Genomic DNA, 115,343 nt, shown 5'->3' on the forward strand with positions numbered 1-115,343 from the left:
CGCTACCGCCTCAAACCGCCGCTTCGTTTTCTTCGCCCGTGCGAATGCGGATCACGCGCTCGACATCGGTGACGAAAATCTTGCCGTCGCCGATCTTGCCGGTGCGGGCCGCGCCGATGATCGCGTCGATCACCTGATCGCACTGGTCGTTGGCGACCACCACCTCGATCTTCACCTTGGGCAGGAAATCCACCACATACTCGGCGCCGCGGTAGAGCTCCGTGTGGCCCTTCTGGCGGCCGAAGCCCTTCACTTCGGTGACGGTCAGGCCCGTGAGGCCCACTTCGGCGAGCGCCTCGCGCACTTCGTCGAGCTTGAACGGTTTGATGACGGCGGTGATGCGTTTCATGACGATCCTCTCTGACTCAGTTGATCTGCGGGTTATGTGTGGCTTGTCGGCCGGACATTCGGCGACGGTCCTGCAATTTTACGCTGTGCGCGCCCATCTCAAGACGCGGCGGCAGGCGGCGGCGCGCTCGCGCGCTCCGCGTCGGGCACGCGCTCGAGATCCGCGAGCCACACCGCCGACTCCGAATCGCTCGGCGCGCGCCAGTCGCCGCGCGGCGAAAGCGAGCCGCCCGAGCCCACCTTCGGGGCGTTCGGAATGCAGGTGCGCTTGAACTGGCTCGTGCGGAAGAAGCGGTCGAGGAAGATACGCAGGTTGCGCTTGATGGCCGCGAGATCGTACTGATTGCGCGCGACCTTCGCGTTCTCGGGCCATGCGCCCGTCTCGCGGTCGCGCCACGCATGGCGCGCGAGGAACGCGACCTTCGAGGGAGCGAAGCCGAAGCGCAGCGTGTAATAGAGGTTGAAGTCCTGCAGCTCGTACGGGCCGATCGTGCTTTCGGTCTTCTGCTCGGGTGCGCCATCGGACTTGCCGGGGATCAGCTCGGGGCTGATGTCGGTGGCGAGAATCGCTTCGAGCACGTCGCGGCCGCTCTCGCCGTTCTGGCCGATCTGCCCCGTCTCCGCAACCCAGCGCACGAGGTGCGTGATCAGCGTCTTCGGCACGCTGGCGTTCACGTTGTAGTGCGACATGTGATCGCCCACGCCATAGGTGCACCAGCCGAGCGCGAGCTCGGAGAGATCGCCCGTGCCGATCACGATCGCGTGATTGAAATTGGCGAGGCGGAACAGATGGTTCGTGCGCTCGCCCGCCTGCACGTTCTCGAAGGTGATGTCGTAGCTTTCCTTGCCCTCCGAATACGGATGGCCGAGGTCTTCGAGCATCTGCATGCAGCTCTGCCGAATGTCGATCTCGCGCGCCGTGCAGCCCACGAGCGTCATCAGCTCGCGCGCCTGGCGCAGCGTGCGCTCGCTGGTGGCAAAGCCGGGCATGGTGTACGCGAGAATATTGGCGCGCGGCAGCCCGAGGCGGTCCATCGCTTTCGCGCAAACGAGCAGCGCGTGCGTGGAGTCGAGCCCGCCCGACACGCCGATCACCACCTTCTTGATGCCGGCCTGCGAGAGCCGCTGCACGAGCGCCTGCACCTGGATGTTGTAGACCTCGTTGCAGCGCTCGTCGCGGCGCTTCGGATCGGCCGGCACGTACGGGAAGCGCTCGACGCGGCGCGCGAGCGCCAGCGTCTCCTGCTCCCAGGCGCCCCTGGCCGCCGCCGCCGCAGTGCCTGCAGAGGCACCTGCAAGCTCGCAGCGGATCACACGGAACTTCGCGACCTCGTCGGCATGACGGCGCACCGAATCGCCGAACGTGGTCTGGCGGATGCGCTCCTGCTGCAGCCGATCGAGATCGACATCGGCATAGATCAGGTGCGAGTCGCCCAGAAAGCGCTCGGACTGCGCGAGCAGCTCGCCGTTTTCGTAGACGAGCGCCTGGCCGTCCCAGGCCATGTCGGTCGTCGATTCGCCCTGGCCCGCCGAGGTGTAGAGATACGCGGCGAGGCAGCGCGCCGATTGCTGCGAGACCAGCTGATGCCGATACCCCGCCTTGCCCACCACCACGTTCGACGCGGAAAGATTGACGAGCACCGAAGCGCCCGCGAGCGCCGCGAACGACGACGGCGGAATCGGCACCCAGACGTCTTCGCAGATCTCCACGTGAAAGCGCAGGCCCGGGATTTCCGCCGCTTCGAACAGCAGCGACGCCCCGAACGGCACGTCCTCACCGGCGAGGCGCACGGTCTCGGTGCTCGCGCAATCGGCGGCGCTGAACTGGCGCGGCTCGTAGAACTCGCCGTAGTTCGGCAGGTAGCTCTTGGGCACGACGCCGGCCACGCGCCCGCCCGCCACGACCGCCGCGCAGTTGAAGAGCGCATGGCCGACGCGCACCGGCAGCCCCACGATCATCGCGAGCGGCAGCCTGGCCGACGCCGCCACGATCTGCGCCATCGCGCGCTCGCAGGCGTCCAGCAGCGCCTGCTGGTGGAAGAGGTCGTCGCAGCTATAGGCGGACAGGCCCAGCTCGGGAAACGCGATCAGCGCCGCGCCGCCAGCCGCGGCCTCGCGCGCGAGCGCGAGCGTCTGTTCGGCATTGAAGGCCGGATCGGCCACGCGGCAGCGCGGCACGCCCACGGCCACGCGCGCAAAGCCATGCGAATAGAGATTGAAGAAGCGCTCTGTCATTTGGATAACCGATAAGCGAATGGGGGCCGCGGCATCTGCTGGCGCCCGGGCCGCCCCGACATTGCGGCCCTCACCCGTTCGGGTCGTTTGCTTTACCATGACCGTTTGCCGCGGCGCCGCGAAACTCGCGCGGGTGCCGGGCGCAAAGCCACCACGGGCACGCAAGTTGAATAAGGAACATTTCGATTATCGCACGGGCATTCTCGGCTCACCGGCCGAGGTCGACGCCGCGCAATGGAACGCGCTGCTCGCGCGCCAGGGCCAGCCGACGCCCTTTTTGCGGCACGAGTTCCTCACGGCGCTCGACGCCGCGCGCTGCGCCACGCCCGACGCGGGCTGGGCGCCGCAGTTCGTCACGCTCACCGACGCGCGCACGGGGCAGCTCGCCGCCGCGGCGCCGGTCTACCTGAAGGGCCACTCGTACGGCGAGTACGTGTTCGACTGGGCCTGGGCCGACGCGTACAAGCGCAACGGCCTCGAGTACTACCCGAAGCTGTTGTGCGCGGTGCCCTTCACGCCCGTGCAAGGCACGCGCCTGCTGGCCGCCGACGATACCGCGCGGCGCCATCTGGCCGCCACGCTGGTCGCGTTCGCCGAGCAGGCCGACGTCTCCTCGCTGCACGTGCTGTTTCCCACCGCCGAAGACGCGGCGATGCTCACCGACCTCGGCATGATGCAGCGCGAAGGCGTGCAGTTTCACTGGCTCAACGACGGCTACCGCGACTTCGACGACTTTCTCTCGACGCTCGAGCAGAAAAAGCGCAAGAACATCCGCGCCGAGCGGCGCAAGGTGCGCGACGCGGGCGTGACGCACCGGCGCATTCGCGGCGAGGACATCCGCGACGAACACTGGCGCTTCTTCAGCCGCTGCTACCGGCAGACCTATCGCGAGCATTTTTCGTCGCCGTATCTGAATCTCGACTTCTTCCGCACGATCGGCGAGACGATGCCCGAGAACCTGATGCTCGTGATCGCCGAGTACGAGGGCAAGCCGATCGCCAGCTCGCTCGTCGTCTATCAGCGCGACGAGAGCGGCGGGACGCTCTACGGCCGCTATTGGGGTGCGCTCGAGCACGTGCCCTGCCTGCACTTCGAGACCGCCTACTATCAGCCGCTCGAGTTTTGCATCGAGGAGAAGCTCGCCGTGTTCGAAGGCGGCGCGCAGGGCGAGCACAAGATGGCGCGCGGCTTCATGCCCACCGCCACGCGCTCGGCGCACTGGCTCGCGCATCCCGCGTTCGCCGACGCCGTCGCCCACTTTCTCAAGAGCGAAAAGAACCAGATTCATGCCTACGTGCACGAACTGAGCGAGCACAATCCGTTTCGCGCGTGATGCAGGCGCGGGAGGCGCCGACGCCAGGCGCGCTACCTGAGCACGGGCGCCTGAGCACTACGCGAGGCGCTGTTTGTGCAGCGCTTAGCAGATCGGCCGATCTGTGGGACACTCACGCTCACTTTTCGCTCACCGCCCTTCGTCGCGCCGTCTCCAACATGCCGTGGTTCCTCTACCTGCTCGAATGCGCCGACGGCAGCGTCTACACGGGCATTGCCGTCGACGTCGCCGCGCGCTTCGCGCAGCATGCGAACGGCACGGGCGCGCGCTATACGCGTTCGCGCAAGCCGGTGCGCGTGCTCGCGCAATTCGAGCTCGCCGACCGCGCGAGCGCCTTGCGCGCCGAATACCGGGTCAAGCAGCTCACCGCGCGCGATAAACGCGCGCTCGCAGCGGGCGCGCGCACCCTGGAATCGGTGCTCCCAGCGCCGCCCGACAGCACGGAGCCGGAAGCCGAAGCGCCCGTCTGAGCGCCCGTCTGAGCGGCCGTTCGGGCGCCCGTTCGTGCGTCGGGGGATACCCGCCCATCGCCGCCCAAGCCTAAAGCCCGCTCCCGCCCCCGCCGTTATCCCTCATAGGGCCGCCGAGCCTTAGGGCCTGTTATTAGCGTGAACAGGCCCTGGCCCTCGACGCTACACGTCACGTCATCCAGTAAAGCGACCGGACCGGTAGAGCCTGATGAGACGACACAAAACGGAGCCCGCGCGCCAAGCGCCGGGTTGGCACGGACTGCGGCGCACCACGGCCGCCCTGCTGCCGCTGTGGCTGCTCGCGGCGGTGATGGCGGTGATCGCGTCGATCAGTCTCGCGATCATGGCGATCCTGCTCGCCTATGTGGCCGGTGAAAGCACCTGGTCGAAGGGCCAGAAGGACGCCGTGCACGCGCTCGAACGCTACGCGCGCGAGGGCGACGAAGCCGACTACCGTACGTTCCTCGATGGCATCGCCGTGCCGCTCGGCGACCGCACGGCCAAGCTCGAGATGAACCGGCCGCAGCCCGATATCGCAGTGATCCGGCGTGGCTTCGAGCAGGGCCGAATTGCGGCCGCCGACGTCGATGGCATGACCTGGGGCTACCGCACGCTCAAGAACACCCCGTGGATGCGCCCGGCGGTCGCGTACTGGGACCTCGGCGACCGCTACATCCTGAAGCTCGCCGAAACGGGCGCGCGGCTGCACGCGCGCGCGCAGGCGGGCAAGCTGCAGAGCGCGGAATCCGCCGCGTTCGTGCGCGAGCTGCACGACATCGACAACCAGCTCGCGCCCGTCGAAAACGGCTTCTCGCGCTCGCTCGACGACGCCGCGCGCGCCACGCGCTCGCTCCTCACGCTCGCGATCGGCGCTTGCGCGTTCTTGCTGCTCGCCGTGTTCACGCTGTTCATCCGCCGCGCACTCACGCGCAGCGACCGCCTCGAAGCCGAGGTGCGCAAAAACGAGGAACGCCTGAGCCTCGGCTTCGAGGGCATCAACGCGGGACTCTGGGACTGGGAGGTCGGCCACCGCCAGTGCTATTTCTCGAACTGGCTCTACGAGCAGCTCGGCTACGACGCGAGCAACGCCGTGGGCACGCCCTTTGACAACGAGGGCGGCCTCACGCAGCTCGTCCATCCCGACGACCTGCCGGGCGTGCGCCATGCGCTGCGCCGCCACCTCGTGCGCTCGACGGCCTTCGATGTGGCGTTCCGCCTGCGCACGCGCGCCGGCGGCTACTGCTGGTGCCGCGCGCGCGGGCAGGCGGTGCGCGACGCGCGCGGCCGCGCCGTGCGCATGGTCGGATGCCTGTTCGACATCTCCGAACTCAAGACGGCGGAAGCCGAGGCGCATACGGAACGCGAGTTGGCGGAAGTCACGCTGGCCTCGATCGGCGATGCCGTGATCCGCACCGACGAAGACGCGCGCGTGACCTACTGCAACGCGGTCGCCGAACGCATCCTCGGCCGCTCCGCCGCCGCGATGCTCACGCAGCCGTTCGACACCATCTGCGATCTGCGCAACGGCGCCGACAACGCGCGCAGCGTCGACATCCTGAGCCAGGCACACGCCGCGAGCGGCGCCGAGGGCCTCGGCGGCGCCGGTGGCAGCAGCGGCGCCAACGCCAGCGGCAGCGCGGCGGCCGATCTCTACATCGCGCGCCCGGACGGCTCGCGGCTCGCGGTCGACTACTCGGTCTCGAAGCTGCGCGACGCGCGGGGCTGCGTCATCGGCAACGTCGTCGTGCTGTACGACGTGAGCGCGCTGCGCGAGCACGCGGTGCGCCTCGCGTATCAGGCCACCCACGACGAGCTGACCGACCTCTACAACCGCCGCGAATTCGAGCGCCGGCTCGGCGCGCTGCTCGAGAGCGGCGCGCATGACCCGGGCGGCACGGGTGGCCCAGGCGGCGCGAGCGGCGCAGGCGAGCGGCGCGAGCACTCGGGCCACTCGGTCATGTTCCTCGACCTCGACCAGTTCAAGGTGGTCAACGACACGTGCGGCCACTCCACCGGCGACGAGCTGATCCGCGAGGTCTGCAGCGTGCTCAGGAACACGCTGCGCCGCACCGACATCATCGCGCGCCTGGGCGGCGACGAATTCGGCGTCGTGCTGCCGCACTGCACGGTCTCGCATGCCTGGCAGCTCGCGGAGAGCCTGCGCGAGGCCATCGCCGGCATCCGCTTCACGGGCGCCGGACGCGTCGTGCAGACGAGCGTGAGCATCGGCCTCGTCGGCGACGTGGCGAGCCTCGCCTGCGTCAAGGAAGTGATGAAGGCCGCCGACGTCGCCTGCTATATGGCGAAGAAGAAGGGGCGCAACCGCGTGCACCGCTTTCGCCTCGACGACGAAGAGCTCTCGGAAGCGCACACGCAGATGGCGTGGGTCGCCGACATCAAGGCGGCGCTCGAGAACGACGAGTTCTGCCTGTTCGGCCAGGAGATCATGCCGCTCGACCCCAGCGCGGGCCCCGGCGACGCGCACGTCGAGGTGCTGTTGCGCATGCGCTCCGCCTCCGGCGCGCTGGTGACGCCGGCGGGGTTCATCGGCGCGGCCGAGCGCTTCGACCTGATGCCCGCGATCGACCGCTGGGTGATCGCGCGCGCGTTCGGCACGATCGCGGCCGGCGCGCATCGCTACAGCACCTGGTCGATCAATCTCTCGGGCGCCTCGCTCGGCGACGAGCGGCTCGCCGACTATATCGAAGAGCAGCAGCGCCTCTGGGGCATTCCGTTCTCGTGCGTCTGCTTCGAGATTACGGAGACCGCCGCGATCACGAACATGCACGACGCGATCACGCTCATCTCACGCCTGCGCGCGCACGGCTGCCGCTTCGCGCTCGACGACTTCGGCGCCGGCATGTCGTCGCTCAATTACCTGAAGCATCTGAAAGTCGACTATCTGAAGATCGACGGCAGCTTCATACGCGGGATCGTCGACAGCCCGCTCGATCAGGCCATCGTCCGCTCGATCAACCAGGTCGCGCACGCCGCCGGCAAGGAGACCATCGCCGAGTTCGTCGAGGACGCGAGGATCGTCGACTGCATGGTCGCGATGGGCGTCGACTTCGTGCAGGGCTACGCAGTGGGCCGGCCCGCGCCGCTCGACGACCTGCGCACGCCGCAGGAGCGGGACATGGCCGAGCTCGATTGAGCGGGATGGACCTCACGCATGGGCTGGCGCTCGCTACGCATGCCGAACAAGTAGCCGATGCACAGGAGCTTGAACATGACCGCCGGATCGAGCGCCGGGCGGCCGTTGTCCGCGCAGTACAGGTGCGCGACCTTCGAGCGGATAAATTCGAAATCCGCCGCCGCGTCGATCTTGCGCAGCAGATGGTCCTTCGGCACGAGCTCCTCGAACGTGACCATCTCGAGTTCGTGCTGCATGGGCGTCGAGTTCTTGAGCATGACGTCCATTAAACGACAAAGCCCAGAGCGGGACCTTTGGCTTTGTCAGCAATCTCAGCCCCGCTGAGCTGGGCCAGAATTATTGGCCGTCACAGCACTTGTTGGGGCAATCGGGCTCAAATGATATTTCTACCCTACGCCCGTTTTGAACATCAAGACGCGAATAAACACGCACGCTTGTCTTGACCTCTCCTCGCATAAAGCCGAGCTTTTCCAGTAGTGCAGTCCCGGCGTTTAGCCGCTTTCTCGCCAAGTTAGACGGCTCGCGCTCGTCCTCCTCAGCGTGCCCGCTGATCAAAGTGGTTTCCGAGGCTGTATGATTCGCGTAAATAATTTTCTGGTCGACAATCCAATTCGCGAGCCGCAAGACTTCACTGCCTGGAATTTTGTCGCTATTCTTTGCGAAATAGATATCAAAATTCTCACTAGCTGTGCAAGCGAACCCCGACGTACCCCAAACAAGAAGCGCAATAGCAAAGATACAGAATTTAATCGGCATAGATGACATATCCGGCGATGCTGTCCGCATTGTTGATGGCTTGATCTGGATTTTCCGCACCAAGTGTCAGACATTTGTCCATAAAATAGCGCCAATCCTTAGTTGCCATTGTGTCAGAAAAGTGGCTTGCTTCATGAATCAATGTTGACACAACAGAATCCTTGTTCCATGAGAAATCCCGCATAGTGCAGAAATCCGGATTTATGGCAATTGTGTGTGTCGCGGTATCTGGAGCGCACACTGAAGCCACTACGCCAGATTTATTCGGATTGGGAACACATCCGATATGTGTGTATCTTTCGCTATCCCATCGAGTGAAGTTGAAGCCAGTTAAACTGTTTAATACACCGACAATAGCAGTGAGTCCGTTGCTCAACTTTACCCGCGTCCCTTCATCATTACGCCCAAACCATTGTTGCACGCGGGCTTTATCGGCAGAAGACCAGCGCATGAGGTCTTTTAAGCGTGTTTCGACTAACCGTACCGCCTGATTGCGCTTTGATAGTACCATCGCACGAAATTCCTTGTTCGTCATGTTCGGACATATTCTCTCAGTATTGACAGTTACCTGAACCATCGAACCCGGAGTCGTGTTTGTTACCGCCGTCGAATGCACCTCGAACCATTCGCCGTCATCATTCGCGTCAAAGCCGTACTTATTACCATTGCCGAAATCACTCATTCCCGATTGCTCCTGTTGCATAGAGTTTCAATGTCGATGCTGCATCCGTCCTGACGCGCTCAGTTTTCCCGCTCGCGTCAGTGGTCCCCGTTATTGCCCGTTCTTCGTCCACGACGATCCTGTAGCGCAAGCCCGCAAGCGGACGGCCAGTGCCGTCCTTGAGCGTGTATTGCTGATCGTAGGTAAGCGCTTTCGACGGCGGCGCGGATGATGCTTCCACCGTGTTCCCGGTCCATAACGCATTGGACGAACTCGCAGCAAGGACCCGATTATTGCGGCATGGACACATCACCCAATCCAGGTCTTTCACCATCGGATATCCGTCATCCAGCCAGTCATCAGCAGTGCCAGAAATCGGCCATGAGCCTTTGCAGTTGCCGCATGTCGCGTGATTTTCCTTTCTCGCGTACATCCTGCCGTCCTCGTTATACATGCCACTCCGCCCGATCACCTCGCCGCCCGTAGTTGTGCGGTCCCCGTCCGCAACAAGTCGATCAAACATGTCCGCTCCTGTTCAATGTGCTATTTCGAGCCGTAGCTGTCGGCTGGCATCCATGGCGATACGTTGCGTCTTTCCGCCCGAATCCGTCGCACCACTTGCCACGATGTTTGAGCCGACAAACACGCGATACCGCACGCCCGCCAGCGGACGGTCTGTATCGTCGGTAAGGGTGTACTGCTCGTCCTACCTGCCGGAATATCTGCCAGCCATCGCCGGAACTGCCTTCGCTGCATCTCCCGCCCCGTAAGACTCGAAGGTGTGCCACCAGTCGGTGTCAGGTGAAGCAAGGCAGACAGACACTTGCAAAGGCACAGATCGCCCTCCAGGGCCTTCTGCTTGCCCATCATCGTGTCCGCGTGGTGCGGTCCCTTCCAGCCGATTACGCCCATCGAATTACACGCGGGACACCATATCTTCGCGCCGATGAATGTTATTGGCGTACCTTGATGCGTACAGTTTTCGATGCCTTCGAGCACCGTACCGCCTGCCGTCGTCTTGTCCCCCTTCTTTAAGATGGCTCGTCTCATGCCAATGCCTCCACCAATTCCATCTCCAACCCTCCATGAAATAGGTAACGCCCCATACTCTGCGTAAAAACAGGCACGCAGTAACCCGATAAATCCTAAATTGATTCGCAGTCCGATGCATTTTGTATGAATGCGTTGAAACATATCGACACTACTTGAGCGTCGTCAATCAACCATGCGCAAGCGTGGATTCGGGATATGCCGTGGCGGCCTGCTTCGCCAGTTCGATAAGGCGGGACGTGCGCTTGAGACGTTTGCGGTTGTTCCTGATTTGATCAACCGCTTCGGCCAGGTCCGACATGCGCTCGAAACGGGCCTGACAGAGATCCGGCAGATTCAGCAGGCGCGCGATTTCACTTCCCAGCTCTTCGTGGGTGTAGCCGCTCGGGAATGTGGGTTTGCGCAGCATGGCATCCGCTCCGGTTCAGGAAACGACCCGCTCGATGCGTGGGAAATGAGGGTGAGCGGGCACAAGACAGGGTTGGCGGACCGGGCTGCGCACCGGCAGACGCTTGCGCGTCTCCCTGCCAAGGCCCGCCCATTGAAATCTGTGGGCGAGCAAAGGCAAGCCGCTCACCCTTGCGGATGAGCGGGCACAGCACCAAGCCGCCAAGCTTGGGCCACCTGCCTTGTGGCAGATGGCTTTGGAATTCTGAACCGGATCACGCACCACCAGGTTGACAGGCGTCAACCGCGCACGGAGCCGGGGTGGAATTGTACACGGGGGCCAACACGTCAGCTCGGCGCGTCCCCATAAAGCTGACCTTGATCTACCTGGTGTCCTTCGTGGACGGGCTGCCGTTGCCACCGCCCGGGTCTGCGTCGCGTTTGAAAGGCTTCTTGCCGTGCGCCGCCCGGTCCGCGTCCACCACCGCAACCAACTCGGCCAGCTACGCCGAGGGCGTCTGCTTAACCTGCACTGGATCGAGCTTGTTCCTGTTCGCGTTGGCCTTCAGGGGCGTGTTGTCCGTGTACAGCACCCGGCCTTCCACCATCCCGCGCGTCATCGCCTGGCGCACGATCTGGTCGAAGATCTCCTGGTACATCGTCGTGTCGGTAAAGCGCCGGCGCCGGTTCTGCGAGAACGTCGACGCGTCGGGCCACCCGGTCGGTGAGCCGGAAGCGGGCAAACAACCGGTACGCCACGTTGACCTGCACCTCGCGCAAGAACTGGCGCTCGCTGCGCACGCCGAACAGGTAGCCGATGAACAGGAGCTTGAACACGACCACCGGATCGAGCGCCGGGCGGCCGTTGTCCGCGCAGTACAGGTGCGCGACCTTCGAGCGGATGAATTCGAAATCCGCCGCCGCGTCGATCTTGCGCAGCAGATGGTCCTTCGGCACGAACTCATCGAGCGTGACCATCTCAAGTTCTTGCTGCATGGGCGTCGGGTTCTTGAGCATGACGTCCATTAAACGACAAAGCCCAGAGCGGGACCCCGGGCTTTGTCAGCAATCTGAGCGCTCCTTGCGGAGCGCCTTGCCGGCAAACTTTCGTTTCCCGGGGGACGTTGCTTACTTCTTGAAGTTCGCGACGCCGTCGGTGATTTCCTTGTGCGCGGCTTCGATGCCAACCCAGCCTTCGACCTTCACCCACTTGCCCTTTTCGAGCGCCTTGTAGTTCTCGAAGAAGTGCTTGATCTGGTCCATCAGGTACGCCGGCACGTCCTCGAGCGACTTGATGTTGGCCGTCATCGGGCAGACCTTGTCGTGCGGGACCGCGATCAGCTTGGCGTCGACGCCCGACTCGTCGGTCATCTGCAGCATGCCGAGCGCGCGCGAGCGCACGACCGAGCCGGCCAGCAGCGGGAACGGCGTGATCACGAGGACGTCGACGGGGTCGCCGTCGCCCGAAAGCGTCTGCGGGATGAAGCCGTAGTTGACCGGGTAGCGCATGCCCGTGCCGACGAAGCGGTCGACGACGAGCAGGCCCAGGTCCTTGTCGGCTTCGTACTTGACCGGATCGCTTTGCGCCGGAATCTCGATGATCACGTTGAAGTCTTGCGGCAGATCCTTGCCGGCGGGGACATTTGCGAAGCTCATGAGCGCTCTCTGTTGAGAAGGGAAAAAAGCGACGGTTGCGTGCGCGGGGCGCGGCGTGCGGCGCGGCTGAGGCCAGATCGAGCCAAACGGGGCCCGACAAAACTCAGTGCGCACGGCGCTCCGGCGCGAAACCGGACGTTGGAGGTTGGCGCCCATTATAGCCAATCGGCCGCGCCGCCCGGCGTTCGGCCCAGGGCTTTCCCGCACGCGGATGAAGTGTCCGCTGAATTCGCGCGCGTGAGCGCCGCGATTGGCGCGATAATGATCCGGCCGGCGCGGCCCTGCTCCACGCGAAGCCTGCCGTCCCCGAGCCCGCCCGGCACCGTCTCCTGTTTTGCATTTCCCTTCCCTCGTTTCATTGCCCCGTTTCACTTCCCTTTTACGAGGCGCATGCATGGAAGAAGCGAAGCACTTCATCGGCGGCGAATGGCGCTCGCCCGCCAGCGGCGAGACCCTCGCCGCGATCGATCCCTCCACCGGCCAGCCGTTCGCGCAGCTCGCACGCGGCAACGCCGCCGACATCGACGCCGCTGTGACTGCCGCGCGCGCGGCCTACGAAGGCGCCTGGGGCGCATTGAGCGCCGCCGAGCGCGGGCGCTTGCTGTTCAAGCTCTCCGGCCTCGTGGCCCAGCATCAGGAAGCCCTCGCGCAGCTCGAAGCCCGCGACACCGGCAAGCCGCTCAAGCAGGCGCGCGCCGACGCCGCGGCGCTCGCGCGCTACTTCGAGTTCTACGCGGGCGCCGCCGACAAGCTGCACGGCGAGACCCTGCCCTACCAGGCGGGCTACACGGTGTTCACGGTGCGCGAGCCGCACGGCGTGACGGGCCACATCGTGCCGTGGAACTACCCGATGCAGATCTTCGGGCGCAGCGTGGGCGCGGCGCTCGCGGCCGGCAACGCCTGCGTCGTGAAGCCCGCCGAGGACGCTTGCGTCTCGCTGCTCGAGGTGGCGGCGCTCGCGTGCGAAGCCGGCTTGCCCGCCGGCGCGCTGAACATCGTCACCGGCCTCGGCCACGAGGCGGGCGCGGCGCTCTCCGCGCACCCGGGCATCGACCACATTTCGTTCACGGGCTCGCCGCTCACGGGCAAGCTCGTCGCGCAAACGGCCGCCGGCAATCACGTGCCGGTCACGCTGGAGCTGGGCGGGAAGTCGCCGCAAATCGTCTTCGCCGATGCCGATTTCGACGCGGCGCTGCCCGTGCTCGTCGCCGCCATCGTGCAGAACGCGGGGCAAACGTGCTCGGCGGGCAGCCGCGTGCTGATCGAGCGGGCAGCCTATGAGCCGCTCGTCGAGCGGCTCGCGGCGGCGTTCGAGGCGTTGCGCGTCGGGCCCGCGAGCGCCGATCTCGACTGCGGGCCGCTCATCAGCGAGAAGCAGCGCGCTCGCGTGCGCGACTTTCTCGACGAAGCGCAACGCGACGGCATTGCCACCGCCGCGCGCGGCAAGCTCGATGCCGATACGCCCGCGGGCGGCTTCTACGAAGCGCCCGCGCTCCTGCGCGACGTGCCGCCGCAAAGCCGGCTCGCGCAGGAGGAGGTGTTCGGCCCCGTGCTCGCCGCCATGCCCTTTAACGACGAAGCCGAGGCGCTCGCGCTCGCCAACGGGACGCCCTACGGGCTCGTGGCGGGCGTGTGGACGCGCGACGGCGCGCGCCAGATGCGCATGGCGCGGCGCGTGCGCGCGGGGCAGGTGTTCGTGAACAACTATGGCGCGGGCGGCGGCGTCGAACTGCCGTTCGGCGGCACACGCCTGTCCGGCTACGGACGCGAAAAAGGCTTCGAGGCGCTCTACGGTTTCACGGTGCTGAAGACGATTGCGCTGCGGCACGGCTAGCGCGGCTTCCCGGCGCGAGCCTCATCGATACGTCAATACACGAACATACGGAGACATCATGCGACTCACAGGCAAGACGGCGGTTGTGACGGGCGCCGGCTCGGGCTTCGGCGAAGGCATCGCGAAGACCTACGCGCGCGAAGGCGCGAACGTCGTCCTCAACGATTTGAACGGCGATGCGGCCGAGCGTGTGGCAAGCGAGATCGCGCTCGCGGGCGGCAAGGCCATCGCGGTGCAAGGCGACATCACACGCGAAGCCGACTGGCACGCGTTGCGCGACGCCGCCATCGAGGACTTCGGCAGCGTGCAGATCGTCGTCAACAATGCTGGCACCACGCATCGCAACAAGCCCGTGCTCGAAGTGACCGAAGCCGAATTCGACCGCGTCTATGCCGTCAACGTGAAGGGCCTTTACTGGAGCGTGCGGGCATTCGTGCCGCACTTTCGCGCGCACGGCGGCGGCGCGTTCGTCAACATCGCCTCGACGGCGGGCATCCGGCCGCGCCCGGGGCTCGTCTGGTACAACGGCAGCAAGGGCGCGATGATCGTGGCGAGCAAGGCGCTCGCCGCCGAGCTCGGCCCCGACCAGATCCGCGTGAACTGCGTGAACCCGGTGATCGGCGACACGGGCCTGACGGCCGAATTCATGGGCGTGCCCGACACGCCCGAGAACCGCCAGCGCTTCATCGCGGGCATCCCGCTCGGGCGCTTTTCCACGCCGCAGGACGTGGCCAATGCGTGCCTCTATCTCGCCTCCGACGAAGCCGCGTTCATCACCGGCACCTGCATCGAAGTGGACGGCGGGCGCTGCGTATAGTCTGGGTATTGCGCATGCCGATGCAACCCGGCCGGCGCCCACAGCACGCGCCCAACGCGCCCTAAGTGCTTGACTGATCAGTGTTTCCCCCGACTTTTACGGGCCACCGCGCCGCGGCGGCCCGTATAGAATGGTCGTGCTTTAGCGTCGAATACCCGCCATAACCGGGCGGCAATACAACAAGCACGACGTTCCATGTCGACGGAGACACCATGGCCAGTCCAGCAAATCACCTGCCGCATGCGGGCGCGGGCGCTCCGCCCTCCGCCTTCGAAGAAGCCACCTACCGCAAGGTCTCGTGGCGCCTGATCCCGCTTCTGATGCTCTGCTATGTGGTCGCGTATCTGGACCGCGTCAACGTGGGCTTTGCCAAGCTGCAGATGAGCACGGCGCTCAATCTCTCCGATGCGGTCTATGGCTTCGGCGCGGGGATTTTCTTCATCGGTTATTTTTTGTTCGAAGTCCCAAGCAATGTGATCCTGCATCGCGTGGGCGCACGCGTGTGGATTGCACGCATCATGGTCACCTGGGGCATCGTCTCGATCCTGACGATGTTCGTCACCACGCCCAGCATGTTCTACGTGATGCGCTTTCTGCTCGGCCTGTGCGAGGCCGGCTTCTTCCCGGGCATCATCCTCTATCTCACGTACTGGTATCCGGCGCACCGGCGCGGGCGCATGACCACCTGGTTCATGACCGCCATCGCGCTTTCGGGCGTGATCGGCGGGCCGATCTCGGGCTGGATCCTCAAGTCCTTCGACGGCGCGAACGGCTGGCAGGGCTGGCAGTGGCTGTTCCTGCTCGAAGGGCTGCCTTCGGTGATCGTCGGCGTGCTGGTGTTCTTCGTGCTCGACGACCGCATCGGCCGCGCGAAGTGGCTTTCCGCCGAGGAGCGCGCGCTGCTCGAGCGCAACATCGCCGCCGAGGACGCCACCAAGGAAGACCTCCCGCTTGCCAAGGTGCTCACGAGCGGCCGTGTGCTCGTGATGAGCTTCACCTACTTCTCATTCGTGATGGGCCTGTATGGCGTGAGCTTCTGGCTGCCCACCATCATCAAGGCGACGGGCGTGAAGGACGCGCTCGTGATCGGCCTGCTCGCGGCGATTCCGTTCGCGGCGGCCGTGGTCGGCATGCTGCTCGCGGCGAAGAGCGCCGACCGCATGCGCGAGCGCCGCTGGCACATCGCCATTCCTGCCGCCATCGGCGCGCTCGGCCTCGTGCTCTCGGTGACGTGGGCGCACGACACCACGCTCGCGATGACGGCGCTCACGATCGCCACCATCGGCATTCTCACCACGCTGCCCCTGTTCTGGAGCCTGCCCACCGCCTGGCTCGCGGGCACGGGCGCCGCGGCGGGCATCGCGCTCATCAACTCGATCGGCAATCTCGCCGGGTTCCTCAGCCCCTATGCGGTGGGCTGGCTCAAGCAGGTCACCGCCGCGAACGACTCGGGCATGTATATGCTCGCGGCCTTCATGATTCTCGGCGGCCTGCTCGCGCTGTGCGCGCCTGCGAGAGTGGTGAACCGCTAGCGCCGGGGCGGCGCCGCTAGAGCCGCCCGCAAAAAACAACGGCCGCTCGAAAGCGGCCGTTTTGCGTTGAAGCGCCCGAAACGTACGAAGCGTACGAAGCGTACGAAGCGTACGAAGCGTACGAAGCGCCCGAAGCGCCCGAAGCGCCCGAAGCGCCCGAAGCGCCCGAAGCGCAACGAGCCTAGACGACGTTCATCGCCAGCGCGCTCTCGCGATAGTGCGTGGCGGCCTTCTCGGCATCGCCGAGCTGCTCGTGCAGACGCGCGAGCGCGCGATGCGAGCGGATCTTGAGCGGCTCGTTATCGCTCGCGTTGGCGGACTTCAGCGCCGCCTCGAGGAACGACTGCGCCTTGCCCCAGAGCTGCTGCTTCAGGCACAGGCGGCCCAGCGCGAACAGCAGATCGCCGTCTTCGGGACGCTCCTTGCGCCACGCTTCGGCCTTCTGGATCAGCGGCAGCGCGTCGTTGCCCGCAGTATCCGGATAACGGCGCAGCAAACGCGCGTCCCAGTTCTGCGCGAGCGCTTCCTCGACGATCTTGCGCGCCTCGCTCGGGCGGTCCAGCGCGATCAGCAGTTCCGCCGCACAGTCGGCCAGACGCGGCGAATGACGCTCGATGGGCGTGAGCGCATGCCAGAGCTCGAGCAAGGCGTCCGCGTTGTGGCGCCGGTCGCGCAGCAGGTTCTCCGCCGCGAGCTGGCGCAGCCGCACCGCCACGGCCGGATGCAGGGCCTCGCGCTTTTCCAGCGTCTTCACGAGCTTGAGCACTTCGCTCCAGTTCTTGAGCTGCTGCTGCGCGCGCAGCGCGATCTGCTGCGCGTGGATGCGGCGGCCGCCCTGCGAGCGCATTTCGGTGAGCGCGGCGAGCGCCCCGTCCGCGTCGCGGCCATCGGCGCGCATGTCGGCGGTGGCCATGAGGCGCGCTTCCTGGAGGTCGGGGTCGTCCACCTGCGTGAGCCAGTCGTCGCGGCGCGCGTACTCGTGCAGACGATGCGCGGCGTTCGCGGCGATCAGGCCCGCGGCGCCCTTGTTCTTCTCGTCCACGAGCGAATCGCGCGCGGCCTTTTCAGCACGCGAGAAACGGCCTGCATAGAGATTGCCCACGGCGTCGCGCAGCGCCGAGTTGGCCTTTTCCGTGCGCATGCGCGCGCGGTAGGCGGCGACGCGGCGCGGCATCGTCACGATATTGCGCGCGAAACGCAGGATCGCGTAGAGCAGCAGGAACGTCACCACGATGCCCACCACGAAGAGGTTGAGCGAGACGTCCACGCGATACGGCGGATAGACGAGCAGTACCTGCCCGGCGTCGAAGCGGCCGACAGTGGCCAGCGCGACGGCAACGGCGAAGAGGATCGCTAGCCAGATAAGTCCACGGATCGCCATGTCTTACCCCCGGCTCCGGTATTGCTGAAGCGCCTTCAGGCTCTCGTCGAGCGTGGGCAGCGTGACCGCGCCCGAGCCCGCGTCCACCTGCTTGAGCAGGTCGCGCACATTCTGCGTTTCCTTCGACGCGCTGTCGAAGTAGCGCCCAAGCGCGGTGTCGGCGGCGGCGAGGTCGGACTTGAGCGTGGTCTCGTTGCGCGAGAGCAGCGAGAGGCGCGCCGAGAGCAGGCGCAGCTTCAGGTTCTCGCGCACGAAGTAGCCCTGGTCGGGCGAGACGAGCATGGCGTCGGCATTGTCGATGCGGCGCACCTGCACGAGGCTCGTGAGCTGCTTGCCGATGCCGGAGACGAAGGTGTCGAGCCACGCCCGCCAGCGCGGCTCGCCAGTCGCGGCGGCCGTTTTCGCGACGTCCACGGGCGCGGCGGCCTCGGGCTTCGTGTGCGCGACGATCGCTTCGCCCGCGAGCGGCAGCGTGTCGACGGCGGCCAGCGCCGTGTCGAGCTTGATCGCGAGGCCCGCGAGGTCGGTGGACGGCGCGGCCTTGAGCTTGTCGACGTCCTGCGCGATGGCCTTGCGCACGGCGAGCGCCTGCGGGCTGTCCGAGGCGGCGAGACGCGTGTCCGCGCTCTGCAGCGCGAACAGCGCGAGCTGCGTATTGCCGGTGAGCTGGAGTTGCTCGCTCGCGCTCGAGAGCATCTGGCCGACTTCGGCGAGCGTCCAGTCATCGCGGTTCTTCGCGAGATCGGCGTATTGCTGCGCGAGCGCCTGCTGCGAGGTTTGCGCGTCGGCGATCTTGCCTTCAAGCAGCGACATCTGCTTGTCGATCTGCTGCGCGCTCGCCATGGCCTCATCGGCGCGCGCGCGCAGCGCGGCGCTCTGCTGGTCGGCGGCCTGCTGGCGCTGCACGAGCGCGGCGTCCACACGGTCGAGCTTGCGGTTGAGCGCGTAGCCGCCCGCCCCCGCGCCCGCCGCGACCAGCACGACGACGAGCCAGAGAATCGCGGTGCCCGCGCCGCCGCGCCGCGCGTTCGCGGGCTGCGTGTAAGGCGAGGGTGAATAAGAGGAAGAAGGGGACGCCGGACGCGCACTCGCGGCGGCCGGCTGGGTGCCCTGGCTGCCGGAGTTGCCTTGCGACGCGGCGCCCGGATTGGGAACGCGGCTGGAATCGTTCGAATCAGTCATGCGTGATTGTGCCGGCGGCGAGGCCGGGTTGTTCTGAACCGGTTGAGCCGCAAGCTGCGCGGCCGAAGGTGCATCGGCTGGTGCTACGGAAGAAACCGCGGATCCCGCAAGGCCCAGCAGCGTCTCGACGATCCGCTCGTCGCCCGCGCCGGACACCGTAATCCTATCAAAACCCAATCCGCGCGCCGTCTCGGCGATCCGCCCGTGGGGCGCGACGAGCGGCGCGTGGCGCAGCTCGACGATCTCGCCCGCCGTGAGGTGCTCGCGCGCAAGCTCGTCGAGATTGCGCACGCCTTCGGAGCTGGTCACGAGCCAGGCGTGCGGCGCGCCTTCGAGCAGCGCGTGCACCGTCTCCCAGGCGCCGATGGGCGGCTCGGGCACGACGCGGCGATAGGCCGCGACGGCCTCGACTTCGGCGCCCGCTTCGCGCAGGCGGTCGGCGAGCCATTCGCGGCCACCGTCGCCGCGCACGATCAGCACGCGCTTGCCCGCGAAGGCGTCGGCGCCGAGCGTCTTTTCGAGCGCCGTGTAGAGCGATTCGGAGTCGAAGCGGGCCGGTTCCTCGTCGGCGGCGCCCGCCGGGCTGATCACGCGATGCGCGGGCGCCGCGACGCCGTGGCGCGCAAGCGCGGCCACGCTAGCGGGGCCTACCACCGCCACCGGCAGCGCGTGCGGCCAGATCGACGAAATCGTGCCGTAGTACGCAAATGCGCGGTCGACGGCGTTCGGCGAGACGAACACCACGAGCGCGTAGCGGTCGAGCGCGCCGAGCGCTTCGCGCAACGGTGCATCGTCGCGCACGGGTTCGATCGTGATCAGGGGGAATTCGAGCGTGCGCAGACCGCGCGCCTCGAGCTGCGCGGCGAGCGCCTGCGATTGACCGGCCGGACGGGTAATGACGACGGTGAACGGCCCGGACGCGCGCGAGCCATGACTAGACGCGGAACCCGAAGCGGCGCTGCCCGATGACGGGCCGCCCGCCCCCATGCCAGAGTCAGCCGGCCCGCCCCATTCGTCGGGCTGCGCGGGAGCGTTCACGCCGCCGCGTCGCGGCTGCCACCGGGCCGTCATCGCGCGCCCGTGCCGTCTGGCTCGGCGCCGCCTGAGCCGTCCGTGCCGCTCTTGCCGGCCGGCGGCGTGTTCGGCGCGCTGGCTTCATCGGCAGCCGCTTCGGAAAGCGCGCGCACGATCTCGAGCGCGCCCTGGGCGATCAGCGCATCGGCGACCTCGCGACCCAGCGCGACGGCGTCCGCGACCGTGGCCGGCGCGGCCTCGCCCTCGGCGGCGAGCACGCGGCTAGCATCGGGCGTGGCGATGGTGCCGCGCAGCGCGAGCCGCCCATCGTGCCACTGCGCGTAAGCGGCGAGCGGCACCGAGCAGCTGCCGCCCAGCGCCCGTGAAACCATGCGCTCCGCCTCCACGGCCTTCGCGGTGGCGTCGTCGTGCAGCGGCGCGAGCCAGGCGGCCATGTCGGCGCGGTCGGCGCGGATCTCGATGCCGAGCGCGCCCTGCCCCGCCGCCGGCAGGCTGTCCGCCGGCTCGAGCAGCGCGCGGATGCGCGCGCCGAGCCCGAGGCGCTTCAACCCCGCCGCCGCGAGAATGATGGCCGCGTAGTCGCCGCGGTCGAGCTTGCCGAGGCGCGTGTCGAGGTTGCCGCGCAGCGGCTTCACGTCGAGGTGCGGATAGCGCGCGCGGATCATCGACTCGCGGCGCAGGCTGGAGGTCCCCACGACGCTGCCCGGCGGCAGCGCCGCGAGCGAGTCGTAGTCGTTCGAGACAAAGGCGTCGCGCGGGTCTTCGCGCTCCATGATGGCCGTGAGCGCGAAGCCTTCGGGCAGCTCCATGGGCACGTCCTTGAGCGAATGCACGGCAAGATCGGCGCGGCCCTCGGCCAGCGCCTGCTCCAGCTCCTTGACGAACAGACCCTTACCGCCGACTTTCGACAGCGTGCGGTCGAGAATTTGATCGCCGCGCGTCGTCATTCCGACGATTTTCACGTCGCAGGATGGATATAATTTGTGCAGCGCAGCTTGAACATGCTCGGCCTGCCACATCGCGAGGCGGCTCTCCCGCGAAGCGATCACTAGAGTGCGGGGCGTGGGCGCGGATAAGGACTCGGAATTCATGGCAAGCACATCGAATGACGGGTTCAAAAAACAATATCGGATAACAGGCAATGTTAGCACGCGCCCCTTTTTCGGCAGGCCGCCTGGCCGCCGGAGGGGCCCACGAAGCCCTTGATGGAGCGCGTGCGGTGGCAAGGAAGAGACCCGGATCGGCGCGCCGCGCCCGAACCCGAGCCGCGCGCGCGGCGTCGAGTCCCCCCAAAGTCCCCAACGTTCCCCGGCAAAACCGGCCCTGTCCGATCCGTCCGCTCGCTGTCTCATAATGTGCGCACGCTGTGCCCACCCGGGCACATGCGGCACACAGGATGGCACGTCTATCCACAGGTCCTGAGTTGCACCCGTTGTACCCCGACCGCGGCCCGCGCCGCGGCCATGCAGTTGGCAGTTCCCGTTTAACTTGTCCATCTCCTGGCTAGTCCTGAGGAAAACATCGTGAAGTCTTCCGGATCGGCGCGCGCAGAGCGCCGCAACAACGCATCGCAGAACGCCTCTTCCACGGCTGCCGAAACGGCAGCCCCGTCGACGCCCAAGAAAGCCAAGGCGACGACAACCGTGAAAGCCTCGACCAAGACCACGAAGGCCACGAAAACGGCAGACGCGACGAAGACCACGAAGGCCCCTAAAGCCACTAACGCGACTAAAGTCACGCAACTCACACAAGCCACCCAAGCCGCCAAGGCCCCGCGAGCCGCCGCGAAGCCCGCGGCTGCGGCGCGCAACACGCGCGCGCGCGACGACAAGGACCAGCCGCTGTTCGAGGACATCCGCTACCTCGGCCGGCTGCTCGGCGACGTGCTGCGCGAGCAGGAAGGCGACGCCGTGTTCGACGTGGTGGAGACGATCCGCCAGACGGCCGTGCGCTTCCGCCGCGAAGAGGACAACACCGCCGCGCTCGCGCTCGACAAGCAGCTTCGCGCGCTCTCGCCCGAGCAGACCGTGAGCGTCGTGCGCGCGTTCAGCTATTTCTCGCATCTGGCGAACATCGCCGAGGACCGCCACCGCAACCGCCGCCGCCGCATCCATGACCTCGCCGGCTCGGCGCCGCAGGCGGGCACCATCGCGCATTCGCTCGAGCGTCTCGCGCAGGCGGGCGCGGCCGCGACGCCCGTGCTCCAGCAGTTCTTCAACGACGCGCTGATCGTGCCCGTGCTCACCGCGCACCCCACGGAAGTGCAGCGCAAGAGCACGCTCGATTCGCAGCACGACATCGCGCGCCTGCTCGCCGAACGCGACCAGCCGCTCACGCATCGCGAGCGCGAGCAGAACGACGCGCTCCTGCGCGCGCGCGTGACCTCGCTCTGGCAAACGCGCATGCTGCGCGACTCGCGCCTCTCCGTGGGCGATGAAATCGAGAACGCGCTGTCGTACTACCACACGACCTTCCTCACCGAGATCCCCGCGCTGTACGGCGAGATCGAAACGTCGCTCAAGGAGCACGGCGTCGATGCGCGCCTGCCCGCGTTCTTCCAGATGGGCAGCTGGATCGGCGGCGACCGCGATGGCAATCCGAACGTCACCGCTTCCACGCTCGAAGAAGCGAGCGAGCGCCAGGCGCAGGTGATCCTGCAGCACTACCTCGACGAAGTGCACAAGCTCGGTGCGGAGCTTTCCGTGTCGAACCTGCTCGCGGGCGCGAGCGCCGAGCTCCAGGCCCTCGCCGAGGCCTCGCCCGACCAGTCGCCGCACCGCGTGGACGAGCCGTACCGCCGCGCGCTGATCGGCGTCTATACGCGCCTCGCGGCCAGTGCTCGCGTGCGTCTGGGCGAAGGCGTGGTCGCCGTGCGCAGTGCTGGCCGCAATGTGCAGCCCGTGCGCGCGCAGCCCTACGCCGATGCGGCCGAGTTCTCGCGCGACCTGCATATCCTGATGGATTCGCTCGCCGAGCATCACGGCGCGTCGCTCGCCACGACGCGTCTCGCGCCGCTGATGCGCGCCGTCGACGTGTTCGGCTTCCACCTCGCGTCGATCGACCTGCGCCAGAGCTCGGACATCCACGAGGCGGTGATCGCCGAGCTGCTCGCGCGCGCGGGCGTCGTGGCCGACTACGCCGCGCTCAGCGAAGAAGAGAAGCAGACCGTGCTGCGCACGCAGCTCGCCGACGCGCGCCCGCTGCGCTCGCCCTACCTCGACTACTCGGATCTCGTGAAGAGCGAGCTCGGCGTGCTGGAGATGGCACGCGTGACGCGCGAGAAGTTTGGCGCGCGCGCGGTGCGCAACTACATCATCTCGCATACCGAAACGGTTTCCGACCTGCTCGAAGTGATGCTGCTGCAAAAGGAAACGGGCCTCATGAGCGGGCGTCTGGGCCACGCCGAAGATCCCGCCAAGGCCGCGCTGATGGTGATCCCGCTCTTCGAGACGATTCCCGACTTGCGCAACGCCACGCACATCATGCGCGACCTGCTCGCGCTGCCGGGCATCGACAGCATCGTCGAGCATCAGGGCAACGAGCAGGAAATCATGCTCGGCTACTCGGACAGCAACAAGGACGGCGGCTTCCTCACCTCGAACTGGGAGCTCTATCGCTCCGAGCTCGCGCTGGTCGCGCTCTATCGCGAGCGCGGCATCACGCTGCGCCTGTTCCATGGCCGCGGGGGCACGGTAGGCCGCGGGGGCGGCCCGACCTACAACGCGATCCTCTCGCAGCCGCCGGGCACGGTCGAAGGCCAGATCCGCCTCACCGAGCAGGGCGAAGTCATCGCGAGCAAGTTCGGCAACCCGGAGATCGGCCGCCGCAACCTGGAAACGGTGATCGCCGCCACGCTCGAAGCCACGCTGCTGCCGATGGGCAAAGCCGCGGGCAACTCGCCCGATCAGCTCCCCGTGTTCGAAGAGACGATGCAGAAGCTCTCGGATGCGGCGATGGCGGCGTACCGCTCGCTCGTCTACGAGACGCCGGGCTTCACCGACTACTTCTTCGCCTCGACGCCGATCACCGAGATCGCCGAGCTCAACATCGGCAGCCGGCCCGCCTCGCGCAAGCTGCAGGACCCGAAGAACCGCAAGATCGACGACCTGCGCGCGATTCCCTGGGGCTTCTCGTGGGGCCAGTGCCGCTTGCTGCTCACGGGCTGGTACGGCTTTGGCAGCGCGGTCGCTTCGTATCTCGACGAAGCGGGCAACGACGCGGAGCGCACGCGCCGTCTCGCGCTCTTCAAGAAGATGTACAAGACCTGGCCGTTCTTCTCGAACCTGCTGTCGAACATGGACATGACGCTCGCGAAGACCGACCTCGCGGTGGCGTCGCGCTATGCGCAGCTCGTCACCGACAAGAAGCTGCGCAAGCACGTGTTCGACCGCATCGTGGCCGAGTGGGAGCGCACGACCAAGGTGCTCGACGAGATCACGGGCACGAGCGGGCGTCTGGCCGACAACCCGCTGCTCGCGCGTTCGATCAAGAACCGCTTCCCGTATCTCGATCCGCTCAATCACTTGCAGGTCGAGCTGATCAAGCGCTATCGCGCCGGCGACCCGAGCCCGCGCGTGCGGCGCGGTATCCATCTGACGATCAACGGGATTGCCGCGGGGTTGCGTAATACGGGCTGATGGAGTGGCTCGCTTGAGCGTTTGCGCTCATGCATGAACGGCGTCGTGCCCGCGAGGGCACGACGCCGTTTTTCTTGCATCGATCGCTTGCAGGACCTCACCCCCGCCGCGTCGCCTCGATCATCAACGCATCGAGCTTGAACGAGCCATCGCTTTGGACATCGAAGTACTCCCGCACTTCATCTGGCGCGCGCTCCCACATCGAGCGGATCGCCGTCACGCGCTCGGGCGGCGTGCGCATGCGCGCGACCCACGTGTCAAAGTCGAGCGCGATCCGCCAGCGCTCGCTCACCTTCGCGTCGAACCCCGCGCGATCGAGCATCGCGAGCCATTCGTCGGCGCGGTAGTCGCGGATATGCGAGGCATCGCGCAACAACTCGACCGCCTGGATGTGCACGTCGTAAAGCGGATCGTCGACACCGGCAATGTCGATGAACTTCAACCGCCCGCCGGGCTTGAGCACGCGATGCACCTCGGCGAGCGCGCGCGGCACGTCGCGCCAGTGGTGCGCGCTCATGCGGCTCACCGCCCAGTTGAAGGTAGCGTCGGCGAACGGCAGCGTCTCGGCGGCGCCCTGCTGCGTGCGGATGGTCGCGAGGCCCCGCTCTTTCGCGGCCGCCTCGACCGTGGCGAGCATCTGCGGAGCAATGTCGTAGGCCACGACTTCGCGCACGTGCGGAGCCACCGCGAAGCTCGCATGCCCGGCGCCGCAGCCCATGTCCAGCACCGTGGCATTGCCGCAGGTGGCCGCGAAGGTCGCGGCGAGATTCTCCAGATCCGCGCCGCTCGCGTGGACCTGGCTCGTGAGGTAGGCGGCGGCGGTCGAGCCGAACGCGTCGGCGACCTGATCGTGATGCTTCATCGCATGCTCCTTGTGCGGGGTGAGCGCTCTGCCGGCGCATCCGATGGCTCCGGTGCGTGGCGCGCGCTCGTCCTGGCTCTTCGTTGTTGGGCGCCAGACCGTCGTCCCGGGGCTGACGGAGGCGCTTGTGGTTTTCCCCGGGCGGGTCAGGCGCGGCGGCCCGGCGCCGCGTCAGCCGTTACAATAGAGCCCGTTCTGTACCAGTACAAGTTAAGCAATTATTCTGGTATCGCCAGCACCTGTCCGACATCTCATGAGCATCGATACACCCGCCTCCGCAGTCGAACCCGGTTCCGCGAAGACGCTCGACGCGACGCCCGCCCGCGCGCTGGGCGAGTTCATCCGCGCCCATCGCGAGCGGCTCTCGCCGCAGGAAGTCGGTCTCGCGCCCGGCCCGCGCCGCCGCACGCCGGGCCTGCGCCGCGAGGAAGTCGCGCAGCTGTGCGGCGTGAGCCCCACCTGGTACACGTGGATCGAGCAGGGCCGGCCCGTCTCGGCCTCGGCCGATGCGCTCGCGCGCATCGCCGTCGCGCTGCGCCTCTCGCGCGCCGAGCGCGCCTATCTGTTCGAGCTGGCCGCCCAGCGCGACCCCGCCGAGCCCGACCCGGCCAGCGCCGCGGACGCGCCCGCCACGCTGCTGCAGACCGTGCAGCTGGTGGACGCCCCCGCCTACGTGCTCGACCGCCAGTGGACCGCGCTCGCCTGGAACGCCCATGCCGCGGACCTTTTCACGGGCTGGCTCGACGGCGGGCACGACCGCAATCTGCTGCGCTTCACCTTCACGGAGCCGCTCGGGCGCGAGCTGATCGTCGACTGGGAGACGCGCGCGCGGCGCCTCGCCGCCGAATTTCGCGCCGACTCGATCCGCCATCTGAACGACGCGCCCACGCGCGCGCTGATCGATTCGCTGCTGGCCGCGAGCGACGAGTTCGCACGCTTCTGGGGCTCGCAGGACGTGTTCGAGCGCGAAGGCGGCCGGCGCGAATTCAATCATCCGCGCCACGGCCGCGTCGCCTACGACCAGATCACGCTCAAGCCCGCGCACCGCGAAGACCTGAAGCTGGTCGTGCTGGTGCGGCTCTGAGCGCGGCGGCGACTGGCACTGCAAACCGGCCGGGCCCGCCGCCTGCGCGGCTCACCCGCTCCGATAGGCCCAGCCCCGTCGCCCTGTAACCGACGCCGGTATGCCCGCGCCATTCGCCGCGCCATGCCGCCCGGTCACCGGCAGCCCACCCCGCCGATGGTAAAATCGGCTTCTTTCCCGCCGTGCGCCGCATTCCCGCGACACCGCCCGGCCCGCGCTTTTTCACGCTCATCGCTCGTTCACGCCCATCACCATGACGTCCCAACTGCACAAAAAAGGCGAAGCCTGGTCGGCTCGCTTCTCCGAGCCCATGTCGGAGCTGGTCAAACGCTATACGTCGTCGGTCTTCTTCGACAAGCGCCTCGCGCTCGTCGATATCGAGGGCTCGCTCGCGCACGCGTCGATGCTGGCTGCGCAGAAGATCATCTCCGCCGACGACCTCGCCGCCATCCAGGGCGGCATGGCGCAAATCAAGGGCGAGATCGAGCGCGGCGAATTCGAGTGGCTGCTCGATCTCGAAGACGTGCACCTGAACATCGAGGCGCGCCTGACCGCCCTGATCGGCGACGCGGGCAAGCGCCTGCACACGGGCCGCTCGCGCAACGACCAGGTCGCGACCGACATCCGCCTGTGGCTGCGCGGTGAGATCGACCGCATCGGCGGCCTGCTCGGCGACCTGCGCGGCGCGCTGCTCGATCTGGCCGAGCAGCACGCGGGCACGATCATGCCCGGCTTCACCCACCTGCAGGTGGCGCAGCCGGTCACCTTCGGCCATCACCTGCTCGCCTACGTGGAGATGTTCTCGCGCGACGCCGAGCGCATGGCCGACTGCCGCAAGCGCGTGAACCGCCTGCCGCTGGGCGCGGCGGCGCTCGCGGGCACGAGCTACCCGATCGACCGCTTCGCCGTGGCGAAGACGCTGGGCTTCGACGGCATCTGCACGAACTCGCTCGACGCCGTCTCCGACCGCGACTTCGCGATCGAATTCACGGCCGCCGCGGCGCTCGTGATGACGCACGTCTCGCGCTTCTCGGAAGAGCTGGTGCTGTGGATGAGCCCGCGCGTGGGCTTTATCGATCTGGCCGACCGCTTCTGCACGGGCTCGTCGATCATGCCGCAGAAGAAGAACCCGGACGTGCCCGAGCTCGCGCGCGGCAAGACCGGACGCGTGAACGGCCATCTGATGGCGCTCCTCACGCTGATGAAGGGCCAGCCGCTCGCCTACAACAAGGACAACCAGGAAGACAAGGAACCGCTGTTCGACACCGTCGATACGGTGGCGGACACGCTGCGCATCTTCGCGGAGATGGTCGCAGGCATCACGGTGAAGGAGCAGGCAATGCGCGCGGCCGCGCTGCAAGGCTTCTCGACGGCCACCGACCTCGCCGACTACCTCGTGAAGAAGGGCCTGCCGTTCCGCGACGCGCACGAAGCGGTTGCACACGCGGTGCGTATCTGCGTGGACCGCAATTGCGATCTCGCGGATCTCACGCTTGACGAGATGCGCCGCGAGCTGCCGGCGGTCTCGCAGTTGCTCGGCGAGGACGTGTTCGAAGTGCTGACGCTCGAGGGCTCGGTTTCGGCGCGCAACCATGCGGGCGGCACCGCGCCGGAGCAGGTACGCGCGGCCATCACGGCGGCGCGCGCGGCGCTCAAGTAAGAGCGGCTCGCTCGCCCGGCCATCATGGGGCCTTCACGTGACCATGATGCGAGTGCGAACTGCCTGAAAAGCGGGCGCGCGACGAACACCGTCGCGCGCCCGCTTTTTCGTTGGCGTGCCCCGACGTGCACGTGCCAGCCGCCTCGCGCTGTACCCGGCGCGAAGTTTCCGAAGTGTGCGCTCGATGTTCGCGCCCCACGTCTTATCATGACGCTTAAGCCTCATGGTCGGCCCCACCCCGGCTTTGCCCGCCCAGCCCCAGCTCACCCGCTCCGATGATCGTCCGCCCTCACCTCCACTGGTTCCGCATGCTGCTCGCGTGGCGCGGCTCCGTGCTGCCCCAGCTACTGCCACGTCTGGTGCTCGTGCTGGTCATATCCATCGTGGCCGTCGCCGCGCACGATCACATCCTCAAGCTCACGGTGAACCTGAGCACCGTGCCGTTCTCGCTGATCGGCATCGCGCTCGCGGTGTTCCTCGGCTTTCGCAACAGCGCGAGCTACGACCGCTACTGGGAAGGCCGCAAGCTGTGGGGGCAGATGCTCAACGAGTCGCGCTCGCTCGTGCGCGAGTCGCTCACGCTCGTGCAGAGCGACGACCCTCGCACGCACGTGCGCCCATTCGCCGAGCTGCTCTGCGCGCTGCCGCACGCGCTGCGCCACCAGTTGCGCCGCACCGACCCGCGCGCCGACCTCGAAGCGCGCCTGCCGCGCGACGTGTTCGAGCGCGTGATGGCCTCGCGCTACCGCCCCATGACGCTCGTGCAATGCGCTTCCGAATGGCTGCGCAACGAGGCGCGCGCGGGGCGCGTCGACGGCTACGCGGTGCTCGCCTTCGAGCACAATTTCAATGGACTCTCGGATGTGATCGGTGGCTGCGAGCGCATCGTCTCCACGCCGCTGCCGTTCGCCTACACGGTGATGATTCATCGCACCGTGTACTTCTTCTGCGCGCTGCTGCCCTTCGGGCTCGTCGACAGCATCGGCGCGCTCACGCCGATCTTCGCGGTGTTCGTGGCCTACGCGTTCATGGCGCACGAGGCGATCGCCTCGCAGCTCGAAGACCCGTTCGGCACCGAAGACAACGACCTCGCGCTCAACGCGATGTCGGAGGGCATCGAGGTCGCGTTGCACGACCTGCTCGGCGAGCCCACCTCGTTGCCCGCGCGTGCGCCGGAACAGTTCATCATCGACTGAAAATGAAACAGGCGCCCGGACGGGTATCCGGGCGCCTGTTTTCTGGTCGCGCTGCTGCGCCAAATCGCGAATGCGCGAATGGCTAGCGGCGGGTCACCGGGTTGTTCAGCGGTTGTTCACCGTCTCCGACAAGCGCTTGAGCGTCGCGAGCCGCGCCCCGAGCAGGTCGAGGCGTGCGTGCTCGTCGATGAGCGGCGTGGTCGCGTCGCGATACGCGCGCCACGCGCTTTGCGCACGCGAAAGCACAGGCCGCGAGTGCGCCGGCATGCGCGCATACAGCTTGCGGTAGTAGCGATTCAGGTCGTAGCTCACGTGCTCGCAACGTGCATCGGCGCTACAGGCGCGTGCGACCGGCGGCGCATCGCCCGCGGCCGCCTGGGCCTGGCCGCGCAGCGAGAGCGCGCGGTCGCGCACCGGCTGCAGGCGCATGTCCGCTTCGTAGAGCTGATAGGTCGAGCCGCTCGTGGTCGCGAAGGCCGCGCCGAGCATGGTGTCCTCGGCATCGCGCCACGCCGACCACTTGTCCTGGCTAACACGCCAGCGCTTCTGCTGCGCAGCCGGCAGCTTCGCGATCAGCTGTGAGAGCGCTGCGTCGGCGGCGCTGCGCCATGCGGTGCGCGCGTCGTCCATGCACTGGATCTGGCCCGCCGTCGAGGAGCGGTCGGCGCGCGCGAGACACGTGCGCATGCCCGCGTCGATCGGATCGGCGGCCGCCACCTCGGCATGCGCCGCGGGCGCCGCCGCTAAGCCCGCCACCAGCGCCATGCCAAGGGTCGCCGCCGTCGCCAGCGCCGTCACGAAAGAACGCAGGATCCGCACCGTCATGCCGCCCAGCCCCGCGCTCAAGCGCGCACGCAGTCCACGAAATACTCGATGCGGCCGTTGATGGTCTCGCCCACGAGTCCGTGGATGTCGGTGTGAAAGCCCGGGAAGCGCTCGTTGAACTCGCGCGCGAACTTCAGGTAGTTCACGATCGTCTTGTTGAAGCGCTCGCCCGGAATCAGCAGCGGAATGCCCGGCGGATACGGCGTGAGCAGGATCGACGTGACACGGCCTTCGAGCTCGTCGATGGGCACCCGGTCGATCTCGCGGTGCGCGAGCTTCGCGAACGCATCGGACGGCTTCAACGCGGGCTCCATGTCCGAGAGGTACATCTCGGTCGTGAGGCGCGCGATGTCGTTGGCGCGGTAGACGCTATGGATCTGCTGGCACAGGTCGCGCAGGCCCACGCGCTCGTACATCGGATGCTGCGCGACGAACTCGGGCAGCACGCGCCAGAGCGGCTGGTTGTTGTCGTAGTCGTCCTTGAACTGCTGGAGCTCCGTGACCATCGAGTTCCAGCGGCCCTTGGTGATGCCGATCGTGAACATGATGAAGAACGAGTAGAGCCCCGTCTTCTCGACAATGATGCCGTGCTCGGCCAGGTACTTCGTGACGATGGCCGCGGGAATGCCGGTTTCGCCGAAGTCGCCTTCCACGTCCAGACCCGGCGTGACGATGGTCGCCTTGATCGGGTCGAGCATGTTGAAGCCCTCGGCGAGCGCGCCGAAGCCGTGCCAGCGGTCGTTCGGGCGCAGCATCCAGTCTTCGCGCGAGCCGATGCCTTCTTCCGCGAGATCGTCCGGGCCCCAGACCTTGAAGAACCAGTCGTCGCCGTATTCGGCGTCCACCTTGCGCATGGCACGGCGGAAGTCGAGCGCCTCGGCGATCGACTCTTCCACCAGCGCCGGGCCGCCCGGCGCTTCCATCATCGCGGCAGCCACGTCACACGAAGCGATGATCGCGTACTGCGGGCTCGTGGACGTGTGCATCAGATACGCTTCGTTGAAGCGGTGACGGTCGAACACGCTGTCCTCCGAGTCCTGCACGACGATCTGCGAGGCCTGCGAGATGCCGGCGAGCAGCTTGTGCGTCGAGTGCGTCGCGAACACCAGTGCCTTGGTGCGCGGACGGCCCGCGCCGATCGCGTGCATGTCCTGGTAGAACTCGTGGAATTCGGCGTGCGGCAGCCAGGCTTCGTCGAAGTGCAGCGTGTCGAGCATGTCGCCGAGCAGGTCCTTGATCATCTCGACGTTGTAGACCACGCCGTCATAGGTGCTCTGCGTGATCGTCAGAATGCGCGGCTTGATGTTCGGGTTCTTCTCGAGCGCTTCGCGCGCGAACGGATTCGCGAGGATCTTCTTGCGGATGTTTTCCGGCTTGAACTCGTCGCGCGGGATCGGGCCGATGATGCCGAAGTTGTTGCGCGTGGGCGTGAGGAACACGGGAATCGCGCCCGTCATCGTGATCGCGTGCAGGATCGACTTGTGGCAGTTGCGGTCCACCAGCACGATGTCGCCCGGCGCCACCGTGGCGTGCCAGACGATCTTGTTGGACGTGGACGTGCCGTTGGTCACGAAGAACACGTGGTCGGCGCTGAAGATGCGCGCGGCGTTGCGCTCCGAGGCCGCGACCGGGCCCGTGTGATCGAGCAGCTGGCCGAGTTCCTCGACGGCATTGCAGACGTCGGCGCGCAGCATGTTCTCGCCGAAGAACTGGTGGAACATCTGGCCGAGCGGGTTCTTCAGGAACGCCACGCCGCCCGAGTGACCCGGGCAGTGCCACGAGTACGAACCTTCGTCGGCGTACTTGACGAGTTCCTTGAAGAACGGCGGCGACAGTGCGTCGAGATACACCCTCGCTTCGCGGATCACGTGGCGCGCGACGAACTCCGGCGTGTCCTCGAACATGTGGATGAAGCCGTGCAGCTCGCGCAGGACGTCGTTGGGCAGATGGCGCGAGGTGCGCGTCTCGCCGTACAGGAAGATCGGGATGTCCGCGTTGCGCTTGCGCACCGCTTCCACGAACGCGCGCAGCGCGATGATCGCGGGCGCGTGCTCCGGCGCTTCGCCGTCGCCGTTGCTTTCCACGTAGGGCAGCAGCTCGTCGTCGTCGATCGAGAGGATGAAGCAGGCGGCGCGGCTCGATTGCTGCGCGAACGACGTCAGGTCGCCGTAGCTCGTCAGCCCGAGGACTTCCGCGCCCTCTTTCTCGATGGCTTCGGCCAGTGCCCGGATGCCGGAACCCGAGATGTTCTCGGAGCGAAAGTCTTCGTCAATGATGACGACGGGAAAACGAAACTTCATGGGCGATTCTCCAAAAGAAACGACCGCTGCATGTAACGCGCAGCGGTCCCCGTATGTCGTATGTCCGGTGGGATATGTGCGCTCGAACGTCAGGTCTTCGGCAAGGTCACGCCGTGCTGGCCTTGATATTTGCCGCCGCGGTCCGCGTAAGACACTTCGCAAACCTCGTCGCTCTCGAAGAAGAGCACTTGCGCAACGCCTTCGTTCGCGTAGATTTTGGCAGGCAAAGGTGTCGTATTCGAGAATTCGAGCGTCACATAGCCCTCCCACTCGGGCTCGAACGGCGTGACGTTCACGATGATCCCGCAGCGCGCATAGGTGGACTTGCCCAGACACACGGTCAGGACGTTGCGCGGAATGCGGAAATACTCGACCGTGCGCGCGAGCGCGAACGAATTCGGCGGGATGATGCAGACGTCGCCCTTGAAGTCCACGAACGACTTTTCGTCGAAGTTCTTCGGGTCGACGATCGTCGAATTGATGTTCGTGAAGATCTTGAATTCGTCGGCGCAGCGGATGTCGTAGCCGTAGCTCGAGGTGCCGTAGCTCACGATCTTGCGGCCATCTTCCGACGTCCGCACCTGGTCGCGCACGAACGGCTCGATCATCTGATGCTCTTCGGCCATGCGCCGGATCCACTTGTCGGATTTGATTGCCATGTTGCGCTACGGTCCAGTAAAAACAGGGAACGAAAAAGAAGTGTGCGGGAAGCCGCCTGCGGGCAGGCCCATCGAGGAGGGAAATGCCTCGCGCGCCCGGCCGTCCCGCCGTGGGTGCCCCGCTCCGCGTGCCCCCACGAAAGGCGCCTATTTTACGCGATGTGGATGACTGTGCCTGGAACTGAACGCGAAGCGCACCTCAAGTGCATTTCGAGCGCGCGCGAATGCGCACATGCCGGTGCCGTGCGCAGGCCGCTCACGCGCCGCGTCACTGCGCCTTGATCACGCCGCAGGCAAGCGCGGGGCCGGTGCCGCGCGCCGGATATGCATAGGGGTCGATGGCGTCGTGATGCACGAGCACCGAGCGCTGCAGCACCGAGCGCACGCCGTCGAGCGAGACGTCCGGCGCCACGATGAAGCCAGTGGCCACGCCATTGGAATCCGCGTGGATGTTGCCGAGGTCGCCCTCCACGCGCGCGCCGGGCTTCAGGCGGTCGGCCGCCGGCGCGAACACGGCGCCGGCGCTCGAGGCGTCCGCGGCGTTGCAGTCGCCGCGATCGTGGACTTGTATCGCATGGTCGCTGTCGGGCGGCAGGCCTGCGAGGTTGTAGCTCACCTGCACGCCGTCCGAGCGCTCGACGAACGACACGGTGCCCCGCACCTGGTTGCCGACGGTAGGCAAGACCTGCGCGAGCGCGCGCTTGTCCTGCTGGCCCATGAAGCTCGTGCAGCCCGCCAGCAGCGTGCACACGGCCACGGCCAGCACGGCGGCGTTGCCCGCCAGCCTGTTCTCGCCCCTGTCGATTCCTTTACCCATGCGATCCTCATGTCCGCACGCGGCCGCCCCTGCGGCCGTCGATCCGGACCTTTGAATGCAACATGATACCGCGCAGAGGGCCTTGCGCGCGCCTCATGTGAGCACTGTCTTACGCGCTGCGAGCCTTGTGCAGCAAGGCACACGGGGGGCGACACCCACACGCTGCACGGCATCGGCCCGAGGCGGGCCGACAGGCCTGCCCGGGCGAGCCGCCGGAGCTCAGGTGTTCTGCACGACGATGGTCGGGAACTTCGAGGTCATGTCGCGCGCGCGCTCCGCGATCTGCACCGCGATGCGACGCGCAATCGCCTTGTAAGTCGCCGCCACGGCGCTCTCTGGATCGGCCACCACGCTCGGGTGGCCCGAGTCGGCCTGCTCGCGAATGCCGATGTCGAGCGGCAGGCTGCCGAGCACCTCGACGCCGTATTCCTTCGCCATGCGCTCGCCGCCGCCCGCGCCGAAGATGTGCTCGGCGTGGCCGCAATTCGAGCAGACGTGCACGGCCATGTTCTCGACGATGCCGAGGATCGGGATGCCCACCTTCTCGAACATCTTGAGGCCCTTCTTCGCGTCGAGCAGCGCGATGTCCTGCGGCGTCGTCACGATCACGGCGCCCGTGACCGGCACGCGCTGCGAGAGCGTGAGCTGGATGTCGCCCGTGCCCGGCGGCATGTCCACCACCAGATAGTCGAGCTCGCGCCAATTGGTCTGACGCAGCAGCTGCTCGAGCGCCGAGGTGGCCATCGGGCCGCGCCAGACCATCGGATTGTCCTGCTCGATCAAAAAGCCGATCGAGTTGGCCTGCACGCCGTGCCCTTCGAGCGGGTTCATCGACTGGCCGTCGGGCGATTCGGGGCGGCCTTCGATGCCGAGCATCATCGGCAGCGACGGGCCGTAGATGTCCGCGTCGAGCACGCCAACCGAAGCGCCCTCGGCCGCCAGCGCGAGCGCAAGGTTCACGGCGGTCGTGCTCTTGCCGACGCCGCCCTTGCCCGAAGCCACGGCGACAATGTTCTTCACGTTCGGCAACAGCTTCACGCCGCGCTGCACCGTGTGCGCGGCCACTTCATGGCGCACCGTCACGCGGCTCGACTTCACGCCGGGGACCGCCGCGAGCGCGCCTTCCACCTGCGCGCGTACCGCGTCGTACTGACTCTTCGCCGGATAGCCGAGCACGATCTCGACGCCCACCGTGTCGCCGTCGATCGCGACGTTGCGCACCCCTTTTGCCGCTGCGTACGGCCGGCCCGTGTTCGGATCCGCGAGGGCCGCCAGCGCGGCGTCGACCAATGCCCGATCAATGCTCATTGAAACTCCGTGTGCAAGAAATGTGCTGGCGCCCGCGTGGCCCGGAAGGCCGCGCAGTGGCATCTCAGCGCCGGAAAACGCAAGAAATTGTTAAGCTGCATTGCGCAAATCACTGCGGCAAGGCACGCTTCGCGGCAGCGGCCCTATTTGCACCGAAGAAGCACTTGTCAAGTCGTCGCCGGGCGACGCTTCGCAAGTAGCAAAATGACTCACGCAAGCTCCCAAGCCGTCATTGTAGTAGTTGCAGGCGCGCGCCGGCCGAAGACCCTTGGCACAGTCGGGGCCTGCGAGCGGCGCAAGGAGCCGTCCCGTTCCACTCAAGAGAGGATTGAAAAATGAACACAAGAATCTTGACCCGTCTGTCCGTCTTCGCCATCGCCGGCGCGCTCGTCGCCGGCTGCGCGACCCAGCAGGGCACCAACACGGCTGTCGGCACCGGCATCGGCGCCGGCACGGGCGCCGCCATCGGCGCGATCTTCGGCGGCGGCAAGGGCGCGGCGATCGGCGCGGGCGCCGGCGCGCTGGTCGGCGGTGTGGCGGGCTACAACTGGACCGCCATTCACAACAAGCTCACGGGCGCTACCAAGGGCACCGGCACGCAGATCACCGAGCAGCCGGACGGCTCGCTCAAGCTCAACATCCCGAGCAACGTGACCTTCGACACCAACAGCTACGCAATCAAGCCGTCGTTCGCACCGGTGCTCGACCAGGTTGCGCAGACGCTGCAGCAGAACCCGGAAGTGGTCGCGCAGGTCGTCGGCCATACGGATAACACGGGCCAACCCGCCTACAACCAGACGCTGTCGGTCAACCGCGCCCAGAGCGTGGTGAACTACCTCGGATCGCGCGGCGTGCAGATGCAGCGCATGGCAGCCGATGGCCGCGGCGACACCCAGCCGATCGCCGACAACAGCACCGAAGCCGGCCGCGCCGCGAACCGCCGCGTGGAAATCTATCTGCGCGCGACGGCGCAGCACCAGGGCGGCTAAGCGCTCCGGGCGGCGCCGCGAGTTGCAGGACACGCAACTGGCGGCGCGTCGCGAAAACGGCGACAGGACGAGCGGGACGGCTGCAAGGCCGTCCCGCTTGCATTTCTGCCCGAGCGAGGCGGCTGCAATGCGGCCGGACATCGGCGCCGGAAACACCCCTCAAGCGCGGTCAGCCGGCGGAGTCAGCGAAGCGAAAAATTTTTCGAACTCTCTTTCAACTCCGCTGTCTTTCTTTACGGTACGTGTGCGGTCACGCCGCCGCGTCACCATTCTCCTCTTGTCGTTGTTGCTCCGGGGCCATCCTGCCCCGGTTTTTTTTGCCCGCGATATTTGCAGTCGTCGAGCCGCACGGCCTGCACGCATGGGCTCGAGGCAAAGCGCGCATCCGCTTTGCGCATGCACGGCGCATCGGAATCGCTCTCGCCCCCGGCCCAACTCGCGCACCGGCCCCGGCGTTTGCGCGGCGCCTGGCGTCCAAACTCGCCGCCCGCCCACCCTGCTAAAATCGTCGTTTCGACCTCCCGCATCTCCGGAACCCTCTCACCTATGTCAGCACCCGCCACCGACCTCGTTGCAGCCGGCGCGCCTGCCACCTCCAGCGGCCGCCGCCAGATTCTCGTCACGTCTGCTCTGCCCTATGCCAACGGGCAGATCCACATCGGCCATCTGGTCGAGTACATCCAGACGGACATCTGGGTTCGCGCGCTGCGAATGCATGGCCACGAGGTCTATTACGTCGGTGCCGACGACACCCACGGCACGCCCGTCATGCTGCGCGCCGAGAAGGAAGGCCTCACGCCGCAGCAGCTGATCGCGCGCGTCTGGCAGGAGCACAAGCGCGACTTCGACAGCTTCGGCGTGTCGTTCGACAACTACTACTCGACGGACTCCGAAGAGAACCGCGTGCTCTCGGAAGCGGTGTACCTGGCGCTCAAGGAAGCGGACCTCATCGAGACGCGCGACATCGAGCAGGCCTACGACCCGGTCAAGAACATGTTCCTGCCGGACCGCTTCATCAAGGGCGAGTGTCCGAAGTGCGGCGCGAAGGACCAGTACGGTGACAGCTGCGAAGTGTGCGGCTCGACCTATGCGCCCACCGACCTGAAGAATCCGTACTCGGTCGTGTCCGGCGCGACGCCCATCCGCAAGACCTCGACGCACTACTTCTTCCGCCTCTCCGACCCGCGCTGCGAGCAGTTCCTGCGCGGCTGGGTGAGCGGCCTCGCGCAGCCCGAAGCCACCAACAAGATGCGCGAGTGGCTCGGCGACGCGGGCGAATCGAAGCTCGCCGACTGGGACATCTCGCGCGACGCGCCGTACTTCGGCTTCGAGATCCCGGGCGCGCCCGGCAAGTACTTCTACGTGTGGCTCGACGCGCCCGTGGGCTACTACGCGAGCTTCAAGAACCTGTGCGAGCAGCGCGGTCTGAACTTCGACGCGTGGGTCAAGGCCGATTCGAAGACCGAGCAGTACCACTTCATCGGCAAGGACATCCTGTACTTCCACACGCTGTTCTGGCCGGCGATGCTCGAGTTCTCGGGCCATCGCACGCCCACCAACGTGTTCGCGCACGGCTTCCTCACGGTGGACGGCGCGAAGATGTCGAAGTCGCGCGGCACCTTCATCACGGCGCAAAGCTATATCGACACGGGCCTGAACCCCGAGTGGCTGCGCTACTACTTCGCGGCCAAGCTCAACAGCTCGATGGAAGACCTCGACCTGAACCTCGAGGACTTCCAGGCGCGCGTGAACAGCGACCTCGTCGGCAAGTACATCAACATCGCGAGCCGCGCGGCGGGCTTCCTGATCAAGCGCTTCGAGGGCCGCGTGCAGGACAGCGCGATGAGCCATCCGCTCATCGAGCAGCTGCGCGCCGCCATTCCCGAGATCGCCGCGAACTACGAGGCACGCGAGTACAGCCGCGCGCTGCGCCACACGATGGAGCTCGCCGATGCGGTGAACGTCTACGTCGATACGGCCAAGCCGTGGGAACTGGCGAAGGATCCGGCCAACGCCGTGGCGCTGCACGAGACCTGCAGCGTGAGCCTCGAAGCGTTCCGCCTGCTCTCGCTCGCGCTGAAGCCGGTGCTGCCCACGCTCGCTGAAGGCGTCGAGCAGTTCTTCGCGATCGCGCCGCTCACGTGGGCCGATGCAGGCAAGGCGCTCTCGTCGCAGCAGCCGATCAACGCCTACAAGCACCTGATGACGCGCGTCGATCCCAAGCAGATCGAAGCCCTGCTCGCCGCGAACCGCGACTCGCTGCAAGCCACCGAGGCACCCGCTGCCGCCGCCGATGCAAGCAAGAAGTCGAAGGCGTCGAAGGAAGCGAAGAAGGCCGAACCCGAAACACCGGAAGTCATCTCCATCGACGACTTCGCGAAGATCGACCTGCGCGTGGCGCTGATCGTCGATTGCAATATCGTCGAAGGCTCGGACAAGCTGCTGCAACTCACGCTCGACGTGGGCGAAGGCAAAACGCGCAACGTGTTCTCGGGCATCCGCTCGGCGTACAAGCCCGAAGACCTCAAGGGCAAGCTCACGGTGATGGTCGCCAACCTCGCGCCGCGCAAGATGAAGTTCGGTCTCTCGGAAGGCATGGTGCTCGCAGCGTCTTCCGCCGATGAGAAGGCCGAACCGGGCCTCTACATTCTCGAGCCGCATAGCGGCGCGAAGCCGGGAATGCGAGTGCGGTAAGTCCCTCGCCGCAAAAATGCGAAACGCCCCTTGCGAGGGGCGTTTTTTTTGTCGATCGCTGGCGCACTACCACTTGATGCGATCGAAGCGCCGCGTATAGAGAACGTCGGCGCCGTAGAACGTGCCGCCATAGGCGGCCACGGACCAGTAGCGCGTCAGGTTGAGCGTGACCTTGATCGCGTTCGAGGCTGACTGCAGCCCCTGTTCGTAGCCGAGCACGAACCATTCGTTAATGGCCTTGGAGAGCAGCACGACCTCGGGATCGGTCAGGCCCACCTCGCTGCGCCCGATCGAAATTTCGTCGAGGCCGATGCTCTGCGCGATGCGCTTGCCTTGTGAGCTGCCGAGCAGCGCGAGCGCCGTCGTCATCGCGTTCTGCTGGCCGACGTTATTGCCCTGGTCGGTGCCGTGGCCGAACAGGAGCCACGAAAGCTTGTCGTTGTCGGGCACGTTCGGCTCGGAAACGAGCTTGGCCACCGGCGCCTGAACCGTGCCCGTGACCTGTACGCCCGCCTCCACCTGCTGGTTGCGCCGCATCGCGAGAATGTTGATGCCCGGATTGCCGACCGGCCCGTTGAACGTGAAGTAGCCGTTCTCGATGGCCAGCTTGGTGCCGAACGCCGTGTAGGTGGACCCTTCGATCACGCGCACGTTGCCGACCGCGCGCAGCGGCACGTCCGGCGCGCTGTTCACGGTGATCGTGCCGGCGAGACCCAGGTCCGCGCCCTGCCCGTGGAAGCGGAAGTCGCGCCCGAGGTCGATGGCGACGTTCGCGCGTGGCGCGAAGCGCGGCGCTGGCTTCTTCGAGGCGGTCTCTTCGATGGGCGGCGGCGTGCCGCCCGTCGTCGTGCCGTCGGGGCGCACGATCACGACGTCGTCGCCGAGTGCGGGCGCGGCCGACTCGGGCATGTCGAAGCGCGCGCGATCGACAGTGAACTTGCCGTCGATCTGCATGCCGCCCAGATGCCCGCCATTGGCGATGCTCGCGCTGCCCGACAGCGACAGCTTGCGGTCGGGCGAAGCAAACAGCTCGAGCTTGTCCGCGATGATGCTCGCGGTGAGGTCGGGCTCGTCGTTGTCGAGGCGCACGCGGCCCGTCGCGCGCAACGTGCCGCTCGTCGCGCCGTGGAATTCGACCTGCTGGAAGTCGACGAGATTTTTCGACAGCGCGATGCGGATCGTGCCGTCCTTGAGCTCGACGCCCTGGTCGACCACGGTCGCGGAAATGCCGTCGCCAATGAGCGAGCCCGTGAGGTTCGGCTTGGCAAGCGTGCCGCCCAGTGCGAGCTGCAGCGCGAGATGGCCGTCGAGCAGGTAGGTCGGGCCCAGCAGGCCGCCGGTGGTCTTCAGCGAAGGCACGTTCGCCTTGATCGTGCCGCCGAGCGGCGCTTCTTCGGCCACCGCGAGCATGCCGTCGCGCGGCACGAGTGTCGTGTTCGTGTCGATGTCGAGCGTGCCCACGCGGCTCGCCTGCGCGTGCGCGGTGAGCGTGAGGCGATTGCCGCCGCTGAAGGCCGCGCGCGCATTGAGATCGCCGATGCCGAGCGAGGCGAGACCGCGCCCGATCTCGGTCGTGATGTCGCCCGAGCGGCGCTTCACCTGCAGATAGCCGCTCGCGCTCTGGCCGATCGAGAAGTCCCAGTCACCGTCAAAGATCAGATCGGTTTTGAGCGTGGACGGCACGCCGGTGAACTGCTGGCGCAATTGCATGATGCGCGCGACCGAGACATTCGTGAGCGCGCCCGCCGAGCGGATGCGGCCGTGGTCGAGGTCGAACGACTTCAGGTCGAGCGAGGCGCCCAGGGCCGCGATGCGCGTCGCGCCGAGCGTGACCATGCCCGGCCCTGCGCTCACGGTCACCGGCGCCTCGAGCTTGACGCCCGGCACGCCGCGGTTCTCGAGCTGCGTCACCGTGCCGTCCCAGCGCGTGCCTTCGGGCGTATCCGAGAGCTTGCCGTTGGCCGCCACCGCGAAGTCGATCGGCTGCCCCTGGACCTTGCCCTTCGCGCTCGCGGTGAGCGTGTGCTTCGCGCGCGTGCCGGACAGGCGCGCGCTCAAGGTCGTGATGTCGACGCCCGCCACGGCGACACCGCTCGCATCGGCGCTGAACGCGAGCGCGCCGTTCGCGCCGTCGCGCGCCTCCGCCCGGCCCTCGGCGTGGCCGACGCGGTTATCGCCGAACACCACGTTCTCGGCCTTGTAGTCGAGCGCCACGTCGGGATGCGCGAAGGTGCCGGTCAGGTCGCCGCTTGCCGCGAGCTGGCCCGCGACGCCGAAGCCGAGCCGGTCGAGCTGCGGTGCGTCCACGCGAAAGCGCAGACGGTCGCCGTTGGCGCCGAAGCTGCCTTGCAGGTCGACGGTATTGCCCGCGACGGAAAGATTCGCGCGGCTCGGCAGAATGCGCGAGCCCGCGAGCTGAATGAGGCCCTGGCCGGTGAGCGGCAGGTCGTCGTAGACACTGGGGCCGAGCTTGAACTCGGCCTTCGTCGTCAAGGTGGGCGCGAGCATGCCGCTCGCGTCGAGCGTGCCGTTCACGCGTGCCGTGATGCGGCGCGTTGGGGCTTTCTGCGTGCCCTTCTGCGCGGCTTTGCCCGCGGATGCGGTCCGCGCTGCCGTTTTCGGTGCCGAGCTTTGCGTCGAGGTTTGCGTGCCGGTTTGCGTACCCGTTTGTGTGGTATTGCGCGCAACGTCCTGCGCTTGCGCCTGCTCGCTCGATTGCGCGGGATTGAGCGCCGGGTTCATCGCGGGATTGAGCGCGAGGTTGCGTTGCGGATTGAGCGCGTTCTGTTCCGCGGCGCGCTGCGCCTCGGTGGGCGCCGCGGGCCTGGCCGCGGGTTGTGCCGCCTTACGGGCCGTGCCCTTTTGCGCCGGCACCTGCGACGCGAGCGAGAGCGGATCGAAGTTGGTCAGCACCGCCTTGAGCGTGTACGAGGAATGGGCGTCATGCTTGAGCGCGCCCGTGAGGTCGAGATGCCCGGCCCCCGAGGTCAGGCGCACGTCGTTGAAGGCGAGGCGCGCGGGATCCTGCGTCACCTTGCCCTGCAGGCGCAGCGCGGCCTTCGGATCGGCGAGATCGAGCGCGACGCTCTGCACGTCGCCGGCCAGATGCACCGTGATCGGGCCAGCCAGCTGTGTCGGGAGCACGCTCGCTTCGAGCGCGTTCAGATCGAGGGCCGCCACCTTGAGGTCGAAGCGGCCGTTGCGCCCGCTCAGGACGCCGCTACCGGTCACTGTCGCGTTCTTCACGAGCCGCACGTTCAGGTTCGAGAGACGTTGCGTATGCGCGTCGAGCACGACGTCCGTGCGTGCATCGATGAGCGGCAGCAAGTGCGCGTCGATCGCCCCCGGCTTCGCATTGACGATCGACACCTTGCCCGCGACCGTGAAGCCGGCTGCATTGGGATTCTCGTGGCCTGGCGCGACCCCGGCCGCGCCCGAAGCGAGGGCGGTGGCGGAAGCCGGTGCGACAGCCGACGCCCCAGCGGCCACGCCGGCCGAAGCGTTGCGCGCGTGAGCCGCCGACGCGCCGCGCGACCGCGTTGCCGCTGCTGTCGCCGCCGATGCCGATGCCGAAGCTGCCGCCGACGCCGCGCCATGAACGCCTGACGCCGCTGCCAACGATGCCGCCTCGGGCACGAACGGCTTGACCGGGTCCTGCGCCGGCTCCAGGTCGGCACGCAGGGCCAGGTCCGCGAACGGCGCGCCCGGCGCGAACGCCTGCGGGTTCACGTGATCGAAGGCGAGCGTCGCGCGCTTGAGCGGCACGGCCGCGAACGGCGCCGCCTCGACATGCGCCTGCCCCGCCAGCTTCATGCCGCTCGCCGCGATGTCGGCGCTGAGCGCCTCGAGCGAGCCGCCAAGGCGCGCGTTCACCTGCACCGCCTCGTTGTTCACCTTGCCCGCATAGCCAAGCTCGCCCGTGAGTGCGAACGGCCGCACCCCGTCGAGCTTCGCGCTCGCGCTCACCGCGCCGTAAGGCGTGTCGAGCTGCTCGACGGCCGCCTCGTGATGCCGCCCGTCGCTACGCCCGTGGAATGCGAAATTCGAGAACTCGGTGGCCGAGGCGCCCTCGTGCAGCGTGAGCTTCGCCACGCGCAGATCGCGGATCTCGAGCGCGAGCGGCAGCCGCAGGTCGCCCGGCAGCGTCATCGGCGACGATGGTTCGTTAGATGGCACGATGCGCGCATCGATGTTGCCCACATGCAGATAATCGAGCACGAAGCGCCAGGGCCGCTTCTCGTGAACCTCCAGCGCCCACTGGCTGCTCACGCGGTCGATCGCGAAGGTCGTGCCGTCCTTGCCGCGCCAGCTCACGTCGCGCAGGCGCAGGCCCGTCGCGATCGTGCCGCCGTCGAGCGTGCCCGCGAGTTGACCGCCCAACACCTTCACCGCTGCGCGCCACACCCAGGCCGTGCCGCGCTCGGTGATCGCCGCGCCATACAGGAGCCCCGCCACCAGCGCGACGATCAGCACCGGCGCCACAACCGCCCACGCGAGCGACTTCCACAGCCGGCGCCGGCGGCGCGGCGGCGGGGCGCCCGGCTCGCGGCCTTCGCCCGATGGCGGGGCGCCCGCACCATTCGCTCCGCCCGCGCCGTTCGCGCCATCACCGACTGATGGCCGCGGCGGCGCGCCGCCGTCGTCCGACGACGCAGCAAGCGTCACCGCAGGCACGAGCCAACTCACGCAACGGAAGCGTTGACGCGCACTCATGCGACGCTCCCTGCGGCAGCAAGCCCTCTGACCGTGCGTCTTTCGGCAACGCGTCCTTCGGCAGTGCGCGCTCCGGCGGCAGCGCCCCCTGCGGCGAGCGGCAGCATCGAAACGGCGCGGAGCGAGGCAAGCGTCATCATCAGAATGCAATTCCGAGCGTCACATAAGGCCGCACTCTGCGGTCACGAAAACCGTACGCAAGGTCGAGATTGACCGGACCGACGGGGCTGCGCCAGCGCGCGCCGAAGCCCGCGCCCGGATAGAAGACCTTTTCTCCCCAGGTGTCGGTGGCGGTGCCGATATCGAAGAAGACCGCACCGCCCCAGTCGCGATTGAACCAGTGCTGATATTCGCCCGACCCGGTCACGAGGTACTTGGTCGGCAGAATCGAGCCGTCGACATTGTTGCCGATGCTCTGGAAGGAGTAACCACGCACCGAGTTCGACCCGCCCGCGCGGAACAGCAGCGAGGCCGGCACGTCCGAGGAACTGCTCGACGTGAATACGCCCCCCAACTCGGCACGAAACAGCACGATGTCGTCGCGGCCGATCGGCAGATACTGCTGGCCGCGCATGTAGCCGCGCGCGAAGGTGGCATCGGAGCCCGCGCCCTTCACGCCGAAGCCCGCCTCCACGCGCACGAGGTTGCCCGAGCGCGGAAACAGCGGATCGTCGACGTTGCGGCGCGTCCACGACCATTGCGGCACCAGCGCACGGGCCATGGTGGGCGGTCCTTCGTTCTGGTAAAGGCGGTCCTGGTAGTAGAGCAGCGAGTACGAGTAGTCGATGTTCTGCGAGGTGCGCGTGCGCTGCACGCCCGCGCGCAGGCTATAGATCGTGGTGTCCGAGACGTCCGTCGTCGTGTACGACGCGAGCACGCTGTTGGTCCATGCACGCGCGCCCGGCGGCATCGATAGCTGGATCTGGCCGTATTTCTGGATCTGGTCGAGCCGCCCCGAGATCTGAAGCGGCCATGCCGAGCCAAAGGTGTTCAGATACGTGTACGAGCCCTGGATATGCGGGCCGGTATCGGTCGAGTAGCCCACGCCGCCGCGGAAGTTGTTGTACGGGTATTCGCTCACCTTGACGTGCAGCGGCGTCAGCTCGGGCTTTTGCGTGTTGTCGTCCACGTCGATGGCCACGCTCGCGTAGTACGGCGTGTTCTGGACCTGGCGCTGCAGCTCGGTCACGCGGTTGACATCGTAGATTTCGCCGGGCGAGATCGGGTTCACGTTGTCCACGATCTTCTGCGGATAACGCCGCGTGCCCGAAACGTCGATCTGCCCCATCGTGAAGGTCGGGCCGCTGTCGAACGTCACGGAAAGCTTCGCGTCATGCTTGAGCGGATCGACGCGCGCCTCGGAATGCACGATCTTCGCGCCCAGGTAGCGCCGCGCCTGCAGCGCCCTGAGCGCCGCGCTCTTGGCGCCGTCCCAGCCCGACTGCGTGAAGGCGTCGCCTTCGTGCAGCGAGAAGGCGAAACGCGTGGCTTTTTCCTGCGCGGGATCCTCGGTCTGCACGGGGCCGGTAAAGGTGAGCGTCACCGCCGAGATCTGCGTGCGCGGGCCCGCGTCGACATAAACGGTCACGGCGCGCTTGCCGTTGGCGCCGGTGCGCACGTCGGTGCGCACGACCGGCGTGAAATAGCCGTCCGTGGAGGCCAGGTCGCGCACCTGCTGCGGCGTGGCGGTCACGAGAAAGTCGAACTGGTCGTCGCTGACGCCGGACCGTGTGGAGAAGCGCGCGAGGTCGAGATGCGCTTCGAGCAGCTTGCGCAACTCGCGCGGCGAGGTCTGGATATCGACGTCGTAGTAGGTGCGCTTGTGCGACCACGGCAGCAGGCTGGCGAGGTCGGCACGCGCGGGCGCCGCGGTCACGAGGCTGGCGAGCAGGCCTGCGGCGAGCCATGCGGCGAATCGCAGGGAGAAGCGAGCGGAAACGCGGGCTGAAAAATATACCGGGAACAAGGCCGAGGAGCGGGCTGAAAAGCGTGCCGAAAAGCGGCTCAAAAAACGGGGTGCGGGGCGCACCCGCTCAGCGGGCCCGTCGTTGGCGTGCTGCGCGGCGGCGTGAGCGTGCCGCGTCACCCGTGACGGATGCCGCTTCGCACGCAACGCTTCGATCACCCATCCCGCCAAACAAGACCTCCAGCCGTCGTTCTTTTGCCCATTGCATACGTTTGCGCAGGCGCCTCTTGCCGCGGTGCGGGCGCAAACGCGTTATTTCACCACAACAACGCTCGAAAACCCCAGGACGCGGCGCAAAAAGGGCCGCAAGGAGCGTCTCATCAAGCTGTGTTGCCGCCTGGTACGACGCTCGAGCACCGGCTTCACCGAGTTGCAGCTTGCCAGACAGCCCCCCCGGCCGCTGCGCGGCGGGCTCGTTCGTGGCGCGCCGGCCGACCGCCGATGCGCCCCCGCCCGCACCCGGCGCGAACGCCGTCCACACGCTGTCCGCCTGGATGTTCCGCGGCCGGCGCTTGCGGTAAAATTGCGGCCGACACGCACCGAGGCGGCCTGCCAGACATCGCCGCCTCTCCGCACCTACGCGCACTTGTGTGCACCCACGCGCAGCACTCGCGACGGACGTTAGCCATGTATCAGTCGGAAATCACGCAGTTCCTGAACCAGCTCAAAGAGCAGAAGCCGTATCTCGAAGAGCAGCAGCGCAAGGGCCGTGCGCTCCTGTGGGACAAGCAGCCGGTCGACCTCGACGAGCGCGAGCGCCAGCAGGCGTCGCGCGTCAGGCAAACGTCGTACGTCTACTACCAGAACTTCTGATGGCCGAGGCCGACGGGGCCGAGATGGCTAACGAGGCCGAAGGACGGGCCGACGCACGTCACGCCCCTCCTGCCGGCGCCGCGGCGGCCCATGCTCCGGCAAGCCCGGCCGGCCAGATGGCCAGCCCGGGTGAAGCGCTCGCCGCACCCTCCACGGATTCGACGCCCGACACCGTCGACGGCGTCGCATTCGCACGCCTGTACGGCGAGCCGCTCTTCAAGCTCCCGCAAGACCTCTACATCCCGCCCGACGCGCTCGAAGTCTTCCTCGAGACCTTCGAAGGCCCGCTCGATCTGCTGCTCTACCTGATCCGCAAGCAGAACTTCAACGTGCTCGACATCCCGATGGCGGACGTCACGACGCAGTATCTGGGCTACGTCGAGCAACTGCGCAAGACCAATCTCGAACTCGCCGCGGAATACCTGCTGATGGCCGCCATGCTCATCGAGATCAAGTCGCGCATGCTGCTGCCGGTCAAGAAGGCCGACACCGGCGAGGAAGCCGAAGACCCGCGCGCCGAGCTCGTGCGGCGCCTGCTCGAATACGAGCAGATGAAGCTCGCCGCCCAGCGCATCGACCGCCTGCCGCAGCTCGGCCGCGACTTCATGCGCGCCGAGGTCTATATCGAGCAGAGCATCACGCCGCGCTTTCCCGACGTGGACAGCAACGACCTGCGCGCCGCGTGGGCCGACGTCATCAAGCGCGCGAAGCTGGTGCAGCATCACAAGATCTCGCGCGAGGAGCTCTCGGTGCGCGAGCATATGAGCGTGATCCTGCGCAGGCTCCAGGGCACGCGCTTCATGGAGTTCTCGGAGCTCTTCGACACCACGCGCGGCGTGCCCGTGGTGGTCGTGAACTTCATCGCCATGCTCGAGCTCGCGCGCGAATCGCTCATCGAGATCACCCAGGCCGAGCCGTTCGCGCCGATCTACGTGCGCCTCGCGTATCTGCCTGCATAAGTGCCCACATAAGCTGCCCGCATCAGGGCGCGCCCGGGCGGCCTGCATGGCGGCCTGGGGAAAATCCGGTCTGGCCCCATACGAGCATTTCTGCCCGACGCCAGGTTAACCCCCCATCTGAAGCGGCTGCGCTGCACGCCCAAATCCTCTACAATCGCCCGCGCCTGACCCTGAGCGGCCGGGCACGCCATTCGGCCAGCCGCGCGCCCTGGTGCGCCGCGCGTTTCGCCGGTTGCCGCAACCCGTCTTGCCCCGTGCGAGGCATAACGCATCCGATCATGAAAGTCATCAGCTCGATTCAGGAACTGCGCGACCAGTTGCGCGGCCAAAACCGCACCGCGTTCGTGCCGACCATGGGCAACCTGCACGAAGGCCACCTCTCGCTGATGCGCCTCGCGCGCCAGCACGGCGACCCGGTCGTGGCCAGCATCTTCGTGAACCGCCTGCAGTTCGGCCCCAACGAAGACTTCGACAAATACCCGCGCACGCTCCAGGACGACATCGAGAAGCTGCAGAAGGAAAACGTCTACGTGCTGTTCGCGCCCACCGAGTCCGACATGTATCCGCAGCCGCAGGAGTACCGCGTGCGGCCGCCCCACGACCTCGGCGACATTCTGGAAGGCGAGTTCCGGCCCGGGTTCTTCGAAGGCGTCTGCACCGTGGTCATGAAGCTGATGTCGTGCGTGCAGCCGCGCGTCGCCGTGTTCGGCAAGAAGGACTATCAGCAGCTGATGATCGTGCGCGCGATGTGCCAGCAGTTCGCGCTGCCGACCGAGGTGATCGCCGCCGAAACCGTGCGCGACACCGACGGCCTCGCGCTCAGCTCGCGCAACCGCTATCTCTCGGCCGCCGAGCGCGCCGAGGCGCCGCAACTGGCGGGTGTGCTGCAAGGGATCCGCGAGTCGGTGCTCTCGGGCCGCCGCGACTTCCAGCAGCTCGAGCTCGAAGCGATGGCCACGCTCGCCGCGCGCGGCTGGAAGCCCGACTACATCGCCATTCGCCGGCAGGCAAACCTCCTGCCGCCGGTACCCGGTGAAACGGATGCGCCGCTCGTCGTGGTGGCCGCGGCCAAGCTGGGCGCCACGCGCCTGATCGACAATCTCGAGATCTGAGCGGTTCCGGGCGCCGCGCCTCCCGCGCGCCGGCTCACCCGGTCTCAGCACGCTTTTTTCGGCATTACCCGTGGCGGGCCATGCGCCCGCCCGCCTGAGGAGATTCACCATGCAACGCCATATGCTCAAGTCGAAGATCCACCGCGTCGCCGTCACGCACTGCGAGCTGCATTACGAAGGCTCGTGCGCGATCGACGAGAACCTGCTCGAAGCGGCGAACATCGTCGAGAACGAGCGCATCGACATCTGGAACATCAACAACGGCGAGCGCTTCACGACCTACGCGATCAAGGGCGAGCGCGGCAGCGGCATGATCTCGCTGAACGGCTCGGCGGCGCGACGCGCGCAACTGGGCGACCTCGTGATCATCGCGGCGTTCGCGAACGTGGAAGAAGAAGAGCTGAAGGCGGGCTGGAAGCCAGACCTCGTGTTCGTCGACGAGAACAACCGCATCAAGGGCAGCCGCGACCACGTGCCGACGCAAAGCTGGACCTGAAACGCTAGAGGCCGCGCGCCAGGGCGTGCGCGGCTCATGCGGCGGGCGCCCTGCCCGCCGCGGCACGCGTCCGCGGGCTCGGGGCACCGCCCCGCCGGTTCGCAGCGCGCCGACCACTCGGGCGCGTCAGTTCAGGTTCTTCCCGGGCACCCGGCAGGCCCGATCCCAGGGCTGCTTACTTGCCGTCCACCCACGAGATGATCGGCTGCCACTGTTCGAGATCCTTATCCACACGGCTTTTCGCGACGTCCCACAGCGTGAGGCCGTGAGCGGCGAGCTGCACGTAATTCTGCGTGTCGCGCAGATAGCCCAGCACCGGCAGTTCGAGCCCCTCCACGAAGCGTTGCAGCTGCTCGGCCGAGCGCGTGCGCGAGTCCACCCGCATGCCCACCACGCCCACCTTGATGGCGCCCTTGCGCACCGCCTTTTCCTTCGCGAGCCGGTCGAGGAAGTCCTTGGTCGCGAGTATGTCGAACATGGACGGCTGTAGCGGCACGATCACCTTGTCCGCGAGCTCGACGATCGCGGCGAGCCGGTTGCCATGCAGGCCCGCCGGCGTGTCGATGACGGCGTGCTCGAGCCCCTTGGGCGGCTTGGCCGGGTTGTCCAGGTCGATGCCCCAGCTCTCGATGGCCGGCAGCGTCTCGGGCCGCAGGTCGAGCCACGCGTGCGCCGACTGCTGCCGGTCGAGGTCCGCGAGCGCGACCCATTCGCCTTGCGCCGCGAAATAGCCGGCCAGATTGGTGGACAGCGTGCTTTTGCCGACGCCGCCCTTGGGGTTCGCCACCACGATCACCGTCATGAATGCTCCCGTCAGGAAGGCTGGCGCGCGGGCCAGCCGGTTTGCCGATTCTGTTGATTCTGCCGATTTCGCTTCCGTCGATGCCGCAGCCCCGCCGCTTTGCCCACGTCGAAGAGCGCGGCGCACCGACGCAACCGTCCGATAATATCGGCAAATGCGGCGGCGCCGAAGTCCCGGCCCGGGTCTGCGCCCGTGTGGCACATCGCACGCCCGGCAAGTCTCGCGTGCACGCGATGCCGCTGCGGACCCCGATCCCCCTTCTGAAAATCAAGGAGACTTTCCTGTCATGAGCACGTTGCGCACCGATATCACCGTCGATTCCCTGCACGAGCGCCAGCGCGGCCGGCTGCCCGATCTGATCGGTTTTCGCACGGTCGCGCTCGAACAAGGCCTGCTGCGCGCCGAGCTCGACATCCGCAGCGAGCTGCTCGCGCCCAATGGCTTTCTGCATGCCGCCACGGTGGTCTGTCTCGCCGATACGGCCTGCGGCTACGGCTGCCTCGCGCACCTGCCGCCCAGCGCGAAAAACTTCACCACCATCGAGCTCAAGAGCAACTTTCTGGGCACGGCGCGCGAAGGGACGCTGAGCGTGGTCGCCACGGGCGTGCACCTCGGGCGCAGCACGCAGATCTGGGACGCCACCGTGACGGGCCCTGACGGCAAGACTACGGCCCTCTTCCGCTGCACGCAGATGGTGCTGTACTAAAGCGATCGCGCGAGGGCCTGTTCACGCCAGCAACAGACCTTGCTGTTGGTGTTCCGATCGCGCCGGGGCAGTGCAGCCGCTTCAGCATTGGCAGACGCAGCCCGCGCTCAACCGATCGCGTCATAGAGGCGCGCCAGATCGAGGCTTGCTTCCAGCGTGTCGGCTAGCCGCTCGAGCGACGCCTCGCGCAGCGCCGGGTAGTCCACGCGTTGTGCCGCCTCCAGACCCGCCCAATGGAGCAGCGCGGCGCACGCCTCGGGTGTGTCGAAGAGGCCATGCACATAAGTCGCGAGGATCTGGCCGTCGGCCGATTGCGCGCCGTCCGCGCGCAGCGGCTCGGCCTCGTCGCCGGCTGCGCAATCCATCGCAGCGTTGGCCGATGCGATGCGCAGCGCGGGATCGGCCAGCGCCGGGCCGCGCGTCACGCCCATATGGATCTCGTAGCCCCGCACCGGCACCTGCGCCTCGCCGCCGGGCGCTTCTACATCGCCGCGCAGCACGAGGCGCCCCGTCACGTTCTTCAGGGTCTTCTCGCGCGTGAGCTCGGTTTCGTAGTCGAGCCAGCCGAAGCCGGCCACGGCGCCGGGCTCGCCCTCCACGCCATGCGGATCCGCAATCGCGCGCCCGAGCATCTGCATGCCGCCGCAAATGCCGATCACCCGGCCGCCGTAGCGCAGATGCCGCGCGAGCGCCGTTTCCCAGCCCTGGGCGCGCAGCCACGCGAGGTCGTCGCGCACGTTCTTCGAGCCCGGCAGGATCACGAGATCGGCCGGCGGCGGCGCGCTGCCCGTGCGCACATAGCTGAATTCGACCTGCGGATGCGCGCGCAGCGCATCGAAGTCCGTATGGTTGCTGATGTGCGGCAGCGCGGGCACCACCACGCGCAGCGTCTCGCCGCCGGCCTGCGCGTGGGTGTGCGCGACGCCCGGCAGCATGTCCTCGGCATCGAGCATCAGGCCGTGCAGATACGGCACCACGCCGAGCACCGGCTTGCCCGTCTGCGCTTCGAGCCAGTCGAGGCCGGGCTTGAGCAGCGAGGGATCGCCGCGAAAGCGGTTGATGATGAAGCCCTTCACACGCGCGCGCTCGCTTTCGGACAAGCACGCGAGCGTGCCGATCAGGTGGGCGAACACGCCGCCGCGGTCGATGTCGGCGACGAGCACGACCGGGCAGTCGACGGCCTCGGCAAAGCCCATGTTGGCGATGTCGTTGGCGCGCAGGTTGATTTCGGCGGGGCTGCCCGCGCCCTCGACGAACACGGTCTCGTAGCGCTCGCGCAGCCGTGCGTACGATTCGAGCACGGCCTCGCGCGCGAGCGGCTTGTAGTCCTGGTAGGCGCGCGCGTTCAGATTCATGCGCGCCTTGCCGTGGACGATGACCTGCGAGCCCAGATCGCTGTTGGGCTTGAGCAGCACGGGGTTGAGGTCGGTATGCGGCTCGATGCCCGCGGCCAGCGCCTGCAGCGCCTGGGCGCGGCCGATCTCGCCGCCGTCGGCCGTCACGGCGCTGTTCAGCGCCATGTTCTGCGGCTTGAACGGCGCCACGCGCGCGCCGGCGCGGTACGCGATACGGCACAGGCCGGCCACGAGCGTGCTCTTGCCCGCGTCGGAGGTGGTGCCCTGGATCATCAGCGTGCCGCGCGGCACGGCGGGTTTCGTAACGGACATGTTGGCGATGGATGGCGGCAGTGGCGGCACAAGGCCGGGGGCGTTCGGGCGAAGGCGCATTATCCCATCGGGTGCGCCGCTGCCGCGGACGGTCCGCGCCGCGTCGAGATCGCCTGCCACGCGCTCGCGCCGCGATCGCCGTCAATCTGTCGGAGACTAGCCGCTACAATCACGCGATGATTTCGCGCGACTTCACCTTCATCGTCGGCGGCGCGCGCTCGGGCAAGAGCGCCTACGCCGAACGCCTCGCCGCAGACAGCGGCCTGCCGGTCACCTATATCGCCACCGCGGCCACGCCCGAGGGCGCCCACGCCGATGCCGAGTTCGCCGCGCGCATCGCCCATCATCGCGCGCGGCGGCCCGCGCACTGGGTCATCGTGGAAGCGCCGCTCGATCTCGCGGGCGCGCTCGACGCCGCGGCCACGCGCGGCCAGTGCGTGCTGATCGATTGCCTCACGCTGTGGCTCGCCAACCTGCTTTGCCCGCCCGAATCGGAAGCGCCGCTGCCCGACTGGCGCGCGCGCCTCGACGCCTTCGCCGCCGCCTGCGAGCGCGCGAAGCACGCCGACTGCAGCGTGCTCGTCGTGAGCAACGAGATCGGCATGGGCGTCGTGCCGCTGGGCGCGGCCACGCGTCTTTATGTCGACGAGCTTGGGCGCCTGAACCAGCGCATCGCCGCGCTCGCCCACCGCGCGACCCTCGTGGCCGCCGGCTTGCCGCTCGTGCTCAAGGCACCGTCGGCTGACGCAGCAAGCGGATCGGGCGCGCTCAAGGCGCCTTCGGCTGACACAGCAAGCGGATCGGGCGAGCCGGGCCGATCATGCTGACGATGCTGAGCCTGCCCGCCACCGCCGCGCTAGCCGTCGCCGGCGTGACCGTCGACCGCTGGATCGGCGAGCCACGCCGCGCGCATCCGCTCGTCGCGTTCGGCGCGCTCGCGAGCCGCATCGAAAAGCGGCTGAACACCGGCCGCCGCGGCCGCCCGCTCGGCCTCTTGGCCTGGCTCGCCGCCGTTGCGCCGCCCGTCGCGCTCGCGGCGCTGCTGTGCGCCGTGCTGCCCTGGCCGCTCGCGTGGGCGCTCCATGTCGCGCTGCTGTGGTTCGCGCTCGGCGCGCGCAGCCTCGAAGAGCACATCGCGCCCATCGCACGCGCACTCGCCGAACGCGACCTCGTGGCGGCGCGCGAATTGACCGCGCGCATCGTCTCGCGCGACACCGCGAACGCCGACGCCACCGCGCTCTCGCGGGCCGCCTGCGAATCGGCGCTCGAAAACGGCAACGACGCGATCTTCGGCGCGCTGTTCTGGTTCGCCCTCGCGGGCGGCCCGGGCGCGCTCGCGTTTCGCCTCGCCAACACGCTCGACGCGATGTGGGGCTACCGCACGCCGCGCTTCTTGCGCTTTGGCTGGGCGGCGGCCCGCATCGACGACGTGCTCAACTGGATTCCCGCCCGCCTCACGGCCACGAGCTACGCGCTGCTCGGCGACACGCGCGTCGCGCTGCGCTGCTGGCGCGAGCAGGCGCCGCGCTGGGAGAGCCCGAACGCGGGCCCGGTGATGGCCGCGGGCGCAGGCAGCCTGAACGTGCTGCTGGGCGGCGCGGCGGTCTACCACGGCGCCGTGGAGCAGCGGCCCGCGCTCGGCGCCGGCGCGCCGCCGCGCGCCGAGGACGTGACGGCCGCGCTGCGTCTCGTCGAGCGCACGACGATCCTGTGGCTCGCCGTGCTCCTCGCCCTGGCCTTCCTGAGCGTGGCGACCCATGTCTGAAGCGCATCTCGACACCGCCCCGCGCGTGATCGCGCACGGCGGCAATCTGCACGAAGCCGCGCGCCGTTACGGCATCGCGTGGGATGCGTGGATCGATCTTTCGACCGGCATCAATCCGCACGGCTATCCGGTGCCACCGGTGCCCGCCGCGGCGTGGCAACGCCTGCCCGAGGACGGCGACGGCTTCGCGGCCAGCGCGGCGCGCTACTACGGCGCGCCCGATGCGCAGCACGTGTTGCCGGTGGCAGGCAGCCAGGCCGCGATCCGCGCGCTGCCCGCGCTGCTGGCCACACAGGGACCGGCGGCGCGCGTGGCGATCGCGCCGCTCACCTACGGCGAGTACGCGCCTGCGTTCACACAGGCGGGCCACGCCGTGGTGCCGCTCGACATCGCCAGCGCCACGCTTCCCGAAGACGTCACGCACGCGGTCGTCGTGAATCCCAACAATCCCACGGCGAGCCTTATCGGCCGCGAGACGCTGCTGCGCTGGCACGCGCAACTCGCCGCGCGCGACGGCACGCTGATCGTCGATGAAGCCTTCGCCGACGCCTTCGCCGATTCCCGCGCGGCCTCGCTCGCGGATGCAACCGGGCGCCCCGGCCTCGTGGTGCTGCGCTCGCCCGGCAAGTTCTTCGGCCTCGCGGGCGCGCGCTGCGGCTTCGCGCTCGCCGCGCCCGCGCTGCTCGCGGCGCTGCGCGCGCGGCTTGGCGCGTGGACCGTGAGCGGCCCTGCGCGCCATGCGGTCACGCACGCCTTCGCAGACACCGCATGGCAAGGCGCGATGCGCGAGCAGCTCGCCGCCGAATGCGCGCGCCTCGTGGCGCTGCTCGCCTCGCACGGGCTCGCGCCGCGCGCCACGCCGCTGTTCGCCTGGATCGTCCATGCGCGCGCCGCCGAGTTGCAAGACGCACTGGCCGCGCGCGCGGTCTGGACGCGCCGCTTCGATGCGCCGGCGAGCCTGCGTTTCGGGCTGCCCGCATCGGAAGACGAGTGGCAGCGCTTCGAGACGGCGCTCGCGCAGGCCATGCAGGCACTCGGCTGATGCGGCTCCAGTCGATCGTCCACGCCGGCACGCGCGCTTGCACTCGCTCCGGCTTGCGAGCCCTCGCACTCGCCCTATCCTTCGCGAGCGCCGTCGCATGCGCGCCCGATACGGCCTGTGCCGCCGGCGTGAGCGCCATCGACGATGCCGGCAACACCGTCACGCTCCCCGGGCCCGCGCAACGCGTCATCAGCCTTGCGCCGCACGTCACGGAGCTGATCTACGCGGCGGGCGGCGGCGCGAAGCTCGTGGGTACGGTCGCCTACAGCGATTACCCGCCGCAGGCGCTGAGCGTGCCGCGCGTGGGCGACAACCGCGCGCTCGACCTCGAACGCATCGCCGCGCTCAAGCCCGATCTGATCGTCGTCTGGCGGCACGGCAATGCGCAGCAGCAAATCGACCGTCTGCGCGAAATGCACATCCCGCTCTTCTTCAGCGAGCCGCACCGGCTCGACGACGTGGCGACCTCGCTCACGCGGCTCGGCGTGCTGCTGGGCACGGAGCGCACTGCGCAAGACGCAGCCGGCGCTTACCGGGGAGAAATCGCGCGACTGCGCGCGCGCTACGCGCAGCGCGCACCGGTGAGCGTGTTCTACGAAGTCTGGGACCAGCCGCTCATGACGATCAACGGCGAGCACATGATCAGCGACGTGATCGCGCTATGCGGTGGCCGCAACGTGTTTGCCGCGCTGCGCCCGCTGGTGCCCACGCTCTCGACCGAAGCGGTGCTGGCCGCCCGTCCCGACGCGATCGTGACCGCCTCGCAAGGCGCGACGGCGCCGGACCGGCCGCTGCCCGCGCTCACGCACTGGCGCGCGTGGCCCCAGTTGCCCGCGGTGGCGCACGACAATCTCTACGCCATCGACGGCGATCTGCTCACACGGCCGGGACCGCGCATCGCGCAAGGCGCGGCGCAGTTGTGCGAGGATCTCGATCGCGCGCGCTCACGCGATGCCCACGCGGCGAATTGATCAGGACTCCGAATAAATTATCAGCGGGATTCAGGCGTTCCAGCGCGCGAGCTGCCACTCGCCGCTCGACGCCCCACGGTGCAGCATGACGATCGCCGCCATCTCGAGCGGCCAGCGCACGCAACGCGCGAGCGGCAAGCCCAACGCGCGCGCCGTGATCGCGCGGATCACGCCCGCATGCGCGACGGTCCACAGGCTCCCGTGCGCCTCGGTATCGAGCGCATCGAACCACGCCGACACGCGCGCATCGAACTGCGCGACGCTCTCGCCCTGATGCGCGCGCGCATGCTCGAAATCGGCGGCCCAGGCGTCGATCTGCGCGCGCTCGATGGCGTCCCAGCGCTGCATTTCCCACGCGCCGAAGTCCATCTCCTCCAAACGCGCATCTTCGATCGGCGCGACGCCCTCGTGCATCTGCCCGAGCAGTCGGGCAACGCTCGCGCAGCGCGTGAGCGGGCTCGTTTCGATGCGCTGCGGCGCGCGTGCACCCAGCGCGGCCAGGCGCGCGGCGATCGACGCCGCGCCCGCATCGGCGGCGGCTGCGAGCGGCACGTCGGACTTGCCGTAGCACACGCCCGCCTCCACCGCCACGGCAGGATGACGAATCAGGACGAGATCCACGCGAGCCCCATCAGATAGATCGCCAGCTCGAACACCTGCTGTGCGAAACCAAGACAATCGCCCGTATAGCCGCCGATGCGGCGCACGAAATACCGGCCGAGCGCATAACGCAGCGCGCCGAGCACGGCGAGCGTCGCCACGCCCGCGCGCCAGTCCGGCCACGCGGGCCAGAAGAGCCAGGGCAGGCCGAACGCAAACGCACAGCCGAGCGCGAGCGCACTCATGCGCTGCGCGACCGGCTTGGCCTTGCCTTCGGGACGCACGTAGTCGAGCGAGACGAGATAGCTGATCGCCAGCGCGCGGCTCGCCGCGTGGCCGGCGATCATCAGTGTGGCGGCGCGCAACGGCGGCAGCGCGGTCAGCGTCTGCCACTTCAGCGCGAGCGCAATCACGAGGCCGATGGCGCCGAACGCGCCAATGCGCGAGTCGTGCATGATGCGCAGCACATCCTCGCGCTGGTACGCGCCGCCGAATGCGTCGATGGAATCGGCGAGACCGTCTTCATGGAACGCGCCAGTGGCGACGAGCGTCGCGCCCATCGAGAGCAGCACCGCCACGCCCGGCGGAAACACATGCAGCGCCGCGAGGTACACGAGCGCCGCGAGCACGCCGATCAACGCGCCGACGAGCGGAAAATAGCGCGCCGCCGCGTTCAGCCATTGCGGCTCGAAGCCGACCCAGCGCGGCACCGGCACGCGCGTGAAATAGCCGAGCGCCGTGAAGAAGTAACGCAGTTCCGCGAGCGGATTCATCGCGCGCGCGTCAATGCGGACGCTCGCCGTTGGGCTTCTCGCTGCGCTCGTCGACGCCCGCGGACTCGAAGCTCGCCATTTCGTTAAGGAACGCCACGGCCGCGCGCAGGAGCGGCACGGCCAGCGCCGCGCCCGTGCCCTCGCCCAGACGCAGTTCGAGCGCGAGCAGCTCGCGCGCGCCGAAATGATCGAGCATGCGCCGATGCCCCGCCTCGTTCGACGCGTGCGCGAACACGCAGTAGTCGCGCACGTGCGGCGCGAGCGCATCGGCCACCAGCAGCGCCGAGGTCGCGATGAAGCCATCGACGAGTATCGCCATGCGCTGGCGCGCCGCTTCGAGAAACGCGCCCGCCATCATCGCGATCTCGAAGCCGCCGAAGGTTGCGAGCACATCGATCGGCTCGCGCACGTTCGCGTGGCGCGCGAGCGCGGCGGCGAGCACGTTGCGCTTTCTCGCGAGACCCGCGTTGTCGAGCCCCGTGCCGCGCCCCACGCATTCGTCGATGGGCACGTTGCACAGGCGGCTCATCAAACACGCGGCCGACGACGTATTCGCAATGCCCATCTCGCCGAAGCCGATCACGTTGGTGCCGAGCGCCGCATGGTGGCGCACGCGCGCGGCGCCGGCCGCGAGCGCGGCGATGGCCTCGTCGCGCGTCATCGCGCTCTCGTGCGCGAAGTTGCGTGTGCCGCGCGCAATCGGCAGCGAAACGAGCGTCGATGCAGACGGCAGCGGCGGCAATGGCGTCGCGACGCCCGCATCGACAATCTCGAGCTCGAGCCCGGCCACGCCGCTGAATGCATTGATGGCCGCGCCGCCCGCGAGGAAGTTCGCGACCATCTGCGCGGTCACTGCCTGCGGATACGGGCTCACGCCTTCGTTGGCGATGCCGTGGTCGCCCGCGAACACGATCATCACCGGGCGCTCGACGCGCGGGCGCGTGGTGCGCTGGATCATGCCGAGCTGGCGCGCGAGCGTCTCCAGGCGGCCGAGGCTGCCCGGCGGCTTGGTCTTCGTATCGATGAGGTGCTGAAGCTCGTCGCGCAGCGACGGGTCGAGCGGCTCGACGGCCAGCAGTTCGGAAAGCGTTGAAGTCATGGTGATTTCGGTTCGGTTCAATTCAGTTCGATTCGCGCGCGCCGGTTCAGCGCTCGCGTGGAAATTCAAAGGCGGCCACGAGCGCCTCGTGTGCGCCCTCGCGGATCAGCCTGAGCGGGTGGCCGAAGGCGGCGCTGGCACGCTCTGCCGTGAGCACGTCGCGCACCGGGCCCGCGAAGCAGCCGCCGCGGCCATCGAGCAGCAGCGCGTGCGTCGCGTAGCGCCGCGCAAGATTGAGATCGTGACAGGAAAACACGACAGTGCGCGACCCGGTGTTCACCCAGTGCGCGAGCGCCTCGAGGCAGGCGATCTGATGATGCAGGTCCAGATGCGCGAGCGGCTCGTCGAGCAGCAAGAGCGGCGCGTCCTGGCACAGCACCGCCGCAAGCGCGACGCGCTGGCGCTCGCCGCCCGAGAGCGAGAGCACGTCGCGCGCGGCGAATGTCTCGAGGCCGAGCATCGCGAGCGCCGCGTGCGCGGCGGCGCGGTCGTCCTCGCTTTCCCAGCCCCAGCCCGCGAGATGCGGATAGCGGTTGAGCAGCACGGTGTCGAGCACGCTCGCGCTGAACGCATCGCGCACGTCTTGTGGCATCAGGGCGCGGCGTTGCGCGAGCAGGACCGGCCGCCAGTCGCGCAGCGCCACCCCCTCCACGTCGACATGGCCCGCAGCGCTCTCGCGCAGGCCCGCGAGCGTCGCAATCAAGGTGGTCTTGCCCGCGCCGTTCGCGCCGGCCACGCACCAGATCTCGCCGGCCTCGAAGCGCTGCGTGAGGCCCTCGACGAGCGTGCGCGCGCCCGCACGCAGCGTGAGCGCGTGCGCGGCGAGCAGCGGCTTCGCAGGCGCGGCGTCGTGGCTCGCGGTGGCGCTCGATGAGCGACTCATGGCGTGCGCCTCTTGAGCAACATCCACAGGAACACGGGCACGCCCGCGAGCGCGGTCACGACGCCCACGGGCAGTTGCGTGGGCGCGGCGACGGTCCGTGCGACGAGATCGGCGCCCATGACCGCGAGGCCGCCCGCGAGCGCGGCCGCCGGCACGAGCATGCGCTGATCGTTGCCGAAGGCGAGCCGCAGCATGTGGGGCACGACGAGCCCGACGAAGCCGATGGTGCCGCCGGTCGTGACGGCCGCCGCCGCCGCGAGCGAGGCCGCGAGATAGACGCCCACGCGCAGGCGCAGCACCGGCACCCCGAGCGCCTGGGCGGCGGCGTCGCCGCGCAGCAGCACGTTCAGGCGCGGCGCGGCGCTCACGCCGAACACGAGCACGAGCGCGAGCGCGATCAATGCGGGCCAGGGCATGCCGGCGCCGTTGAGGTCGCCGGTGAGCCAGAACAGCATGCCGCGCAGGCTCGCTTCGGGGGCGAGCGTCAGCACGAGCGTGATGAGCGCGCCCCACCCTGCCGCCGTCACCGCGCCCGTGAGCAACAGACGCGGGGAACTGTCCTGCGGCTCGCCGCGCCAGAGTTCGCGGCGCGCAAGGCCGAGCACGAGCAGGATCGACACGAACGCGCCCGCGCAGGCGCTCGCCTGCACGGCCCACCACGCCGCCCCCGCGATCATCGCCACCAGCGCGAACGCGGCGGCGCCACCCGACACGCCCAGCACATAGGGTTCGGCGAGCGGATTGCGCAACAGCACTTGCAGCAGCGCGCCCGCGAGCGCGAGCAGCGCGCCGCACGCGAAGCCGCCGAGCGCGCGCGGCAGGCGCAATGTGCGGACGATTTCGCTCGCCATGTCATTGGCGTTGGGTGTGGAAGAGGTGGCCGGCACGAGCGCGTGCAGGGCCTGCCCGAGCGTCACCGGCACGCTGCCGGTCGCGAGCGACGCCACGAATACGGCGAGCGCGGCCATGGCGAGCGCGCACCAGATCGCCGCCGCACGGCGCGCGTTCATCGTGCGGCGCAGCGACATCGCGCGCGGCAAGACCGGCGCAGGCGTGCGGCGCGGATTTTCGGGGTTGACGGTTCGCATCGTCGGAAGAAGTGGTCGATCTCAGGACACTGACACGTCGCCGTTGCGGCTCGCGAGGCGCATACGCATGACCATGCGCGTGACGTATGCCCGCCGGCATGGGGCGCACCCGGGACGCGCAGTCCGGGACGCGAAGTCCGGCATGCGCAGTCCGGGACGCGCAGTCCGCGACGCAATCCCATGCCGGCGCCCGAGCGCCGGCAAGTGTAGGAGGGCCCCGTGCGAGCGTCAAGAAAGCGCCATTATTGCGCGAAATACAGTTCCTATTGCGGCAAAAGCGCAGCGCGAAGCGCACCGCAAAGGCCGGCCTCGCGCAAGAGGCAAAATGCGTTCCCGCACGACGCGCGCGGGCACCTCATAGGTTAAAAACTGCAAGAAGCAGACATGAAGCGGGGCTGTTACGTCTGGAAACGACGCAAATGTCGGAATACGCGACAATCCGCGCTAGAATGCCTGTCTTTAGAGGACGCAGCACATGCTCAACGAACTCGAAACACTCTCACAAAACATCGGGCGGCTGATCGAGATCAATCAGCGCCATCATGAAGCACGCGTGGCGCTCGAAGAGCAACTCGCACAATTGCACGCGCAATGCGAAGCGACGCGCGCCGAACTCGAACAGGTGCGCGAAGAGCGCAACGCGCTGCAGGCCGAGCGCGATGCACTCTCGGCGAAGATCGACGACGCGCAGGTCCGTCTGAACGCAATCCTCGAAAAGCTGCCGCGCGCGCGCGGCAGCGCCGACCGCGAGAACCAGCTCGATTTGCTCGAGCCCTCGCAGAACGCCGACGACGACAACGCCGCTCGCCACGGAGAAAATGCATGACGACCAAACAGATCGAAGCGACGATTCTCGGCCAAAGCTATCGCCTCGCCTGTTCAGCGGAAACCGAAGGCGCGCTGCTCGAAGCCGTGGCACGCGTGGATGCGGAGATGTCGAAGATCCGCAATCACAGCAACGTGCGCGGCACCGATCGCATCGCGGTGATGGCCGCGCTCTCGATCGCGTCGGAACTGCTGCGCCTGCAAACGAGCGTGAGGCACGGCGAAGCATTCCCAGCGGAAGAAATCCGTCGTACAATGCGCCAAATGAACGAGCAGCTTGGCGCAGTCATCCAGCAGTACGGTGTGCAATAAAACCCGCTGCGCAATGCGTTAAAATGTTGCTCATGGAAAGGTCCACAAGACGTTTCTAAACAGCGGTGCCCTCGCGGTACCGTGCAGTACCGAACAGCGTAGTATCGAACAGTTTAGTCAGCTTCCCTGCCTGGTTCGCCAAGGTCATATATTCCTTGAACCAATGCCATGTGCACGGTTGCGGAAATTTGTAGCACGGGCGTGCGCGTCACTAGTCTGATGTACCCAAAGTGCTGCTAACTGCGACCAATTCTGAACCCTCGGTTCAGGATGCCGGCCTAGCGGCTATGGCGGGGACCTATTCAAACGGCATCGGACTCAAGTCCGATGCCGTTTTCCTTTTGTGCTGTGCTTTTGTATCATCCGGCTGCCTCTTCGCTTGCCGCGACGTTGCCGCATCCCCCTTCACTTTCGACGCGTTTCTTCGACTCATGCGCTACTGGCTGATGAAGTCCGAACCCGACGAAGCAAGCATCGACGACCTCGCCAACGCTCCAGAGCGCACACTGCCCTGGACCGGCGTGCGCAACTATCAGGCGCGCAATTTCATGCGCGACACCATGCAGATCGGCGACGGCGTGCTCTTCTATCACTCGAGCTGCCCCGAGCCTGGCATCGCAGGCCTCGCGCAAATCTCGTCCACGCCCTATCCCGACCCCACGCAATTCGACGCGAAGAGCCCCTACTACGACGCAAAATCCACGCAGGAAACGCCGCGCTGGGTGCTCGTCGATGTGGTGTTCAAAAAGAAGTGCCCGCTCATTGCGCTCGCCGCGTTGCGCGAGCATGAAGAACTTGCCGAGATGCGCGTGCTCGCCAAGGGCAATCGTCTGTCCATCACGCCGGTCACGAAAGCCGAGTGGGACTTCATCACCAAGCGGCTGATGTAGGCCCTGATGCAAGCCCCGGTATGAGCCCGGATTGGCGGCATAGCGTACGCCCGCCGCCAATCTTTAAAGATTGCAAAGCCCCCCTGCTCCGGCGGGAACCCTGCGTAGCGCACCTCGCCTAAAGAAGACGCACGGATATTCATCGCGCACACGCAGCCGACACGTACGCACGAAGTTACACACAATCATGCGCTCGCGCCGGCACGCTAGTACCCGTTTGTGTGCGCGCCGTTTGCGTATCCGTTCTGCAAGGAGCCCAAATGAAGAGAAAAACCGCCGTCACGCTCGCCGCCGTCCTCGCTGCTGCTGTGCCGCTCGCCATGACATTCGCGCCGAGCACCGCGCTCGCGCAGAGCGAAGCGCGCTATCAACCGTCGGGCGTGCTCTCGCTGTCCTCCGAGGCGAGCGCCGAGGTGCCGCAGGACGTCGTCACGATTACGCTGTTCTACGAGCAGGAAGCGAGCGATCCCGCTTCGCTCACGGCCACGCTCAATCAACGCGCCGATGCAGCGCTGCAAAAAGCCAAAGGCGTCGCAGGCGTGACCGCGCGCTCGGGCCAGTTCTCGATCTATCCGTCGACCGATCGCGACGGACGCATTTCGGCATGGCGCGGCCGCACGGAGGTCGTGCTCGAGTCGCACGACTTCGCCGCCGCATCGAAGCTCGCCGGCGATATTTCTTCGGTCATGCAAGTAGGCAACGTGCAGTTCTCGCTCTCGCCCGAAGCGCAACGCGCTGCGCAGCAGAAGCTTGCAGGCCAGGCGATCGCCTCGTTCCGCGAGCAGGCTGCCGCGAACGCGCGCGCGTTCGGCTATAGCAGCTACACGGTGCGCGACGTGAACGTGGGCCACCAGGGCGTGCCGCCGCGACCGATGATGATGATGAGCGCGCGCGCCATGTCGGCCGACGCGAAGGCCGCGCCGCCGATGCCGCTCGAAGGCGGCACGTCCACCGTGACCGTCAACGTGTCGGGCTCGGTGCAGATGAAGTAACGCGCACGTTCAAGCGGTCGCGCCGCATGCCCCACATTCGGCACTCATGACACGCGCGATGCGCGCAAAAAGTGAAAAAGCCACGGTAGAACCGTGGCTTTCTTCATGATGCGTCCGGTGCAGCGCCGAAGCGCTTCAGTTGCATCAGCTCTTTGCACTCACCGCAGGCTGCGTGCCGTTGCTGCGTTTCGCGCGGCGATACGCCCAGATCATCAGCAGCACGCCCGCAATGATCATCGGCAGCGAGAGCCACTGCCCCATCGACAAGCCCAGCGCGAGCAGGCCGAGGAAGTCGTCGGGCTCGCGCGCGAACTCGACGGTGAAACGTGCGAGGCCATAGCCGATCAGGAACATCGCCGAGATCGCACCCATGGGGCGCTGCTTGCGCGAGAACAGGATCAGCACGATGAAGAGCGCGATGCCTTCGAGCGCGATTTCATAGAGCTCGGACGGATGACGCGGCAGCAGGTGATATTGCGCGAACACTTCGTTCAGATGCCACTGCGCGGCCTGTTGCGGATGCGCGGCGAGCCACGCGGCGTCGTCGTTGGCGGCACCCGGAAACATCATGGCCCACGGCGAGTCCGGCGAAGTCACGCGGCCCCACAGTTCGCCATTGATGAAGTTGCCAAGACGCCCCGCGGCGAGGCCCGTGGGCACCATCGGCGCGACGAAGTCGGTGACCTGCAGCCACGTGCGTCCGCGCTGCCACGCGAACAGGATCATCGCGAAGGTCACGCCCAGGAAGCCGCCATGGAACGACATGCCGCCTTCCCACACCTTGAAGATGTCGAGCGGATGCGCGAAGTACCAGCTCGCCTTGTAGAAGAGCACGTAGCCGAGGCGCCCGCCGAGGACCGTGCCGAGCACGCCGTAGAACAGCATGTCGTCGATGTCCTTGGCGGTCCAGCCCTGCGCGGCCACGTAAGGCAGGCGCAGGCGCAGACGGCCGATCACGATCGCGAGGATGAAGCCGACGAGATACATGAGGCCGTACCAGCGCACGGCGAGCGGCCCCAGATGAATGGCGACGGGGTCGAAGTTCGGGTGGATGAGCATCGTGGAATCAGTGCTTGTCGGCGGTGAGGATGGAAATCGAGTTGTAAGAAGTGCCGCAAAATCGGCAAGAGAATGCCCAATGCGTGCCCAAAAACCGCGCGCGTGCGTTGGACGTTTCCAAAGCTGTGCAGTTCGCATGACGCGCCGCGGCGACACATTATCGCCGAGACGAGGGGGGTCAAACCAAAATGCAGCGCCAGGCGGGCTCGCCCAGGGTTCAAGGGCCGGATATGAAATCGGCGTGCACCGTGCCTGTCACCGCAACGGTGTGGGCGCTCATGGGGCGCCCGGCACGTCTACGCTCGCCGCGTGCGCGCGCACGATCTCGATGAAGGCCGCCAGCACCGGGCTCACCTCCGCCGCGCGCCAGACGAGGCCCGTTTCGATCGTCGGCGCCGTTTCGGCCAGCGGCCGGTAGACCACGCCCGTGCGGCGCAGATGCCGCAGCGACTGCGGCACGAGCGCGATCCCCATTCCCGCCGAGACGAGGCTCACGATCGTCTGCATCTGGATCGCCTCCTGGCCCACGCGCGGCGCGAGCCCGGCGGCGCCGTAGCAATCCATGATGGTGTCGTGAAAGCCCGGGGCCAGATGGCGCGGAAACACCACGAGCGGCACATCGGCGAGATCGGCAAGGCTCACGGGCGTCTCGCCCCCGTCGTGGTCGGTGGGGCCGCCCGTGCGCGCCGAAAGCTCGGCCGGCATGGCCACCACCAGCGGCTCGCGCGCGATGGGCAGATACGCGAGCTGCGCCGCGTGACGCGGCGGCAAGGGCGCAATCACGAGGCCCGCGTCGATGCGGCCCGCCACCAGCTCGTCGATCTGCACGTCGCTCGTGGCTTCGGCGAGTTGCAGCCGCACGCGCGGGTGGCGCGCGCCGAAGTCGCGCAAAAGCAGCGGCAGCAGGCCGTAGTCGGCCGTCGAGACGAAGGCCAGCGCCAGCACGCCCGCCTCGCCGCGCGCGAGGCTCTGCGCGAGCGGGCGCAACGCTTCCGCCGCGGCGAGCAGGCGCCGCACCTCGGGCAGCAGGTCGGCGCCCACGGCCGTCAGCTCGACCGAGCGGCGCGTGCGCGCGAAGAGCTCGACGCCGAGCGTCTCCTCCAGTGCGCGGATGGCCTGCGACAGCGGCGGCTGCGTCATCGAAAGGCGCGCCGCCGCGCGGCCGAAATGCTGCTCCTCGGCCACGGCCACGAAGTAGCGCAGCTGGCGCAGATCGGGAATCGTTGTGCTCATCGGCAAACCGGTCCTGTGATTCTTTTTTCGACTCAATAGCCCAAGAATAATATATTGGACATTGCGCTCGCGAAACTCCATTCTTCTTCGCACACGCCGGCATCTTCCTCCCAAGGCACGCCCTGCCCGGCGATCGAAACACGATTCGAGACACCTTCCACGGAGCGTCCCCATGGCATACAACCGTCGTTCGAAGAACATCACACAAGGCGTCGCCCGCTCGCCGAACCGTTCGATGTATTACGCGCTCGGCTATGAAAAGGCCGACTTCGACAAGCCGATGATCGGCGTCGCCAACGGCCACTCGACCATCACGCCGTGCAACGCGGGCCTGCAGCGTCTCGCCGACGCGGCGGTGGCCGCCATCAAAGGCGCCGACGCCAACCCGCAAACCTTCGGCACGCCCACGATCTCGGACGGCATGTCGATGGGCACCGAAGGCATGAAGTACTCGCTCGTCTCGCGCGAAGTGATCGCCGATTGCATCGAGACCTGCGTGCAGGGTCAGTGGATGGACGGCGTGGTCGTGATCGGCGGCTGCGACAAGAACATGCCCGGCGGCATGATCGCGCTCGCGCGCATCAACGTGCCGGGCATCTACGTCTATGGCGGCACGATCCGTCCGGGCAACTGGAAGGGCAAGGATCTGACCATCGTCTCGGCGTTCGAGGCGGTGGGCGAGTTCACGGCCGGCCGCATGTCCGAGGAGGACTTCGAAGGCGTCGAGAAGAATGCGTGTCCGTCCACGGGCTCGTGCGGCGGCATGTACACGGCCAACACGATGAGCTCGTCGTTCGAGGCGCTCGGCATGTCGCTGCTGTATTCGTCGACGATGGCCAATCCCGATGAGGAAAAGGTCGACTCGGCCGCCGAGTCGGCGCGCGTGCTCGTCGAAGCGGTCAAGAAGGATCTCAAGCCGCGCGACATCATCACGAAGGAGTCGATCGAGAACGCCGTGGCGCTCATCATGGCGACGGGCGGCTCGACCAACGCGGTGCTGCACTATCTTGCCATCGCCCATGCCGCGGAGATCGAGTGGAGCATCGACGACTTCGAGCGCATGCGCAAGAAAGTGCCGGTGCTCTGCGATCTGAAGCCTTCGGGCCAGTATGTCGCGACCGACCTGCACAAGGCCGGCGGCATTCCGCAGGTGCTCAAGATCCTGCTCGACGCGGGCCTGCTGCACGGCGATTGCATGACCATCACCGGCAAGACCATCGCCGAAGAACTGAAGGATGTGCCCTCGAAGCCGCGCGCCGATCAAAAGGTCATCTTCCCGATCGACCAGGCGCTGTACAAGGAAGGCCACCTCGCGATCCTCAAGGGCAACCTCGCCACCGAAGGCGCCGTCGCCAAGATCACGGGCCTGAAGAATCCCGTCATCACGGGTCCGGCGCGCGTGTTCGACGACGAGCAAAGCGCGATGGAAGCGATCCTCGCCGACAAGATCAAGGCAGGCGACGTGGTCGTGCTGCGCTACCTCGGCCCGAAGGGCGGCCCGGGCATGCCGGAGATGCTGGCGCCCACGGCCGCGATCATCGGCAAGGGTCTGGGGGAATCGGTGGGCCTCATCACCGACGGCCGCTTCTCGGGCGGTACGTGGGGCATGGTGGTCGGCCACGTCGCGCCCGAAGCGTTCGAAGGCGGCGCCATCGCACTCGTGCAGGAAGGCGACTCGATCACCATCGACGCGCACACGCTGCTGCTGCAACTGAATATCGACGACGCCGAACTCGCGCGCCGCCGCGCAGCCTGGAAGCAGCCGGCGCCACGCTACACGCATGGCGTGCTCGCGAAGTATGCGGCACTCGCACGGCCGGCGAACAAGGGCGCGGTGACGGGATGATAGCGGGCTAAAGAGCGGGCCAAAGGCGCGCCGGGCGTCGTGCCTGGCGAAGCGCGCTGCGTTTCCCGCACAGGTCGCTCTGCGCGGGCAATCCAGCCAGCGTGGAGACCGCAAGGAGGCGACAAGGAGGGCGCACAGACCGTGCGCCCTTTGCTCTTATAATGCGACGACACAGCCGGCGACCACGCTGGCGGAGACCAGTATGAAACTGAAGTCGCAGGCGAAGAACAAGACAGCGACGCCAACTGCCGCACTGGCACTGGCCTTGGCGCTAGCCACGACGAGCGCCCACGCGCAGAACGGTCCAGGTGGACTCGCACTCGCGCAACAGCAGAACTGCATGAGCTGCCATTCGGTGACACGCACCTTCATGGGCCCCGCGCTGCGTGCCGTCGCGGCGAAGTACGTGGGCAAGCCCGACGCGCAGACCTATCTCGCCCACAAGATTCTGGAAGGCAGCAGCGGCGTGTGGGGCACGGTGCCCATGCCTGCAAACACGCAATTGAGTCCGGCCCAGGCGGCCACGCTCGCGAGCTGGATCCTCACGCTGAAGTAAGGCAGACGGGCCGCCCTCAAGCCTCCGGCGGCGTCGATTTCCCCGCGCGCGCGGCCAGTTCCTCGCGCAGCGCGGCCTTCACCCAGCCCTTCAATTCGGTTTCGAGCGCGAGACCGATCTCGCGCGACACCTGCCCCACGATCCAGTGCGAATGCTCCTGCAATGCGGCAGCGCAGCGTTGCTCGATCACGCTGCGCCCTTCGCCGGTCAGCCAGCCCATGGCCCGGCCGCTCAGGCGCTCGACGAGCGCTTCGGCGTCCGAGGGGAGGCTGTCGTCGGACGCGCCGGCAGGCGTGGGTTCCGGCACGGCGGCCGCCTGGTGCGCGGCAGCTGCCTTCTCGAACGGCGACACTTCGCGCCCGCGCAGCAGGTTGCCCGGCACGAGTGTTTCGTTCAAGAGCGGGATCGGAGCCCCTTCGACATCGTGAAAATCGGACACGATCACCTCCTCTGGATTTCGATCAAACAGATAAAGGAGAGACAAGCGGCGGGCGCGCCGGGTTCAACCGCCCTGCTTGTAGTTGTTCAGCGCGTAGCCGCGATCGCGGTAGAAGCGGTAGCGCTCGCGGCCCGAGGCCAGTTCCTCGGGCGCATCGCCGATCACTTCGAGCAGGCGCTCGAAGCGCGCGAACTGGGGCGGCACGGCCGCGCCCAGGTTCAGCAGCACGCCATGATGCGGCGCACGCTCGAGATCCGCGGTCAGCACGATGGGCGTCTGCGCGGCGAGCGCGCTTTCGGCCATGCAGTGCGGCACGAAGTCGAGCGGCGAGAAAGTCCAGAGCATTTCGTCGAACGCGCGCAGGCGCGCGGGCTCGGCCAGCACGACGGCTTGCTGGCCGGCCTGATACGCCTTGCGCACGAGCCGGCACGCGTACATCAGCGAATTGCCGACGTTCGTGTGGAAATCGATCCGCGTCATTGCCCTGCGCGATCGATCAAGAACTGCGCGAGCAGCGGCACGGGACGGCCCGTCGCGCCCTTCGCCGCGCCGCTCTTCCATGCGGTGCCCGCGATGTCGAGGTGGGCCCACGGATACGCTTCGGTGAAGCGCGAGAGGAAGCACGCCGCCGTCACGCTGCCCGCCGGACGCCCGCCGATATTGGCGAGATCGGCGAAATTCGACTTCAGCTGCTCCTGATACTCGTCGTCGAGCGGCAGGCGCCATGCCGGGTCGTTCGCTTCGCGCGAGGCGTCGAGCAGCTCGCCCGCGAGCGCGTCGTCCTTCGAGAACAGGCCGCTGTTGTGATGGCCGAGCGCGATGATGCACGCGCCCGTGAGCGTGGCGATGTCGATCACGGCGGCCGGCTTGAAGCGCTCGGCGTAGGTGAGCGCGTCGCACAGGATCAGGCGCCCTTCGGCGTCGGTGTTGAGCACTTCGACCGTCAAGCCCGCCATCGTCGTGACGATGTCGCCCGGCTTCGTGGCGTTGCCCGCGGGCATGTTCTCGCACGTGGGGATGATGCCGATCACGTTGAGCTTCAGGCCCATTTCGGCGACCGCGCGGATCGTGCCGAGCACCGAGCCCGCACCGCACATGTCGTACTTCATCTCGTCCATGCCCTCGCCGGGCTTGAGCGAGATGCCGCCCGTGTCGAACGTGATGCCCTTGCCCACCAGCACGACGGGCGCGGCCTTCGCGCTCGCGCCCTGATAGTGCAGCACGATGAATTGCGGCGGCTCGACCGAGCCTTTTGTAACAGAAAGAAACGAGCCCATCTTGAGCGTTTCGATCTGGCGCTGGCCGAGCACTTCGACCTTGAGCTTCCAGTCGCGCGCGAGCTTCTTGGCCGTGGCCGCGAGGTAGGTAGGCGTGCAGACGTTGCCAGGCAGGTTGCCGAGGTCGCGCGTGAGGTCCATGCCGTTGGCGAGCGCCACGGCCTGCTTGACGGCGAGCTTCGCGGCACGGTCGTCGGCGGCGTCGACGCTGAAGACGACGCGCTTGAGCGCGCGCTGCGCGAGGTCGGGCTTGCTCTTCATCTGCGTGAAGCGGTAGGTCTCGTTGCGCAGCGCGAGGATCGCGGCGCGCACGCCCCAGTCGCCCGTGCGCTCCTTGATGGGCAGTTGGGCGAGCGTGAACGTGACCTGCGCGATCTTGGTGCCGAGAATCGCGCGCCAGGCGGCCTTGACGGCCTCGCCATAGGCCTTCTGGCCGAATGCATCCTGCTTGCCGAGGCCGACCAGCAGCACGCGCGAGGCGCCGATGCCGCTAACTTCCGGCAGGAACAGCGTGGAGCCGGCCTTGCCGTCGATGTCGCCGGACTTGACGAGGCGGGCGATCGCGCCGCCGATGGCGCCGTCGATCACGAATGCCGGACCGGAAAGGGTTTGTGCCTCGAAGATGCCCACTACGACGCAATCCGACTTGCCGGTCAGGAAGGGGCCTTCCCCGCCTTTGCTCCAGTCACAGGCTTTTATGCTAAAGTCCATCGCGCTTGTCCTCGGATAAAATCTGGGCTTAGGATGAAAGCCGCAATTATCCGCTATTTTTTCCGCGGCGGCTCCTGGGTGGTAGCGCAAGCGCTTCGCCCGGCGCGGACCGCCTGCCCTCTTCATCAATAATGATCTTCGAACGTTCCCTGCAGCGTGAACTCGCGTACACGGCCGGCGCCGTGTTCATGGTTCTGCTCACGATCATGCTGACGACGATGATGATCCGCATCGTCGGCTTCGCTGCGTCGGGCCAGATCGACCCGCGCGACGTGCTGGTCCTGATCGGCCTGACCGTGATCGGCTACCTCGCCGTGATGCTGATCGTCACGCTCTTCGTCTCGATCCTGTTCGTGCTCACGCGCTGGTACAAGGATTCCGAGATGGTCGTCTGGCTCGCCTCCGGCGTGAGCCTGACGCGCCTCATCAAGCCGATCGCCGTTTTTTCCACGCCGATCGTGATCCTCATCGTCTTTTTCGCCTTTGTCGGCTGGCCGTGGTCGAACGCGCAAAGCAAGCTGATCCGCGCGCGCTTTCAGCAGCGCGATGAAGTGTCGCTGCTCGCGCCCGGCCAGTTCCGCGAATCGCCCACCACGCACCGCGTGTTCTTCATCGAAAGCATGAGCCCCGACCAGGGCCGCGTGGACAATGTGTTCGTCACGAGCACGGAGAACGGCAAGGTCAACGTGATCGTCTCCAGGACCGGCCACACCGAAACCGCGAAGAACGGCGACCGCTTCGTCGTGCTCGAGAACGGCCGCCGCTACGACGGCGAACCCGGCCACCCCGACTTCCGCATCACCGAGTTCCAGCGCTACGGCGTGAAGATCACGAGCCAGCCCGTGGTGTCGACGCCCACGGCGAGCAGCACGCCCACGCTCGACCTGATCCGCAACCCGAGCGGCGACAATCTCGGCGAGCTCGCATGGCGCGCCGGCCTGCCGCTCATCGCGATCAACCTGATGCTGCTCGCGATCCCGCTCGCGTATCAGAACCCGCGCCGCGGGCGCACCATCAACCTCGTGATGGCCGTGCTGATCTACCTCACCTACTCGAACCTGCTCAACGTCATGCAATCGCAGATCGAGCAGGCCAAGATCTCGTTCGGCCTCGGGCTCGTGCTGCTGCATATCGTGGTGCTCGCACTCGTTGTCTTCCTTTTCTGGCTGCGCGTGCGCAACCGGCCGCTCTTTACGCGCGCGATGTTCCAGCGCGCGTCGCAAGGGAGCTGACCGATGCGCATCTACGAGAAATACTTCGCGCGCCAGATCTATGTGGCGTTTGTGTTCATCCTGTTCGCCTTCTCGGGTCTGTTCTTCTTCTTCGACCTGATCAACGAGCTGAACTCGGTCGGCCACGGCAACTACAAGTTCACCTATGCGGTGCTGCGCGTCGCGCTGCAGGCACCGTCACGGCTCTACGAGATCATTCCGGTGGCGGCGCTGATCGCCGCGATCTATGTGTTCGCGCAGATGGCCGCCAATTCCGAGTACACGATCTTTCGCGTCTCCGGGCTCGCAACGGGCCAGGCGCTGCGCTCGCTCCTGAAGGTCGGCGTGCCGATCGTGCTGCTCACCTACCTGATCGGCGAAGTGGTCGGACCGTACACCGACCAGCTCTCCGAGCGCGTGCGGCTGGAGGCGCTCGGCTCCGCCGTGTCGACGGACTTCAAGTCGGGCGTCTGGGTGAAGGACACGCTCACCAAGCGCGCCGACGGCGAGCAGGCGACGCGCTTCGTCAACGTGGGCGAGCTGCTGCCCGACGCGACGATCACCAATGTGCGCATCTACGAATTCGATTCGCAGTTCAGGCTCACGAACGTGCGTCTCGCGAAGAGCGGCACCTTTCAGCCGCCGGGCCACTGGCTGCTCAAGGACGTGACGGACACCGAGCTGATCGGCGTGCCGCCGCCGCCGAACCAGCCTGCCGATGCGCTCAATCCCGTCTATCGCGCGCAGCAGACCGCGCTGCCCGAGTACTCGCTGCGCTCGGAGCTCACGCCGCAGATTCTCTCGGTGCTGCTGGTTTCGCCTGATCGCATGTCGATGTTCAACCTGTTCCGCTACATCCAGCATCTTTCGGAAAACCATCAGGACACGCAGCGCTACGAGATCGCGATCTGGCGCAAGGTGCTCTACCCGTTCGCGGTCTTCGTGATGCTGGTGCTCTCGCTACCGTTCGCGTACCTGCATACGCGCGCGGGCGTGGTGGGCGTGAAGGTGTTCGGCGGGATCATGCTCGGCATGAGCTTCCAGCTCGTGAACACGCTGTTCTCGCACGTCGGTACACTGAACACGTGGCCCGCGCCGCTCACGGCGGCCACGCCGGGCCTCATCTATCTGGCGCTCGGGCTGCTCGGCCTGAAATGGGTCGACCGGCATTGATGTCCCGCCGACGTCCCATCGACGTCGATTGCGGCCAGGCCACTCTCTGAGGGAAGACGCGACGATGGGCACGCACGGCATGATCCTCTTCGGCCACGGCGCACGCGACGCGCGCTGGAAAGAGCCGTTCACGCGCCTCGCGGACAAGCTCGCCGCCACGCGCGGCGACACGGGGCCCGTGAGTCTCGCGTTCCTCGAGCTGATGGCGCCGAGCCTGCCCGAAGCCATCGCCGCGCAGACCGCGCTGGGTTGCGACGCCATCACGGTGGTGCCGGTGTTCTTCGGCCAGGGCGGCCATATCCGGCGCGATTTGCCCGCGCTCGTCGCGCAATGCCAGGCCGCGCATCCCGGCGTGCAGATTGCCTGCGCGACTGCCGTGGGCGAGGACGACGGCGTGCTCGACGCGATCGTTCAGTACTGCCTTGGACAAGAGCACGAATAAGCGCCCTGCCCTTCAAAAAATTTGCCAGCACGGCATGTGCCAGCACAAAGCAAACGGGCCGCTCTTTGAGCGGCCCGTCTTGCGTTCTACCTACCCCCGTTTTTCTGCGCTGCCTCAGGCCGCGGCGCGGCGCTGGCCCGATGCTTCGGCTTGCGTCTCGTCGTCGGCTTGCGCTTGCCCTACCCGCTCGGCGAACGCGTCGCCGATCATGAGCAGGCTCGGCTGTGCCGCATCGAGCCAGTCCTGCGCCTCGCCGGCGGCCAGACCCGCCAGCGTGAGCGTCAGCGTGCGTTCGCGCGCCGTGCTGCAGGCCTCGACGATCGCCACGGGCGTCGCGCCCGCGCGGCCCGCCTCGATCAGTTGCCGCGCGATGTCGGGCGCGCTGTCGCGGCCCATGTAGAACACCAGCGAATCGGCATTGACCTGCTCGCGGATGGCCTCGCTGTCCGCCGCGCGCGAGTAGGTCGCGAGCGCGACGCTGCGCGCCACGCCACGCAGCGTGAGCGAGCGTTGCAGCGTGGCCGCGCTGGCCAGCGCCGCCGTGATACCCGGCACGATCTCATACTCGATGGCCGCCGCTTCGAGCGCGCGCATCTCTTCGTCGGCGCGGCCGAACAGCATCGGATCGCCGCCCTTCAGGCGCACGACCACGTCGTGCTCGCGCGCCGCATCCACGAGCTGCTTGTTGATGAAGTGCTGCGCCGTCGAGCGCTGCCCGCAGCGCTTGCCGACCGCGATGAACTTCGCATCGTGCGGGGCGTACTCGAGCATCGCCGGCTCGACCAGCGCGTCGTGCAGCACGACCTGCGCTTGCGCGAGCAGGCGCGCGCCGCGCACCGTGATGAGATCCGCCGCGCCCGGTCCGGCGCCGATCAGATAAACCTTGCCCATTTGCCTCGTTGACTCATGTGTCGGCGCGCCGCCGTTGATCCATTGAACCCCGGTGACGCGCCGCGCGCAGCCGCCTCAGGCGGAAACCGCGCGGATCATCCCTGCCGCCACCGTGTGGTGCGTGGCCTCGTCGATGAGAACGAACGCGCCGGTGCCGGGATGCACATCATACAGGTCCGCGACGATCGGTTTTTGCAGCGTGAGCGCCACGCGGCCGATGTCGTTCATCGCGAGATTGTGGCGATCCGTAGCGTGCGAGAGCGTATGCACGTCGAGCACTTCCTTGACCGCGCCGATCTTCGCGAACACCGTGCTCGCGGTCTGCTTGAGCAGGTACTTGCGCTGCTGCGAGAGCGGCTCTTCGTCGAACCAGCAGAGGTCCGCTTCGAGCTTCTTCGCGGGCTGCGTGTCGTCCGAGGCCGGCACGAAGGTGTCGCCGCGCGAGACATCCACGTCTTCGGCGAGACGGATCGTGACGGTCTGGCCCGCGAACGCGCGGTCGACCTGCGCCGTGCCGCCCGGCACCGGGGCGATGATCTCGGCGACCGTCGCCTGGCGGCCTGCCGGCAGCACCGTGATGGCGTCGCCAACTTTGACTTCGCCCGCTTCGACGCGGCCCATGTAGCCGCGGAAGTCGTCGGCGCTCGAGCCGTCCTGGCGCGCGACCCACTGCACCGGGAAGCGCAGCGCGTCGCCCGTGGCCTGCTCGACCGGCAGCGCCTCAAGCACGTCGAGCAGCGGCTCGCCCGCGTACCACGGCATGCGCTCGCTCGCGGCCACGATGTTGTCGCCCTTGAGCGCCGAGACCGGCACGAAGCGCACGTCTTCCAGACCGAGCTGGCGCGCGAGCGCCACGTAGGCGTCGCGGATCAGGTCGAAGGTGGCTTCGCTGTAGTCGACCAGATCCATCTTGTTGATCGCGACGATCACGTGCTGCAGGCCCAGCAGCTTGACGATCGCGCTGTGGCGCTTCGTCTGCGGCAGCAGTTGCGTGACGCCGTTCTCGACCGTCACGCGCGTGGGATCGATCAGGATGATCGCCGCGTGCGCCGTCGAAGCGCCCGTGACCATGTTGCGCGTGTACTGCTCGTGGCCCGGCGTGTCGGCGATGATGAACTTGCGCTTGGCCGTGGCGAAGTAGCGGTACGCCACGTCGATCGTGATGCCCTGCTCGCGCTCGGCTTCGAGGCCGTCGGTGAGCAGCGACAGGTCGATCTCGTCGCCCACGGTGCGCTTGTTCTTCGCGCGCGAGAGCGCCGAGAGCTGGTCCGAGAGAACCGCCTTGCTGTCGTACAGCAGGCGGCCGATCAGCGTGCTCTTGCCGTCGTCCACGCTGCCCGCCGTGATGAAGCGCAGCACGCCGAGGTCTTCAGGTTGATGCGTCGTAACCATATTCAATGTTTCCTCAACGTGCTCTTTAGAAATAACCTTGCTTCTTGCGCTGTTCCATCGCGGCTTCCGACGCCTGGTCATCCATGCGCGTCGCGCCGCGTTCCGTGATTTCGGTCACGGCCGTCTCGGCGATGATCTTCTCGACGTTGTCGGCATCGCTTTCCACGGGGCACGTGCAGCTGATGTCGCCCACCGTGCGGAAGCGCACCAGCGCCGTTTCGCTCGTCTCGCCTTCCTTCATCGGCGTGAGCGGCGTGACCGGCACGAGCAGGCCATTGCGGCGCACGATCTCGCGCTGGTGCGCGTAGTAGATCGACGGCAGCTCGAGCTTCTCGCGCTCGATGTACTGCCACACATCCAGTTCCGTCCAGTTCGAGATCGGGAACACGCGCAGGTGCTCGCCCTTGTGCAGGCGCGCGTTGTAGATGCTCCAGAGTTCCGGGCGCTGCGCCTTCGGATCCCATTGGCCGAATTCGTCGCGGAACGAGAAGATGCGCTCCTTCGCGCGGGCCTTCTCTTCGTCGCGGCGCGCGCCGCCGATCATCGCCGTGTAGCCGTATTCCTCGATGGTTTCGAGCAGCGTGACGGCCTGCGCGGCATTGCGCGAATCCGTTTCGCGGCGCAGACGCACGGTGCCCTTCTTGATCGAATCCTCGACATGGCCGACCACGAGTTCGGCGCCGATTTCGGCCGCGCGGCGATCGCGGAAGTCGATCACTTCCTCGTAGTTGTGACCCGTGTCGATGTGCACGAGCGGGAACGGCAGCGAGGTCTTGCGGTTCGCGCCGAGGCCGAAGGCCTTCAGTGCGAGCGCCAGCACGACCACCGAGTCCTTGCCGCCCGAGAACAGCAGCGCGGGCTTGCTGCACTCGGCAACGAGTTCGCGCAGGATGTGGATCGACTCGGCTTCGAGCCAGTCGAGATGGTCCATGCGGTTCGCCGTGACCTGGAGCGGTGCGTTCACTGCGGAATCGAGCGTCGTGCTCATGTTCGGATCCTTCGTCAGTTCGCGCCCCTTTCAGGGGGCGCGCGGTACTCGGTATTCGGTGGCGCGCCGCTCAAGACGACGCAACAAACTTCAATTTTAATTCGCCTGGCCGATGGGCGACACTGCAACGACCGGAATGGCGGACACGGAGGTGATGTGCAGCCCGCATTCCTTCGTATCGCGCGACTCCCACCACCAGCGGCCCGCCCGGCTGTCTTCGCCCGGGCGCACGGCGCGCGTACAGGGCTCGCAGCCGATGCTCGGGTAGCCGCGTGCGTGCAGCGGGTTCACCGGCACGTCGAAGGCGCCCAGATACGCCCATACGTCGGCCTCGGTCCAGTCCGCGAGCGGATTGAACTTGGCGATGCCGCGCGCATTGTCTTGCTCTTCCTCGTGCAGCTCGGCACGCGTGACCGACTGCTCGCGGCGCTGGCCCGTGACCCATGCCGACACGTCCGAGAGCGCGCGGTTCAGCGGCTCGACCTTGCGAATCTCGCAGCAGCGCTTGCGCAGATCGATGCTCTCGTAAAACGCATTCAGGCCGTGCTGCGCGACGTATTCGTCCACGGCGTCCTGCTGCGGATGGAACTGCTCGATCTCGTAGCCGTAGCGCTCGCTCACGCGCTCGATCATGCCGAGCGTTTCCGCATGCAGGCGGCCCGTGTTCAGCGAGAAGATGCCGATCTTCACACCGCGCGAGAGGATCGCGTGGGTGAGCAGCATGTCTTCGGCGGCAAGGCTGCTCGCGAACTTCACGTTGACGTGTCGCGCGGCGATCGAATCGAGCAGCGCGTCGAGGCGCTCGATCTTCGCCCGCAACGCCGGCGCGATTTCGTTGGCGACGGTGCTCATGCTGCGGCGCCCGGTTGTGCTTGCTGGGCGAGGCGGCGGCGGAACAGCGGCGACGGCTCGTCGAACGCACCCTGGTACTGCACCGTGAACTCGGTGAAGGCCTTGAGTGCGTCGTTGATGTCCTTGTCGGCGCGCAGCGCGTACGAATCGAAGCCGCAGCGCTCATAGAAGCGCAACTGGTCGCGCAACACATCGCCGATCGCGCGCAGCTCGCCCTTGTAGCCATAGCGCTCGCGCAGCAGACGCCCGATCGAATAGCCGCGGCCGTCGCGGAACACCGGGAAGTCGATGCCGATCAGCGCGAGCTTGTCGAAGTCGCCGGCGATGTCGGCCGGTTCGCTGTCCGGCTCGAGCCACACGCCGAGTTCGTCCTTGCTGCGCGAGGCGATGAGCGCGTCGCGCTCGGCCTGCCACAGCACGAACGGCACCAGCACCTTGCCGGCGGGCAGCGCCGACACTTCCGGCAGCGTGCCGTCTTCAGCGGCACGCACGACTTGCCAGTTGTCTTCGACGATCTCGCGTTTTTTGATAATCAATGCCATTGCTTGACTCTCGTATCTCGTTGCGTGCTGCTTTTAAGCGTGGGCCGGCTGGCGCGATGCGTACACGCGCTCCTTGAAGGGCGCGATGCCGATGCGGTCGTACGTGTCGACGAAGCGCTCGCCGTCGATGCGATGCTCGACGAACGTGTCGATCACCTTCGACATCACATCGGGCATTTCCTCGGCCGAGAACGACGGGCCGATCACGCGGCCAAGGCGTGCGCCATTGGCGCCGTTGCCCTGCTCGCCGCCGAGCGACACCTGATACCACTCCGAGCCGTCCTTGTCGACGCCCAGAATGCCGATGTTGCCGACGTGGTGGTGACCGCACGAGTTCATGCAGCCCGAGATGTTCAGCGACAGGTCGCCCAGGTCGTGGACATAATCGAGATTGTCGAAACGCTCCTGGATCGCGAGCGCGATGGGGATCGACTTCGCGTTCGCGAGCGAGCAGAAGTCGCCACCCGGGCACGCGATGATGTCGGTCAGCAAGCCGATGTTCGCGGTCGCGAAACCTTGCGCCTTGGCCTTTTCCCAGAGCGCGAAAAGGTCGCGCTTCTTGACGTCCGCGAGGATCAGGTTCTGCTCGTGCGAGACGCGGATCTGGCCGAATGCGTATTCGTCGGCCCAGTCGGCCACGGCTTCCATCTGCGCATCGGTGGCGTCGCCCGGCGCGATGTCGCGCGGCTTGAGCGAAAGCGTAACCGACGCGTAGCCCGGCACGCGGTGCGTGCGCACGTTGCGCTCGACCCAGCGCGCGAACGCGCGGTTTTCGAGCAGATGCTTTTCGTACGAGGTATCCGTATCGGCGAGCTTTTCATACGCCGGCGCCACGAAGTGCTTCGACACGCGGTCGAGCTCTTCCTGGGTGAGCGTCGAGGGGCCGTCCTTCAGGTGCTGCCACTCCTCTTCCACCTGCGCGGCGAACTTCGCCGGCGAGAGCGCCTTCACGAGAATCTTGATGCGCGCCTTGTACATGTTGTCGCGGCGGCCATAGCGGTTGTACACGCGCAGCACGGCTTCGCAGTAGGTCAGGATGTGCTGCCACGGCAGATCGCGCTTGATGATCGCGCCGACGATCGGCGTGCGGCCCAGGCCGCCGCCCGCGAGGATGCTCGCGACGACTTCGCCCTGCTCGTTACGGTCGAGATAGACGCCCAGGTCGTGGATCTGCACGGCCACGCGGTCTTCCTTCGAGCCGGAGACGGCGATCTTGAACTTGCGCGGCAGCCACGCGAACTCGGGGTGGAACGTCGACCACTGGCGCAGGATCTCGGCCCACGGGCGCGGATCGACGATTTCGTCGGGCGCGACGCCCGCGAACTGGTCGGCGGTGATGTTGCGGATGCAGTTGCCCGAGGTCTGGATGCCGTGCATCTGCACCGAGGCGAGCTTGCGCAGGATTTCCGGCGTTTCCTCGAGCTTGATCCAGTTGTACTGGATGTTCGAGCGCGTCGAGAAGTGGCCGTAGCCGCGGTCGTGCTCGCGCGCGATGACGCCAAGCATGCGCAACTGGTCGCTGCGCAGGTTGCCGTAGGGGATCGCGATGCGGTGCATGTAGGCGTGGCGCTGGTAGTACAGGCCGTTCTGCAGGCGCAGCGGGCGGAACTCTTCTTCGCTCAATTCGCCCGAGAGGCGCCGGCGAACCTGGTCGCTGTATTGCGCGACGCGTTCGTCAACGATGGTCTGGTCGTACTGATCGTATTGGTACATTCGGGGACCCCAGGGTTGTTCATTCGCGGCGTTCCGGTTACGCCGCGCGCTCCGATTTCGATTCGACCGCCTTGATCCTCGCTTCAGAGCCGCGCCGTTGCGCGCACCGCTCGTTTGCTAATGACCAAAACAGATATCCATATTGGAAAACTTCGTGGAATGGTAATAAACTCGCTTTATATTTCAAACGATCTAAAAATCAGGTTGATATGCCAAGGGGTTATATATGAACCTCCACCAGTTCCGCTTCGTGCGCGAGGCCGTACGCCAGAACTTCAATCTCACGGAAGCGGCCAAGGCCCTGTATACAAGCCAGCCGGGCGTCTCGAAGGCGATCATCGAGCTGGAGGATGAACTCGGGGTCGAAATCTTTACCCGGCACGGCAAGCGCGTGCGCTCGCTCACGGAGCCGGGGCGCATCATCCTCGCCTCGGTGGAGCGCATCCTGCAGGAAGTGGAGAGCCTCAAGCGCGTGGGCAAGGACTACGCCGCGCAGGATCAGGGCAATCTGATTATCGCCGCCACGCACACCCAGGCGCGCTACTCGCTGCCGGCGGCCATCGCCGAATTCAAGCGGCGCTTCCCGAAAGTGCACCTTTCGATTCTGCAAGGCAGCCCCACCCAGGTGGCGGAGATGGTGCTGCACGACCAGGCCGACCTCTGCATCGCCACGGAAGCCATCTCCGGCTATAAGGAACTGGTGTCGCTGCCGTGCTTCACCTGGCACCACGTGGCGGTCATGCTGCCCGACCACCCGCTGCTCGAACGCAAGCCGCTGTCCCTCGATGATCTGGCCCAATTTCCGCTCATCACCTACGACAACGCGTTCGCGGGCCGCACGAAGATCAACGACGCGTTCCGTCTGCGCGGCCTCTCGCCCGACATCGTGCTCGAAGCCATCGACGCGGACGTGATCAAGACCTATGTGGAGCTCGGCATGGGCGTGGGCATCATGGCCGACATCGCGTTCAACGCCGAGCGCGACCGGCATCTGCGCGCGGTGCCGGTGGGCCATCTGTTCGGCAGCAACGTGACGCGCGTGGCGCTCAAACAGGGCGCCTACCTGCGCAGCTATGTGTATACGCTGGTGGAGCTGCTCTCGCCCAGCCTGAACCGCAAGCTGATCGAGCAGGCGCTCAAGGGCGAGCACGAGTCCTACGAGCTGTAACGCGCGAGCCGTAACGGCGCGCGGAGCGCGCCGAAAGAACAATCGAACCCCATTACAACAACGCTTCTCGCTTCATTTCCTCCTGGAGACCTATTGCATGAAGCTGCAACCGCGTCTGAGTTCGTCCCTGAGTTTGTCCATGCGTTCGTTCCTGCTTTCGCCCCTCGGTACGCTGCGTCCGGCCGTAGCGGCTGCCGCGCTGGCAGCGGCCACGTTCGCTCCCGCCGCGCATGCCGACCTCAAGGTCGGCATCGATCTGTCGAGCACCGGCCCCGCCGCGGCCATCGGCATCACGAGCAAGAACGCCATGCTGATGTGGCCCCCGGAGATCGCGGGCCAGAAAGCCGACTACATCGTCCTCGACGACGGCTCCGATCCGGGCGCGGCGGTGCGCAACATTCACAAGCTCATCAACGAGGACCACGTGGATGTGATCGTGGGGCCGAACATCACGCCGGCGGCGCTCGCCGCGCTCGACCCCGTGGCCGAGGCTAAAACGCCGATGATCACGCTGGTGGGCTCGGGGTCCGTGGTCGAGCCGCAGCAAGGCGCGCGCGTGTGGGCCTTCAAGATGGCGCAGACCGACGCCGCGATGGCCGACGTGATGACGCGCTACATGGCCGCGCACGGCGTGAAGACGGTGGGTTTCATCGGCTTTGCCGATAGCTACGGCGACAGCTGGCTCAACGAGTTCACGAAATTCGCGAAGGAACGCAACATCCAGATCGTGGCGAGCGAGCGCTATAACCGCACCGACGCCAGCGTGACGGGCCAGATCCTCAAGCTGATGGCCGCGAAGCCCGACGCCGTGCTGATCGCGGGCGCCGGCACGCCCACGGTGCTGCCGCAGCGCACGCTGGTCGAGCGCGGCTACAAGGGCGCGATCTATCAGACGCACGGCATTGCCACGCCTGAATTCATCAAGCTGGGCGGCAAGGACGTCGAGGGCACGCTGTTCCCGACGCAACCCGTCGTGGTCGCGCGCACGCTGCCGGCGGACCTGCCGGCGCAGAAGGCGGCGCTCGCGTTCGTCGACGCCTATGAAGCGAAATACGGCCCGGGCACGGTCACGCAGTTCGCGGGCGACGCGGCCGGCGTCTACCCGCGCCTCTCGGATGCCGTGACGCGCGCGCTCAAGACCGCGCAGCCCGGCACGGAGGCATTCCGCGTGGCGTTGCGCCGGGAGCTCGAGCACGCCCACGAGGTGGTCGTGCCCAACGGCGTGGTCAACACCAGCGAAAAGGACCACGTGGGCCTCGACCAGCGCGCGAGCGTGATGGGCACGATACGCGGCGGCAAGTTCGTCTATCTCGCCCAGTAAAGCGGCTCGCTAGTCGAAAGCGGCCGGCCTGCGCGAGCGGCGACCATTCGAGCCTCAAGTCTTGCCCTTGCGGACGTGCGCGAGCCGGGGCCGCGCACCACGAGGAGCTCGCGACCCCTCGCCTTCCTCCGCCGGCTCCAGCGCCTTGCTCACCGCCGCCGCGCGCCGCTTCGCGAAATGCGCCTCCACTTCATCCGCCTCGATGCCCGGCCGAGGATCTTCGAGCGCCTCACGCACCTTCGCGCGGAACCACGCATCGTGCGTGGCCGGATCCACCGCGAAGTCGAAAGGCAAAGCGCCTTCGTTCGCGACCCGCGTGAGCAGGATGCGCACCGCGTCCGACACAGTGAGCCCCATGTTTTCGAGCACCGCCGACGCGCGCTCCTTGAGCGCCGGATCGATGCGAACCTGTACCAATGCGCTTGCGCTCATCCCCCAACTCCTTCGCGTGATGTTCGAAGCGACATTGTAATTCATTCGTATGACGTCAGACATGCTGTTCCTTTGAAGCCGGTTAAACACGCTTCGAGTTTCGCAGCCTGACGCGATCTGCTCCATTCAGCCGAATGGCCATGCGTGTCTGTCCCGCGAAGACGAGCCAGGACAAATACTGACCCACTTGCGCCCTTCCACCGCCGGCGGCAAGGCGCGGCGCAAAAGCCCTTTGGTACAATCTCGCGGTTGCCTGGCACCGTTTTTTTGCGCCACGTTCACCGCGCGTCCGGGGCCGGGCCATCTGCACAGAACCCGAACCCTAACGCCGAGTCATCATGAACATCGAACAAGCGCGTTTCAACATGATCGAACAGCAGATTCGCCCCTGGGAAGTGCTCGACCAGGACGTGCTGAACCTGCTCTCGATCGTCAAGCGAGAGCAGTACGTCCCCGCGGCCTATGTCGATCTCGCGTTCGCCGACCTCGAATTGCCGCTCCCCAACGACCAGCACATGCTGGCGCCGCGCGTCGAAGCGCGCGTGCTGCAGGAGCTCGCGGTGAAGAAGCACGAGAGCGTGCTGGAGATCGGCGCGGGTTCGGGCTACATGGCGGCGCTGCTCGCCCATCGCGCGCAAAAGGTGCTGACGGTGGAGATCGACACGGAACTCGCCGACTTCGCGCGCGCCAATTTCGTGAAGAACGGCGTGCTGAACGCCGAAGTCGTGCAGGGCGACGGCTCGCGCGGCTGGGCCGCGAACGCGCCCTATGACGTGATCTGCGTCTCGGGCGGCCTGCCCGTGGTACCGCAGGAGCTGCTCGAGCAATTGAAGGTGGGCGGGCGTCTGGCCGCGTTCGTGGGCGGCGCGCCGGTCATGGAAGCGCAAATCATTACGCGCATGGACGAAAAGCAGTACCGCATTGCGAGCGTGTTCGAAACATATGTCGAGCCGCTCGAAAACGCGGTGCAGCCGTCGCGCTTCAAGTTCTAGGCCGTATACTGTTCGTAGCGGGCCGCGCGAGCGGCTCGCTCTCTTCCAACGACCGAGTTTCTCATGCAGAATCTGACCGCCCCCGCCCTCGCCGAATGGCTCGCCGACACCTCGCGCGAGGCCCCCGTGCTCCTCGACGTACGCGAGCCGTGGGAGATCCAGACCGCCAATATCGCCGGCAGCGTCTCGATCCCGATGGCCCAGATTCCGGCCCGCAGCGAGGAGCTGGACGACGAGGCGCAAATCGTCTGCGTCTGCCACCACGGCGCGCGCAGCGCCCAGGTCGCGATGTTCCTCGAGTCGCGTGGCTTCACGAAGGTGTTCAACCTGCAAGGCGGCATCGACGCCTGGTCGCGCCAGGTCGACCCGAAGGTCCCGACGTACTGATTCACCGCCTCACTCCACCTCGCGCAGCACCAGCGCAACCGTCGAGAAAATCTCCTCGATCTGCGCCTCGTCCACGATCAGCGGCGGCGAGAAAGCCAGAATGTCGCCGGTGTAGCGCGTGAGCACCCCCTTCTCGTAGCAGCGCACGAAGACTTCGTAGGCGCGCGCCCCCGGCGCGCCTTCGCGCGGCTCCAGCTCCACGCCGCCCACGAGCCCGAGATTGCGCACGTCGATCACGTGCGGCTCGCCGCGCAGCTTGTGGATCTCGCGCTCGAACACCGGCGCCATCTGGGCCGCGCGCCCGAACAGCCCCTCCCGCTCGTACAGGTCGATGGCCGCGCACGTGGCCGCGGCGGCAACCGGGTGGCCCGAATACGTGTAGCCGTGGAAGAGCTCGATGCCGTTGGGCGCGCCGCCCACGATGGTGTCGTGGATGCGCGCGCTCGCGGCCACGGCGCCCATTGGCACGGCGGCGTTGTTGGTGCCCTTGGCCATCGTCAGCAAGTCGGGCGTCACGCCGAAGTAATTGGCCGCGAACGGCGCGCCAAGGCGCCCCCAACCCGTGATGACCTCGTCGAAGATCAGCAGGATGCCGTGCTTGTCGCAAATCTCGCGCAAGCGCTGCAGATAGCCCTGCGGCGGCACCAGCACACCGGCCGAGCCCGCCACCGGCTCGACGATCACGGCCGCGATGGTCGAAGCGTCGTGCAGCGCGCACAGCCGCTCGAGCTCGTCGGCGAGATGCGTGCCCCAGGCCGGTTGGCCCTTCGAGAACCCCGCCTCGCGAATATTGAGCGTATGCGGCAAGTGGTCAACCGAGGGCAGCAACTGGCCCGAATACGCCTTGCGGTTGGGCGCGATGCCGCCCACCGAAATGCCGCCGAAACCCACGCCGTGATAGCCCCGCTCGCGCCCGATGAAGCGCGTGCGCTGCCCTTCGCCACGCGAGCGGTGGAATGCCAGCGCGATCTTGAGCGCCGTGTCTACGGCCTCGGAGCCCGAGTTCGTGAAGAAGATGTGCTTGAGGTCGCCGGGCGTGTGCTTCGCGATCTTTTGCGCGGCCTCGAAGGCCTTGGGATGGCCCATCTGGAACGTCGGCGCGAAATCCATTTCCTCGGCCTGCGCCTTCACCGCGGCGACGATCTCGTCGCGGCAGTGCCCCGCGTTCACGCACCACAGGCCGGCGGTGCCGTCGAGAATCTGCCGGCCGTCGTGCGAGGTGTAGTACATCCCTTTCGCGCCGACGAGGAGCCGCGGCGCACTCTTGAACTGCCGATTCGCGGTGAAAGGCATCCAGAACGCGGATAGATCGGGCAGGCTGGCATTCATCTGCATCTCCTTGATCTCGTTGACATGGACACAAAGGCGATAGACGGAACTCGCAGGCACGCCTGTTCATGACGCCCGCGATGCTGCAATTCAGTTCATGCGCGTCGGACGTGTCCGGCGCTTCAGACCTGCAGTTTAGATAGCCGGCCACACATGCACAGCGATGCAGCGTGCGATGGGTGCACCGCTGCCCGCGGCCATGCATGCGCGCACTGCAACGATGCACTGCACCCGAACATGAACCGCATTGCACCACATTCGCCCGTGGGCTGCGCGGCGTCACGCGAGACGCGCGCCGCCCGCGCCTTGTGCCGCCACGCATCGCGCATCTTCCACGCGCGGCCACCACCTGGCACAACGCTTGCAGTAATCCCTCCGCATGACTGAACACCTGACGTCGGCGCGTAACCAGACCAGACGCACAGAAGCGCCACGACCCACGACTTGAACCAAAGGGGCACACATGAAACGTCGCAGTCTGTTGAAACTCGGCACGATGTCGGGCGCGCTCGCGCTCGCGGGGCGCGTGCCGTTCGCGCACGCCGACACGGGCAGCGGCCCGATCAAGGTCGGCATCCTGCACTCGCTCTCGGGCACCATGGCGATCTCCGAGACCTCGCTCAAGGACACCGCGCTGATGACGATCGCCGACATCAACAAGAACGGCGGCGTGATGGGCCGGCAGATCCAGCCCGTGGTGGTCGACCCGGCGTCGAACTGGCCGCTGTTCGCCGAAAAGGCCCGCCAGTTGCTCACCCAGGACAAGGTCGCGTGCGTGTTCGGCTGCTGGACCTCGGTGTCGCGCAAGTCGGTGCTGCCGGTGTTCGAGGAGCTGAACGGCCTGCTCTACTACCCGGTGCAGTACGAAGGCGAGGAGATGTCGCGCAACGTGTTCTATACGGGCGCGGCGCCCAACCAGCAGGCCATCCCCGCCGTCGAATACCTGATGAGCGCGGAGGGCGGCGGCGCCAAGCGCTTCTTCCTGCTCGGCACCGACTATGTGTATCCGCGCACGACCAACAAGATCCTGCGCGCCTTCCTGCACTCGAAGGGCGTGCAGGACAGCGATATTCAGGAGGTCTACACGCCGTTCGGCCATAGCGATTATCAGACCATCGTCGCGAACATCAAGACCTTCTCGCAAGGCGGCAAGACCACGGTGGTCTCGACCATCAACGGCGACTCGAACGTGCCGTTCTACAAGGAACTCGGCAACCAGGGCATCAAGGCGACCGACGTGCCCGTGGTCGCGTTCTCCGTGGGCGAGGAAGAGCTGCGCGGGATCGACACGAAGCCGCTCGTCGGGCACCTCGCGGCCTGGAACTACTTCATGTCGGTGAAGGGCCCGCAGAACACGAAGTTCAAGGAGCAGTTCGCCGAGTGGGTGAAGATCAACAACCTGCCGGGCGGCAGCAAGCGCGTGACGAACGATCCGATGGAAGCGACCTTCGTGGGCATCCACATGTGGAAGCAGGCCGTCGAAAAGGCGAAGAGCACCGATGTCGACAAGGTACGCGTGGCGATGATCGGCCAATCCGTGGCGGCGCCCTCGGGCTTCACGCTCACGATGGACGGCAACCATCATCTGCACAAGCCCGTGATGATCGGCGAGATCCGCGGCGACGGCCAGTTCAACGTGGTGTGGCGGACCAAGACGGCGATCCGCGCGCAGCCGTGGAGCCCCTTCATCGCCGGCAACGAAGGCAAGCCGGACATCGTGAGCTCGAGCGTCTTGCCCGCCTTCCTGCGCCGCTCGCGCGTCGCCTGAGGTCCTGCCGCACCGCGCGCCTCGCTGCCGTGCGCGGCGCGCACTGCGCCCGTGCTTGCCTGCGCTTCGATTCGCTGAGCCGGCGCGCAACGCCGCGGCGTCATCGGGCAATGCACGGCGGCCCGCACCAGGAAGAAATCACCATGGCTCTCCTACTCTCGAGATTCGTCCGGGTGCGAGCGCGCGAACGCCGCGCACGCGCCGCTCACCCGCTCGTGCTTGTGCTTGCACTCGCGCTTTGCGCCGCATTCTCCTCGGGCGCCCATGCGCTCGAAGCCGCCGACGTCGCACCGCTTGCTGGCGACGACTTCGATGCGAAATCCACCGCCGTCGACAAGCTCATCGCTACGCACGACGCCGCATCGCTCACGCTGTTGAAGGCGCTCGCCGACGACAACGTCACCGCGACGGACTCCGGTGAAGTGCTCGTGCAAGAAGGCACGGATGGCCAAAACGCACGCGACGCCGCCACCGGCAAGGCGGTGCCGCCAGCCGTCGCGGCGAGCGCGCAGCCCATTACGCTGAACAACCTGCTGCGCTCGAAAGTGGCGGGCGCGGTGTCGGGCCTGCAGCTCGCCTCGCCCGACCTGGAGACGCGCCGCGCGGCCATCGCCGAGCTGCTGAAGAATCCCGACCCGGCGATGAAGCCGATGATCGACGCGGCGCGCGCAAAGGAAACCGATCCCGCGCTCAAGCGCCGCCTCGACACGCTCTGGGCCATGACTGCCCTGCACAACCCGAACGCGGCCACGCGCCTCGAGGCCGTGAAACTGGTGGCCGCGCGCCACGACCTCGACATGTACGAGCTGTTGCGCCCGCTCGTCGCGAAGAGCGCGAGCGGCGCGTTCAACGAGCCCGACGCCGATGTGCGCGCCGCCGCCCAGCAAGGCATCGACGCGCTCGACGCGATCCAGCGCCGCAACGAGATCGCGGGCACGCTGTTCGCCGGTCTCTCGCTCGGCAGCGTGCTGCTGCTCGCGGCGCTGGGTCTCGCGATCACGTATGGGCTCATCGGCGTCATCAACATGGCGCATGGCGAGTTCCTCATGATCGGTGCGTACGCAACTTATGTGGTGCAGACGCTGTTCCAGCGTTATGCGCCGGGCGCGGTCGACTGGTATCCCCTGCTCGCAGTGCCGGTTTCGTTCGTCGCCGCCGCGCTCGTGGGCGCGGTGATCGAGCGGCTCGTGATCCGCCATCTGTACGGACGTCCGCTCGAAACGCTGCTCACCACCTTCGGCATCAGCCTGATCCTGATTCAGGCCACGCGCATGATCTTCGGCGCGCAGAACGTGCAGGTCGAGAACCCCGCCTGGATGAGCGGCGGCGTCACGCTCATGCAAAACCTCATCCTGCCGTACAACCGCCTCGCGATACTCGCGTTCTCGCTGATCGTGGTGGCCATCGCGTGGGCCGTGCTCACGAAAACGCGTCTCGGCCTCTACGTGCGCGCCGTCACGCAGAACCGCCGCATGGCCGCGTGCGTGGGCGTGCGCACGGCGCGCGTCGATGCCTGGGCGTTCGCGTTCGGCGCGGGCGTCGCGGGTCTCGGTGGCTGCGCGCTCTCGCAGATCGGCAACGTAGGCCCGGACCTCGGGCAGAGCTACATCATCGATTCGTTCATGGCGGTGGTGCTCGGCGGCGTCGGGCAGATCGCGGGCACGGTGATTGGCGGCTTCGGCCTCGGACTCGTCTCCAAGGCGATCGAACCGTTCTGGGGTGCAGTGCTCGCGAAGATCGCCGTGCTCGTGCTGATCGTGCTCTTCATCCAGAAGCGTCCGCAGGGGCTGTTCGCCCTCAAGGGCCGCAGCGCGGAGGCATGAGATGACGACCGCCACCACCACACCGCGCGCCTCGTACGGCGCACCCGCGCCGCAACACGGCGAGGGCCCCGAAACGTTCGCACTGGGCCTGCCCGCGCGGCCCGCCCTGCTCTCGCGCCGCGCGTGGCTCGCGCTCATCGCGCTCATCATTGCGATGGGCGTGGGCGTGCCGCTGTGCGCGCTCGTGCTGCCGCAATCGAGCGCGCTGCATCTGTCCGCCTACACGATGACGCTGGCCGGCAAGCTCATGTGCTACGCGATCGCCGCGCTCGCGCTCGATCTCGTGTGGGGCTACTGCGGCATCCTGAGCCTCGGCCACGGGCTGTTCTTCGCGCTCGGCGGCTACGCCATCGGCATGTACCTGATGCGCGAGATCGGCCACGACGGCAAGTACGGCAGCGATCTGCCCGACTTCATGGTGTTCCTCGACTGGCATGCGCTGCCGTGGTACTGGCAGGGCACGCAGCATCTCTGGTACGCGCTGCTGCTCGTGGTGCTCGTGCCCGCCGTGCTGGCCTGGGTATTCGGCTTCTTCACGTTCCGCTCGCGTGTGAAAGGCGTGTATCTCTCGATCATCACGCAGGCCATGACCTTCGCCGCGATGCTGCTGTTCTTTCGCAACGAAACGGGCTTCGGCGGCAACAACGGCTTCACCGACTTCAAGCGCATCGCGGGCATGCCCATCACCCATCCGGGCACGCGCACCGTGCTCTTCCTGATGACCTTCGCGACGCTCGTGCTCGCGTTTCTCGCCGCGCGCGCCATCGTCGCCTCGAAGCTCGGCCGCGTCGTGACCGCCGTGCGCGACGGCGAGACGCGCCTCATGTTCCTCGGCTACAGCCCGCTCGGCTACAAGCTCTTCGTGTGGACCGTTTCGGCCGTGCTGTGCGGCATCGCAGGCGCGCTCTATGTGCCGCAGGTGGGCATCATCAATCCGAGCGAAATGTCGCCGGGCAATTCGATCGAGATGGCGATCTGGGTGGCCGTGGGCGGACGCGGCACGCTGATCGGCCCGATCATCGGCGCGTTTGCCGTGAACGGCGCGAAGAGCTTCTTCACCGCCTACTTTCCTGAGTACTGGCTATTCTTCCTTGGCCTCATTTTCGTGCTCGTGCCACTGTTGCTGCCCAACGGCATCGTGGGCCTGATCGAACTCGTGACGCAGCGCGTCAAGCAACTTCGCGCAGGAGGCAAACGCTCATGAACGGCCACCTCATCCTCAACGACCCGCTCAATCACAATCCGTTCGAGGACGACACGCTGACGGTTTCCGGCGTTGCATCGATGGGCCATGTGGTCGAGGCCGGCGCCATCGACATCTCGCACGGCACGATCCTCTACCTCGAAGACGTGAGCGTGAGCTTCGACGGCTTTCGCGCGCTCAACAAGCTCTCGCTCGAGATCGACGCGGGCGAGCTGCGCTGTGTGATTGGCCCGAACGGCGCGGGCAAGACCACGATGATGGATGTGATCACCGGCAAGACCTCGCCCGATTCCGGCAAGGTCTTTCTCGGCCAGACGCTCGATCTCACGCGCATGAACGAGCCCGCCATCGCGCGCGCGGGGATCGGCCGCAAGTTCCAGAAGCCCACGGTGTTCGAGCAGCATCCCGTCTGGGAAAACCTCGAGCTCGCGATGAAGGCCGACAAGGGCTGGTTCGCCACGCTGCGCGCGCGCCTCGACCGCCAAGCGCAGGCGTTGATCGAAGAGACGCTCGAGGTGATCCGGCTCGAGAGCGAGGCGCGCCGCCTGGCGGGCGAGCTTTCGCACGGGCAGAAGCAGCGGCTCGAGATCGGCATGCTGCTGATGCAGCGCCCCGCCCTGCTGCTGCTCGACGAGCCGGCCGCGGGCATGACCGACGACGAAACCATGGAGCTGGCCGCCCTGCTCAATCGCCTGAGAGGCAGTTGCTCGATGATGGTGGTCGAGCACGACATGGAGTTCGTGGCCGCGCTCGCGGGGGAAACCGGCCGCGTGACGGTGATGGCCGAGGGGCGCGTGCTCGCGCACGGCACGCTCGACGAGGTGAAGCGCGACGACGCGGTCATCGAATCTTATCTGGGACGTTGAACCCCTCAAGCCCATTTGGGACGGCTACGGCAACGCTTCTGCAATACAAGGCATCGACATGCTCACCATCGAATCGCTGAACCAGTACTACGGCGGCAGCCACATCCTGCGCGACGTCTCGATGACGGTGCCCGAAAGCAGGCTCACGGTTTTGCTTGGCCGCAACGGCGTCGGCAAGACCACCTTGCTGCGCTGCCTCATGGGCGTGGTGCCGACGAAGAGCGGCACCGTCGCCTGGCGCGACACGGCGCTCACGAAGCTGCCCACCCATGCGCGCGTCGCGCACGGCCTCGCCTACGTGCCGCAGGGCCGCGATATCTTCCCGCGCCTCACCGTGGAGGAAAATCTGCTGGTGGGCGCGGCGAGCAAGAAGCGCATGCCCTCCGGGGTGCCCGAGCACATCTATGCGCTCTTTCCCGTGCTCAAGGACATGAAGGCGCGGCGCGGCGGCGATCTTTCGGGCGGCCAGCAGCAGCAACTCGCCATCGGCCGCGCGTTGATGAGCGATCCGCAACTGCTGATTCTCGACGAGCCCACCGAAGGCATTCAGCCCTCGATCATCCAGGACATCGGGCGCACGCTGCGGCAGCTCGTCGAACAGATGAACCTGACGGTGCTGCTCGTCGAGCAGTATTACGACTTTGCGAAGGCCATTGCGGACGGCTACTGGGTGATGCGCCGCGGCGAAATCGTGGCGGGCGGCGCAGGCGCCGACATGGACGCGGACGGCGTGCGGGAGATGATCGCTGTCTGAGCCGCCAACGGCGCATGCTATCCTGCACGGCACTTCTCGCCCACGCCCCCGTTTTCAGCATGTCGCTTCACGAAAATCACGCCGCTCTCGCCAACACCACTTTGCGCAGCCACGCGCCTCAGGAATGGGTGGCCCGGCTCGAACTGGGTTTCGAGCAACACGGCGCGCGCACGACGCTCGCGCATCGGCTGCACGTGGGGCCGTTGCGTGTGCAACGGCCGCTCTATCCCGAAGGCGATGCGATCTGCCACGCGGTGATCGTGCATCCGCCCGCGGGCATCGCCGGCGGCGACCGGCTCGACATCGACGTGAACGTGGGAGATGGCGCACATGCGGTGCTCACTACGCCCGGCGCCACCAAGTGGTACAAGTCCAACGGCCGCGTCGCGCGCCAGCGCATCAAGCTGCGCGTGGGCGCCGGCGCGAAGCTCGACTGGCTGCCACAGAACAATCTCGTCTTCGATCACGCGCACGCCGAGCTCGACTTCTCGCTCACGCTCGCAGAAGACGCGACGGCCATCGGCTGGGACGCCATGCAGCTCGGCCGCCAGGCGGCCGGCGAGCGCTGGTCGGCCGGCATGGTGCGCTCGCTCACGCGGGTGGCGCGCGCCGCCACGCAAGACAGCGACGAACAACTCCTCTGGTTCGAACGCGCCCTGGTGGACGCCGCCGATCCGCTGCGCGACGCGCCGCAAGGGCTCGCGGGCTATCCGGCGTTCGGCATGCTGTGGGCCGTCGGCCCGGCCTGCAACGAGGCGCTCGCGCAAGACCTCGCGGTCACGCTCCCCTTCGACGATGCCCTGCGCGCAGGCGCGACCTGCGTCGCGCCGGGCGTGCTGCTGGTACGCGTCATCGCGCGCTCGATGGAGCCGTTGCAGCAGACGCTCACGCGATGCTGGACGCAGTTGCGGCCCATCGTGCACGGCGTCAAGGCCGCGCCGCTGCGCCTCTGGACGACCTGATCCGCGGGGAATCCACCTCCCGCGCACCATGCCAGCGCGTGCGTGCCCCATTGCCGTGCATCGACATCTACGCGGGGTGCACTGAGCCCGCGTGGATGGTGCATTCATGCCGCCCCCTTTCATTGGCATAACCCTTGCTTCGCGCTTGCGTGGCCAATGCGCGCGACACCGGGCGCTGCAAGCTGTCCGTAACCTCGCTGCCGTAAGCTGACCCAGCGCACGATCGGGCCCTGGCGCCGCGCATGGGCTGCGCATGAGGCACGCATGCCGGCCGCCGGATGGCCGGCCCCTCCTACTCACAGAAAACGATGAAGCTCACGCCACGCGAGAAAGACAAGCTCCTGATCTTCACCGCCGCGCTGCTCGCCGAACGGCGGCGCGCGCGCGGCCTCAAGCTCAACTATCCGGAGGCGGTCGCCTTCATCAGCGCCGCGCTGATGGAAGCGGCCCGCGACGGCAAGACCGTTGCCGAGGTCATGCACTACGGCACGACGCTGCTCACGCGCGACGACGTGATGGAAGGCGTGCCGGAGATGATCCCCGACATCCAGGTCGAGGCCACCTTCCCCGACGGCACCAAGCTCGTCACCGTCCACCATCCGATTCCATGAACTTTGTATGGGACCCGAGTACGGTGCTAAAGCACCCACTCTGGTCGACAAGGAACCTCGCATGATCCCCGGCGAAATGCTGATCGACGAAGGCGAAATCGAGCTCAACGCGGGCCGCGAAACCGCGACCGTGACGGTCGCGAACACCGGCGACCGCCCCGTGCAGATCGGTTCGCACTTCCACTTCTACGAAGTCAACGAGGCGCTCTCGTTCGAGCGCGAGGCCGCGCGCGGCTTTCGCCTGAACATTGCGGCCGGCACCGCCGTGCGCTTCGAGCCCGGCCAGGAGCGCACCGTCGAGCTGGTGGCGTTCGCGGGCGAGCGCGCCGTCTACGGCTTCAGCGGCAAGGTGATGGGCCCGCTCTGAGCGGCGGCGCGCCCACTTTCGAATTCATCAGGATTCCGATATGACATTGAAGATCGGCCGCCGCGCCTATGCGGAGATGTTCGGCCCCACGACCGGCGACCGCGTGCGTCTCGCCGACACCGAGCTCGTGATCGAGATCGAACGCGACTACACGGTCTACGGCGACGAAGTGAAGTTCGGCGGCGGCAAGGTGATCCGCGACGGCATGGGCCAGTCGCAGCGTCTCGCCGCCGAGGTGGCCGACACGGTCGTGACCAACGCGGTGATTCTCGACCACTGGGGCATCGTCAAAGCCGACATCGGCATCAAAGACGGCCGCGTCTGGAGGATCGGCAAGGCCGGCAACCCCGACGTGCAGCCGGGTGTGACGATCCCCATTGGCGCCGCCACGGAAGTGATTGCGGGCGAAGGCCAGATCGTGACCGCGGGCGGCATCGACACGCACATTCACTTCATCAGCCCGCAGCAGATCGACGAAGCGCTCACCTCGGGCGTCACGACGATGATCGGCGGCGGCACCGGCCCCGCCACCGGCACCAACGCCACGACCTGCACGCCGGGCCCGTGGCATCTCGAGCGCATGCTGCAGGCCGCCGACGGCTGGCCGATCAACCTCGGCTTTCTCGGCAAGGGCAACGTGAGCCTGCCCAAGCCCGCCGAGGAGCAGATCGCCGCCGGTGCGATCGGCCTGAAGCTGCACGAAGACTGGGGCTCGACGCCCGCGGCCATCGACAACTGCCTCACGGTCGCCGACGCGACCGACACGCAGGTGGCCATACACACCGACACGCTCAACGAAGGCGGCTTCGTGGAGGCAACGGTGAACGCGTTCAAGGGCCGCACGATCCACACGTACCACACCGAAGGCGCTGGCGGCGGCCACGCGCCCGACATCATCAAGGTGTGCGGCGAGGCGAACGTGCTGCCCTCGTCGACCAATCCCACGCGACCGTACACGATCAACACGCTCGACGAGCACCTCGACATGCTGATGGTGTGCCATCACCTCGACCCGTCGATTGCCGAGGACATCGCCTTCGCCGAGTCGCGCATCCGCCGCGAGACCATTGCCGCCGAAGACATCCTGCACGACCTCGGCGCGCTTTCGATGCTTTCATCGGACTCCCAGGCAATGGGCCGCGTCGGCGAAGTCATCATCCGCACCTGGCAGACCGCGCACAAGATGAAGGTGCAGCGCGGCGCGCTGCCCGAGGACAGCGCGCGCAACGACAACTTCCGCGTGAAGCGCTATGTCGCGAAGTACACGATCAACCCCGCGCTCACGCACGGCATCGCGCACGAGGTAGGTTCGCTCGAGCCGGGAAAATGGGCCGATCTCGTGTTCTGGGACCCGGCGTTTTTCGGCATCAAGCCCGCGCTCATCCTCAAGGGCGGCATGATCGCGATGGCGCAGATGGGCGACCCGAACGCGTCGATTCCCACGCCGCAGCCCGTGCATTATCGTGAGATGTTCGGCACGCGCGGACGCGCGCTCACGCAGACCTCGCTCACGTTCGTCTCGCAGCTTGCGCTCGACAAACGCATGCCCGAGCGCTATGGCCTGCAAAAGCGCGTGGTGGCGGTGCGCAACTGCCGAAGCGTCACGAAAGCCGACATGATTCACAACGCGTGGCAACCGTCGATCAGCGTCGATCCCGAGACCTATCAGGTCGTGGCCAATGGCCAGTTGCTGACCTGCGAGCCCGCCACGGTGCTGCCGATGGCGCAGCGCTATTTCCTGTTCTGATCCGCTGTCATGCGCACGATAGATAAACGACTCAACGCGAAGCTCGCCCCTGTGCTGATCAAGCGCGCGCCCACGCTCACCCTGCCCTATGACGCGCGCTGCAAGAGCCGCTTCGCGGCCACGCTCGATTCCGGCGAGGAAGTGGGCGTGGTGCTGCCGCGCGGCACGGTGCTGCGTGACGGCGACATGCTCGTGGCCGACGATGGCGGCCTCGTGCGCGTGATCGCCGCGGCGCAAAGCGTGCTGCTCGTGCGCGCGCCGGAGCGCCTCACGCTCACGCGGGCCGCGTATCACCTCGGCAACCGCCATACGCCCGTGGAAGTGGGCATCGATGAACTCAAGCTCGAAGCCGACCCGGTGCTCGAAGACATGCTCAGGCGCCTCGGCGCGCAGGTCGAGCGCGCGACGCTGCCGTTCCAGCCCGAGGCGGGTGCCTATGGTGGCGGTCATCGCCATGGCCACGACGAGACTTTTGCGGAAGATTACGCGCTCGCGCAGCGCGTGTTCGACGAGCACCACGGGCATGCGCACGATCACGGGCATGCGCATGGCCACGATCACAACCATGGCGATCACGTCCACGACGCCGATTGCGGCCACGATCACGGTCATTGCGACGGCCATGCGCACGACCACAGCCATGAACATCGCTGAGCTCACCTCCCTGCTCCATCTCGCGTCGCCGGCGTTGCCGATTGGCGCGTTCAGCTATTCGCAGGGGCTTGAAGCGGCCATCGACGCCGGGCTCGTCGCCCACGCCGACGATGCCGCGCATTGGATCGCAAGTGGCCTGGCCAACGTGCTCGCGCCCGGCGAGCTGCCCTTCATCGCGCATCAGCTCGAACGCTGGCGCACGCACGATGCCCGCGCGCTGATCGAAGCGAACGAGGAATTCGTCGCGAGCCGCGAATCGGCGGAGCTGCGCCGCGAGACCGCGCAAATGGGCTGGTCGCTGCGCCAGCTCTGCGCGCAGCTCGAATGGGGCGACGCCGCAAGACGCGAGACGCTCGAACGCATCACGCCCATCGCACAGCCGACGGCGTTCGCGTTCGCGGCCTTCGCACACGATGCCGCGGTTGACGCCACGCTCGCCGCCTACGCGTTCAGCTGGGTCGAGAATCAGGTCGCCGCCGCGCTCAAGGCCGTGCCGCTCGGACAGGTCGCGGGGCAGCGTATCGTGGTCGCGCTGCGGCCGGCCATCGAAAGCGCGGTCGCGCGCGCGCTCGCCACCCCGCCCGGCTCGCTCAACACCTTCGCGCCGCAGCTCGGCATTCTCAGCGCGCGCCACGAATCGCAGTACTCGCGGCTTTTCCGCTCCTAGCCTCGTATCGAGGCCGATGTCCAAACAAACCCGCAGACCATTCCGTAGACAAGCTCACACGAACCATGAATTCGAACTCCAAACGCACCAAGAAGCTGCCGCCACTGCGCGTCGGCGTGGGCGGCCCGGTTGGCTCCGGCAAGACCACGCTGCTCGAAATGCTCTGCAAGGCCATGCGCGAGCGCTACGACCTCGTCGCCATCACCAACGACATCTACACGAAGGAAGATCAGCGCCTGCTGACCGTGGCAGGCGCGCTGCCCGCCGAGCGCATCATGGGCGTGGAGACGGGCGGCTGCCCGCACACGGCAATCCGCGAGGACGCGTCGATCAACCTCGAAGCCGTCGACCAGATGCTCACGCGCTTTCCCGATGCGGACATCGTCTTCATCGAATCGGGCGGCGACAACCTCGCGGCGACCTTCAGCCCCGAGCTGTCGGACCTCACGATCTACGTGATCGACGTGGCGGGCGGCGAGAAGATTCCGCGCAAGGGCGGCCCCGGCATCACGAAATCGGACCTGCTCGTCATCAACAAGACCGATCTCGCGCCGCTCGTGGGCGCGAATCTCGACGTGATGGCTTCGGACGCGAAGAAAATGCGCGGCGAGCGCCCGTTCGTGATGTGCAACCTGAAGGCGCTCGACGGCCTCGATCAGGTGATCGCGTTCATTGAAAAGCAGGGATTGCTGATCAAGGAAAGTGGCTCCCCCAATTGATCTCACACAAACACCCACTGAGTAATATATTCCCGGCTACATCCCGCCACTAGTCTCCGACCTGCGCAGTCGCACTACCGATCAGCGTGCAGCCGCACTCGGTCCGGTGCCCGTGCAGCGCGACGTGTTCGCCGCCGATCGTCAGCGTCGGATGCGCCTCGACGATCTTGTTGACGCCGTGCGGTTTGCCGTCGGGATATTTCTGCGGACAGTCGACAAGGTCGTGCAGACGTGCGATCGCCTTGCCACCAATCGTATGGATGTTTGACCCGGTGATTACGCGCCCGCCGTGCGATGTCGTATCGCCGACGACAATAATGGGGAGTGCCATCCTGGTCTCTCGTATGGCTTGGGAAACGGGAATGCGCGCCCGCTGGCAGCGGCGCGCGAGTCAGTCGCTGTCCTGGTCGGAATTGTCGTCCGGGTATGAAGGGTCGGTGCTCGCTATCCTGCCCTTGATGTACTGGATGCGCGCGCGATATGCGCTCAGCAAGCACGCGTTGTCGGTACACACGTTTCGCACTTTCCGAATCCAGTTGACCTGGTTCAGCCTGACCGGATCCTGATATGAAATCTCCTTTGATTCGGTCAGCAGCATCGCGACGTAGCCGCGGTTGACTGTCGCGTCCAGTTTCACCAACTCCGGATTGCCGCAAATCAAGCGTTCAACGTTCGTGCCTGCCTTCTTGCAATCGAAACTCTGTTCGGCATTCACGGGCACGTGCGTCTGGCGCTCGAACAGGTACGCCCAGGAACCGTCAAGCAGCACCATTTCGTCCGGTGACTTGTAGATGGTGGCGTAGCGTAGCCCCAGACAGAGCGGTGCGTCGGTGTCACTGAGAAGGTAAGTATCGGTCAGTGCCTCACCATTCGCATGGAACCTGCTGCTCAAGAATACATTGAAGTTGTCCAGTGACCCGAACGAGTGCGAGATGACTGGATCGACATAAAAGCTAATGCGTTTTTGAACCTTTACGCTGCAGCTGTGGCCGGTGTAGTGAAACACAAACGCGCCGCCGTCAAACGTGAGGACTCCTGCGGTCATCGGATTGACTGGAAACGATAACTTGTGAAAATCGCTGCCCTGCTCGAACTGCGCGGCACCCGTCATCCGATATGTGTCCTGGGCGGCGGCATAGGCTGGCAAGATGAGTGCTGAAAAGAGAAGTACCAACCACTGCTTGAGTTTCTTCATGGTGCGAATAGCCATCGTTCAGTGATTCGAGTTGTAAATATTCAGGCAAAACATGTCGTGCTCTCGTTCCCGTCGGGTTCTGTTCTCAATGTCCAGGAATTCGACAGGCGCACCGGCGTAGTCGCCGCTGTTCAGTTTATGGCACAGATTGGGCGCCTTGCTGAGGCTCCCCATGTTATAGGCGAGCGAGACGAGCGCATCATATTCGTGCTGATAGAGCGGTACTGTGATCGCGTTCTTAACACGGCCCTCGATCACCGTTACGTCATTGTCGAACAGAGTTTGCGCCTGCGCGACGGTGATCATGCTCGACATCGCTACGTATCCGTTTGCCGTGCAAGTGCTTTTGCCGATCAGATGGCCCCAGCCAACCGTGCAGTAGCCCTTCTTGTCATCGTAGTAGTACGTATGCGTTTTCGAGTCGTCGTAGTAGACCCCTTCCCAGCCCTTGATAAACGCCTGACCCTGATCCGATATCTTCAGTTGCGCGATCGGGATGCGCTGGCCGGCGGGCCGCAACGGCGGCGCATCGAGGAAGGTTGCCCTGTAGCCTTCCTGCAGGATCGCCAATGAATCCATCAGGTCCCCGCGCCGCTGGAATGGCTGATCCATCGATGAGCCGTTCAATCTCGAGTGCGGATCGAATCCGAGAACCCCCGAATACGTCTCGAAATGTAGCATCGACACATTCTCGTTGCCGACGACATGCAGCGTTGTCCCGTCCGCCTTCAAGAGCACACCGCTGCTCGCAAGGATCTGCCCCTGGCTGACCGTGTCTCCAATTCTCACTGTGGTCGAGGACGGATCGACCTCGCCGTAAAGCGCGATGAACTCGCGACCGTCGGTGGTCTTGTGGTGAATGCTGATCTGCCAGGTATGGCAGTAGAAGAACTCGCACTTGATGACAATGCCAGGCGCGATTGCGACGATCGGCGTATGCGCCTGCACGTACAGATCCCGGGCAGCATGCTTGCGACCGCCCGCCCGGTTAGCGCCGAATCTCGCCTGGTCGTGTCCGCCGCCGTGCAGCGGCTTGGTCCACGTGTAATCGCACGACTGCGTACCGTAGATGGCGCCTTCGTCGTTAAGCGGCCGGGTCTGGATCGGGAAGATGACTGGTGCGGCACCTTGGCGCGGAGTCGAGGTCGGCGCACCACGATCGTTGTTCGGATGATCGTTTTGCGGCGGCGTGCCCGCCGGCGCAGGTTTCTTCGGCGTCGGCTGGTCCGATTTCCGTGATTCGACGGGCGGCACCTTGAGCTTCTGGCCGACCACGATCATGTCCGATTTCAGGCCGTTCACACGTTTGAGCAGATCGACGCTCGTGTGGTATTTCCTTGCGATTATCGTCAGGTTGTCGTGCACCTTGACAACGTAGGTGCCACGCCAGTAATCGCCTTTCGTCGGGTTGTCGACTTTGGTCGGCAGATCGTGCACGGTCTTTGGACTCGTCAAACGAAAGCGAATCTCGGGCAACGATGCGTTGAACCTTGCTACCTCCTTCATCGTATCGCTAGTCCATCGCTTCACGTGCACCGACAGCTCGGTGCCCACCGGAACCGTGAACTGGATAGTACCCTGCGCGCTCGTCGACGCGGCGTGATAGATGTCGCTCGCGCGGTCGTCCAGCCCCTTGATTTCGACCTTCAGATCCTGGATCGACTGGTCGAAACGATCCTTGAAATAGACCGTGACGGCCGACAGCAAATCGGTGTTGGTGTTCGGGGTGTTCATGAGGTAATCGGAATCGGTCGAATGGCGCTCAGGCACTCTGATTGACGTAATGATTCGGGTCGTCCGGCGTAGCTTCTCCAGACTCGATGGACGGCGAGACTTCGGATTCGACAAGCCACGAACCTTGGGTGCCAACCAGTACCTGGAGCGTCTCGGCCTGGTCGGTCGTCAGGCGCGGTGTGCGACCATGTTCGTCGAGCGTCCCCTGCGCGATGATGTCGCCGTTTTCCCGCCGCGCCGTATATTCGACCTCGCCAAACGCTCGCGGCCAGTAGACGTCGTACACGTCGAGCCGGTTACTGAATGCTTTCGGCATGTCGAAGCCGGGTACGACGACCGGCAGCGACTTCGGCCCCGGTAATGCATGATTGCCCGCATACGCCGCCCATTGCCCGGGAGTGCCATGTTCGATGCCGGCACCGTTGATCCGGATGTAACTGCCGCGTGCGTTTAACACGATTTCCTCGGCCGCGGTGATCTCGATCCGCTGCCCGGCTGTGCTCCCTCCATGCTATTCTGCGTCGCATCGGTGAAGGTCTTTAGCGCGTCATGACCCTCCGCGAGACTTTCCGCCTGATGCGCCTCGCTTGCCTGTGACATCGCCTTGAGGGTGCCTTCGGCGCTGACGAGTTGCTGGTGCGGCCCGTGCACGTCCAGCTGCTGACTACCCGCCTGCTTCGGATACGTAGTAACGTATAGTCCCTGTGAAGCACGCACGGCGCCGTAGGCATCCGTCTTCAGTTCAAATCCCGAGCCCAGATATGAGCCGCGCGTATTGCCGCGCTGGTCGATTAGATACCCCAGGTGGAGCAGGCTATTTCCCGAGCTGCTGAACAGCCTGGCGCGATTTTGGCCCGTTGCATCGTCCAGGACCATTTCGTTATAGCCGGAACCCGAATACTCCTTCGACCGGTAACCCGACAGGATACCGTTGCTGTGCCATTGCGGCTGGACGCGCCCGTTAAAGACTCGATGGAGCACTATTGGCCTGTCACAGTCTCCGCCCACATAGCCGATCAGCACCTCCTCACCGACACGTGGAACGTGGACGCTCCCGTAGCCTCCCCCGGTATCCGACTGGGCGACTCTCACCCAGCACGACGCGCCCGCATCCCCGGGATTCTGGCGGTCCCAGATGAACAACACCTTCACCCGGTTGAGTTCGTCCGTGTACACCTCTTCGCCCTGCGGCCCCACGACGATGGCCGTCTCCATGTGCATCTGCGGCTTGCTGTGCTCGAACGGGCTGCGATACGGAACCGTCACGCGCTGCGCCTCGACCTCGACCAGATAGAAACCCTCAGAACCATCCGCCTGAGTAACAGTTTCTCCCATGTGCCCGGACCTGGCGCGCGCCAGTTCGTTCTGGAGACTGTGCGGAAAGTTCGCTTCCTGCGCCGACAGTGGGAGGTTGTTTTCGATGTAGCGGCGCACCTTAATCGCAGCAAATTCCCGCTGGCCGGCCGGATCGCGATCGTGCTCCGGATGTCCGGTCAGTTCGAAACGCAGGCCAGCTTCGATACCGCGAACGCTTCCCACCGCGAAGAACCGTTTAGCTTGCGACTCCCACTCTTCCAGCTGAATTCTCGACAACTGCTCACCGCGGGTCTGGTTCCCATAGGTGTAGGCGCCCGTGTACTCATAGATCTCAGCCTGCTCCGGCAAATCTCCTTGACCATACATCGTCGGCAGGGAGGTGCCTTTGGGATTGAGCGCGGAGGATGGCGCCTTGTAGTCGAACGTGCGTGTCGTATGTACGGTACTCTGCAGGGTCCGCGTGCCCGACCACTGTGTAAAGCCATCCGTTTCGCTGCCGGTGCCCGACCGGGTGAACTGCACAGGATTGGGCGACACCTCGTCGAGCAAGTAGATGTCGTCGGTCACGACCAATGTGTGTGACTTGCCGTCCTTATTCTGCCGCCAGAAGCCGAACAGGCCTTCCTCCTCCATGAGGCGATGGACGAAGTTCCAGTCTGTTTCGCTTTGGCGACAATACGAGCGCTGGGGCAATGGCTTGCGCAACGCAAACTGGAACTTGCCTCTCCCCTGCGGATGCATATTGAATACGTCCGTGATGATGACATCGGCACTCTCGTTCTGCCAGTACCGCATGTCGCTGCGGAATCGGAGGAAGTGCATCCACGACGCATAAGTCAGTTGGTAACTGGAGAGACTACCGTCGCCGCCGAGCCTTCGGGCCGTATGAATATAGCCATTGACCGGGATATAGGACTTGTCAGCCTGCTGAATCCACAGCGTCATCGGCTGGGCAATCAGGGTCTTAAGTTCGATGTCGCGCGCAGTGGATACCATGTCGAGCGTGACGCTGAAATCGCGCCCTAACTCGGAATGAATTACCGCTCGGCGCGGTACTAGCGCATTTTCAGGTAAAACTGAAATGTCTGTCTTGATCAGGCGGTCTTGCTGGATCAGCCCACCCCGGATTATTTGGGCCAGTTCGGTCAAATTCATGTATTTCCCAACTTTTTATGCGTTACAGATCAGCAATCTGCACTCTCAATGAACAGCCCAGCCCCATAACTGCCGACAACGCGGGCGCATGATTTTAGTTTCGCCGAATATTTTGCGTCAACTGCGAGATAATCAACTATTGCAAATCACAATTTCAGGGCGTAGAAAAAGAACGGGAAAATCACGTCGCCCTTGATTCGAGAAAAAAACAAACGTATTTCACTTCATTGAGGGTTCGTCACGGCACAACCTGAAAAATCACGCGGGCCTTGCACGGCGGATCCATTGGGCCGAAACGGTGTAGTGGGAATTGCAGAGACCTGCCATATTGATGCGTAGATCCTGCAATTCCTGACGAGGTGCGAACGGGTCCGAAGACACCGGTGAGCGCGATTTCTTGCGATAACTGCTCAACCTGAAGCGCCCACCGGACCGTCTGGATCGATTGTGTTCAGTTGAGCACAGCAACGAGTGAGGGCATCGTGTCACACAGGGGAGCGGCCAGCGTGACGTCACACCTCAATCTGCGGCGCAGATTGGCGCAGCGCAATGAACTACCCCGCAACGGGTATTGGGTTGCACACCCGTTATGGCACGCGTGCACAACCGCGCGCGAAGTCACATGTCTGTGACGAGTGCCTGCACAACATCCACCGTACGCCCCGTGGCGCCACGATGGCGTGCCGCGAACGCGGCAGCAGCCGCGCCCATCGCCACGCGGCGCGGCTTGTCGGTAAAGAGCTCGCGCAAGGCACGCGCGAGATCGGCCGGGTCCTGCACCTGCAGCGCCGCGCCGGCCGCGACTGCGTCCGCAGTGGCCTGGGTGAAGTTGAACACGTGCGGACCGATCAGCACAGGCACCCCCACCGCGGACGCCTCGATCAGATTCTGGCCGCCAAGCGGCAAAAGACTCCCGCCGATGAACGCGAGATCGGCGGCGGCGTAATACGCGCCCATCTCGCCCATCGAGTCACCGAGCAGCACGTTCACGTCCTGCGGCAATGCATGGACGCCCTCGTGCGACGCGCCGGCGCTCGCCTTCGAAGCAGCCGGCGCCCATTTCGAACGCCGCTCGAGCTTCAGATTCTTGCGCGCGACGAGCGCGGCCACCTCATCGAAACGCTGCGGATGGCGCGGCACGAGGATCAGCAGCGCGTCTTCCACGCCGAGCGCGGCGAACGCCTGCAGCACAAGCTCCTCCTCGCCTTCGCGCGTGCTCGCCGCTACCCACACGGGCCGCGCGCCGATCGCGCGGCGCCAGTCGCGGCCGCGCGCGACGAGCCCAGGCGGGCTCGCCATATCGAATTTCAGATTGCCCAGCACGCTCACATTGCGCGCGCCCAGCGCGCTCAGGCGCTCGGCATCGGATGGGCTTTGCGCGAGCACGCGCGTGAAGCCGCCGAACACCTCGCGCGCATGCGCGCCGAACTTCGCGGCGCGCTTGAACGAACGCGCCGACATGCGCGCGTTCGTGAGCACGAGCGGCACGTCGGCGCGCTTGCATTCGTCGATGAGCGTCGGCCACACCTCGGTCTCCATCACGAGGCCGAGCGACGGACGCCATGCGCGCAGGAAGCGCCGCACGGCATGCGGCATGTCGTACGGCAGATAGCAGCGCCGCACGCGATCGCCGAATAGCTGCTCGCCCGTGGCACGCCCGCCGGGCGTCATGTGCGTGAGCAGGATGCGCGCGTCGGGACGCGCCGCCAGCAGCGCGTCGATAAGCGGCTGCGCCGCGCGCGTCTCGCCCACCGAAACGGCATGCACCCAGATCAGCGGCGCGTCGTCCTCGGGCACGCGCCCGGTGCTATAGCCGAAGCGCTCGCCGATATGCTGGCGATAACCGCGCTCGCGCCGCGAGCGCACCAGCAGGCGCAGCACCGCGAGCGGCGCGATCAGCCACCAGGCCGCGCGATAGATTGCCCTCAGCATCGGGCCTCCGCGACGGGGCGTGTCATGCGCGTCGCCAGCGCACCCGGACCCGCCATCGTAGACGTCGTAGCCGTGATGAGATCGAACCGTGGCATCAAACGAGTTCCTTGCCCTTGAGACGCTCGAGAATGCCGAGCGGCGCCCAGTCCGGATGCACCATGTCCTTCGCGGGCAGGAAAAAGGTCTGCTCCATCATGAACTGGCCGGACATGACCGCGTGCGATGCGTGATCGGAGAAGCAGACCCACACGCAGCCAGGCGGAAAATTGATGGTCTCCTGCGGGCTCGTCTTCTGGTAGTCGAGATCGGCCTTCATGCAGTCGTGCAGATTGAGCATCAGATGGTCGTACTCGCTGCGCGGCGACTTGGTGATGTGCAGCAGGTTCTGCAGCCAGGCCGAGCCCGGCATCTGCGGCTTGATGTTCGGCAGGAAGCGCCGCGCCATGTCCTCGAACGGCTCGCCCACGCGCCACACGCGCGGCACGCCGTTCGGGTTCACGTTGGTGAACACGCGCAGAATGCGCTCGCCATAGTTCGGGCGCGACGGAAAGGCGTCCACGTGCAGGCGCGAATCGTCCTTGCGCCACGAGGTCTGGCGCGTTTCCACCTGATGCAGGCGCAGGCTCGTGGGCGCAACGCGCAGCTTGCCGGTGTATTCGGGAAAGAGCCCGTCGACGAGTGAGCGCGCGCAGGCCTGATAGCGCGCGATCATCGCGCGCACGGCCGACTGCGTGACCGTATCGCCCAGCACGCCGCGCAGCGCGCCGCCGTTCGGGTCGAGGCTGATGTTCTTGCGCTTGGGGTCGGCGATCGCCGGATCGAGCAGCGCGCGCTCGCCGCCCTCGACCGGAAACTCGAGCTTCGGGAAATACAGCACCTTGCCCTGCTCGACGGCATCGAGCAACGTTTCGCGCGGTTGCGAGAGATATTGGCCGTGCCAGTCGGCGGATGTGACTTCGATGATCTGGGATTCGTTCATGGTCGCCCCTGGATGCGATGGATCGGGATGCCTGGCGGGATGCCGGGCGCCGACCCTTATACCCCGCGAGCCGCTGGGCGCGCCTTGACGCACCGCAGTCTGTCAGGCCTTGCCTGGCCTCTGCCGCGGCGCCGTGTCACAGCAGACCGAAGCCGGCCAGCGCGCCCTTGACCTGCGCGAGCGTGGGCGGCTGCCCGGCGGTGCCGAGATTGACGACCTTCGGCGACCAATAGCCGCCGGTGCGCCAGGCAGTTGCGAAATTGTACAACTCGACTGTCGGACGCTTGAGCGCCGCCGCAATGTGCACGAGACCCGTGTCCACGCCCACCGTGGCCGCCGCGCCGTCGATCAGGCCAACCACGGCCGGCAGCGAAAGCTTGGGCGGCACGATGGCCGCCTCGCCGAATTCTTTGGCGAGGCGCTCGCTCGTCGCGCGCTCGGCCTCGCTGCCCCATGGCAGGACGAGCGAGGCCCCGCGGCGCACGAGCGCCTGGCCCAGCTCGATCCAGTGCGCATCGGGCCATTGCTTGTCGGCACGCGAGGTGGCGTGCACGAACACCACATAGGGCACTGGCAAATTCAGGCCGACGCCTGCGAGCGCCTGGGCCGCGCGGTACGTGTCGAGGCCGAAGTCGATGTCGTCGGTGGGCTGCGGCGGCGGCAGTTCCAGTGCGGCCGCAACGAGCTGCCGGGTGCGCTCCACCACGTGCGTGCGCGGCTCGATGCGGATGGCGCGCTTATAGAAGAGGCGCGCAGGCCACTCGTAGCCCGCGCCGTCGGTCCGGTTGCCGAGGCCGACGAGCGGCCCGCGCGCCCAGCTCGCGACCCAGGCGGTCTTGATGAGCCCCTGGCAGTCGATCACGAGGTCGTACTTCTCGGCGGCGAGCGCGCGCCGGAACGCACCGATCTCGCGCCAGTTGGCGGCGGAAAAAAGCGCCTTGCGCCAGCGGCGCAGCGAGAACGGAATGGCGCGGCGCACGCCGTGCACGAGCTCGACGAGCGACTGGAAGCTCTCTTCGACGAGCCAGTCGATCTGCGCGTCGGGATACCGCCGCCGGATATCGGCGATGGCGGGCATGTTGTGGACGACGTCGCCAAGCGACGACACGCGCACGATGAGGATCTTTTGCACGCTCAAGAGGGAATTGCTGGCGATCTGCGCCGAAAATGCGTTAAAGGTCCGTGATTCTAACGCGGCGCGCGAGGGAATGCGGGAAATGGGATGAGGAGCCCCCGCCGCGGCGGGGGCGAACCGCCCCGCGCTAATACCAGTCGCTTGAGGGCATTCCGGCCAGCGAGGGCGGCGTGACCGCGCCGTAGTAGTTGGTCGAGGTGCCGCCCGCCGTCGTGCTGCCCGCAACGCCCGAAATGAGATGCCCGATAATGCATGCCGAACAGGGCGGATTGCTGCATATCGAGCTTGAACCGTAGCACTTGCCGTTCCCCTGGCCGTTCACGGCATCGATCTCGTAAGCAGCGAAGCCGAGGACCGGGGTACTTTGATTGTTATAGTTCGTCGTCCCATCGGCGACGATCGGGACCGTCACCAGCATCGGCAGGGTCTGACTAAAGCCGTTGTATATCGACGTCTTGGTGCCTGGCGAAATCAACGTACAGCTGGCTGCTTGTTGAGCACAAGGCGTACTCGCATTGTTCGTAGCAGACAGCGTACTCGGGTTGCCGCTCGTTATCAGACACTCAACCGCGGTGGCGCTTTGTAACGCCCCGCAGCTGGTGTTATTCAGCGTCGTCCATTGTCCCGCCGAGCTAGTGCAATTCGAGCCTAGAGGCATATTCGCACCGGAGCCCATCTGGAGTTCCTGGCCGGCGACCGGTTGCCCATTGCTCCAATAGTTGGAATTCGAATAGACACACAGGTTCAGGGCCATCGGAAAAAGGCTCCCCGGCTGCGCGGCTCCGGGCGCCGAAATGATCGCCACGGCCGTCGCACTGGCGTTCAGGCTGGACACGCCGAGCAGCGACCCAAGCAGAAGCGGCAAGCTCCCCCCGCCCTTCAAGCCGACGGTGGCCATGACAGCCGGCTTGGGAGCGATGTAGCCCGCCGGGATGGTTTGCGGCAACGGAATGGTCGAGGTCGAGGGGGCAGCAACATCCCAGTATCCCGCCGAGACCGACTGGAGTTGGGCCGCCTGCCCATTGGCGTTGTTCAAGCTCGCAAACTGGGTGGCCGATGCGCCCGCGGCACTCGCCGCAGTCGTCCACGGGCCAGAGCCGGTCACCAGTTGCCCTGGCAACTGTTGCGCGCCGGCGAGGGCTGCGGCGTCCGCCGCGTTCTGCAACTCGTGACGTACGACCACCCAGCGCGCCACGTCGAGTGCGAACGCGGCACAGCTGAGGAAAACGACGAGCAATAGCGCGACCTGAAGTGCGACAACCCCCTTTTCGCGCCGCACGGCGCGGCGACCGACTCTGATCTTTTTCATGTCAATCCCCCCATGGAAATGCCGGATCGCGCCGGTCTACTCGCAACTCATCGTGGTCGAAGAGGTCAGCGTGAGCGCATTCTTGAGCGCAGCCGGCAGCGGGTTGAATAACCCGCCGAGGGCGAGACCCGTGAACGTGTAGCTCACGGCAACGGTCACCGAAGCGCCAGTACTGCATGCCTGTGTCGATCCCGTGACCGTTCCGGAAGACGAATTCGTGATCGTGACGCCTGGCGTCGTCGTTCCCGAAGCGAAGTTGATCAGCATGGTCGACAGCCCATTTTGAGCGATGCCTTGCACAGTCGAAGCCGTGAGATACACCGGCGTCCCCGTGGAGTTCTCGCCAAAGGCCACCGCTTGCCGGACCGCCGCGCGGCTGGCGCTGGTAATCGCCGTCTTGTCGTAAAGAATGAAACCGAATTCGACAATAGCGAAGAATATGAGGAGGAGCAGCGGCAAGATCAGTGCGAACTCGACCACCGCCGCACCGCGCTGATCGCGCCGGCGCGCGCGGCGGCCGGCCGACGGCCCACGAAGTGCCCCACCCCTGTTTCGATTGTTCATTTTCGCCCTCGTGCAAAAACGCGTGATGTTCGCCCGCGCAGCAGACCACTCAATGCCCGCCCAGGCCCGGCAGCAGAATCCGGTAAATGTGAATGAATGCCGGCCCCATGAGCACCACCATCAGCGCGGGAAAGATGCAAAACAACAAGGGAAACAGCAGCTTCAGACCGATCTTCGCCGCCATTTCCTCGGCGCGCATGCGCCGGCGCGTGCGCAGCGTATCGGAGAGCACGCGCAGCGAAGTGCCGATGCTCGTGCCGAAGCGCTCGGCCTGGATCAGCATCGTGGTAAACGAATCGATGTCTTCCACGCCGGTGCGCAGCGAAAAGTTGCGCAGCGCCTTTTCCTTCGCAAAGCCCGAGCGGATCTCGAGGATCAGCAGTTCGAGCTCGTCCGCGACAACGGGGCTGCGCAGCCGTACTTCGTCGGCCACCTTCATGAGCGCCGCGTCCAGACCGAGGCCCGCTTCGACACAAACCGTCATCAGATCGATCGCGTCCGGGAAGGCCTCGAATATCTGGCGCTGGCGCGCCGTTATGCAACGCCCGACGAAGTAGTTGGGCAGGTAATAGCCAAGCCCGCACAACAGGATCAGCACGCCGGCAAGCTGGAAGGTGTTTTGCGTGAGCGGCGAACCGAAGATCCAGAATGACGCCAGCAGTGGCAGCAGGAAAGCCAATATCGTTTTCGCCGCGAAGTACACGGCAATCGCGCCGGTCCCGCGCCAGCCCGCCATCACGAGGCGCACGCGCAGGGCCGACAGCTCCCAGCCCTCCTTCGGCACCGACAGCCTCGAAATCGGCTTCGAGATCTCGACGATCCGCTCGAACCACGAGCCGTCCTGCGCTGCGCTGTCCTGTCCGAAACGCGGCTCGACGCGCGGGCCGCCCGCCTGCTCGATCCGGTTGCGCATGTCGCGCGGCGCGAACCAGTACAGCGCGCCAAACGCGAACATGAACACGAAGGCGAACACCCCGAACAGCAAAATCATATTTGTCATATCGAGCATTTTGCTTTCCTTTGCGCGCGTTGCACGCATTCCCCGATGCACCCGGCACGGCTGCACGGCTTCCCGCACGACGCCCTTGACTCAGACCCTGATGCGCACCGTGCGCCTGATCCAGAACACGCCGATCACCATCAGCACGAGCGCGACTTGCACGACCCGCAAGCCCGCCGGGTCCTGCCAAAGCACCTCCAGGAAACCCGGGTTGATCACCAGCATGGCCCCCGCGGTCACGAACGGCAGCAGCACGAGGACCCACGCGGAGAGCTTGCCTTCCGCGCAGAGCACGCGCACCTTGTCGAAGAATTTGAAGCGCTCGCGCACCAGCATCGTGATACTGTCGAGCAGCTCGGCAAGATTGCCCCCCGCCTCGCGCTGAACCAGCACCGCGATCACGAAATAGCGCAGATCGTGAATCGGCATGCGGCGCGCGAGATTCGTCAATGCATCGTTGAGCGAGACGCCGTAGTTGATTTCGTCGAACGTGTAGCGGAATTCGCCGCCCATCGGCTCCGCAAACTCAAGCCCCACCATCTGGATGGCAGCCGCAAAGGCATGCCCCGCGCGCAGCGAACGGGCAAGCATGTCGCATGCATCGGGCAACTGGCGCTCGAACTGTCTGAGCCGCCGTGCCCGGCGGCCTTGCACCCAGACGAGCGGAAGCACCGCGACGCTGATAGCGGCGAGTGCGCTCACCCCCATCGATACGCGAAGAATGCTCAGCAGTGCGAATACGGCTGGCGGCAGCGCAATGCACGTGCCGACCAGGCGCCCGACAGACCAGCCCACGCCCGATTGCTGCAGAAACAGCACCAGCGACTGCGTGATGCGCAGCTTGCCCAGCACGCGATGAAAGCGCGACGATTCATCGAGCACAGGCGTCTTGAGGATCGTCAGCTTCTCGTGCACCGCACCGGCCGCGTTCGACACCGCATCGATACGCGACTGCAACCGCCGCGCAACGGCACCATGCCGGCTGCTCCACCAGATCCAGGCGGCCTCGCAGGCCAGCACGACCGCGACAAAAACCAGCGCGATTGCCGCATAGAAACTATGACTCATGCTTGCCTCCCATGCCTCTCACGTCGTCTCGAAGCGGCGCGCCGGATCGAAGATGTTCTCCGGCAACGCCACGCCGAAGGCCTGCAGCCGCTCCATGAATTTCGGCCGCACGCCGGTGGCGCAGAAGTGGCCGCGCACCGTTCCTGTCGTGTCCACGCCCGTGCGCCGGAACGTGAAGATCTCCTGCATGTTCACGACATCGCCTTCCATGCCGGTGATTTCGGAAATGCTGAGGATCTTGCGGCGGCCATCGGTGAGTCGCGCAGCCTGCACGACGACCGTAATCGCCGAGGCGATCTGCTGGCGCATCGTCTTCGGCGGGAGCGTGAGCCCGCCGAGGCTGATCATGTTCTCGAGCCGGGTGAGCGCATCGCGCGGCGAATTCGCGTGGATCGTCGCGAGCGAGCCTTCGTGGCCGGTATTCATCGCGTTGAGCATGTCGAGCGCTTCCGCGCCGCGCACTTCGCCGAGGATGATGCGATCGGGGCGCATACGCAGTGCGTTGCGCACGAGCGAGCGCTGCGTGATCTCGCCACGCCCCTCGATGTTGGGCGGGCGTGTTTCGAGACGCAGCACGTGTTCCTGGCGCAGTTGCAGTTCGGCGGCATCTTCAATCGTGACGATGCGCTCGTCGTTGGGAATGAAACCCGAGAGCACGTTCAGGAGCGTCGTCTTCCCGCTGCCCGTGCCGCCCGAAATCAGGATGTTCACCTTCGCGCGCGCGAGGCCGTCGAGGATTTCGGCCATCGGCGGCGTAAGCGTCTGCAGCGAGATCAGATCCGGAACCTGCAACGGATTGGCGGCAAAACGGCGAATCGACAAAAGCGGCCCGTCGACGGCCGAGGGCGGAATGATCGCGTTCACGCGCGAGCCGTCGGGTAGCCGCGCATCGACCATCGGGCTCGATTCGTCGATGCGCCGGCCCACGCGCGACACGATCTTCTCGATCACCTTCATGAGGTGCGCGTCGTCGTAAAACGTCACGTCCGTCAGCTCGAGCCGGCCGCGGCGCTCGACGTAAATCTGCCTGGCCGTATTCACGAGAATGTCCGAAACACCCGGGTCGTGCAGCAGGACCTCGAGCGGCCCGAAGCCGAACATCTCGTCATAGACGTCGATCCCGAGCTGCCGGCGTTCCAGATCGTTCGCGGGAGCGCGGCGCTCTTCGAGGATGCGCGCGATCAGTGCGCCGATCTCCTGGCGCACCTGATCCTGCGGCATGCGCGAGAGGCGCTCCAGCTCCACGCGCTCGAGCACGGTCTGATGCACTTCGTGCCGGAGCTTCTGGTACGACTCGGAACGGGCTCGCGCCGGGTTGGTCGACGAGCCGGCGGCGTCGGCTCGCTCGCCCACCACCTGCAGGTGCTGGGTTGAAATTTGCTCACGAAGCGACATGGCGTTGTTCTCCTGAGAAAGTGGTATGCGCGGGCGCGCTGCGCCGTCCCATCAGCCGGGTAATGAACGACTCGCCTTTTTCCGGCGTCACGGATGCGTCCGCGCTGCGACTTGCGATCTGCGCAGCGAGCGAGCGCACGCTACGGGCAAGCGTGCTGCGCGGCGCGGTCTCCAGCACCGGCAGCCCCTGGTTGACGGAATCGGCTGCGGCGCGCGGATCGTCGGGTATCACGTGATAGGGCGACATGCCGAGCACCTTCTCGAGCGCCGCGCGCGCCTGTGCGCCCTCGCGCGAGTCGCGGTTGAGAATGAGGCGCATGCGCTCGGGCCCATATCCGAGCGAGCCCAGGATCTCCTGAAGCCGCCGTCCGGCCTGCAAGTGCGGCATGCTCGCGTGCAGCACGACGTGGATATAGTCGCTGCGATCGAGCGCGAGCATCGAGAGCTGGTTGACGGTCTGGCCGAGATCGACGACAACGAAGTCGTAACGCGGCGTGGCAACGCCGAGAATCCACTCGAGCCGGTCCGCGCGAATCTCCGATGCTTTTACCGGATCCCCCGCGCCCGCGAGAATGTCGAAATTCGCGGCGGCATGCACGACGCTGGCGTCGAAGAACGCCACGTCCATGCGCTCGATCTGTGCGCTCATCTGCTGGATCGTGGAGGGTGCCGTTGCCGAGGTGACGAGAAACGCTGCGTCAGCGAACTGCTGATTCAGGTCCACGAGCAGCACGCGCTTTCTGTCGACGGTTGCGATTGCGTACGCAACGTTCGCGGCGATGAAGCTCGTGCCCACGCCGCCACGGCTCGACATGAAGGAAAGAATCGGCGTGGTATGCGCGAAATCGCTCGCGCGCTGGCCCGCCGCACGGTGCAGCGCATCGCGCAGCGCAGCGGGTTCGAGCGGCCAGTTCAGCACGTCGCGAAAACCCGAGCGCATCGCCGAAATCAGCGTGTCCGACGAGGTATCCGAAGTCAGCATGATGCAGGTGAGCCGCTTGTGCCGGAGGCACAGTTCGGCTATCGCATCAGGATCGGCGTCGGCCAGCGCGGGCGCGTCGACGATTAGCACGTCGAATGCGCCGAGCGTATCGCCACGCTCAAGCAATTGGGCCGGGCTGCCCTCCACGCGGGTCGTCCGGTAATTGCCGCACGCTGCGATCAGGCGCACGAGCTGCCCTAGCCGCTCGGCGTCTCTCGAAATGGTGAGGATATCGATCATGATCGTATGGACCGTTTATCGAAGCTTCGGGCGCTCGGCCAAGCTGGCCGGCGTGCTGCTGGACGTCACTGCCCGCTTGCGCTGCCACCGCCACCACCGGCGCTGATCCCGATGGTGAAGGCGTTCGTCGTGACAGGCGGCGCCGTGAACGACTTGTCGTATTGATCCATCGCCGAGGCTGCGGCCGTCCCGTCGATGCTTTGCGGCGAAGGCGCATGATCGCCGGCATGCGGATCGATGACCTGGACCTGTGCGGAAGTCCGCACGGCCTCACCGAAGTGGGCATCCCAGATCGGTGTGCTGGTCATGCAGCCGCCGAGCGTCGCGCTGGCAACCACGCCGGCCAGGATGAGCGCTGCGCGGCGGACGATTACGATTGATTCGAGTTTCATGATGTCTCCCTCGGCTCGCGTCAGTGGGCGGTCGCGGCGCTGGACGTGCCCGCCGCACCCTCTTGCTGCAACGCAGGAACCTCGCCCACGTGGGCCAGGTAGGCAATATGAGCGGCATCGCGCTTCTCCGTCACGCCCGCTGCAAGTGCGTGCTCTGAAGTCGCGCCTGCCCCCGTGGACGCGCCGGGCGGATTCGCTTGAACCGGCGGCGGCAGCCCGTTGCTTGCGGCAATCTGCTGCGCCGTGCGCTCGACACGCCCGGCGTCGCTCTCACGCTCGACCAGCGGCGCGCTCGATACCGTTGGCAAGGCCACCGCCGACACCTGCGCCGGCTGAGCCTCCCGCTCTTCCGGCGGCACGACCCGCGACGAAACCGGTGTTGCGGGTGCAACCGGCGTGGCCGGGGCAGCCGGTCCGGATACCGGCTGGCCCGCCGGCGTCGAAGGTGCGTTCGGTGCGTTCGGCACGTTCGGAGCGCCAGGCGTTGCCGGGGCCGGCGCACTGCCAGCGGGCGCGCTCTGGAACGCCTTCGCCGCACCACGGCCTTCCATGTTGCCGGTCGCGTAGACGTCGGCTTCGTTGGCTTGCGTGAAGCTATCGGTCGGCATGCGGTATTGCGCGGTCTGCATCGGATGCACGAGGTGCGGTGTGACGATAAAAATCAGCTCGGAGCGGTCCTGCTGGAATGACGTACTGCGAAGCAACGTACCGAGCACCGGAATCTCGCCGAGACCCGGCAGCGCCTTGAGCGAGCCGGTGATGTTGTTGCTGATGAGCCCACCGATCGCGAACGACTCGCCATCGCGCATCTGCACGGTCGTCGATGCGCGCCGTGTGGTGATGAGCGGCAGGATCGTCGCGCCGCTCACATTGGCCGCGCTCAGCGTCACGCCCGTGGGCGAGAGCTCGGACACTTCCGGCGCCACTTTCAGGTTGATGCGCCCGTTGCCGAGCACGGTCGGCGTGAACTTCAGCCCGACGCCGAAATCCTCCTGCTGCAGCGTAATCGCGGTCGCCCCGGTTCCCGTGCCGCTCTGCGGGACGGGAATGAACACTTCGCCCCCGGCGAGGAAGGTTGCTTCCTGCCCGCTGATCGTCACGAGATTGGGTTCCGCGAGGATCTTCACGAGGTTATCGGTCTTCTGCGCGTCGACGGCCAAATTGAAGGGCCGGTTGTTGGCCTTGCTGATGGCTAACGCGCTCGACACCCCCGCAAGCAGATTGCTCACCAGTGCGCCGGTCCACGAACCGAAGCCGCCCTGGATGTTGACCGCCGCGCCGAGTTGATCGATCAGCGTCTTGTCGACTTCGGCCACCTTGACTTCGAGCATCACCTGCTGCGGCGCATCGACCGTCAGCATGTTGAGCACGCCGCCCTTCGTGCCATTGCCCGGTGTACCGTGCGAGACACTGTAGACCGCTGCGATCTGCGCGGCCTGTTGCGCCGCCTGTGCGCTGGACACGCGGCCAGCCAGCACGAGATTGTCGGCGGCCGTCGAAACGCGGATGTCGTG

General features: G+C 66.4%; 100 protein-coding genes, 1 other RNA gene and 4 pseudogenes (1 of these 105 cut by a window edge). 48 read left to right on the top strand and 57 right to left on the bottom strand.

Translation table 11 applies throughout. The features are described from left to right. Positions 1–10 precede the first annotated feature (10 nt). Positions 11–349 carry a P-II family nitrogen regulator gene (glnK, locus tag E1956_RS14265; protein WP_134749838.1) on the bottom strand — a complete coding sequence of 113 codons (339 nt, stop codon included), beginning with the start codon at positions 347–349 and terminating at the stop codon, positions 11–13. Between the two features lie 98 nt (positions 350–447). Beyond that, positions 448–2,583, bottom strand: coding sequence for an NAD(+) synthase (locus tag E1956_RS14270; RefSeq protein ID WP_134749840.1), 2,136 nt, complete (start codon positions 2,581–2,583; stop codon positions 448–450). A 166-nt stretch (positions 2,584–2,749) separates the two neighbouring features. Here E1956_RS14270 and E1956_RS14275 point away from each other — a divergent pair, with 166 nt between their 5' ends. The 3 genes from E1956_RS14275 (at position 2,750) to E1956_RS14285 (ending at position 7,540) form a co-directional block, all read left to right on the top strand. Further along, a complete protein-coding gene (locus E1956_RS14275; RefSeq protein ID WP_134749842.1) occupies positions 2,750–3,916 on the top strand; it encodes a GNAT family N-acetyltransferase in 1,167 nt (388 codons plus the stop codon). Between the two features lie 158 nt (positions 3,917–4,074). After that, positions 4,075–4,386 carry a GIY-YIG nuclease family protein gene (locus E1956_RS14280; protein WP_134749844.1) on the top strand — a complete coding sequence of 104 codons (312 nt, stop codon included), beginning with the start codon at positions 4,075–4,077 and terminating at the stop codon, positions 4,384–4,386. Between the two features lie 208 nt (positions 4,387–4,594). Then, the gene (locus E1956_RS14285; protein ID WP_134749846.1) at positions 4,595–7,540 is read left to right on the top strand and encodes an EAL domain-containing protein; all 2,946 of its coding nucleotides are present in this window, start codon (positions 4,595–4,597) and stop codon (positions 7,538–7,540) included. Positions 7,541–7,548: 8 nt separating this feature from the next. Here the strand turns inward: E1956_RS14285 and E1956_RS14290 are convergent. From E1956_RS14290 to ppa, 8 genes and pseudogenes are all read right to left on the bottom strand, one after another. Then, positions 7,549–7,797, bottom strand: a pseudogene (locus E1956_RS14290) (transposase); the annotation flags it as partial. A gap of 79 nt (positions 7,798–7,876) precedes the next feature. Further along, the gene (locus E1956_RS14295; RefSeq protein ID WP_134749848.1) at positions 7,877–8,296 is read right to left on the bottom strand and encodes a hypothetical protein; all 420 of its coding nucleotides are present in this window, start codon (positions 8,294–8,296) and stop codon (positions 7,877–7,879) included. After that, on the bottom strand, positions 8,286–8,978 hold the full coding sequence (locus E1956_RS14300) for a M35 family metalloendopeptidase (protein ID WP_134749850.1): 693 nt from the start codon (positions 8,976–8,978) through the stop codon (positions 8,286–8,288). Before E1956_RS14300 ends, E1956_RS14295 begins: the two co-directional genes overlap by 11 nt. Then, the gene (locus tag E1956_RS14305) at positions 8,971–9,480 is read right to left on the bottom strand and encodes a PAAR domain-containing protein (protein WP_134749852.1); all 510 of its coding nucleotides are present in this window, start codon (positions 9,478–9,480) and stop codon (positions 8,971–8,973) included. Before E1956_RS14305 ends, E1956_RS14300 begins: the two co-directional genes overlap by 8 nt. Positions 9,481–9,500: 20 nt before the next feature. Then, a complete protein-coding gene (locus E1956_RS14310; RefSeq protein WP_335929920.1) occupies positions 9,501–10,151 on the bottom strand; it encodes a PAAR domain-containing protein in 651 nt (216 codons plus the stop codon). 25 nt (positions 10,152–10,176) lie between these two features. Then, the gene (locus E1956_RS14315) at positions 10,177–10,416 is read right to left on the bottom strand and encodes a hypothetical protein (RefSeq protein WP_134749856.1); all 240 of its coding nucleotides are present in this window, start codon (positions 10,414–10,416) and stop codon (positions 10,177–10,179) included. A 373-nt stretch (positions 10,417–10,789) separates the two neighbouring features. Further along, a pseudogene (locus E1956_RS14320) lies at positions 10,790–11,411 on the bottom strand (transposase); the annotation flags it as partial. 111 nt (positions 11,412–11,522) lie between these two features. Next, the gene (ppa, locus tag E1956_RS14325) at positions 11,523–12,050 is read right to left on the bottom strand and encodes an inorganic diphosphatase (protein ID WP_035527363.1); all 528 of its coding nucleotides are present in this window, start codon (positions 12,048–12,050) and stop codon (positions 11,523–11,525) included. Positions 12,051–12,444: 394 nt separating this feature from the next. On the opposite strand from ppa, the gene E1956_RS14330 reads away from it, so the two are divergent. The 3 genes from E1956_RS14330 (at position 12,445) to E1956_RS14340 (ending at position 16,233) form a co-directional block, all read left to right on the top strand. Next, positions 12,445–13,884 carry an aldehyde dehydrogenase family protein gene (locus tag E1956_RS14330; RefSeq protein WP_134749858.1) on the top strand — a complete coding sequence of 480 codons (1,440 nt, stop codon included), beginning with the start codon at positions 12,445–12,447 and terminating at the stop codon, positions 13,882–13,884. A gap of 58 nt (positions 13,885–13,942) precedes the next feature. Continuing rightward, the gene (locus E1956_RS14335) at positions 13,943–14,701 is read left to right on the top strand and encodes an SDR family oxidoreductase (RefSeq protein ID WP_134749860.1); all 759 of its coding nucleotides are present in this window, start codon (positions 13,943–13,945) and stop codon (positions 14,699–14,701) included. 212 nt (positions 14,702–14,913) lie between these two features. Then, on the top strand, positions 14,914–16,233 hold the full coding sequence (locus E1956_RS14340) for an MFS transporter (RefSeq protein ID WP_134749862.1): 1,320 nt from the start codon (positions 14,914–14,916) through the stop codon (positions 16,231–16,233). A gap of 181 nt (positions 16,234–16,414) precedes the next feature. On the opposite strand, the gene E1956_RS14350 is transcribed toward E1956_RS14340, so the two are convergent. The 3 genes from E1956_RS14350 to hemC form a co-directional block, all read right to left on the bottom strand. Then, on the bottom strand, positions 16,415–17,614 hold the full coding sequence (locus tag E1956_RS14350) for a heme biosynthesis protein HemY (RefSeq protein WP_134749864.1): 1,200 nt from the start codon (positions 17,612–17,614) through the stop codon (positions 16,415–16,417). Positions 17,615–17,617: 3 nt separating this feature from the next. Beyond that, complete coding sequence (gene hemDX, locus E1956_RS14355) at positions 17,618–19,783, bottom strand: fused uroporphyrinogen-III synthase HemD/membrane protein HemX (protein WP_134750641.1); 2,166 nt, start codon at positions 19,781–19,783, stop codon at positions 17,618–17,620. An 80-nt stretch (positions 19,784–19,863) separates the two neighbouring features. Beyond that, positions 19,864–20,922, bottom strand: coding sequence for a hydroxymethylbilane synthase (gene hemC / locus E1956_RS14360; RefSeq protein ID WP_134749866.1), 1,059 nt, complete (start codon positions 20,920–20,922; stop codon positions 19,864–19,866). Between the two features lie 432 nt (positions 20,923–21,354). Here hemC and ppc point away from each other — a divergent pair, with 432 nt between their 5' ends. Further along, positions 21,355–24,468 (top strand): phosphoenolpyruvate carboxylase, encoded by a 3,114-nt coding sequence (gene ppc, locus E1956_RS14365; protein WP_134749868.1) that lies wholly within the window; start codon positions 21,355–21,357, stop codon positions 24,466–24,468. 97 nt (positions 24,469–24,565) lie between these two features. On the opposite strand, the gene E1956_RS14370 is transcribed toward ppc, so the two are convergent. Next, positions 24,566–25,330: a class I SAM-dependent methyltransferase gene (locus E1956_RS14370; RefSeq protein ID WP_134749870.1), complete on the bottom strand. Its 765-nt coding sequence runs from the start codon at positions 25,328–25,330 to the stop codon at positions 24,566–24,568. A gap of 253 nt (positions 25,331–25,583) precedes the next feature. Between E1956_RS14370 and E1956_RS14375 the strand changes: the two genes are divergently transcribed. From E1956_RS14375 to E1956_RS14385, 3 genes are all read left to right on the top strand, one after another. Beyond that, a complete protein-coding gene (locus E1956_RS14375; RefSeq protein WP_134749872.1) occupies positions 25,584–26,414 on the top strand; it encodes a helix-turn-helix transcriptional regulator in 831 nt (276 codons plus the stop codon). 253 nt (positions 26,415–26,667) lie between these two features. Beyond that, a complete protein-coding gene (gene argH, locus E1956_RS14380; RefSeq protein WP_134749874.1) occupies positions 26,668–28,074 on the top strand; it encodes an argininosuccinate lyase in 1,407 nt (468 codons plus the stop codon). 275 nt (positions 28,075–28,349) lie between these two features. Further along, positions 28,350–29,270 carry a bestrophin family protein gene (locus tag E1956_RS14385; RefSeq protein ID WP_134749876.1) on the top strand — a complete coding sequence of 307 codons (921 nt, stop codon included), beginning with the start codon at positions 28,350–28,352 and terminating at the stop codon, positions 29,268–29,270. Between the two features lie 105 nt (positions 29,271–29,375). Here the strand turns inward: E1956_RS14385 and E1956_RS14390 are convergent, their stop codons facing one another. The 5 genes from E1956_RS14390 to apbC all read right to left on the bottom strand — a co-directional run bounded on the left by E1956_RS14390 (position 29,376) and on the right by apbC (position 35,179). Further along, a complete protein-coding gene (locus tag E1956_RS14390; RefSeq protein WP_134750643.1) occupies positions 29,376–30,095 on the bottom strand; it encodes a lysozyme inhibitor LprI family protein in 720 nt (239 codons plus the stop codon). A 17-nt stretch (positions 30,096–30,112) separates the two neighbouring features. Next, positions 30,113–32,395 (bottom strand): arginine/lysine/ornithine decarboxylase, encoded by a 2,283-nt coding sequence (locus E1956_RS14395; RefSeq protein WP_134749878.1) that lies wholly within the window; start codon positions 32,393–32,395, stop codon positions 30,113–30,115. Between the two features lie 89 nt (positions 32,396–32,484). After that, a complete protein-coding gene (gene dcd / locus E1956_RS14400) occupies positions 32,485–33,054 on the bottom strand; it encodes a dCTP deaminase (RefSeq protein ID WP_133197494.1) in 570 nt (189 codons plus the stop codon). Positions 33,055–33,322: 268 nt separating this feature from the next. Next, on the bottom strand, positions 33,323–33,871 hold the full coding sequence (locus E1956_RS14405; protein ID WP_028222292.1) for a superoxide dismutase family protein: 549 nt from the start codon (positions 33,869–33,871) through the stop codon (positions 33,323–33,325). 219 nt (positions 33,872–34,090) lie between these two features. Then, complete coding sequence (gene apbC, locus E1956_RS14410; RefSeq protein ID WP_134749880.1) at positions 34,091–35,179, bottom strand: iron-sulfur cluster carrier protein ApbC; 1,089 nt, start codon at positions 35,177–35,179, stop codon at positions 34,091–34,093. 335 nt (positions 35,180–35,514) lie between these two features. On the opposite strand from apbC, the gene E1956_RS14415 reads away from it, so the two are divergent. Together E1956_RS14415 and metG are read left to right on the top strand one after the other, a co-directional pair. Next, positions 35,515–36,168 carry a YiaD family glycine zipper/OmpA-like lipoprotein gene (locus tag E1956_RS14415; protein ID WP_134749882.1) on the top strand — a complete coding sequence of 218 codons (654 nt, stop codon included), beginning with the start codon at positions 35,515–35,517 and terminating at the stop codon, positions 36,166–36,168. 546 nt (positions 36,169–36,714) lie between these two features. Next, entirely contained in the window at positions 36,715–38,862 is a 2,148-nt protein-coding gene (metG, locus tag E1956_RS14420; protein WP_134749884.1) for a methionine--tRNA ligase, read from the top strand. 66 nt (positions 38,863–38,928) lie between these two features. Here the strand turns inward: metG and E1956_RS14425 are convergent, their stop codons facing one another. Continuing rightward, positions 38,929–43,575 (bottom strand): translocation/assembly module TamB domain-containing protein, encoded by a 4,647-nt coding sequence (locus E1956_RS14425; protein ID WP_134749886.1) that lies wholly within the window; start codon positions 43,573–43,575, stop codon positions 38,929–38,931. Between the two features lie 139 nt (positions 43,576–43,714). After that, complete coding sequence (locus tag E1956_RS14430; protein WP_232071445.1) at positions 43,715–45,415, bottom strand: autotransporter assembly complex protein TamA; 1,701 nt, start codon at positions 45,413–45,415, stop codon at positions 43,715–43,717. A gap of 753 nt (positions 45,416–46,168) precedes the next feature. Between E1956_RS14430 and E1956_RS14435 the strand changes: the two genes are divergently transcribed. The 4 genes from E1956_RS14435 (at position 46,169) to panD (ending at position 48,921) form a co-directional block, all read left to right on the top strand. Further along, complete coding sequence (locus E1956_RS14435; protein ID WP_028221183.1) at positions 46,169–46,354, top strand: DUF3460 family protein; 186 nt, start codon at positions 46,169–46,171, stop codon at positions 46,352–46,354. A 116-nt stretch (positions 46,355–46,470) separates the two neighbouring features. Then, positions 46,471–47,313: a segregation and condensation protein A gene (locus E1956_RS14440; protein ID WP_134750648.1), complete on the top strand. Its 843-nt coding sequence runs from the start codon at positions 46,471–46,473 to the stop codon at positions 47,311–47,313. A gap of 278 nt (positions 47,314–47,591) precedes the next feature. Further along, positions 47,592–48,425, top strand: coding sequence for a pantoate--beta-alanine ligase (panC, locus tag E1956_RS14445; protein ID WP_134749888.1), 834 nt, complete (start codon positions 47,592–47,594; stop codon positions 48,423–48,425). A gap of 109 nt (positions 48,426–48,534) precedes the next feature. Continuing rightward, positions 48,535–48,921, top strand: a complete 387-nt coding sequence (panD, locus tag E1956_RS14450; protein ID WP_028221186.1) for an aspartate 1-decarboxylase — start codon at positions 48,535–48,537, stop codon at positions 48,919–48,921. A 175-nt stretch (positions 48,922–49,096) separates the two neighbouring features. On the opposite strand, the gene E1956_RS14455 is transcribed toward panD, so the two are convergent. Continuing rightward, positions 49,097–49,723 (bottom strand): ParA family protein, encoded by a 627-nt coding sequence (locus E1956_RS14455; RefSeq protein ID WP_134749890.1) that lies wholly within the window; start codon positions 49,721–49,723, stop codon positions 49,097–49,099. A 41-nt stretch (positions 49,724–49,764) separates the two neighbouring features. Between E1956_RS14455 and E1956_RS14460 the strand changes: the two genes are divergently transcribed. After that, a complete protein-coding gene (locus E1956_RS14460; protein WP_134749891.1) occupies positions 49,765–50,013 on the top strand; it encodes a hypothetical protein in 249 nt (82 codons plus the stop codon). Further along, positions 50,010–50,429, top strand: coding sequence for a PaaI family thioesterase (locus E1956_RS14465; RefSeq protein WP_134749892.1), 420 nt, complete (start codon positions 50,010–50,012; stop codon positions 50,427–50,429). The genes E1956_RS14460 and E1956_RS14465 overlap by 4 nt, the downstream gene beginning before the upstream one ends. Before the next feature lie 107 nt (positions 50,430–50,536). Here the strand turns inward: E1956_RS14465 and E1956_RS14470 are convergent, their stop codons facing one another. Further along, positions 50,537–52,096 (bottom strand): cobyric acid synthase, encoded by a 1,560-nt coding sequence (locus E1956_RS14470; RefSeq protein WP_197732798.1) that lies wholly within the window; start codon positions 52,094–52,096, stop codon positions 50,537–50,539. A gap of 176 nt (positions 52,097–52,272) precedes the next feature. On the opposite strand from E1956_RS14470, the gene cobU reads away from it, so the two are divergent. From cobU to E1956_RS14490, 4 genes are read left to right on the top strand one after another with little or no spacing between them, the layout of a single operon-like run. After that, positions 52,273–52,923, top strand: coding sequence for a bifunctional adenosylcobinamide kinase/adenosylcobinamide-phosphate guanylyltransferase (cobU, locus tag E1956_RS14475; RefSeq protein ID WP_134749893.1), 651 nt, complete (start codon positions 52,273–52,275; stop codon positions 52,921–52,923). Further along, positions 52,920–53,861, top strand: a complete 942-nt coding sequence (gene cbiB / locus E1956_RS14480; RefSeq protein WP_134750652.1) for an adenosylcobinamide-phosphate synthase CbiB — start codon at positions 52,920–52,922, stop codon at positions 53,859–53,861. The genes cobU and cbiB overlap by 4 nt, the downstream gene beginning before the upstream one ends. After that, positions 53,854–54,903, top strand: coding sequence for a threonine-phosphate decarboxylase CobD (gene cobD / locus E1956_RS14485; RefSeq protein WP_134749895.1), 1,050 nt, complete (start codon positions 53,854–53,856; stop codon positions 54,901–54,903). The genes cbiB and cobD overlap by 8 nt, the downstream gene beginning before the upstream one ends. Beyond that, positions 54,903–55,874, top strand: coding sequence for a cobalamin-binding protein (locus E1956_RS14490; protein ID WP_134749897.1), 972 nt, complete (start codon positions 54,903–54,905; stop codon positions 55,872–55,874). Before cobD ends, E1956_RS14490 begins: the two co-directional genes overlap by 1 nt. Positions 55,875–55,904: 30 nt before the next feature. Here E1956_RS14490 and cobC read toward each other — a convergent pair whose 3' ends face one another. Genes cobC through E1956_RS14515 form a run of 5 tightly spaced genes read right to left on the bottom strand, consistent with a single transcriptional unit; the run spans position 55,905 to position 60,257 of the window. Beyond that, a complete protein-coding gene (cobC, locus tag E1956_RS14495; protein ID WP_134749899.1) occupies positions 55,905–56,495 on the bottom strand; it encodes an alpha-ribazole phosphatase in 591 nt (196 codons plus the stop codon). Then, entirely contained in the window at positions 56,480–57,247 is a 768-nt protein-coding gene (locus E1956_RS14500; protein ID WP_134749901.1) for an adenosylcobinamide-GDP ribazoletransferase, read from the bottom strand. Before E1956_RS14500 ends, cobC begins: the two co-directional genes overlap by 16 nt. A gap of 10 nt (positions 57,248–57,257) precedes the next feature. Next, on the bottom strand, positions 57,258–58,346 hold the full coding sequence (gene cobT, locus E1956_RS14505) for a nicotinate-nucleotide--dimethylbenzimidazole phosphoribosyltransferase (RefSeq protein WP_134749903.1): 1,089 nt from the start codon (positions 58,344–58,346) through the stop codon (positions 57,258–57,260). Between the two features lie 46 nt (positions 58,347–58,392). Further along, positions 58,393–59,229, bottom strand: coding sequence for an ABC transporter ATP-binding protein (locus tag E1956_RS14510; RefSeq protein ID WP_134749905.1), 837 nt, complete (start codon positions 59,227–59,229; stop codon positions 58,393–58,395). Further along, positions 59,226–60,257, bottom strand: coding sequence for a FecCD family ABC transporter permease (locus E1956_RS14515; protein WP_134750654.1), 1,032 nt, complete (start codon positions 60,255–60,257; stop codon positions 59,226–59,228). The genes E1956_RS14510 and E1956_RS14515 overlap by 4 nt, the downstream gene beginning before the upstream one ends. Positions 60,258–60,792: 535 nt before the next feature. Between E1956_RS14515 and E1956_RS14520 the strand changes: the two genes are divergently transcribed. The 5 genes from E1956_RS14520 (at position 60,793) to E1956_RS14540 (ending at position 63,336) form a co-directional block, all read left to right on the top strand. Next, positions 60,793–61,143 (top strand): ATPase, encoded by a 351-nt coding sequence (locus E1956_RS14520; RefSeq protein WP_134749907.1) that lies wholly within the window; start codon positions 60,793–60,795, stop codon positions 61,141–61,143. Next, the gene (locus E1956_RS14525) at positions 61,140–61,454 is read left to right on the top strand and encodes a cell division protein ZapA (RefSeq protein WP_134749910.1); all 315 of its coding nucleotides are present in this window, start codon (positions 61,140–61,142) and stop codon (positions 61,452–61,454) included. Before E1956_RS14520 ends, E1956_RS14525 begins: the two co-directional genes overlap by 4 nt. Positions 61,455–61,574: 120 nt before the next feature. Further along, a non-coding RNA gene (gene ssrS, locus E1956_RS14530) (6S RNA) lies at positions 61,575–61,755 on the top strand. Positions 61,756–61,885: 130 nt separating this feature from the next. Beyond that, positions 61,886–62,344, top strand: coding sequence for an EVE domain-containing protein (locus E1956_RS14535; RefSeq protein ID WP_134749912.1), 459 nt, complete (start codon positions 61,886–61,888; stop codon positions 62,342–62,344). Positions 62,345–62,604: 260 nt separating this feature from the next. Next, entirely contained in the window at positions 62,605–63,336 is a 732-nt protein-coding gene (locus tag E1956_RS14540) for an SIMPL domain-containing protein (RefSeq protein ID WP_028221203.1), read from the top strand. 144 nt (positions 63,337–63,480) lie between these two features. Here E1956_RS14540 and lgt read toward each other — a convergent pair whose 3' ends face one another. After that, positions 63,481–64,395 (bottom strand): prolipoprotein diacylglyceryl transferase, encoded by a 915-nt coding sequence (lgt, locus tag E1956_RS14545; protein ID WP_028221204.1) that lies wholly within the window; start codon positions 64,393–64,395, stop codon positions 63,481–63,483. A gap of 276 nt (positions 64,396–64,671) precedes the next feature. Next, positions 64,672–65,628 (bottom strand): LysR family transcriptional regulator, encoded by a 957-nt coding sequence (locus tag E1956_RS14550; RefSeq protein ID WP_134749914.1) that lies wholly within the window; start codon positions 65,626–65,628, stop codon positions 64,672–64,674. Between the two features lie 172 nt (positions 65,629–65,800). On the opposite strand from E1956_RS14550, the gene ilvD reads away from it, so the two are divergent. Both ilvD and E1956_RS14560 read left to right on the top strand, forming a co-directional pair. Continuing rightward, entirely contained in the window at positions 65,801–67,474 is a 1,674-nt protein-coding gene (gene ilvD, locus E1956_RS14555; RefSeq protein ID WP_134749916.1) for a dihydroxy-acid dehydratase, read from the top strand. A gap of 202 nt (positions 67,475–67,676) precedes the next feature. Beyond that, positions 67,677–68,030, top strand: a complete 354-nt coding sequence (locus E1956_RS14560) for a c-type cytochrome (RefSeq protein ID WP_134749918.1) — start codon at positions 67,677–67,679, stop codon at positions 68,028–68,030. 16 nt (positions 68,031–68,046) lie between these two features. Here the strand turns inward: E1956_RS14560 and E1956_RS14565 are convergent, their stop codons facing one another. The 3 genes from E1956_RS14565 to E1956_RS14575 form a co-directional block, all read right to left on the bottom strand. Further along, complete coding sequence (locus E1956_RS14565) at positions 68,047–68,469, bottom strand: DUF2486 family protein (protein ID WP_167760014.1); 423 nt, start codon at positions 68,467–68,469, stop codon at positions 68,047–68,049. Positions 68,470–68,532: 63 nt separating this feature from the next. Then, positions 68,533–68,949, bottom strand: a complete 417-nt coding sequence (locus E1956_RS14570; protein ID WP_134749922.1) for a DNA polymerase III subunit chi — start codon at positions 68,947–68,949, stop codon at positions 68,533–68,535. Further along, positions 68,946–70,457: a leucyl aminopeptidase gene (locus tag E1956_RS14575; RefSeq protein ID WP_134749924.1), complete on the bottom strand. Its 1,512-nt coding sequence runs from the start codon at positions 70,455–70,457 to the stop codon at positions 68,946–68,948. Before E1956_RS14575 ends, E1956_RS14570 begins: the two co-directional genes overlap by 4 nt. Before the next feature lie 131 nt (positions 70,458–70,588). Here E1956_RS14575 and lptF point away from each other — a divergent pair, with 131 nt between their 5' ends. The 3 genes from lptF (at position 70,589) to E1956_RS14595 (ending at position 73,283) form a co-directional block, all read left to right on the top strand. Then, a complete protein-coding gene (gene lptF / locus E1956_RS14585) occupies positions 70,589–71,689 on the top strand; it encodes an LPS export ABC transporter permease LptF (RefSeq protein WP_134749928.1) in 1,101 nt (366 codons plus the stop codon). Positions 71,690–71,692: 3 nt separating this feature from the next. Continuing rightward, entirely contained in the window at positions 71,693–72,841 is a 1,149-nt protein-coding gene (lptG, locus tag E1956_RS14590; protein ID WP_134749930.1) for an LPS export ABC transporter permease LptG, read from the top strand. Between the two features lie 64 nt (positions 72,842–72,905). After that, positions 72,906–73,283: a sirohydrochlorin chelatase gene (locus tag E1956_RS14595; protein ID WP_134749932.1), complete on the top strand. Its 378-nt coding sequence runs from the start codon at positions 72,906–72,908 to the stop codon at positions 73,281–73,283. Positions 73,284–73,397: 114 nt separating this feature from the next. Here the strand turns inward: E1956_RS14595 and cobA are convergent, their stop codons facing one another. The 6 genes from cobA to E1956_RS14625 all read right to left on the bottom strand — a co-directional run bounded on the left by cobA (position 73,398) and on the right by E1956_RS14625 (position 79,661). Continuing rightward, positions 73,398–74,174, bottom strand: a complete 777-nt coding sequence (gene cobA / locus E1956_RS14600) for a uroporphyrinogen-III C-methyltransferase (protein WP_134749934.1) — start codon at positions 74,172–74,174, stop codon at positions 73,398–73,400. A 75-nt stretch (positions 74,175–74,249) separates the two neighbouring features. Further along, on the bottom strand, positions 74,250–75,566 hold the full coding sequence (locus E1956_RS14605; RefSeq protein ID WP_134749936.1) for a sulfate adenylyltransferase subunit 1: 1,317 nt from the start codon (positions 75,564–75,566) through the stop codon (positions 74,250–74,252). A gap of 25 nt (positions 75,567–75,591) precedes the next feature. Continuing rightward, entirely contained in the window at positions 75,592–76,554 is a 963-nt protein-coding gene (gene cysD / locus E1956_RS14610; protein ID WP_134749938.1) for a sulfate adenylyltransferase subunit CysD, read from the bottom strand. 96 nt (positions 76,555–76,650) lie between these two features. Further along, positions 76,651–77,406 carry a phosphoadenylyl-sulfate reductase gene (locus E1956_RS14615; protein ID WP_134749940.1) on the bottom strand — a complete coding sequence of 252 codons (756 nt, stop codon included), beginning with the start codon at positions 77,404–77,406 and terminating at the stop codon, positions 76,651–76,653. Then, a complete protein-coding gene (locus E1956_RS14620; RefSeq protein ID WP_134749942.1) occupies positions 77,403–77,948 on the bottom strand; it encodes a DUF934 domain-containing protein in 546 nt (181 codons plus the stop codon). Before E1956_RS14620 ends, E1956_RS14615 begins: the two co-directional genes overlap by 4 nt. 33 nt (positions 77,949–77,981) lie before the next feature. Beyond that, positions 77,982–79,661 (bottom strand): nitrite/sulfite reductase, encoded by a 1,680-nt coding sequence (locus tag E1956_RS14625; RefSeq protein ID WP_134749944.1) that lies wholly within the window; start codon positions 79,659–79,661, stop codon positions 77,982–77,984. 226 nt (positions 79,662–79,887) lie between these two features. Between E1956_RS14625 and E1956_RS14630 the strand changes: the two genes are divergently transcribed. Then, positions 79,888–80,829 (top strand): CysB family HTH-type transcriptional regulator, encoded by a 942-nt coding sequence (locus E1956_RS14630; protein ID WP_134749946.1) that lies wholly within the window; start codon positions 79,888–79,890, stop codon positions 80,827–80,829. A 139-nt stretch (positions 80,830–80,968) separates the two neighbouring features. Then, complete coding sequence (locus E1956_RS14635) at positions 80,969–82,150, top strand: ABC transporter substrate-binding protein (RefSeq protein ID WP_134750656.1); 1,182 nt, start codon at positions 80,969–80,971, stop codon at positions 82,148–82,150. Between the two features lie 141 nt (positions 82,151–82,291). On the opposite strand, the pseudogene E1956_RS46835 reads toward E1956_RS14635, so the two are convergent. Continuing rightward, positions 82,292–82,582, bottom strand: a pseudogene (locus E1956_RS46835) (type II toxin-antitoxin system RelB/DinJ family antitoxin); the annotation flags it as partial. Between the two features lie 338 nt (positions 82,583–82,920). Here E1956_RS46835 and E1956_RS14645 point away from each other — a divergent pair. Then, positions 82,921–83,574: a protein-L-isoaspartate O-methyltransferase family protein gene (locus E1956_RS14645; RefSeq protein WP_134749950.1), complete on the top strand. Its 654-nt coding sequence runs from the start codon at positions 82,921–82,923 to the stop codon at positions 83,572–83,574. Between the two features lie 63 nt (positions 83,575–83,637). Further along, positions 83,638–83,961 carry a rhodanese-like domain-containing protein gene (locus E1956_RS14650; RefSeq protein WP_134749952.1) on the top strand — a complete coding sequence of 108 codons (324 nt, stop codon included), beginning with the start codon at positions 83,638–83,640 and terminating at the stop codon, positions 83,959–83,961. A gap of 9 nt (positions 83,962–83,970) precedes the next feature. Here the strand turns inward: E1956_RS14650 and aptA are convergent, their stop codons facing one another. Then, on the bottom strand, positions 83,971–85,296 hold the full coding sequence (gene aptA / locus E1956_RS14655; RefSeq protein ID WP_134749954.1) for an omega-aminotransferase AptA: 1,326 nt from the start codon (positions 85,294–85,296) through the stop codon (positions 83,971–83,973). Between the two features lie 457 nt (positions 85,297–85,753). Here aptA and urtA point away from each other — a divergent pair, with 457 nt between their 5' ends. The 12 genes from urtA (at position 85,754) to ureG (ending at position 97,432) form a co-directional block, all read left to right on the top strand. Continuing rightward, positions 85,754–87,058 carry an urea ABC transporter substrate-binding protein gene (urtA, locus tag E1956_RS14660; protein ID WP_134749956.1) on the top strand — a complete coding sequence of 435 codons (1,305 nt, stop codon included), beginning with the start codon at positions 85,754–85,756 and terminating at the stop codon, positions 87,056–87,058. A gap of 143 nt (positions 87,059–87,201) precedes the next feature. Continuing rightward, positions 87,202–88,881, top strand: coding sequence for an urea ABC transporter permease subunit UrtB (gene urtB, locus E1956_RS14665; protein WP_134749958.1), 1,680 nt, complete (start codon positions 87,202–87,204; stop codon positions 88,879–88,881). A gap of 1 nt (position 88,882) precedes the next feature. Beyond that, entirely contained in the window at positions 88,883–90,085 is a 1,203-nt protein-coding gene (gene urtC, locus E1956_RS14670) for an urea ABC transporter permease subunit UrtC (protein ID WP_134749960.1), read from the top strand. Between the two features lie 80 nt (positions 90,086–90,165). Beyond that, on the top strand, positions 90,166–90,951 hold the full coding sequence (gene urtD, locus E1956_RS14675; protein WP_232071449.1) for an urea ABC transporter ATP-binding protein UrtD: 786 nt from the start codon (positions 90,166–90,168) through the stop codon (positions 90,949–90,951). Positions 90,952–91,009: 58 nt separating this feature from the next. Beyond that, positions 91,010–91,705, top strand: a complete 696-nt coding sequence (urtE, locus tag E1956_RS14680; RefSeq protein ID WP_134749964.1) for an urea ABC transporter ATP-binding subunit UrtE — start codon at positions 91,010–91,012, stop codon at positions 91,703–91,705. A 59-nt stretch (positions 91,706–91,764) separates the two neighbouring features. After that, complete coding sequence (locus tag E1956_RS14685) at positions 91,765–92,667, top strand: urease accessory protein UreD (protein ID WP_134749966.1); 903 nt, start codon at positions 91,765–91,767, stop codon at positions 92,665–92,667. Between the two features lie 308 nt (positions 92,668–92,975). After that, positions 92,976–93,278: an urease subunit gamma gene (ureA, locus tag E1956_RS14690; RefSeq protein ID WP_017773123.1), complete on the top strand. Its 303-nt coding sequence runs from the start codon at positions 92,976–92,978 to the stop codon at positions 93,276–93,278. A gap of 61 nt (positions 93,279–93,339) precedes the next feature. Then, complete coding sequence (locus tag E1956_RS14695; RefSeq protein WP_134749968.1) at positions 93,340–93,645, top strand: urease subunit beta; 306 nt, start codon at positions 93,340–93,342, stop codon at positions 93,643–93,645. 40 nt (positions 93,646–93,685) lie between these two features. Then, positions 93,686–95,392 (top strand): urease subunit alpha, encoded by a 1,707-nt coding sequence (gene ureC, locus E1956_RS14700; RefSeq protein ID WP_134749970.1) that lies wholly within the window; start codon positions 93,686–93,688, stop codon positions 95,390–95,392. Between the two features lie 9 nt (positions 95,393–95,401). After that, positions 95,402–96,046, top strand: a complete 645-nt coding sequence (gene ureE / locus E1956_RS14705; RefSeq protein WP_134749972.1) for an urease accessory protein UreE — start codon at positions 95,402–95,404, stop codon at positions 96,044–96,046. Then, positions 96,033–96,713, top strand: coding sequence for an urease accessory protein UreF (locus tag E1956_RS14710; protein WP_134750658.1), 681 nt, complete (start codon positions 96,033–96,035; stop codon positions 96,711–96,713). The genes ureE and E1956_RS14710 overlap by 14 nt, the downstream gene beginning before the upstream one ends. Before the next feature lie 65 nt (positions 96,714–96,778). After that, positions 96,779–97,432: an urease accessory protein UreG gene (gene ureG / locus E1956_RS14715; RefSeq protein ID WP_134749974.1), complete on the top strand. Its 654-nt coding sequence runs from the start codon at positions 96,779–96,781 to the stop codon at positions 97,430–97,432. Positions 97,433–97,481: 49 nt separating this feature from the next. Here ureG and E1956_RS14720 read toward each other — a convergent pair whose 3' ends face one another. The 16 genes and pseudogenes from E1956_RS14720 to E1956_RS14795 form a co-directional block, all read right to left on the bottom strand. Further along, the gene (locus E1956_RS14720) at positions 97,482–97,763 is read right to left on the bottom strand and encodes a PAAR domain-containing protein (protein WP_134749976.1); all 282 of its coding nucleotides are present in this window, start codon (positions 97,761–97,763) and stop codon (positions 97,482–97,484) included. Between the two features lie 60 nt (positions 97,764–97,823). Then, positions 97,824–98,627 (bottom strand): lysozyme inhibitor LprI family protein, encoded by an 804-nt coding sequence (locus E1956_RS14725; protein ID WP_232071170.1) that lies wholly within the window; start codon positions 98,625–98,627, stop codon positions 97,824–97,826. A gap of 18 nt (positions 98,628–98,645) precedes the next feature. Next, a complete protein-coding gene (locus tag E1956_RS14730) occupies positions 98,646–100,361 on the bottom strand; it encodes a glycoside hydrolase family protein (protein ID WP_134749979.1) in 1,716 nt (571 codons plus the stop codon). Between the two features lie 28 nt (positions 100,362–100,389). Beyond that, a complete protein-coding gene (locus E1956_RS14735) occupies positions 100,390–100,818 on the bottom strand; it encodes a DUF2345 domain-containing protein (protein ID WP_167760015.1) in 429 nt (142 codons plus the stop codon). A gap of 26 nt (positions 100,819–100,844) precedes the next feature. Continuing rightward, positions 100,845–102,833, bottom strand: a pseudogene (locus E1956_RS14740) (type VI secretion system Vgr family protein); the annotation flags it as partial. Between the two features lie 618 nt (positions 102,834–103,451). Beyond that, positions 103,452–104,765: a lipid IV(A) 3-deoxy-D-manno-octulosonic acid transferase gene (gene waaA / locus E1956_RS14745; protein ID WP_134749985.1), complete on the bottom strand. Its 1,314-nt coding sequence runs from the start codon at positions 104,763–104,765 to the stop codon at positions 103,452–103,454. Positions 104,766–104,859: 94 nt separating this feature from the next. After that, the gene (locus tag E1956_RS14750) at positions 104,860–105,744 is read right to left on the bottom strand and encodes a Kdo hydroxylase family protein (protein ID WP_134749987.1); all 885 of its coding nucleotides are present in this window, start codon (positions 105,742–105,744) and stop codon (positions 104,860–104,862) included. Between the two features lie 136 nt (positions 105,745–105,880). Further along, positions 105,881–106,882 carry a lipopolysaccharide heptosyltransferase I gene (gene waaC / locus E1956_RS14755; RefSeq protein WP_335929925.1) on the bottom strand — a complete coding sequence of 334 codons (1,002 nt, stop codon included), beginning with the start codon at positions 106,880–106,882 and terminating at the stop codon, positions 105,881–105,883. A gap of 124 nt (positions 106,883–107,006) precedes the next feature. Continuing rightward, positions 107,007–108,188, bottom strand: a complete 1,182-nt coding sequence (locus tag E1956_RS14760; protein ID WP_134749989.1) for a pilus assembly protein TadG-related protein — start codon at positions 108,186–108,188, stop codon at positions 107,007–107,009. 36 nt (positions 108,189–108,224) lie between these two features. Further along, a complete protein-coding gene (locus E1956_RS14765; RefSeq protein WP_134749990.1) occupies positions 108,225–108,752 on the bottom strand; it encodes a TadE/TadG family type IV pilus assembly protein in 528 nt (175 codons plus the stop codon). A 49-nt stretch (positions 108,753–108,801) separates the two neighbouring features. Then, positions 108,802–109,761 carry a type II secretion system F family protein gene (locus E1956_RS14770; RefSeq protein ID WP_418789227.1) on the bottom strand — a complete coding sequence of 320 codons (960 nt, stop codon included), beginning with the start codon at positions 109,759–109,761 and terminating at the stop codon, positions 108,802–108,804. Between the two features lie 81 nt (positions 109,762–109,842). Beyond that, complete coding sequence (locus E1956_RS14775; protein WP_134749994.1) at positions 109,843–110,820, bottom strand: type II secretion system F family protein; 978 nt, start codon at positions 110,818–110,820, stop codon at positions 109,843–109,845. Positions 110,821–110,838: 18 nt separating this feature from the next. Further along, positions 110,839–112,215, bottom strand: a complete 1,377-nt coding sequence (locus E1956_RS14780; RefSeq protein WP_134749996.1) for a CpaF family protein — start codon at positions 112,213–112,215, stop codon at positions 110,839–110,841. Beyond that, positions 112,202–113,437: a CpaE/TadZ family protein gene (locus E1956_RS14785; protein ID WP_134749998.1), complete on the bottom strand. Its 1,236-nt coding sequence runs from the start codon at positions 113,435–113,437 to the stop codon at positions 112,202–112,204. The genes E1956_RS14780 and E1956_RS14785 overlap by 14 nt, the downstream gene beginning before the upstream one ends. Positions 113,438–113,502: 65 nt before the next feature. Beyond that, on the bottom strand, positions 113,503–113,829 hold the full coding sequence (locus E1956_RS14790; RefSeq protein ID WP_134750000.1) for a hypothetical protein: 327 nt from the start codon (positions 113,827–113,829) through the stop codon (positions 113,503–113,505). A gap of 20 nt (positions 113,830–113,849) precedes the next feature. Continuing rightward, a protein-coding gene (locus E1956_RS14795; protein ID WP_134750002.1) for a type II and III secretion system protein family protein crosses the window boundary here: on the bottom strand, positions 113,850–115,343 show its 3' portion. It continues 552 nt past the right edge of the window; only the last 1,494 of its 2,046 coding nucleotides appear in the window; the start codon falls outside the window, past its right edge — the gene reads right to left on this strand; it ends in the stop codon at positions 113,850–113,852.

The organism is Paraburkholderia pallida (assembly GCF_004524855.1).
Taxonomy (GTDB): Bacteria; Pseudomonadota; Gammaproteobacteria; order Burkholderiales; family Burkholderiaceae; genus Paraburkholderia; species Paraburkholderia oxyphila.

Bases quoted from the DNA above. Each gene is read 5' to 3' on its own strand.
- waaA (WP_134749985.1), bottom strand. From the start codon at position 104,765: ATGCTGAGGGCAATCTATCGCGCGGCCTGGTGGCTGATCGCGCCGCTC.
- E1956_RS14515 (WP_134750654.1), bottom strand. From the start codon at position 60,257: ATGTCGCTGCGCCGCACGATGAACGCGCGCCGTGCGGCGGCGATCTGG.
- E1956_RS14405 (WP_028222292.1), bottom strand. From the start codon at position 33,871: ATGGGTAAAGGAATCGACAGGGGCGAGAACAGGCTGGCGGGCAACGCC.
- E1956_RS14350 (WP_134749864.1), bottom strand. From the start codon at position 17,614: ATGGCGATCCGTGGACTTATCTGGCTAGCGATCCTCTTCGCCGTTGCC.
- cysD (WP_134749938.1), bottom strand. From the start codon at position 76,554: ATGAGCACGACGCTCGATTCCGCAGTGAACGCACCGCTCCAGGTCACG.
- E1956_RS14760 (WP_134749989.1), bottom strand. From the start codon at position 108,188: ATGAAAAAGATCAGAGTCGGTCGCCGCGCCGTGCGGCGCGAAAAGGGG.
- E1956_RS14455 (WP_134749890.1), bottom strand. From the start codon at position 49,723: ATGACGGTGATCGTGGTGGCGAACCCCAAGGGCGGCGTCGGCAAAAGC.
- E1956_RS14440 (WP_134750648.1), top strand. From the start codon at position 46,471: ATGGCCAGCCCGGGTGAAGCGCTCGCCGCACCCTCCACGGATTCGACG.
- lgt (WP_028221204.1), bottom strand. From the start codon at position 64,395: ATGCTCATCCACCCGAACTTCGACCCCGTCGCCATTCATCTGGGGCCG.
- E1956_RS14790 (WP_134750000.1), bottom strand. From the start codon at position 113,829: ATGAAACTCGAATCAATCGTAATCGTCCGCCGCGCAGCGCTCATCCTG.
- cobT (WP_134749903.1), bottom strand. From the start codon at position 58,346: ATGACTTCAACGCTTTCCGAACTGCTGGCCGTCGAGCCGCTCGACCCG.
- E1956_RS14770 (WP_418789227.1), bottom strand. From the start codon at position 109,761: ATGCTCGATATGACAAATATGATTTTGCTGTTCGGGGTGTTCGCCTTC.
- E1956_RS14625 (WP_134749944.1), bottom strand. From the start codon at position 79,661: ATGTACCAATACGATCAGTACGACCAGACCATCGTTGACGAACGCGTC.
- E1956_RS14335 (WP_134749860.1), top strand. From the start codon at position 13,943: ATGCGACTCACAGGCAAGACGGCGGTTGTGACGGGCGCCGGCTCGGGC.
- cobD (WP_134749895.1), top strand. From the start codon at position 53,854: ATGTCTGAAGCGCATCTCGACACCGCCCCGCGCGTGATCGCGCACGGC.
- E1956_RS14570 (WP_134749922.1), bottom strand. From the start codon at position 68,949: ATGACGCGGATCGATTTCCACACGAACGTCGGCAATTCGCTGATGTAC.
- E1956_RS14725 (WP_232071170.1), bottom strand. From the start codon at position 98,627: ATGAAGAAACTCAAGCAGTGGTTGGTACTTCTCTTTTCAGCACTCATC.
- E1956_RS14550 (WP_134749914.1), bottom strand. From the start codon at position 65,628: ATGAGCACAACGATTCCCGATCTGCGCCAGCTGCGCTACTTCGTGGCC.
- dcd (WP_133197494.1), bottom strand. From the start codon at position 33,054: ATGGCAATCAAATCCGACAAGTGGATCCGGCGCATGGCCGAAGAGCAT.
- E1956_RS14605 (WP_134749936.1), bottom strand. From the start codon at position 75,566: ATGGTTACGACGCATCAACCTGAAGACCTCGGCGTGCTGCGCTTCATC.
- E1956_RS14470 (WP_197732798.1), bottom strand. From the start codon at position 52,096: ATGTCCGTTACGAAACCCGCCGTGCCGCGCGGCACGCTGATGATCCAG.
- E1956_RS14270 (WP_134749840.1), bottom strand. From the start codon at position 2,583: ATGACAGAGCGCTTCTTCAATCTCTATTCGCATGGCTTTGCGCGCGTG.
- urtB (WP_134749958.1), top strand. From the start codon at position 87,202: ATGGCTCTCCTACTCTCGAGATTCGTCCGGGTGCGAGCGCGCGAACGC.
- E1956_RS14280 (WP_134749844.1), top strand. From the start codon at position 4,075: ATGCCGTGGTTCCTCTACCTGCTCGAATGCGCCGACGGCAGCGTCTAC.
- E1956_RS14390 (WP_134750643.1), bottom strand. From the start codon at position 30,095: ATGACGGTGCGGATCCTGCGTTCTTTCGTGACGGCGCTGGCGACGGCG.
- ureC (WP_134749970.1), top strand. From the start codon at position 93,686: ATGACATTGAAGATCGGCCGCCGCGCCTATGCGGAGATGTTCGGCCCC.
- E1956_RS14315 (WP_134749856.1), bottom strand. From the start codon at position 10,416: ATGCTGCGCAAACCCACATTCCCGAGCGGCTACACCCACGAAGAGCTG.
- E1956_RS14780 (WP_134749996.1), bottom strand. From the start codon at position 112,215: ATGTCGCTTCGTGAGCAAATTTCAACCCAGCACCTGCAGGTGGTGGGC.
- E1956_RS14615 (WP_134749940.1), bottom strand. From the start codon at position 77,406: ATGAGCACCGTCGCCAACGAAATCGCGCCGGCGTTGCGGGCGAAGATC.
- ureE (WP_134749972.1), top strand. From the start codon at position 95,402: ATGCGCACGATAGATAAACGACTCAACGCGAAGCTCGCCCCTGTGCTG.
- E1956_RS14785 (WP_134749998.1), bottom strand. From the start codon at position 113,437: ATGATCGATATCCTCACCATTTCGAGAGACGCCGAGCGGCTAGGGCAG.
- E1956_RS14730 (WP_134749979.1), bottom strand. From the start codon at position 100,361: ATGAACACCCCGAACACCAACACCGATTTGCTGTCGGCCGTCACGGTC.
- lptF (WP_134749928.1), top strand. From the start codon at position 70,589: ATGATCTTCGAACGTTCCCTGCAGCGTGAACTCGCGTACACGGCCGGC.
- E1956_RS14340 (WP_134749862.1), top strand. From the start codon at position 14,914: ATGGCCAGTCCAGCAAATCACCTGCCGCATGCGGGCGCGGGCGCTCCG.
- hemDX (WP_134750641.1), bottom strand. From the start codon at position 19,783: ATGGGGGCGGGCGGCCCGTCATCGGGCAGCGCCGCTTCGGGTTCCGCG.
- E1956_RS14630 (WP_134749946.1), top strand. From the start codon at position 79,888: ATGAACCTCCACCAGTTCCGCTTCGTGCGCGAGGCCGTACGCCAGAAC.
- E1956_RS14635 (WP_134750656.1), top strand. From the start codon at position 80,969: ATGCGTTCGTTCCTGCTTTCGCCCCTCGGTACGCTGCGTCCGGCCGTA.
- E1956_RS14435 (WP_028221183.1), top strand. From the start codon at position 46,169: ATGTATCAGTCGGAAATCACGCAGTTCCTGAACCAGCTCAAAGAGCAG.
- cobA (WP_134749934.1), bottom strand. From the start codon at position 74,174: ATGGGCAAGGTTTATCTGATCGGCGCCGGACCGGGCGCGGCGGATCTC.
- E1956_RS14685 (WP_134749966.1), top strand. From the start codon at position 91,765: ATGTCGCTTCACGAAAATCACGCCGCTCTCGCCAACACCACTTTGCGC.
- E1956_RS14710 (WP_134750658.1), top strand. From the start codon at position 96,033: ATGAACATCGCTGAGCTCACCTCCCTGCTCCATCTCGCGTCGCCGGCG.
- argH (WP_134749874.1), top strand. From the start codon at position 26,668: ATGACGTCCCAACTGCACAAAAAAGGCGAAGCCTGGTCGGCTCGCTTC.
- E1956_RS14285 (WP_134749846.1), top strand. From the start codon at position 4,595: ATGAGACGACACAAAACGGAGCCCGCGCGCCAAGCGCCGGGTTGGCAC.
- urtA (WP_134749956.1), top strand. From the start codon at position 85,754: ATGAAACGTCGCAGTCTGTTGAAACTCGGCACGATGTCGGGCGCGCTC.
- E1956_RS14765 (WP_134749990.1), bottom strand. From the start codon at position 108,752: ATGAACAATCGAAACAGGGGTGGGGCACTTCGTGGGCCGTCGGCCGGC.
- E1956_RS14425 (WP_134749886.1), bottom strand. From the start codon at position 43,575: ATGAGTGCGCGTCAACGCTTCCGTTGCGTGAGTTGGCTCGTGCCTGCG.
- ilvD (WP_134749916.1), top strand. From the start codon at position 65,801: ATGGCATACAACCGTCGTTCGAAGAACATCACACAAGGCGTCGCCCGC.
- E1956_RS14535 (WP_134749912.1), top strand. From the start codon at position 61,886: ATGCGCTACTGGCTGATGAAGTCCGAACCCGACGAAGCAAGCATCGAC.
- aptA (WP_134749954.1), bottom strand. From the start codon at position 85,296: ATGCAGATGAATGCCAGCCTGCCCGATCTATCCGCGTTCTGGATGCCT.
- E1956_RS14375 (WP_134749872.1), top strand. From the start codon at position 25,584: ATGAGCATCGATACACCCGCCTCCGCAGTCGAACCCGGTTCCGCGAAG.
- E1956_RS14650 (WP_134749952.1), top strand. From the start codon at position 83,638: ATGCAGAATCTGACCGCCCCCGCCCTCGCCGAATGGCTCGCCGACACC.
- E1956_RS14540 (WP_028221203.1), top strand. From the start codon at position 62,605: ATGAAGAGAAAAACCGCCGTCACGCTCGCCGCCGTCCTCGCTGCTGCT.
- cobU (WP_134749893.1), top strand. From the start codon at position 52,273: ATGATTTCGCGCGACTTCACCTTCATCGTCGGCGGCGCGCGCTCGGGC.
- E1956_RS14300 (WP_134749850.1), bottom strand. From the start codon at position 8,978: ATGAGTGATTTCGGCAATGGTAATAAGTACGGCTTTGACGCGAATGAT.
- E1956_RS14465 (WP_134749892.1), top strand. From the start codon at position 50,010: ATGAGCACGTTGCGCACCGATATCACCGTCGATTCCCTGCACGAGCGC.
- E1956_RS14385 (WP_134749876.1), top strand. From the start codon at position 28,350: ATGATCGTCCGCCCTCACCTCCACTGGTTCCGCATGCTGCTCGCGTGG.
- E1956_RS14295 (WP_134749848.1), bottom strand. From the start codon at position 8,296: ATGCCGATTAAATTCTGTATCTTTGCTATTGCGCTTCTTGTTTGGGGT.
- E1956_RS14695 (WP_134749968.1), top strand. From the start codon at position 93,340: ATGATCCCCGGCGAAATGCTGATCGACGAAGGCGAAATCGAGCTCAAC.
- E1956_RS14310 (WP_335929920.1), bottom strand. From the start codon at position 10,151: ATGTTTCAACGCATTCATACAAAATGCATCGGACTGCGAATCAATTTA.
- panD (WP_028221186.1), top strand. From the start codon at position 48,535: ATGCAACGCCATATGCTCAAGTCGAAGATCCACCGCGTCGCCGTCACG.
- E1956_RS14415 (WP_134749882.1), top strand. From the start codon at position 35,515: ATGAACACAAGAATCTTGACCCGTCTGTCCGTCTTCGCCATCGCCGGC.
- glnK (WP_134749838.1), bottom strand. From the start codon at position 349: ATGAAACGCATCACCGCCGTCATCAAACCGTTCAAGCTCGACGAAGTG.
- panC (WP_134749888.1), top strand. From the start codon at position 47,592: ATGAAAGTCATCAGCTCGATTCAGGAACTGCGCGACCAGTTGCGCGGC.
- E1956_RS14330 (WP_134749858.1), top strand. From the start codon at position 12,445: ATGGAAGAAGCGAAGCACTTCATCGGCGGCGAATGGCGCTCGCCCGCC.
- E1956_RS14500 (WP_134749901.1), bottom strand. From the start codon at position 57,247: ATGAATCCGCTCGCGGAACTGCGTTACTTCTTCACGGCGCTCGGCTAT.
- E1956_RS14510 (WP_134749905.1), bottom strand. From the start codon at position 59,229: ATGAGTCGCTCATCGAGCGCCACCGCGAGCCACGACGCCGCGCCTGCG.
- E1956_RS14750 (WP_134749987.1), bottom strand. From the start codon at position 105,744: ATGAACGAATCCCAGATCATCGAAGTCACATCCGCCGACTGGCACGGC.
- ureG (WP_134749974.1), top strand. From the start codon at position 96,779: ATGAATTCGAACTCCAAACGCACCAAGAAGCTGCCGCCACTGCGCGTC.
- E1956_RS14525 (WP_134749910.1), top strand. From the start codon at position 61,140: ATGACGACCAAACAGATCGAAGCGACGATTCTCGGCCAAAGCTATCGC.
- ureA (WP_017773123.1), top strand. From the start codon at position 92,976: ATGAAGCTCACGCCACGCGAGAAAGACAAGCTCCTGATCTTCACCGCC.
- urtC (WP_134749960.1), top strand. From the start codon at position 88,883: ATGACGACCGCCACCACCACACCGCGCGCCTCGTACGGCGCACCCGCG.
- E1956_RS14620 (WP_134749942.1), bottom strand. From the start codon at position 77,948: ATGGCATTGATTATCAAAAAACGCGAGATCGTCGAAGACAACTGGCAA.
- lptG (WP_134749930.1), top strand. From the start codon at position 71,693: ATGCGCATCTACGAGAAATACTTCGCGCGCCAGATCTATGTGGCGTTT.
- urtE (WP_134749964.1), top strand. From the start codon at position 91,010: ATGCTCACCATCGAATCGCTGAACCAGTACTACGGCGGCAGCCACATC.
- urtD (WP_232071449.1), top strand. From the start codon at position 90,166: ATGGGCCATGTGGTCGAGGCCGGCGCCATCGACATCTCGCACGGCACG.
- E1956_RS14575 (WP_134749924.1), bottom strand. From the start codon at position 70,457: ATGGACTTTAGCATAAAAGCCTGTGACTGGAGCAAAGGCGGGGAAGGC.
- E1956_RS14395 (WP_134749878.1), bottom strand. From the start codon at position 32,395: ATGAAGTTTCGTTTTCCCGTCGTCATCATTGACGAAGACTTTCGCTCC.
- E1956_RS14520 (WP_134749907.1), top strand. From the start codon at position 60,793: ATGCTCAACGAACTCGAAACACTCTCACAAAACATCGGGCGGCTGATC.
- ppa (WP_035527363.1), bottom strand. From the start codon at position 12,050: ATGAGCTTCGCAAATGTCCCCGCCGGCAAGGATCTGCCGCAAGACTTC.
- E1956_RS14775 (WP_134749994.1), bottom strand. From the start codon at position 110,820: ATGAGTCATAGTTTCTATGCGGCAATCGCGCTGGTTTTTGTCGCGGTC.
- E1956_RS14490 (WP_134749897.1), top strand. From the start codon at position 54,903: ATGCGGCTCCAGTCGATCGTCCACGCCGGCACGCGCGCTTGCACTCGC.
- E1956_RS14370 (WP_134749870.1), bottom strand. From the start codon at position 25,330: ATGAAGCATCACGATCAGGTCGCCGACGCGTTCGGCTCGACCGCCGCC.
- apbC (WP_134749880.1), bottom strand. From the start codon at position 35,179: ATGAGCATTGATCGGGCATTGGTCGACGCCGCGCTGGCGGCCCTCGCG.
- E1956_RS14560 (WP_134749918.1), top strand. From the start codon at position 67,677: ATGAAACTGAAGTCGCAGGCGAAGAACAAGACAGCGACGCCAACTGCC.
- E1956_RS14305 (WP_134749852.1), bottom strand. From the start codon at position 9,480: ATGTTTGATCGACTTGTTGCGGACGGGGACCGCACAACTACGGGCGGC.
- metG (WP_134749884.1), top strand. From the start codon at position 36,715: ATGTCAGCACCCGCCACCGACCTCGTTGCAGCCGGCGCGCCTGCCACC.
- E1956_RS14720 (WP_134749976.1), bottom strand. From the start codon at position 97,763: ATGGCACTCCCCATTATTGTCGTCGGCGATACGACATCGCACGGCGGG.
- E1956_RS14645 (WP_134749950.1), top strand. From the start codon at position 82,921: ATGAACATCGAACAAGCGCGTTTCAACATGATCGAACAGCAGATTCGC.
- hemC (WP_134749866.1), bottom strand. From the start codon at position 20,922: ATGAATTCCGAGTCCTTATCCGCGCCCACGCCCCGCACTCTAGTGATC.
- E1956_RS14595 (WP_134749932.1), top strand. From the start codon at position 72,906: ATGGGCACGCACGGCATGATCCTCTTCGGCCACGGCGCACGCGACGCG.